General features: G+C 46.3%; 102 protein-coding genes (2 of these 102 only partly in view). 18 read left to right on the top strand and 84 right to left on the bottom strand.

Annotated elements, in window-relative coordinates:
• The 18 genes from NKT06_RS11130 to NKT06_RS11045 form a co-directional block, all read right to left on the bottom strand.
• Nucleotides 1-739, bottom strand: the 5' portion of a protein-coding gene (locus NKT06_RS11130) for a flagellar hook-length control protein FliK (RefSeq protein WP_253433772.1). 650 nt of this gene lie to the left of the window's left edge; 739 of the gene's 1389 nt are visible here — the first part of the coding sequence; the start codon lies at nt 737-739; the stop codon falls past the left edge of the window.
• A gap of 40 nt (nt 740-779) precedes the next feature.
• Nucleotides 780-1721, bottom strand: a complete 942-nt coding sequence (locus tag NKT06_RS11125) for a MotE family protein (protein WP_253433770.1) — start codon at nt 1719-1721, stop codon at nt 780-782.
• A gap of 43 nt (nt 1722-1764) precedes the next feature.
• On the bottom strand, nt 1765-2217 hold the full coding sequence (fliJ, locus tag NKT06_RS11120; RefSeq protein ID WP_062833792.1) for a flagellar export protein FliJ: 453 nt from the start codon (nt 2215-2217) through the stop codon (nt 1765-1767).
• An 11-nt stretch (nt 2218-2228) separates the two neighbouring features.
• Nucleotides 2229-3548, bottom strand: coding sequence for a flagellar protein export ATPase FliI (gene fliI / locus NKT06_RS11115; protein WP_036609365.1), 1320 nt, complete (start codon nt 3546-3548; stop codon nt 2229-2231).
• A complete protein-coding gene (locus NKT06_RS11110; RefSeq protein ID WP_253433768.1) occupies nt 3535-4398 on the bottom strand; it encodes a FliH/SctL family protein in 864 nt (287 codons plus the stop codon). The genes fliI and NKT06_RS11110 overlap by 14 nt, the downstream gene beginning before the upstream one ends.
• Nucleotides 4391-5407, bottom strand: a complete 1017-nt coding sequence (gene fliG, locus NKT06_RS11105; RefSeq protein WP_047842476.1) for a flagellar motor switch protein FliG — start codon at nt 5405-5407, stop codon at nt 4391-4393. The genes NKT06_RS11110 and fliG overlap by 8 nt, the downstream gene beginning before the upstream one ends.
• Before the next feature lie 11 nt (nt 5408-5418).
• On the bottom strand, nt 5419-7002 hold the full coding sequence (gene fliF / locus NKT06_RS11100; RefSeq protein ID WP_253433765.1) for a flagellar basal-body MS-ring/collar protein FliF: 1584 nt from the start codon (nt 7000-7002) through the stop codon (nt 5419-5421).
• A 137-nt stretch (nt 7003-7139) separates the two neighbouring features.
• Nucleotides 7140-7451: a flagellar hook-basal body complex protein FliE gene (gene fliE / locus NKT06_RS11095; protein ID WP_253433762.1), complete on the bottom strand. Its 312-nt coding sequence runs from the start codon at nt 7449-7451 to the stop codon at nt 7140-7142.
• 58 nt (nt 7452-7509) lie between these two features.
• On the bottom strand, nt 7510-7959 hold the full coding sequence (gene flgC / locus NKT06_RS11090) for a flagellar basal body rod protein FlgC (protein ID WP_253433759.1): 450 nt from the start codon (nt 7957-7959) through the stop codon (nt 7510-7512).
• 6 nt (nt 7960-7965) lie between these two features.
• Complete coding sequence (flgB, locus tag NKT06_RS11085; protein WP_253433757.1) at nt 7966-8373, bottom strand: flagellar basal body rod protein FlgB; 408 nt, start codon at nt 8371-8373, stop codon at nt 7966-7968.
• Nucleotides 8374-9353: 980 nt separating this feature from the next.
• The gene (hslU, locus tag NKT06_RS11080) at nt 9354-10754 is read right to left on the bottom strand and encodes an ATP-dependent protease ATPase subunit HslU (protein ID WP_253433754.1); all 1401 of its coding nucleotides are present in this window, start codon (nt 10752-10754) and stop codon (nt 9354-9356) included.
• A 116-nt stretch (nt 10755-10870) separates the two neighbouring features.
• Complete coding sequence (gene hslV, locus NKT06_RS11075) at nt 10871-11413, bottom strand: ATP-dependent protease subunit HslV (RefSeq protein ID WP_253433751.1); 543 nt, start codon at nt 11411-11413, stop codon at nt 10871-10873.
• A 26-nt stretch (nt 11414-11439) separates the two neighbouring features.
• Nucleotides 11440-12783, bottom strand: coding sequence for an FADH(2)-oxidizing methylenetetrahydrofolate--tRNA-(uracil(54)-C(5))-methyltransferase TrmFO (gene trmFO, locus NKT06_RS11070; protein ID WP_370511405.1), 1344 nt, complete (start codon nt 12781-12783; stop codon nt 11440-11442).
• Between the two features lie 51 nt (nt 12784-12834).
• Nucleotides 12835-14934, bottom strand: a complete 2100-nt coding sequence (gene topA / locus NKT06_RS11065; protein ID WP_091031911.1) for a type I DNA topoisomerase — start codon at nt 14932-14934, stop codon at nt 12835-12837.
• 116 nt (nt 14935-15050) lie between these two features.
• Nucleotides 15051-16181, bottom strand: coding sequence for a DNA-processing protein DprA (gene dprA, locus NKT06_RS11060; RefSeq protein WP_253433748.1), 1131 nt, complete (start codon nt 16179-16181; stop codon nt 15051-15053).
• 243 nt (nt 16182-16424) lie between these two features.
• Nucleotides 16425-17354, bottom strand: coding sequence for a succinate--CoA ligase subunit alpha (gene sucD, locus NKT06_RS11055; RefSeq protein ID WP_036609382.1), 930 nt, complete (start codon nt 17352-17354; stop codon nt 16425-16427).
• A gap of 63 nt (nt 17355-17417) precedes the next feature.
• Nucleotides 17418-18578, bottom strand: coding sequence for an ADP-forming succinate--CoA ligase subunit beta (gene sucC, locus NKT06_RS11050; RefSeq protein ID WP_253433745.1), 1161 nt, complete (start codon nt 18576-18578; stop codon nt 17418-17420).
• A gap of 243 nt (nt 18579-18821) precedes the next feature.
• Nucleotides 18822-19277: a MarR family winged helix-turn-helix transcriptional regulator gene (locus NKT06_RS11045; protein WP_253433742.1), complete on the bottom strand. Its 456-nt coding sequence runs from the start codon at nt 19275-19277 to the stop codon at nt 18822-18824.
• Nucleotides 19278-19757: 480 nt separating this feature from the next.
• Here NKT06_RS11045 and NKT06_RS11040 point away from each other — a divergent pair, with 480 nt between their 5' ends.
• Complete coding sequence (locus tag NKT06_RS11040) at nt 19758-21368, top strand: YifB family Mg chelatase-like AAA ATPase (protein ID WP_253433739.1); 1611 nt, start codon at nt 19758-19760, stop codon at nt 21366-21368.
• Nucleotides 21369-21592: 224 nt separating this feature from the next.
• Here NKT06_RS11040 and NKT06_RS11035 read toward each other — a convergent pair whose 3' ends face one another.
• The 10 genes from NKT06_RS11035 to rplS all read right to left on the bottom strand — a co-directional run bounded on the left by NKT06_RS11035 (nt 21593) and on the right by rplS (nt 30325).
• Nucleotides 21593-22144, bottom strand: coding sequence for a nitroreductase family protein (locus tag NKT06_RS11035; protein WP_253433737.1), 552 nt, complete (start codon nt 22142-22144; stop codon nt 21593-21595).
• Nucleotides 22145-22438: 294 nt separating this feature from the next.
• Nucleotides 22439-23401, bottom strand: coding sequence for a carboxypeptidase-like regulatory domain-containing protein (locus NKT06_RS11030; protein ID WP_367399855.1), 963 nt, complete (start codon nt 23399-23401; stop codon nt 22439-22441).
• Nucleotides 23402-23670: 269 nt separating this feature from the next.
• Entirely contained in the window at nt 23671-23832 is a 162-nt protein-coding gene (locus tag NKT06_RS31675) for a paeninodin family lasso peptide (RefSeq protein WP_301289889.1), read from the bottom strand.
• A 319-nt stretch (nt 23833-24151) separates the two neighbouring features.
• Nucleotides 24152-24550, bottom strand: a complete 399-nt coding sequence (locus NKT06_RS11020) for a YraN family protein (protein WP_253433735.1) — start codon at nt 24548-24550, stop codon at nt 24152-24154.
• Nucleotides 24544-24855, bottom strand: coding sequence for an EscU/YscU/HrcU family type III secretion system export apparatus switch protein (locus NKT06_RS11015; RefSeq protein ID WP_253433732.1), 312 nt, complete (start codon nt 24853-24855; stop codon nt 24544-24546). Before NKT06_RS11015 ends, NKT06_RS11020 begins: the two co-directional genes overlap by 7 nt.
• The gene (locus tag NKT06_RS11010; RefSeq protein WP_253433729.1) at nt 24852-26915 is read right to left on the bottom strand and encodes a TrbL/VirB6 family protein; all 2064 of its coding nucleotides are present in this window, start codon (nt 26913-26915) and stop codon (nt 24852-24854) included. Before NKT06_RS11010 ends, NKT06_RS11015 begins: the two co-directional genes overlap by 4 nt.
• A gap of 30 nt (nt 26916-26945) precedes the next feature.
• Nucleotides 26946-27647, bottom strand: a complete 702-nt coding sequence (locus NKT06_RS11005; protein WP_253433726.1) for a ribonuclease HII — start codon at nt 27645-27647, stop codon at nt 26946-26948.
• A gap of 464 nt (nt 27648-28111) precedes the next feature.
• Nucleotides 28112-28975: a ribosome biogenesis GTPase YlqF gene (ylqF, locus tag NKT06_RS11000; protein WP_253433723.1), complete on the bottom strand. Its 864-nt coding sequence runs from the start codon at nt 28973-28975 to the stop codon at nt 28112-28114.
• 30 nt (nt 28976-29005) lie between these two features.
• On the bottom strand, nt 29006-29626 hold the full coding sequence (lepB, locus tag NKT06_RS10995) for a signal peptidase I (protein WP_253433720.1): 621 nt from the start codon (nt 29624-29626) through the stop codon (nt 29006-29008).
• Nucleotides 29627-29983: 357 nt separating this feature from the next.
• A complete protein-coding gene (gene rplS / locus NKT06_RS10990) occupies nt 29984-30325 on the bottom strand; it encodes a 50S ribosomal protein L19 (protein ID WP_024630190.1) in 342 nt (113 codons plus the stop codon).
• A gap of 353 nt (nt 30326-30678) precedes the next feature.
• Between rplS and NKT06_RS10985 the strand changes: the two genes are divergently transcribed.
• The gene (locus NKT06_RS10985) at nt 30679-31644 is read left to right on the top strand and encodes a polysaccharide deacetylase family protein (RefSeq protein WP_253433716.1); all 966 of its coding nucleotides are present in this window, start codon (nt 30679-30681) and stop codon (nt 31642-31644) included.
• A gap of 3 nt (nt 31645-31647) precedes the next feature.
• On the opposite strand, the gene NKT06_RS10980 is transcribed toward NKT06_RS10985, so the two are convergent.
• The 21 genes from NKT06_RS10980 to NKT06_RS10880 all read right to left on the bottom strand — a co-directional run bounded on the left by NKT06_RS10980 (nt 31648) and on the right by NKT06_RS10880 (nt 51438).
• The gene (locus tag NKT06_RS10980) at nt 31648-32895 is read right to left on the bottom strand and encodes a hypothetical protein (RefSeq protein WP_253433713.1); all 1248 of its coding nucleotides are present in this window, start codon (nt 32893-32895) and stop codon (nt 31648-31650) included.
• A 150-nt stretch (nt 32896-33045) separates the two neighbouring features.
• On the bottom strand, nt 33046-33420 hold the full coding sequence (locus NKT06_RS10975; protein WP_253433710.1) for a VOC family protein: 375 nt from the start codon (nt 33418-33420) through the stop codon (nt 33046-33048).
• Between the two features lie 184 nt (nt 33421-33604).
• On the bottom strand, nt 33605-34372 hold the full coding sequence (gene trmD / locus NKT06_RS10970) for a tRNA (guanosine(37)-N1)-methyltransferase TrmD (RefSeq protein ID WP_253433707.1): 768 nt from the start codon (nt 34370-34372) through the stop codon (nt 33605-33607).
• Between the two features lies 1 nt (nt 34373).
• Nucleotides 34374-34886, bottom strand: coding sequence for a ribosome maturation factor RimM (gene rimM, locus NKT06_RS10965; protein WP_215075467.1), 513 nt, complete (start codon nt 34884-34886; stop codon nt 34374-34376).
• 330 nt (nt 34887-35216) lie between these two features.
• Nucleotides 35217-35447, bottom strand: coding sequence for a KH domain-containing protein (locus NKT06_RS10960; RefSeq protein WP_024630185.1), 231 nt, complete (start codon nt 35445-35447; stop codon nt 35217-35219).
• A gap of 23 nt (nt 35448-35470) precedes the next feature.
• Nucleotides 35471-35743, bottom strand: coding sequence for a 30S ribosomal protein S16 (gene rpsP / locus NKT06_RS10955; protein ID WP_017689219.1), 273 nt, complete (start codon nt 35741-35743; stop codon nt 35471-35473).
• A 53-nt stretch (nt 35744-35796) separates the two neighbouring features.
• Complete coding sequence (gene ffh / locus NKT06_RS10950; RefSeq protein ID WP_253433704.1) at nt 35797-37173, bottom strand: signal recognition particle protein; 1377 nt, start codon at nt 37171-37173, stop codon at nt 35797-35799.
• 69 nt (nt 37174-37242) lie between these two features.
• A complete protein-coding gene (ylxM, locus tag NKT06_RS10945) occupies nt 37243-37593 on the bottom strand; it encodes a YlxM family DNA-binding protein (protein WP_017689221.1) in 351 nt (116 codons plus the stop codon).
• A gap of 262 nt (nt 37594-37855) precedes the next feature.
• Nucleotides 37856-38503: a PAQR family membrane homeostasis protein TrhA gene (gene trhA / locus NKT06_RS10940; RefSeq protein WP_253433701.1), complete on the bottom strand. Its 648-nt coding sequence runs from the start codon at nt 38501-38503 to the stop codon at nt 37856-37858.
• A gap of 145 nt (nt 38504-38648) precedes the next feature.
• Entirely contained in the window at nt 38649-39662 is a 1014-nt protein-coding gene (gene ftsY, locus NKT06_RS10935; RefSeq protein WP_253433698.1) for a signal recognition particle-docking protein FtsY, read from the bottom strand.
• Nucleotides 39663-39767: 105 nt separating this feature from the next.
• Nucleotides 39768-43337, bottom strand: coding sequence for a chromosome segregation protein SMC (gene smc / locus NKT06_RS10930; protein WP_253433695.1), 3570 nt, complete (start codon nt 43335-43337; stop codon nt 39768-39770).
• A gap of 179 nt (nt 43338-43516) precedes the next feature.
• Nucleotides 43517-44221: a ribonuclease III gene (gene rnc / locus NKT06_RS10925; RefSeq protein WP_091031948.1), complete on the bottom strand. Its 705-nt coding sequence runs from the start codon at nt 44219-44221 to the stop codon at nt 43517-43519.
• Between the two features lie 13 nt (nt 44222-44234).
• A complete protein-coding gene (fabF, locus tag NKT06_RS10920; RefSeq protein WP_062833763.1) occupies nt 44235-45473 on the bottom strand; it encodes a beta-ketoacyl-ACP synthase II in 1239 nt (412 codons plus the stop codon).
• A 176-nt stretch (nt 45474-45649) separates the two neighbouring features.
• Entirely contained in the window at nt 45650-45883 is a 234-nt protein-coding gene (acpP, locus tag NKT06_RS10915; protein WP_024630176.1) for an acyl carrier protein, read from the bottom strand.
• Nucleotides 45884-46035: 152 nt separating this feature from the next.
• Complete coding sequence (gene fabG, locus NKT06_RS10910) at nt 46036-46785, bottom strand: 3-oxoacyl-[acyl-carrier-protein] reductase (RefSeq protein WP_017689228.1); 750 nt, start codon at nt 46783-46785, stop codon at nt 46036-46038.
• Nucleotides 46786-46822: 37 nt separating this feature from the next.
• Complete coding sequence (gene fabD, locus NKT06_RS10905; RefSeq protein ID WP_253433692.1) at nt 46823-47755, bottom strand: ACP S-malonyltransferase; 933 nt, start codon at nt 47753-47755, stop codon at nt 46823-46825.
• Between the two features lie 25 nt (nt 47756-47780).
• Nucleotides 47781-48770: a beta-ketoacyl-ACP synthase III gene (locus NKT06_RS10900; protein WP_253433689.1), complete on the bottom strand. Its 990-nt coding sequence runs from the start codon at nt 48768-48770 to the stop codon at nt 47781-47783.
• An 8-nt stretch (nt 48771-48778) separates the two neighbouring features.
• Nucleotides 48779-49774 carry a phosphate acyltransferase PlsX gene (gene plsX / locus NKT06_RS10895; protein WP_017689231.1) on the bottom strand — a complete coding sequence of 332 codons (996 nt, stop codon included), beginning with the start codon at nt 49772-49774 and terminating at the stop codon, nt 48779-48781.
• Complete coding sequence (gene fapR, locus NKT06_RS10890; RefSeq protein WP_253442489.1) at nt 49771-50319, bottom strand: transcription factor FapR; 549 nt, start codon at nt 50317-50319, stop codon at nt 49771-49773. The genes plsX and fapR overlap by 4 nt, the downstream gene beginning before the upstream one ends.
• Nucleotides 50320-50692: 373 nt before the next feature.
• Nucleotides 50693-50866 (bottom strand): 50S ribosomal protein L32, encoded by a 174-nt coding sequence (gene rpmF / locus NKT06_RS10885; protein WP_017689233.1) that lies wholly within the window; start codon nt 50864-50866, stop codon nt 50693-50695.
• Nucleotides 50867-50931: 65 nt separating this feature from the next.
• On the bottom strand, nt 50932-51438 hold the full coding sequence (locus NKT06_RS10880; protein ID WP_253433686.1) for a YceD family protein: 507 nt from the start codon (nt 51436-51438) through the stop codon (nt 50932-50934).
• 539 nt (nt 51439-51977) lie between these two features.
• Here NKT06_RS10880 and NKT06_RS10875 point away from each other — a divergent pair.
• Complete coding sequence (locus NKT06_RS10875) at nt 51978-52703, top strand: FAD-binding oxidoreductase (protein WP_253433683.1); 726 nt, start codon at nt 51978-51980, stop codon at nt 52701-52703.
• Between the two features lie 168 nt (nt 52704-52871).
• Nucleotides 52872-54104, top strand: a complete 1233-nt coding sequence (locus NKT06_RS10870; RefSeq protein ID WP_253433680.1) for a nucleotidyltransferase — start codon at nt 52872-52874, stop codon at nt 54102-54104.
• A 228-nt stretch (nt 54105-54332) separates the two neighbouring features.
• Here the strand turns inward: NKT06_RS10870 and NKT06_RS10865 are convergent, their stop codons facing one another.
• Nucleotides 54333-55373 (bottom strand): SepM family pheromone-processing serine protease, encoded by a 1041-nt coding sequence (locus tag NKT06_RS10865; protein ID WP_253433677.1) that lies wholly within the window; start codon nt 55371-55373, stop codon nt 54333-54335.
• Nucleotides 55374-55687: 314 nt separating this feature from the next.
• On the opposite strand from NKT06_RS10865, the gene NKT06_RS10860 reads away from it, so the two are divergent.
• Nucleotides 55688-57025, top strand: a complete 1338-nt coding sequence (locus NKT06_RS10860; protein ID WP_253433673.1) for a nucleoside recognition domain-containing protein — start codon at nt 55688-55690, stop codon at nt 57023-57025.
• Here the strand turns inward: NKT06_RS10860 and coaD are convergent.
• The 16 genes from coaD to NKT06_RS10780 all read right to left on the bottom strand — a co-directional run bounded on the left by coaD (nt 57003) and on the right by NKT06_RS10780 (nt 76992).
• The gene (gene coaD, locus NKT06_RS10855) at nt 57003-57509 is read right to left on the bottom strand and encodes a pantetheine-phosphate adenylyltransferase (RefSeq protein WP_085981453.1); all 507 of its coding nucleotides are present in this window, start codon (nt 57507-57509) and stop codon (nt 57003-57005) included. The two genes, NKT06_RS10860 and coaD, sit on opposite strands and share 23 nt — an antisense overlap.
• A gap of 1 nt (nt 57510) precedes the next feature.
• On the bottom strand, nt 57511-58119 hold the full coding sequence (gene rsmD / locus NKT06_RS10850) for a 16S rRNA (guanine(966)-N(2))-methyltransferase RsmD (RefSeq protein WP_253433670.1): 609 nt from the start codon (nt 58117-58119) through the stop codon (nt 57511-57513).
• A 300-nt stretch (nt 58120-58419) separates the two neighbouring features.
• Entirely contained in the window at nt 58420-58854 is a 435-nt protein-coding gene (locus tag NKT06_RS10845; RefSeq protein WP_253433666.1) for a hypothetical protein, read from the bottom strand.
• A 142-nt stretch (nt 58855-58996) separates the two neighbouring features.
• The gene (locus NKT06_RS10840) at nt 58997-59281 is read right to left on the bottom strand and encodes a hypothetical protein (protein WP_253433663.1); all 285 of its coding nucleotides are present in this window, start codon (nt 59279-59281) and stop codon (nt 58997-58999) included.
• Between the two features lie 105 nt (nt 59282-59386).
• Nucleotides 59387-59692: a hypothetical protein gene (locus NKT06_RS10835; protein ID WP_253433660.1), complete on the bottom strand. Its 306-nt coding sequence runs from the start codon at nt 59690-59692 to the stop codon at nt 59387-59389.
• A 170-nt stretch (nt 59693-59862) separates the two neighbouring features.
• Nucleotides 59863-62910: a beta-galactosidase, LacZ type gene (gene lacZ / locus NKT06_RS10830; RefSeq protein ID WP_253433657.1), complete on the bottom strand. Its 3048-nt coding sequence runs from the start codon at nt 62908-62910 to the stop codon at nt 59863-59865.
• A 158-nt stretch (nt 62911-63068) separates the two neighbouring features.
• Nucleotides 63069-63899, bottom strand: coding sequence for a carbohydrate ABC transporter permease (locus tag NKT06_RS10825; RefSeq protein WP_253433654.1), 831 nt, complete (start codon nt 63897-63899; stop codon nt 63069-63071).
• Nucleotides 63892-64791 (bottom strand): carbohydrate ABC transporter permease, encoded by a 900-nt coding sequence (locus tag NKT06_RS10820; RefSeq protein WP_253433650.1) that lies wholly within the window; start codon nt 64789-64791, stop codon nt 63892-63894. The genes NKT06_RS10825 and NKT06_RS10820 overlap by 8 nt, the downstream gene beginning before the upstream one ends.
• A 131-nt stretch (nt 64792-64922) precedes the next feature.
• Nucleotides 64923-66215, bottom strand: coding sequence for an extracellular solute-binding protein (locus NKT06_RS10815; protein WP_253433647.1), 1293 nt, complete (start codon nt 66213-66215; stop codon nt 64923-64925).
• Between the two features lie 341 nt (nt 66216-66556).
• Entirely contained in the window at nt 66557-68326 is a 1770-nt protein-coding gene (locus NKT06_RS10810) for a sensor histidine kinase (protein ID WP_253433644.1), read from the bottom strand.
• A gap of 18 nt (nt 68327-68344) precedes the next feature.
• Nucleotides 68345-69892, bottom strand: a complete 1548-nt coding sequence (locus NKT06_RS10805; protein ID WP_253433641.1) for a response regulator transcription factor — start codon at nt 69890-69892, stop codon at nt 68345-68347.
• A 270-nt stretch (nt 69893-70162) separates the two neighbouring features.
• The gene (locus NKT06_RS10800) at nt 70163-73234 is read right to left on the bottom strand and encodes a X2-like carbohydrate binding domain-containing protein (protein WP_483311569.1); all 3072 of its coding nucleotides are present in this window, start codon (nt 73232-73234) and stop codon (nt 70163-70165) included.
• A 397-nt stretch (nt 73235-73631) separates the two neighbouring features.
• Nucleotides 73632-74513, bottom strand: a complete 882-nt coding sequence (locus tag NKT06_RS10795; protein ID WP_253433638.1) for an SMP-30/gluconolactonase/LRE family protein — start codon at nt 74511-74513, stop codon at nt 73632-73634.
• 15 nt (nt 74514-74528) lie between these two features.
• A complete protein-coding gene (locus tag NKT06_RS10790; protein ID WP_253433634.1) occupies nt 74529-75191 on the bottom strand; it encodes an SGNH/GDSL hydrolase family protein in 663 nt (220 codons plus the stop codon).
• 36 nt (nt 75192-75227) lie between these two features.
• Nucleotides 75228-76025, bottom strand: coding sequence for an alpha/beta hydrolase (locus NKT06_RS10785; RefSeq protein WP_301290323.1), 798 nt, complete (start codon nt 76023-76025; stop codon nt 75228-75230).
• Nucleotides 76026-76158: 133 nt separating this feature from the next.
• Nucleotides 76159-76992: an AraC family transcriptional regulator gene (locus NKT06_RS10780; RefSeq protein ID WP_253433632.1), complete on the bottom strand. Its 834-nt coding sequence runs from the start codon at nt 76990-76992 to the stop codon at nt 76159-76161.
• Nucleotides 76993-77120: 128 nt separating this feature from the next.
• Here NKT06_RS10780 and NKT06_RS10775 point away from each other — a divergent pair, with 128 nt between their 5' ends.
• The 3 genes from NKT06_RS10775 to NKT06_RS10765 all read left to right on the top strand — a co-directional run bounded on the left by NKT06_RS10775 (nt 77121) and on the right by NKT06_RS10765 (nt 81272).
• Nucleotides 77121-79148 (top strand): beta-galactosidase, encoded by a 2028-nt coding sequence (locus tag NKT06_RS10775; protein WP_253433629.1) that lies wholly within the window; start codon nt 77121-77123, stop codon nt 79146-79148.
• Between the two features lie 440 nt (nt 79149-79588).
• Nucleotides 79589-80551 (top strand): helix-turn-helix transcriptional regulator, encoded by a 963-nt coding sequence (locus NKT06_RS10770; protein ID WP_253433625.1) that lies wholly within the window; start codon nt 79589-79591, stop codon nt 80549-80551.
• A 34-nt stretch (nt 80552-80585) separates the two neighbouring features.
• Nucleotides 80586-81272 (top strand): AlkZ-related protein, encoded by a 687-nt coding sequence (locus NKT06_RS10765; RefSeq protein ID WP_253433621.1) that lies wholly within the window; start codon nt 80586-80588, stop codon nt 81270-81272.
• A gap of 100 nt (nt 81273-81372) precedes the next feature.
• On the opposite strand, the gene NKT06_RS10760 is transcribed toward NKT06_RS10765, so the two are convergent.
• Both NKT06_RS10760 and NKT06_RS10755 read right to left on the bottom strand, forming a co-directional pair.
• Nucleotides 81373-82887, bottom strand: a complete 1515-nt coding sequence (locus tag NKT06_RS10760; protein WP_253433618.1) for a UxaA family hydrolase — start codon at nt 82885-82887, stop codon at nt 81373-81375.
• A complete protein-coding gene (locus NKT06_RS10755) occupies nt 82884-84401 on the bottom strand; it encodes a tagaturonate reductase (RefSeq protein WP_253433615.1) in 1518 nt (505 codons plus the stop codon). The genes NKT06_RS10760 and NKT06_RS10755 overlap by 4 nt, the downstream gene beginning before the upstream one ends.
• Before the next feature lie 192 nt (nt 84402-84593).
• On the opposite strand from NKT06_RS10755, the gene NKT06_RS10750 reads away from it, so the two are divergent.
• From NKT06_RS10750 to NKT06_RS10740, 3 genes are all read left to right on the top strand, one after another.
• Nucleotides 84594-85463: an AraC family transcriptional regulator gene (locus NKT06_RS10750; protein ID WP_253433611.1), complete on the top strand. Its 870-nt coding sequence runs from the start codon at nt 84594-84596 to the stop codon at nt 85461-85463.
• A 146-nt stretch (nt 85464-85609) separates the two neighbouring features.
• The gene (locus NKT06_RS10745) at nt 85610-87598 is read left to right on the top strand and encodes an elongation factor G (protein ID WP_253433608.1); all 1989 of its coding nucleotides are present in this window, start codon (nt 85610-85612) and stop codon (nt 87596-87598) included.
• 14 nt (nt 87599-87612) lie between these two features.
• Nucleotides 87613-88290 carry a tetratricopeptide repeat protein gene (locus NKT06_RS10740; protein ID WP_253433605.1) on the top strand — a complete coding sequence of 226 codons (678 nt, stop codon included), beginning with the start codon at nt 87613-87615 and terminating at the stop codon, nt 88288-88290.
• Nucleotides 88291-88402: 112 nt separating this feature from the next.
• Here the strand turns inward: NKT06_RS10740 and NKT06_RS10735 are convergent, their stop codons facing one another.
• From NKT06_RS10735 to rpiA, 13 genes are all read right to left on the bottom strand, one after another.
• Nucleotides 88403-89464 carry a phosphotransferase gene (locus tag NKT06_RS10735; RefSeq protein ID WP_253433603.1) on the bottom strand — a complete coding sequence of 354 codons (1062 nt, stop codon included), beginning with the start codon at nt 89462-89464 and terminating at the stop codon, nt 88403-88405.
• A 92-nt stretch (nt 89465-89556) separates the two neighbouring features.
• On the bottom strand, nt 89557-90183 hold the full coding sequence (locus tag NKT06_RS10730; protein WP_253433600.1) for an SGNH/GDSL hydrolase family protein: 627 nt from the start codon (nt 90181-90183) through the stop codon (nt 89557-89559).
• 200 nt (nt 90184-90383) lie between these two features.
• Nucleotides 90384-93551, bottom strand: a complete 3168-nt coding sequence (locus NKT06_RS10725) for an MMPL family transporter (protein WP_253433597.1) — start codon at nt 93549-93551, stop codon at nt 90384-90386.
• A complete protein-coding gene (locus NKT06_RS10720) occupies nt 93548-94006 on the bottom strand; it encodes a MarR family winged helix-turn-helix transcriptional regulator (RefSeq protein WP_253433592.1) in 459 nt (152 codons plus the stop codon). The genes NKT06_RS10725 and NKT06_RS10720 overlap by 4 nt, the downstream gene beginning before the upstream one ends.
• 218 nt (nt 94007-94224) lie before the next feature.
• Entirely contained in the window at nt 94225-94662 is a 438-nt protein-coding gene (locus NKT06_RS10715) for a GNAT family N-acetyltransferase (protein ID WP_253433589.1), read from the bottom strand.
• A 63-nt stretch (nt 94663-94725) separates the two neighbouring features.
• The gene (locus NKT06_RS10710) at nt 94726-95712 is read right to left on the bottom strand and encodes a BadF/BadG/BcrA/BcrD ATPase family protein (protein ID WP_253433586.1); all 987 of its coding nucleotides are present in this window, start codon (nt 95710-95712) and stop codon (nt 94726-94728) included.
• A 67-nt stretch (nt 95713-95779) separates the two neighbouring features.
• Nucleotides 95780-96493, bottom strand: coding sequence for a class I SAM-dependent methyltransferase (locus NKT06_RS10705; protein ID WP_253433584.1), 714 nt, complete (start codon nt 96491-96493; stop codon nt 95780-95782).
• A gap of 286 nt (nt 96494-96779) precedes the next feature.
• Entirely contained in the window at nt 96780-97742 is a 963-nt protein-coding gene (locus NKT06_RS10700) for an alpha/beta hydrolase (protein WP_253433581.1), read from the bottom strand.
• 36 nt (nt 97743-97778) lie between these two features.
• Nucleotides 97779-99488, bottom strand: a complete 1710-nt coding sequence (locus NKT06_RS10695) for an ATP-binding protein (RefSeq protein ID WP_253442483.1) — start codon at nt 99486-99488, stop codon at nt 97779-97781.
• 15 nt (nt 99489-99503) lie between these two features.
• A complete protein-coding gene (locus NKT06_RS10690) occupies nt 99504-100598 on the bottom strand; it encodes a cobalamin B12-binding domain-containing protein (protein WP_253433577.1) in 1095 nt (364 codons plus the stop codon).
• Nucleotides 100599-100885: 287 nt separating this feature from the next.
• Nucleotides 100886-101347, bottom strand: a complete 462-nt coding sequence (locus tag NKT06_RS10685) for a MarR family winged helix-turn-helix transcriptional regulator (RefSeq protein ID WP_253433574.1) — start codon at nt 101345-101347, stop codon at nt 100886-100888.
• Nucleotides 101348-101362: 15 nt separating this feature from the next.
• Nucleotides 101363-101962 (bottom strand): GNAT family N-acetyltransferase, encoded by a 600-nt coding sequence (locus NKT06_RS10680; RefSeq protein ID WP_253433571.1) that lies wholly within the window; start codon nt 101960-101962, stop codon nt 101363-101365.
• A gap of 25 nt (nt 101963-101987) precedes the next feature.
• Nucleotides 101988-102659, bottom strand: coding sequence for a ribose-5-phosphate isomerase RpiA (gene rpiA / locus NKT06_RS10675; RefSeq protein WP_253433568.1), 672 nt, complete (start codon nt 102657-102659; stop codon nt 101988-101990).
• A 511-nt stretch (nt 102660-103170) separates the two neighbouring features.
• Between rpiA and NKT06_RS10670 the strand changes: the two genes are divergently transcribed.
• Both NKT06_RS10670 and NKT06_RS10665 read left to right on the top strand, forming a co-directional pair.
• Nucleotides 103171-104913, top strand: coding sequence for a methyl-accepting chemotaxis protein (locus NKT06_RS10670; protein WP_253442481.1), 1743 nt, complete (start codon nt 103171-103173; stop codon nt 104911-104913).
• Nucleotides 104914-104959: 46 nt separating this feature from the next.
• A complete protein-coding gene (locus NKT06_RS10665) occupies nt 104960-108667 on the top strand; it encodes a non-ribosomal peptide synthetase family protein (protein ID WP_253433563.1) in 3708 nt (1235 codons plus the stop codon).
• A 123-nt stretch (nt 108668-108790) separates the two neighbouring features.
• Here the strand turns inward: NKT06_RS10665 and NKT06_RS10660 are convergent, their stop codons facing one another.
• Both NKT06_RS10660 and NKT06_RS10655 read right to left on the bottom strand, forming a co-directional pair.
• Nucleotides 108791-109411, bottom strand: a complete 621-nt coding sequence (locus tag NKT06_RS10660) for a TraX family protein (protein ID WP_253433560.1) — start codon at nt 109409-109411, stop codon at nt 108791-108793.
• A 75-nt stretch (nt 109412-109486) separates the two neighbouring features.
• Entirely contained in the window at nt 109487-110017 is a 531-nt protein-coding gene (locus tag NKT06_RS10655; RefSeq protein ID WP_253433557.1) for a GNAT family N-acetyltransferase, read from the bottom strand.
• A 209-nt stretch (nt 110018-110226) separates the two neighbouring features.
• On the opposite strand from NKT06_RS10655, the gene NKT06_RS10650 reads away from it, so the two are divergent.
• From NKT06_RS10650 to NKT06_RS10635, 4 genes are read left to right on the top strand one after another with little or no spacing between them, the layout of a single operon-like run.
• Nucleotides 110227-111672, top strand: a complete 1446-nt coding sequence (locus NKT06_RS10650; RefSeq protein WP_253433554.1) for a spore germination protein — start codon at nt 110227-110229, stop codon at nt 111670-111672.
• Nucleotides 111669-112817 (top strand): Ger(x)C family spore germination protein, encoded by a 1149-nt coding sequence (locus tag NKT06_RS10645; protein ID WP_253433551.1) that lies wholly within the window; start codon nt 111669-111671, stop codon nt 112815-112817. The genes NKT06_RS10650 and NKT06_RS10645 overlap by 4 nt, the downstream gene beginning before the upstream one ends.
• Nucleotides 112818-112860: 43 nt before the next feature.
• Nucleotides 112861-113067 carry a hypothetical protein gene (locus NKT06_RS10640; protein ID WP_253433548.1) on the top strand — a complete coding sequence of 69 codons (207 nt, stop codon included), beginning with the start codon at nt 112861-112863 and terminating at the stop codon, nt 113065-113067.
• Between the two features lie 15 nt (nt 113068-113082).
• Nucleotides 113083-114204: a GerAB/ArcD/ProY family transporter gene (locus NKT06_RS10635; protein WP_253433544.1), complete on the top strand. Its 1122-nt coding sequence runs from the start codon at nt 113083-113085 to the stop codon at nt 114202-114204.
• Nucleotides 114205-114208: 4 nt separating this feature from the next.
• Here NKT06_RS10635 and NKT06_RS10630 read toward each other — a convergent pair whose 3' ends face one another.
• Nucleotides 114209-114682, bottom strand: coding sequence for an RbsD/FucU family protein (locus NKT06_RS10630; protein ID WP_253433542.1), 474 nt, complete (start codon nt 114680-114682; stop codon nt 114209-114211).
• A 258-nt stretch (nt 114683-114940) separates the two neighbouring features.
• On the opposite strand from NKT06_RS10630, the gene NKT06_RS10625 reads away from it, so the two are divergent.
• Nucleotides 114941-115343, top strand: partial view of a MarR family winged helix-turn-helix transcriptional regulator gene (locus NKT06_RS10625; protein WP_062833722.1) — the 5' portion only. The gene runs 20 nt beyond the window's last position; only the first 403 of its 423 coding nucleotides appear in the window; its start codon is at nt 114941-114943; its stop codon lies beyond the right edge, outside the window.

The raw sequence follows: 115343 nt of genomic DNA, 5'->3' as shown, positions 1-115343 counted from the left end.
CTTGTGGTACGACAGAATCCTGTTTGGGTGCTTGAAGCGAAGTACTTGGAGCAACTTGCACAGTCTGATCCTTAACTGCAGTCAATGTATCCAGTATGGATTTCAGTTGAGTCCATCCTTTGTTATTGCTAGTATCCACTCCAGCCTCTTGAAGCTGACCCTGCAGAGATTGTAGTAGTTGCTTGAATTCCGGAGCGTTCTTCGCAACGTTACTCTCTGGATCATTCATTCCGGCTACTAATTGTGTAAGCATATCTTGCAGAACAAAACGAACTGCTGCCGGATGCTGGGACAGTTCAATTGCAGGTACTGTACTTACGCTTTCCGCTCCGTTCGAAGACTCGTCGGAACCTTCTGCGTTAGTACCAGAAGCATCATTTAATTGTGCATACATCTGTTGAATCAGAGTTTGCAAACCTGCAAGTAGAGTTGGATCATTTTCCAAAGCTTCGTCAAGTGAATCCAAGTCCGTGAACAACGAATTCAGTATATCCGTGATTGATGTCGCTTCCCCTTCTTCACTTGCAGCAAAGGAAAACACCAGCGGATTAGCAGTTAAACTTCCAGTAGCGCTTGAACTATCGCCTTCTGTGTTTCCTCCAGATAACGATTGTGCAAGAGTTTGGAGAAATTCACCGCTAACACCTGCAGCTGAACCTTTCGATTGTGCTCCAGTCGTCTGAGTTGTTCCCGTTGCTTTTGCAGATGCTGTGGATGCCATTTGATATACAATCGACATTTATTTTCACCTCCTCTCGGTTAGTTCAGTGTAATGAGATCTACTTGTTGCCCATTAATCTGTTCAAAATTTTTGCAGTTTCAACCGAGTCCTCTGAAGACATGTTCTCAAGCAATTGAGAGCGTGTTGCATCATCTACCGAATTCAGGATGGTCAATGTTTTGTCAGGACTTAACTTGTAAGTTTCCAATAATAACTTGGCTCCACTTGAAGCAGACATCGAAGCAAATGTTTGACTAAGCTGGTTTTTATCCAGGTTTTTGCTTGTCGTTGTGGATGCAGTTGAAGTTGCTGCGGTTTCTTTCTTCAATCTGGATTGCAGTGCATCCAGTGCCAGATCCCCGGACGGTTTGGCATCCTTCATCATCATCGTCACATCGGCTGCTGTTTTCGGGTCCATCTTTTCAAGCACCTTGGTCCGAGCAGATGATTGCATGGCATTCAACAACAATACCATTTCCTCATTCGTCATATTTTGCAAGATCGGTGCAGCTTTGCTCGGGCTCATATCAGCATACATCTTAGCCAAATCTTTGATTTGCTTTTGATAATCGGATTCCGTTTCAGGCGTTGCCGCTGTAGCCGTTTCAGCCGCTTTTTCCGCATCATCCAACTTTTTCTGAAGGTCCGTGGCCTTCTTTGCTTCGGTTGTTGTTGCTTCCTTTGCTGCCTTGAGCTCTGTTTCTTTGGCAGTGACCTGGGACTTCAGCTTTTCGATTGTGGCTTCAGCACTTTCAACCTGCTGCTCACTCTTCTCCAGCTTCTCTTTCTCCGGATCCAGTACAGGATCAGGTACCCATTCCTTGACTACCGGTATCTTGTTGGCGAATTCAAACAAATTATTACGAATATCTACATTAAATAGCGTAAGTAATACTCCTAGTAAAACTACAGTGAATACAATCGGGATTGAAATCATGAGAAATTTTTCCCAACCGCCTCCCGATTCTTTTTCCATGTCGCTATCATCTTTAACAGCCATCGTTCATTCCTCCTTCACGAGACAACTTCGCTTCCGGCTCACATCAATTCGCGCGTCCGGCTTTGGCAGCGAAGCGTACAGTAGCCATCTCGTCCAGATCGTTCTGTTCCCGGAGGAGCATCTCCTGCTGAAATTTGATTTTTGCCTTGTCTCTGGCTCCAAGCCATACTTTTTCGTCAATCATCTTACCGTTGAGAAATGTCTGATTCCGCTGCACATTGACCTGAGCATGTTTAACATCACTGTTTTTGCGTGAAATGCACTCGTCAAGGTGATGTACATAACGCTGCATCTCCTGCAGACTGTTTACAGACGCTGTATTTTCCGTAGCAGATTGGATTATGCCGACCAGATTACTTCTATCATTAAGAAGTTGTATCAGATGTTCTTCCTCCGTTTGAAGTTTACCGATCGCTGTGGATAACATCCACTCTGCCTGTGTTTTTTCATTACTCTTTAGGTCAACAACTTTCTGGAAATGATATCGAAATTTCATCGTTTACCCATTCATCTCCTTGCAAATTCAAGAATCAAACGTTCCTGCACTTCACTTAAGGTGACTTTCTCGTCGACTTTCTGCTTGGTAAAGTTCCATATACTATCAATCTGGTCTATCGATTCATCTATGGCTGCATTTGATCCCCGCTGGTAAGCCCCAATATTGATCAAATCTTCCGATTCTTTGTACACAGCCATCAAACGTTTCATATTATTAACGGCTTCCAACTGCTCTTCCGGAGCAATATCCTTCATAACACGACTTATGCTGGCTAGCACATCAATCGCTGGAAAATGTCCTTTATTCGCAATGGATCGATTTAACACAATGTGTCCATCCAGAATACCCCTTACCGCATCCGCGATCGGTTCATTCATGTCATCCCCATCGACCAGAACGGTGTAAAAGGCTGTAATCGAGCCCGTAGGTCCTGTACCCGCCCGTTCAAGCAGTTTGGGCAAACTTGCAAAAACCGATGGAGTATATCCTCTCATTGCCGGAGGTTCACCTACGGCCAGACCAACTTCCCTTTGTGCCATCGCATATCGAGTTACCGAATCCATCATGAGCATCACGTTCATTCCACGATCCCGGAAATACTCTGCAATCGTAGTCGCAATAACTGCTCCCTTGATCCGAATCAGAGCAGGCTGATCTGAAGTTGCAACAATGACTACGGAGCGTTCCAGTCCTTCCGGACCCAGATCCCGTTCAATAAAGTCGCGCACCTCACGTCCACGCTCGCCCACAAGCGCGATGACGTTAACATCTGCTGCTGTATTACGAGCAATCATGCCCATCAATGTACTCTTACCAACACCGGAACCGGCAAAAATACCCACACGTTGTCCCTTACCTACGGTCAGCAATCCATCGATAGCTCTTACACCTACACCCATAGTTTCAAGTACACGTGGACGATCCATTGGATTGACCGGAGTATTGGAGGTAGAGTACATCGGCATTCTGGATGGAAGGAGTGAGCCGTCCAGCGGTTGTCCAAGTCCGTCCAATACTTTACCGAGCAATTCGGAGCCTACCTGAACGCCGAGTGGTTTGCCCGTACCTACTACATCGCAACCAGGCCCGATGGATTGAAGTTCACCCAATGGCATAAGCAACACTTTGTTATCTCGAAACCCAACGACTTCGGCTTGAAGAGGTTTGGCCGATTTACCAGGATAGATATAACATACGTCACCGATACTTGCATCTGGCCCTTCTGACTCCACCATAAGACCAATGACCTGAGTAACTTTGCCGTTAATACGAACAGGATCGAATTGCCGCAAATGTTCCATATATCGCTGTGAACTAAGAACCTTCATGTTGATTTCTTCGCTCCTCATCCTCAAGTGCTATGCGGACCAGTTCTTTTTTAATCTCAGCAAGCTGTGTATCAATTCTCGCATCTACACTTCCGAACGAAGAACGAATAACACATCCCTTGTCTTTGACTGTTGAATCAGGCAGTATCTGCAGTTCTGCCTGAGAGTCAATGGACAGAGACAATTCTTCACGAGCCGCCTGTACAAATGTAAACTGATCAGGTGCCACACAAAGTGTGATTAACCCCTGCTCCCGTTTACGTGACAGACTCTGACGAATCAATTCCAATGTATGATCGGGTTCAATGGTAAGTTGTTTATCAATGACTTTCTCAGCGATCCCGCAAGCGAGATCCACAAGGAACGGTTCGGCTTCCTGAATGATCTGATCTTTAGCTACATAAGCTTCCTTGAGCACTTCCTGGGCTTCAATCATCATCTTATCGATCTGTACCTGGAGATCTACTTCAGCTTGTACTTTGCCTTCTTCAAAACCCTGTTGGAAACCTTGTGAACGAAGCGCTTCGGTCAGATGTTCGTCCTGTTGTCGTTGTTCCTGCCACCAGCTGTCGATCTGTTCACGGGCTTCTTGAAGCATGCGCTCTGCCTCTTCTGAAGCTTCACGTACTTGCTTTTCTGCAAACTCCTTGGCATCTTCCAGCATTTCTGCGGTAAGACGTTGTGTTTCTTCGTCCACGCGTGCTTGAAGCGTTTCTGCTTCAGAACCTTCAGCACGATCACCGGATAACTCCGTCTCAGACTCTTCGTCACCACCATAATGATGATGATTTTCAAGCTTTTTGTGGTCATCTACGGGTACATACTGGAAAGATTTAATCAAATTAGACAATGATATCATCTCCTCCACCGCGTGCGATAATGATCTCACCGGCTTCTTCCAATCTGCGTATCGTTCCTACAATGCGTGTCTGAGCTTCCTCAACATCACGCAATCGCACAGGTCCCATGAACTCCATTTCTTCTTTGAATGTTTCGGACATCCGCTTCGACATGTTCCGGAACACCGCATCCCGAACCTCTTCGCTTGCCACCTTGAGTGCGAGTTGCAGATCTGCGTTGTCGATATCCCGAATAATACGCTGGATTGAACGATCATCCACATTGACGATATCTTCGAATACAAACATGCGTTTTTTGATTTCCTCTGCCAGCTCCGGATCCTGAATTTCAAGCGAGTCCAAAATGGTACGCTCTGTACCACGATCGACACCGTTCAGAATCTGAACGATCGATTCGATACCACCCGCATTGGTGTAATCCTGCGTTACGGTAGAAGATAACTTCTGTTCCAGAACCCGCTCCACTTGAGAGATAACTTCTGGCGAAGTACTATCCATAACTGCCACCCGGCGAGCAACATCTGCCTGCTTCTCTTGTGGCAAGGATGATAGAATCGCTGCAGCCTGTTCGAACTGAAGATAAGAGAGAACCAGCGCGATCGTTTGCGGACTTTCATTCTGAATAAAGTTCAAAATTTGATTTGGATCCGCTTTGCGTGCAAAGTCAAACGGTCTAACTTGCAGCGTAGCGGTCAAACGGTTAATGACTTCAAGCGCTTTTGAAGAACCCAGAGCTTTCTCCAGGATTTCTCTCGCATAATTGATACCGCCCTGAGAGATATATTCCTGCGCCAGACAGATCTGGTGAAACTCGGCCATGATCATGTCCTTTTCGGAAGAATCAACCTTGCGAACGTTGGCAATCTCCAACGTCAGTTGCTCAATCTCCTCATCACGCAGATGTTTGAAGATCTGAGCCGATACTTCCGGACCTAATGTAATCAACAAAATTGCTGCTTTTTGTCTTCCAGTCAAACCTTGACTGCTTGCCTTCGCCAATGCGTTCACCTCTATTCGTCAGCCAGCCATGTACGCAGCAGATTGACGAATTCGTCTGGCTTTTTCTTGGCCAAACTCTCCAATTGTTTGCGCACCTGACTTTCGTTCGTTACACTGTCCAGCGTAATGGACGGGAACTCTGTTGCTATTGGAAGAGGAATCTCTTCTTCTTCGACTTCGTTTTGTTTGCGGCGACGGCGTACTAACAAAATAACAACCGCTGCGATCAATGCCGCTATGAGTGCGCCTCCGCCCCACATCATAGCTGGGGACAACTGGAAGCCTGTATTTGCTGTCGATGCAGCCTGGAACCCTTGTGACATGACTGAAACTTTCTTTGTCAGATCAGCGTCACTTATTACAGTGCCTGAGTCTGCCAATGAAGCGCGCACAATGTTAACCAGAATGTTCTCAATTGCATCCTGAACCGGTCCCTGTAATTCTGTTTCTCCATCCGGTGGTTCAACTGCAACGTTAATGGTTAAATCTTTTACAGTATACGGACTGGAAATAATATCCTTGGCGATTCGATTAACATCGTAGTTTATAGTGCTTGATGATTCTTCTGAGGTGGAGTTACCTGTTGCATCAGACGATGGATAACCGGGAACTTCCTCTTGCCCTGTGCCAGCAACACCACCAGTTGGGTTGCTTGCGCCAGTGTAGCTCTTTTGAATCTCCTGCACACTGATCTCGATGCCTTTCATATTCTCTACATCAACAGGTGTGACCAGATTTTCTTTACGTGTTTCTTTGTCAAAATTAAGCTTGGAGGCTACCAACACATTAACTTTATCTTCGCCTACAATCTGGGAAAGAAATTGCTTTACGTTATTGCGGACATCGTTTTCAAACTTTTTCTGTAATGCCATGTTTTCTTGAACTTCGGAAGACAATCCGCCACTGCCACCTCGGGCAGTTGGAATCAATTCTGCTTCATCTGTGTTTGTAATGGTGATGTTCTCAACAGGCAGATTAGGAATTGCAGTCTTAACCAAGTTAAAGTAACCATCTACCGCTGCCTGATTTGGGTGGTAACCCGGTTTAAATTGGAGAGCTACCGATGCTGATGCTTTGTCTTGTTCTTCTAAACCAGCAAAAATGTTATCTTTCGGCATATTAACCAGTACTTTAGCATCCTGTATGCCTTGCATCCGCTGAAGTAACTGTTCAACTTCTCCGTTTATAGCGTTGTTATACTTTACATCAAACTCTTTATCCGTCATCCCGATAGGGGATGATGACTCCTCGAATGACTTATACCCTAACGAACCATTCTGAATAATCCCTTGAGATCCGACATTCACTTTTGCAATTGCAACACTTGTACTTGGTACGGATATGGTCTTGCCATCTGAACTTAATTTGTATGGAATGCTAGATGAATCGAGATAACTGATAACGCCTGCTGAATCACTTGCATTCAGGTCTGTAAAAGCAACTTCATATTCGGTCTTGGACAATTGCATCGTGAGTACAACTGCAGCCAAAATCAGAAACAGGAAGGTGGATATAAATAATACTTTTTGCTTTTTGCTAAAACTATTCCAATACTGGGATGCCTTATCCCTGTACTGGGCAATTCTCTCATTCACTCTGTCACCCCATCCGAAACTTTGCTTAGTCTGTCCTTACTCAACCTTATCCGTTCCATAGGTTGACGATCAGGAGCAGCATCGCAGCTGCTTTGTTGTAATGATCAGCGCTATTATCGAAGCGCAAGTAGGTTATTTTATAATTGCGTTCGCATAACTTCCTGGTATGCTTCGACCACTTTGTTTCGGACTTGAGTTGTGAGTTGTAGGCTTAACAAGGCCTGTTCTGAAGCAATCATTACCTGATCCACATTCGCTTTGCCAACCAAAAATTGATTCGACATTTCATGCGATTGAGTCTCTTGTGCTGCGACGGACCCTAATGCATTCTGTAAGTATGTACCGAAGCTCTGGATGGTTTCGGCTGGTGTAGAAGGCTTACTTTCGGTTGCATTCTTCATCTGTAGCGGTTGTATACCCTGTGTGCTAAACATGTTGTTCTGAATCATTAATGTCCCTCCCCTTCATCCCTGGTTTGTATATTTCTTATTTTTATTTCGAAGCAGATTATCTTCCAATCTCCAAAGCTTTGGAGATCATCGCTTTGGTTGAATTCAGTGCTGTTACGTTTGCTTCATAGGACCGTGAAGCAGAGATCATGTCTACCATTTCTTTCGCAATATCCACATTAGGCATAAATACATATCCTTCTGCGTTGGCATCTGGATGAGTTGGGTCATACACTGGCTTCAATGGTGACTGATCCTCGCGAATTTCAGTTACTCTGACACCATCTCCTGAACCGCTACCTCTCATTTGATTTTGCAGCATCGTACCGAATGACGTTTTATTCGGCTCAAGTACGACCATTTTACGTTTGTAAGGAACTGCTTCACCATTGGATACGCTCGCGCGCGTTGTCTCTGCGTTGGCAATGTTGGAAGATATAACGTCCATCCGCAACCGTTGGGCTGTCAGAGCTGAGCTACTGATACTAAAGCTATTACTAATGTTCAATTTAGATTATCTCCCTTCCACGCCAACACGCATGATTTTGATTTGTTCGTTCACTTGTTGAATATAAGCGTTATAACGCAACTGATTCTCCGCCAGAAGACTCATTTCTCTGTCGATATCGACATTATTCTGGTTGTTATTCATGGACGTTGACTGGTCCATATTAACTACTGGCGTTGGTACGGAAGAGGAAGGACCTATGACAAAATGCCTTGCATCAGTTACTTTACCTTTAAGAACAGGCATATCTCCATTCATTTGCCCTTGCAACATTTCTTCAAAAGAAACGTCCGAGCGCTTGAAATACGGGGTATCGGCATTCGCGATGTTGTCAGCAATCGTTCGTTGTCTGATATTGGACGCATCGAGTGCACCTTGCAATCTTTTAAAGCTGATATCGTTTAAAAGATTCACAATCCCCCTCCTCTCTTTAGAAGTTATGGAAAAAGATTGAATCTTTTCCCTTGAAAATTCTTATGTTTTTTTCGACAAAAACATTCGTCTTTACACGGTTTTCTAGGACTTAAGTAGAATTAACTCTGATGTTGTCGTATAACATAAGTTTCTTCGAGTTTGGGATTTATTACAATAAGAAAAAAGCCCTATCTTTTCTGAAAGACAGGGCTTTTTGTGTATTTTCTGCAAATTATGAATTTTTTCGTAAATGTTCAGTCCCAAAACAAAAGTCTGTTAATACTCTTCCTTATTGTCCTTAAACATTCTTAAAATAAAAAAACACTTTCAAGTCTCTCAATGAGCGTATAACGCTCGTTATTATGTATATTTCCGAATATTTCATCATTGTTAATGTTAGAATTTTTTGCCGTTATACTAAGGGTTTACGTGCATTATGATAGGTATGCATATAAAGCTGTATCTTAATCAATTGACAAGTTATGTTTCAATAATTAAGAAAACTTGCCTTTCCCACACAACACTTTCTTAACAATTAAGTAGAGTCTATATATTTTAATCTTAAGAAAACAATTAGTGGCTTCACACTTTTCTATAATTCATCATTTTGCGCATTTACGCAACATTTACCAATCAGTCGACTAAACCGATGACCAGACTTGGAATAAGTAAAATCCTTTTAATGGGAATCATTGGATATGAAAACAAGGAATAACTACCACTCCGATAGGTTTTAACCTCGTATACATGCGGCACAAGTCCTAGGTTTTGTCGATCCGTTTAACAACCCCACATCTTTTATCGGTTGTAACATCGAAATCCTTTAGATGGAAACAAAAAATAAACGATATGCCTCAAGTAGAGAACCTTGCGATTCGTTAAAGGATTGCTAACCTTTGTCGATCTCGCAAATGTTCTCTACTCTCGTGCATACCGTTCATTTATAACATCATTTTAACAATTCCATTGTTAGACCCTTGTTACAGGATATACTGACTTAAATCACGATCAAGCGCAATATCATTCAATTTCTCCCGGACATACTCTGGAGTAATCACCATACGTTCCAGGGTAAGCTCGGGTGCCTCAAAGGATAGATCCTCCAAAAGCTTTTCAAGAATCGTATGCAATCGACGAGCGCCTATATTTTCTGTATTTTGATTCACGGATTCAGCCAATTTGGCAATCTCACGAATAGCCTCATCTGAGAACTCGATCTCAATATTCTCGGTGCGCAGCAGATCAACATACTGCTTGGTCAGTGCATTTTGAGGCTCAGTCAGAATGGATACAAACTCCTCCAATGTAAGACTGCTCAGTTCTACACGAATCGGGAAGCGTCCCTGAAGCTCGGGAATCAGATCAGAGGGCTTGGCGACGTGGAATGCACCAGCTGCCATAAACAGGATATAGTCCGTTTTAACAGGGCCATACTTCGTCATCACAGTAGAACCTTCCACAATAGGCAGAATGTCCCGTTGAACTCCCTCCCGGGATACATCGGGTCCGCTACCGCGTCCTTGACTGGCAACCTTATCGATTTCATCAATGAATATGATACCGGTCTGCTCCGCCCGTCGAATGGATTCCTGGGTAACATCATCCATGTCGATCAATTTCCCTGCTTCTTCCTGGATCAACACTTTGCGCGCTTCTTTAATAGCGAGCTTACGTTTTTTCGTACGACGAGGCAACAAGCTCCCAAACATCTCCTGCATGTTCATGCCCATCTGATCATTACCTTGACCAGCAAACATGTCCATCATGTTAGGCGCAGTGTCTTCGACATCAATTTCAATGATGTCATCCTCCAGCTTGCCAGATAACAGATCAAACTTGATCTTACGCCGACGCTCCGCAACTCCTGTATCAGGTTCTGGTTCGTCCTGTTCCTGAGCGTTGTTCCCATTATTACCAAAGATCATCTCGAAGGGATTGCGCTGATTCTTGGACTTGGATTGTGAAGGAGCCAAAATATGTACAATTCGTTCATTGGCAGCTTCTTCAGCTTTGTCCTTCACTTTTTCAGTCCGCTCCAGCTTCACCATGCGCAGTGATGTCTCAATCAGATCACGCACCATCGATTCAACGTCACGGCCAACGTAACCTACTTCAGTGAACTTGGTAGCTTCCACTTTCACAAATGGCGCACCTACCAGTTTAGCAAGGCGACGGGCAATTTCCGTTTTACCCACACCGGTAGGTCCAATCATCAGGATATTTTTAGGCACAATGTCGTCCTGAGTGTGCTCAGGCAAAAGGCTACGCCGATAACGATTACGAAGGGCTACGGCTACCGATTTTTTAGCTTTCTTTTGACCTACAATATACTTGTCAAGCTCTGCAACAATCTGTCTCGGTGTTAGCGCTTGAGTATTCATATTGCTTCCCTCCTACCAGTATGTTGGATTAATTTTACCTAACAAGGACAAAGAATCCCCTAGACGTCCTGGAGCAGATTACAGAATCATGCTCCACTACGGGAGATTTCTTTAGCTTATAACTCTTCTACAATAATATTACTGTTGGTATATACACATAGCTCCGAGGCAATCTGAAGCGATTCACGCGCAATATCTTTCGCTTCCAGGCTTACAGCATGACGTTTCAACGCACGTGCAGCAGATAAGGCAAAGTTCCCACCTGATCCGATAGCAATAACGTCATCATCCGGCTCGATAATCTCCCCGCCGCCTGAAATGAGCAACATACCTGATTTGTCCATCACAATCAAGAGCGCCTCAAGCTTACGCAAGATCCGATCCTGACGCCAATCCTTGGCAAGCTCTACCGCGGCACGCTGCAAGTTACCATGGTGCTCCTCCAGCTTACCTTCGAATTTCTCAAACAGGGTGATCGCATCCGCCACCGAACCAGCAAAGCCAGCAACAACCTGTCCGCGGTACAAACGTCTTACCTTCTTGGCTGTATTCTTCATCACAACACTTTGGCCCATGGTCACCTGACCATCTCCTGCGATTGCAGCCTTACCATTATGACGAACAGCACAGATCGTTGTAGCATGAAATGACATATCCATGATATCAGCATCCTCCCACGAATAAATTATACGCGTTCCGGAACAGTTAGACCTTCTGCCGCAGCAAAACTAGTGATGCCATCCAGTGCACGCTGTGCAAGAGCTTCATTTTTTTCCTTTTTGTTACGGATTTTCGTTTCAAGCTTCGGCAACAAACCAAAGTTTGCGTTCATTGGTTGGAAGTGCTTGAAGTCAGCCGTTGTAATATACTGAGCCATACTGCCAAGTGTTGTTTCTACCGGCAATACTACCAGTTCCTGCCCTAGTGCTGCTTTGGCTGCGTTCATGCCGGCAATAAGCCCTGATGCAGCAGATTCCACATATCCTTCTACACCCGTCATCTGACCTGCAAAGAACAGGTTTGGACGCTCTTTAAACTGATATGTCGGAAGAAGAAGTTTAGGAGAATTAATAAATGTATTACGGTGCATTACACCATAACGGACAAACTCTGCATTTTCAAGTCCCGGAATAAGCGAGAAGACACGTTTCTGTTCTCCCCATTTCAGATGCGTCTGGAAGCCCACCAAGTTATACAGGGTTCCAGCTGCATTGTCCTGTCTAAGCTGAACAACCGCATGTGGCAACTCTCCTGTATGAGGGTTAACCAGACCTACCGGTTTCATAGGTCCAAACAGAGCCGTCTGTTTTCCGCGTTTCATCATCACTTCGATTGGCATACAGCCTTCAAAGTAGATTTCTTTCTCGAACTCTTTCAATTGAGCGACTTCAGCAGTAATGAGCGCTTCATAGAAGACATCAAACTCTTCTTCTGTCATCGGACAGTTCAGATATGCCGCTTCACCCTTATCATAACGGGAAGCCAGGTACACTTTGTTCATATCAATTGAATCTTTTTCGATGATCGGTGCTGCTGCATCATAGAAGTAGAAATACTCTTCCCCCATTAATGCCTTGATTTGCTCAGACAACGCTGGAGAAGTCAGTGGCCCTGTTGCAACAACAACGATGCCATCTTCCGGCAGAGAAGTTAGTTCCTCATTCACCACTTCGATGAGCGGATGCTGGTGCAACGTGGATGTAATCTCACCAGAAAATCCATCCCGGTCCACAGCAAGGGCCCCACCTGCGGGTACTGCATGTTTGTCTGCTGCTGACAATACAAGAGAATTGAGCATTCTCATTTCTTCTTTTAACACACCCACTGCATTCGTCAATCCATTCGCACGCAGCGAGTTGCTGCATACCAGTTCTGCAAATTTATCCGTATGATGAGCTGGCGTTTTCACAACAGGTCTCATCTCGTATAATTTTACGCGTACGCCGCGACTTGCAATCTGCCAGGCCGCCTCTGTTCCTGCCAGCCCGGCACCAATAACGGTTACTTGTTGTTCATTCGTCAAAATCATTTACCCCCATAAAACAATTTCATCATTCACTAAAATTGATTCACATATATACTAATCCGTTGATTCGTCATCCGGTTCATCCACCGGCTCCTGATGATCACATGAAGTACACTGCAATCGTGCTCCCTTTTTGTTCCGCTTTTCAATCATTAGCGATCCGCAACTTGGACATGGCTTGGCTGAAGGTCTGTCCCATGAGACGAAATCACATTCAGGATACTTGTCACAACCATAGAATATACGTCCCTTTTTGCTACGACGCTCAACAACATGACCTTCCTTACATTTAGGACAAGTTACGCCGATGTCCTTAATAATCGGTTTGGTATTCCGGCAATCAGGGAAGCCAGAGCACGCGAGAAATTTGCCAAAACGTCCGAGCTTGTAAACGAGCGGTTTGCCGCACTTCTCACAGATCTCATCCGATACTTCATCTTCAATCTCAATTTCTTTCATTTCTTCTTCCGCAAACTCAAGCCGTTTCTCAAAAGATTCGTAGAATTCTGCGAGTACTTTGACCCAATCCTCCGAACCTTCCTCCACATGGTCAAGATCACCTTCCATGTTCGCGGTAAATTCAACATTCAGGATTTCCGGGAAGAACTCTTCCATCTGTTCAATGACCAGTTCACCCAGCTCGGTCGGCATGAATTTCTTTTCCTCTATCGCAACATATCCGCGCTTCTGAATGGTCTCCAGTGTTGGCGCATATGTACTCGGACGCCCTATACCCAATTCCTCAAGCGTCTTAACCAACCTTGCCTCCGTATATCGGGGTGGCGGTTGTGTAAAATGCTGTTTTGGCTCAATCTCCTGCTTCTCAAGCACATCTCCACTTTTCAGCGGAGGCAGCAGACGATCTTCATCGGTGGTACCATCGTCGTTTCCTTCAACATATACCTTCATGAAACCTTGGAACCGTACCTTCGAACCTGCTGCACGGAAAATGGTGTCCCCCGCAGCAATATCTACAGAGAGTGTATCCAGAATAGCTGAAGACATCTGGCTTGCTACAAAACGTTCCCAAACCAGTTTATACAGCCGGAACTGATCGCGACTCATGAACGACTTAATTGAATCGGGATCACGCAGAATTGAAGTTGGACGTATCGCTTCATGCGCATCCTGAGCATTGGCTGCTTTTTTGGAATAATTTCGCGGAGTTTCTGGTGCAAATGGTTCCCCATACTTCCCAACGATATATTCTTTGGCTTCTTCTTGTGCAGATGCCGCAATTCGTGTGGAGTCCGTACGCATATACGTGATGAGACCTACTGTGCCTTCTTTTCCAAGGTCTACACCTTCATATAGTTGTTGGGCGACCGACATCGTCTTGGAAGCTCTGAAATTCAATTTACGAGCTGCTTCCTGTTGCAAAGAACTCGTCGTAAACGGGGCGGAAGGGTTACGGCTCCGTTCTTTCTCTTTAACTTCCTTAATCGTAAAGTCTGCACCTTCGATCTGTTTCAAGATCGCTTGCACTTCCGCTTCACTACCCAGCTCTGTTTTGGCACCGTTCAGTTTATGAAACTTGGCTTCAAACGGATTGCCGTCTGCTGTCAGTTTAGCGGTAATGCTCCAGTATTCTTCCGGCTCAAAATCATCAATTTCATTTTCACGATCTAAAATGATTTTAACAGCGACGGACTGAACCCGGCCGGCAGACAAACCTTTTTTAACTTTTTTCCATAACAATGGACTGATTTTATATCCAACAAGCCGATCCAGAATACGTCTTGCCTGCTGCGCGTTAACCAAATCCATATTGATTTTCCGCGGCGTTTTGAACGCATCTTTGACCGCCTGTTTTGTAATTTCATTAAATACAACCCGGCAATCTGCCGTATCGTCCAGTTCAAGGGCATGGGCCAAATGCCATGCGATAGCCTCGCCTTCGCGATCCGGGTCAGCTGCGAGATACACTTTTTTCACTTTCTTCCGTGCATCCTTCAGTTCTTTCAAAATTGAACCTTTGCCGCGGATCGTAATATATTTCGGATTAAAATCATTCTCCACCTCAACGCCGATCTGACTCTTTGGCAAATCGCGAACATGTCCCATCGAAGCTTTCACGATGAACTTGCTGCCTAAATATTTGCCTATCGTCTTCGCCTTTGAGGGCGACTCCACGATTACGAGTGCATCCGCCATAGGTTCATCCTCCTCTCAGTCATGAAACTGTCATAAAACTGTTTCTGTAAGCTTATGCATAGTTAATAACTTCTGCTAATTATATATTTCCACGCACCACGTAGGTTATAGCTTCGTCATACCCTCGCGTATTTAGTGCCTGGTAATTGGCTAATCTGCTTTTTTATGATTAAAGATAACAGAACTGAATGCAAATGTCCAAAATCCCAACCAAGCAGCTCAACCAGTTGATCCAATGATTGTTCTCCCTGTTCCAACAGATAAATCACGCGTTGTTCATCTGGAGAGAGCTTAACCTCAGCGAATATCCCTCGCCCGGAAGGCTCGGTTGTTTCGGTCGAACGTCCTCTATTGTAAGGAAGTTGTTCTGCATTTGGCAAGCCCAATCGAAACTCTTCCAATACATCTGCTGCACAAGTGACCAATTTGGCCCCTTGACGGATAAGGTTGTGTGCTCCCCGACTTTTCGGCGATGTAATAGGTCCAGGGACTGCAAATACATCCCTGCCTGCTTCAAGCGCAGCATCTGCTGTAATGAGTGAACCACTGCGAATGTCAGCCTCAACAACCAATGTTCCCAGTGTCAGACCGGCAATGATTCGATTCCGTTCTGGAAATAATCCCTGGCGCGCTCTCGTACCTGGTGGATATTCCGACAAAAGTAGACCCGTCTCCGCGATTCGCTCAGCGAGGCTTGTATTTTCGGGTGGGTATATATTATCAAGCCCTGTTCCGAATACGGCAATCGTTTTTCCTTTAGCACGTAGTACTGCCTCATGACATACACTATCAATACCGCGGGCAAGCCCGCTTACAATCGTCAGTCCTGCATTGCATAATTGCTCTGCCAGCTTCTCTCCAACTTTGCGCCCATACACGGTTGGCATACGTGTTCCCACCATGGCAATAGACGACTTGTGTAGCAAACTAACATCCCCTCGAGCATACATTACCCAGGGAGGCTGAACGGTTTCCTTCATTAATATGGGATAATGCTGATCCAGATAAGTAATAACCTCTATCCCCTGATTGTAAACGTGTTCTCTTTTACTCTCAATCCAGTCGATAGTAAATTGGCTAGCCAAGCGGGCAGCCTGATCTTTGCGCAAGCCTGCTGCGACCCAGTCGCTTTCCCCATAATTCAATAGATCGGGTAATTCATGTTGTCCCAGAATCAATTTCGAGATTGTTTTTTTACCAATACCCTCCATCTCATGCAACCCAAACAAGATCCATCGTTCTTCCATACCATAAACCTCCCAAAGCGGGAAGAGATCTTCCCTCATATTGTGTGTTAAGTGACCACGGAATGCAAGCGTTTACGTCGATGAGAGACAATTCAACCCCCATTTCCCGTAAAAAAACGCAAAAAAGCAACCCTTCGCCCTGTTCAAGGACAAAAGGTTGCTTACCTTTTCCGTAACCATAATAGTCGGCCTACCAGAAATAGATCATTTCTAAGCCGTTTCTTCTATTATAACGAAAAAGAATTAATGTGTCGTGCACAAATTCAAAATACCACGTTCTTCAAGTACACTCACCAAAGTCGACCCCATCTCAGCAGGCGTTGGCGCTACTTTGATACCGCAAGACTCCAGCTTCGCAATCTTCTCTTTGGCTGTACCTTTACCACCAGAGATAATAGCGCCAGCATGGCCCATCCGTTTGCCTGGAGGCGCTGTTACGCCACCGATAAAGCCAACAACCGGTTTGGTCATGTTCTCACGTACCCAATCTGCAGCATCTTCTTCAGCTGTACCACCAATCTCACCAATCATGATGACCGCATGAGTCTGTGGATCTTCATTGAACCGTTTGAGGATATCAATGAACTCGGAACCTTTTACAGGGTCTCCCCCGATTCCTACGGCAGAAGATTGTCCAATGCCACGCGTCGTCAGTTGATGAACGGCTTCATAGGTAAGTGTTCCACTACGGGAAACAACGCCAACGTGTCCTGCCATGTGGATATAACCAGGCATGATACCGATTTTACATTCGCCCGGTGTAATAACACCTGGACAGTTCGGTCCGATCAGGACAGTGTTTTTACCTTCCATGAAGCGGTCAACCTTGATCATGTCAAGAACCGGAATACCTTCTGTAATACAGATTACGAGGTCCAGCTCTGCGTCAACAGCTTCCATAATAGAATCTGCTGCAAATGCAGGAGGAACGTAAATGACGCTCGCTGTTGCGCCTGTAGCTTCCTTCGCTTCCTGCACAGTGTTGAACACCGGCAGACTGGCTACTGTACCGTCTTCCAGCGTGATATCAACATTAGTTCCGCCTTTACCCGGTGTAACTCCGCCTACCATCTGGGTTCCGTAGTCCAATGCGCCCTTCGTGTGGAACATTCCCGTTGAACCCGTAATGCCTTGCGTAATGACTTTTGTATTTTTATCGATCAAAATACTCACGTTGCTTCACATCCTTACGGTTATTTTTCAATTCCCGGACAGCTCCGGTACTAAGGAATGAACTTATTTTACGAGGGCAACAATTTTCTGTGCACCATCGGCCATGGAATCAGCAGGAACGATATTCAGGCCAGATTCACCCAAAATACGTTTGCCAAGCTCCACGTTAGTTCCTTCAAGACGAACAACCAGCGGTTTGGTCAGGCCAAGCTGCTTCGCGGCTTCAACAACACCATTGGCGATAACATCACAGCGCATGATACCACCGAAAATGTTAACAAAGATCCCAGCTACTTTGGCATCGGACAAGATGATCTTAAATGCTTCAGTCACCTTCTCCGTTGTAGCACCGCCCCCAACGTCAAGGAAGTTGGCGGGGTCTCCACCGTAGTATTTGATAATGTCCATCGTTGCCATCGCAAGTCCCGCACCATTGACCATACAGCCGATGTTGCCATCAAGTGCTATGTAGCTGAGGTCGTATTTGGAAGCTTCGATTTCTTTTTCATCCTCTTCATCCAGGTCACGCAGTTCCAAAATGTCTTTGTGACGGAACAGAGCGTTGGAGTCAAAGTTCAATTTCGCATCTAGAGCGATAACGTTTCCATCTCCGGTAACAACGAGAGGATTGATCTCGGCAATAGAGCAATCTTTTTCGACAAATGCAGTGTACAGCGCGAGCATGAACTTAACGGCTTTGTTCACCAATTCATTCGGAATCTTAATGCTGTAAGCCAGTTTACGCGCCTGGAACACTTGCAATCCAATAGCAGGGTCAATAATTTCTTTGAAAATTTTCTCAGGTGTAGCCTCAGCTACTTCTTCAATCTCAGTACCGCCTTCTTCGGAAGCCATCATAACTACACGGCCTGTGGCACGGTCCACAACAACACCCACATAATACTCTTTGCGGATATCGCATCCTTCTTCAATCAGAAGACGTTTCACTTCTTTGCCTTCTGGTCCAGTCTGGTGTGTTACCAATACTTTACCCAGAATTTCGGAAGCATAGGCACGAACTTCTTCCGTACTCTTCGCCACTTTTACGCCGCCGGCTTTACCCCGGCCACCTGCGTGAATTTGCGCTTTAACAACAGTCACCGGACTGCCCAGTGCCTCTGCGGCCGCAACCGCTTCATCGACTGTATAAGCAACCTTTCCGTTTGGAACGGTAACTCCATACTGTTTCAGTACTTCTTTTCCTTGATATTCATGGATATTCATTCTCGAATCCTCCTATCAACATGACTGCAACAAGGCGGGTTGGTAGACTAACAAAAGACAAATGTTGACTATTTTCACTTAAACCCAATTCATTGTAACACGTTTTTAAAACGCTTTCCTTAAAAAATTAATGGTTAATAGACAGTATTTTGATATGAGTATGATCCCATATTGTGAATGCTTGGGTATATATGGAAAAAACCTCAGCTAAAAGCTAAGGTTTCCCTGATGTAAAACTATATTTTATTTTTTGGCTGCGTTAATGTTGGTTTCGTGAACTTTTTCCAGCAACCCTTTGAACTGACCCAGCAAAGCTTCAAACTCTGTACTGTTCAAACACGCGTCTCCCTGGATGGATGCAGGTATGGACAATGCCTTGTTCCGCAACTCACGGCCGGAGTCGGTTAGTGTAATTAATACTTTTCGTTCATCCTGAGCCGAGCGTTCACGATTAATAAGTCCTGCTGACTGCAAACGTTTGAGAAGTGGTGTTAATGTTCCCGAATCGAGATAAAGTGCCTCCCCGATCTCCTTAACCGTACATTCTTCACGTTCCCACAATACCATCAGCACCAAATACTGGGAATACGTTACGCCAAGTACCTCTAAATAAGGCTGGTACATCTTCGTGATTTCACGTGAACAAGCGTATATGGCAAAGCATAATTGGTTATCCAGCTTCAAACTGTCAGTCTGCATATGTCTTTCTCACCTGCCTATTGTGCATTCTATTCCTCATAAAAAGGAACTATAAATCTATCTTATCACAAATTAGAAAAAAAACAGAATAATTGAGCACAAATGATTTTACTATTCAATTTAATTATGTTAAATTAGATTGTGTAAAATGTAAATAGGGATAAATGACTCGCGGTACATCATCATAATTTAGTAAAAATAAAAGATAAGGTCCATGGAATAAATCCGCGTTTTCTCCGGCTCAATTTGATCACCATAATGAAAGTTTATCCATACACCATTTTCGCCAAAGCTATTTATTAATTTCCTTCCAGAACTAAAATTCAGGGATCAGGAATGATGACTACAACAATGATAATGACAGGTTGACTCCATGATTCCTTTTATATAAAATGCGTAGTAGAAGCTGAGGAAGCACCTTAATTCGTAGACTGGCCCGTATTATGCGGAGTCAAGAATCGAGTGAGGTGTTTCTTTGTTATGTATGGAAAATTGCACAGTGCTTGTTTGTACGGAATTGATGGTGTTCTGATCGAGGTGGAAACCGATTTATCCAATGGTCTGCCACAGACATCCATCATCGGCTTACCGGATTCAGCCATTCGTGAGGCGGTTGAACGTGTTCGTGCAGCGATCAAAAACTGCGGATATCAGTATCCTTTACAGCGGATCACAATCAATCTGGCCCCTGCTGATCTGCGCAAGGAAGGATCTTCCTTTGATCTAGCCATTGCTATTGGTTTACTTATGACAAGCGGCCAGCTTGTACTTCCTCCCCAGGAACGAACACTAGTGGTTGGTGAACTGGCATTGGACGGTTCGATCAGGTCCGTGCCCGGCATTTTATCCATGGTGGATCTGGCAAAACGACAAGGCTTTACGTCCGTGCTCCTTCCTTATGATAACGTGGAGGAAGCGTCACTGATTCGAGGTATCCAGGTGTTTGGCATTCGGCATTTGCAGGATATAGCTCCGGAAAACCTAGCCCAACCCGCTAGTTCAGTGGGGATACCACAACATTCGAATGCAGGACCAATTGTATTGAAAAATTATGCTCACCTTGTTGCTCCTATAAAAGATAAAACTCACAAAATGGCGGATAGAAAGCCGAGTCAAACACCATTATTTACAGATGACTATAGTGATGTTCTGGGGCAGCATCATGTAAAACGCGCGCTTATGATTGCTGCAGCCGGCATGCATAATATACTGCTTGTTGGACCGCCAGGCACGGGCAAAACGATGTTAATCAAACGTTTGCCTACCATCCTTCCGCCTTTGTCAGAAGATGAAGCGTTAGAAGTAACCAAAGTATTAAGTGCCGCAGGCAAGTTAAAAGAAGCGCCTCAAGGCCTGATTGCAGACAGACCTTTTCGCTCCCCTCACCACACGATATCCACCTCCGGTCTGATTGGAGGCGGTGGTATCCCGAAACCGGGTGAAGTTAGCCTTGCCCACAGAGGCATACTCTTTCTGGATGAATTACCTGAGTTCCAGCGTCAAGTGCTGGAGGTGTTAAGACAGCCGTTAGAGGATCGCACAGTGACGATTAGCCGGGCGCGGGCAGCATTCACCTTCCCAGCCCAGTTCATGCTCGCATGTTCCATGAATCCCTGCCCCTGTGGATATTTGTCCGCTCATTCGGAGGAGCAGCGCTGTATATGCAGCCCCGCTCGTGTTGCAGCGTATCGAGCCAAAATTTCTGGACCATTGCTGGACCGTATTGATCTTCAGGTTGAGGTTCCTCCACCAGGCGAGTGGCGCAAGTCTGCCGCTTCCCCTTCCTCTGAAGAAATGCAGGCAAAAGTCATCCATGCTCATCAAATTCAGGCCACCCGTTATGCCCAAAGTTCGGTTCGCTGGAATAGCCAGCTTTCGGGCACGCTTTTGCGGCGAACGATCCATCTCCCCCAAGAGGCGGAGCAACTGTTAGAGCAAACGCTGCAAACCTTGAACCTGAGCATGCGTGCACATGATCGGATTATCAAGATGGCACAAACCATTGCTGATCTGGACCACGAGGGTGAAATTGTGACAGCTCATGTGGCTGAAGCCATCCAGTATCGTCAATTGGATCTTAATTTATTTTAGAAGCATATGAAGGAGTAACAGGTTACCAAGAACAACAACGCGATCATCAACCTGTAGACTAAGTAGCATGGTCAAGACGGATGTTTCATGCAGGTTTTAATACACGGATATGTGAACATGGCAAAAAACGTACAAGTGTCTCTCTTTTGAGGAGAAAGGTACTTGTACGTCAATTTTTCTGAAACTGATAGGGCTAGTGTTTATCCCAGGATTACTATAATTCATTATTCAAAAAGAGTCAGTTTGTCCTTCGCAGGTGTACGTTCCTTGGCAGAAGGAATAACATCGGGGTATCCCATATAAACCATACCTATAATCTTCTCACCTGCCTCTATTCCAAGAGGTTTGCGGAATTTGGGAGCGTACAAGAATGGCTTGGTCACCCAGAACGTTCCAATGTCTTCACTCCAGGCTGCAAGCATAAAGTTCTGAACCAACGCACTTACCGCAGCGAAGTCTTCGTCCCAGATATTCTGTCTTGGATCTTCTTCCAGCACGACAAGCATAACGGATGGAACTTGCATAATATTGGCTGAAAATTTATTGTCTTCTCCCATTTCTGCGTCAATGGCCTCAGCCAGTTTTTTCCGTCCATTCCCGGTAAATAGAAGGAATCTCCAAGGTTCACGCAGTTTATGGTTAGGAGCCCAGACTGCCGTATCCAGCAATTCTATAATCTGCTGTGTAGGAACAGCTTCTTTTTTAAATTTTTTCACCGTACGACGGTTTTGAATCGCATTTCTTACTTCATTCGTTGTTTTAGTAGCTTTACTCATCGGCCGTACCTCCCTGATTTAATTTGATTTGTAACCGTAATGAAGGCTTACGGTCTTGAATAACTCGTTTATGACAAATCAAAAGATTAAAACTCCAGATTACATCCTTGATTATACACCCTTCTGTTCAGGAGATTCAAAGGGATGCCTCCGACGACTAAGGCTACAGGCGCTAAGAAAGAGAAAAGACGACTCCGAATCCCGATCCACTAATGGCGATCATCAAGTCAGAGCCGTCTATTTGAACCAGCAATCTTGCATCATTAGGATATTAGGATCACGTCAACGATCGAATCAGTATGGACCTGCTCCTTCAAATGTGCCATTAACAAAATCCATTTTGTTGTACTTCTCCTGGTTACCTGCAACATCTGTACTGAAGTACTCTACCACCTTGACCTCAGGAGCATAAAACTTGACGGGTCCTTCATAGTTCTTCCATTCTCCCCCATTTATTCGATATTGCGTTGTTTTTACACCCGAACCTTTCACTTCGTCCGTTGCCTGGAGTCTGAATGTAAATCCTTTGATGTATACCTTCCCGTTCACAGTATCTGTAATAGGAACTAATCTGTACTTGGTTACTGGAGGTGTAATATCTGCATCCTTCTTAAGTACGATATTAAACGTATTATGATCTCCTTGTACGAGGGTAACGTTCAGGGTAGATTTTAAGTATCCTGATGCTTCCCCCGTTATTGTTCTGGCGCCTGTTGGCACGCGCTTTATAAAATAGTTGCCTTGAGCATCCGTTGTTGCCGAGACTCCGGCATTCACTTTAGCTCCACTGACTGGATTGCCCACCTCATCTACAACTTTTCCCCGGACGTGCGCTGCTTCTGTCAAAACAACATCTACGATTAAGGTTTTTCCAGCCTGAACATTCAGACGATCCTGCTCATAAAGCATATAATCGGCGGAATCTACCCAGATTGCAATGTTTGGATTATAGTCGAAATCAAGCCCAGTAACGGCATACCGACCTTGCTGATCTGTTTTAACCGGGCGATCCGACGCCCCTGTTACTTTGACCTGGGCATCTGGAATCGGTTTGCCTGTTTGATCGGTTACAGTTCCTACAATCGTAGAAGGTTCGTATAGCTCGAAATTAACCAAAATCTGTTCCCCTTCTGACAAATAGTAGGTATTACGATGCCTGTCTGTCACATATCCCTCTGCTTCAATTATAAAACTAATTTCCGTATAATCCTGAACAGACTCAAGGATTGAATAACTTCCAGTATCATCTGTCTTCACGCTTTTTTCAGTACTCTCCCCTTGATATCTAAGGGAGTACTTGATTGTTGCATCCTGGATAGGAAATCCTTCAGGATCCGTAACTTTACCTGATACCTTTGCCTGTGTAGACGGATCTGCTGCATATGAAACTCCGGAATACATGATTCCAAACAAAATAAAACATAAAGATAGTGTACTTAGTCGAATTATCCATTTGATACTTGTATGCATCTTCTCACTACACCTCACTATATATTTATGGATCTAACGTTCTGATCTAACCTCTTTTAACTGACTAAAAGCTCAAGCTTCCAGAATTCTCCGTCCCAAACATATTGCCAAATGCCTTGCCCACCGTTCATGGTCTCGCTGATATCCAGCACTTCCATCCGAGGACACTCCCATACTCGCTTTACTGTGTTGTTCGAAGTATTCTGAAGCTCTTTCATGCATCCCACCAACCTCTCTATAAATTTCAACTTTTTTAGTTTATAACAAATGATACGTTTTGTATCTATAATTTTTCTGAAATACAATGATTTTATTAATGATGCTTGTCTCCTCTGTTTTATCATTTCATAGTAAAATAAAAAAAGCCGCAGTTCCTGTATGATAAGGAAATACGGCTTTAGTATAATAACTAATTTCAAGACTTCAACGAATGCAAAGATAAGACATAATTAAACTTGCCTTTGAAATAATCGAACTTCGACATCAAAATGATACGATTCGTATCTTTCGATGCAGCAATGACTTGGAGTGTAATTCTTAAAAAGCATTAACAATATGATTCACAGAGACAGTCTCTCCTGCTGGATCAAGCATTACGGCAATTACATCAAAACGGATCTGATGTTCCGTCTCTCCCGTCATTTGCAAATAAACGGATGCGGTTGAGCGCACCTGCTGCATTTTACGCATATCAACCGATTCCTGAGGTGTACCGTACTGAGCGGCTCCACTTCTGCTCCTTACTTCTACAAAAACAATCAGGCCCTCGCAGGAAGCAATGATGTCAATCTCACCACTGCGGCAACGCCAGTTCTGTCTAATGATCCGATAATCGTTGTCTCTCAACCATTGACAGGCAGCCGCTTCGCCTAATCGGCCCTTCTGCTGTCGCGTGAGCTTCAGACCCGGCCCCTGGCCCAATCTACGTTCTACCATGACTCATTTTCCTCACGTCCTGATGCTATTCGATCTGCACGGTAGACATACGTGAGTACTTCCGCGACCAGTTGATACAGTTCAGCTGGAATCTGTTCATCCAGATCCAACTTGGAGAGCACCTCCACAAGTGCTGCATCCTCCTGAACAGCTACGCCGTTTTCTCTGGCTTTATCCAGAATGGCTTCTGCCACTTTGCCGCGCCCCTTGGCTACAACAACAGGCGCTTCGCTCTCTCCAGGGACATATTTTAGGGCAACCGCCTTTTTGGAGAGCAGGTCCGGTTGTGACGACTCGTCTTTCATACTTTCAAGTCCACCCCTTTGTATCGTTCAGGACTATAGTCCGAGGCCTTCGTTTTTCGTTCCGCACCCGGTTCTTGGCCTACAGGCCACGGTTCTGACTTGAAAGTCAGCAGTTGATAACCCAGCTTGTCCAATGCCTGATGGATTACCTCTCGTCCGCTCTCCAGAAGCGGTCCCATTCCTTCGCGATCATTTAATACTCGTAAGCTGACAATGTTGTTAACCACATGTACATCTACGAGCGTTGGCCCAAGACTTTTCATGTCCAGATCGAACCATAGACGGCAGTTGGACGCATCCAGCTCTCCGCGTGGTCCACGACGTGACTGAATCTGAACAGATGCCGTTTCTTCCCCATCCGGTCCAGTAATCGGAATAAACCAGTGCATCTGTGCAAATGTGGCACTGCGATCTGTCGTTAGCAATAACTGCTGACCTGTCAGATATTGCACGGCCTGTCCGGCGGCATCCTTAAGCGCCGCCGGTGCACCTTCGCTGCTGGCAAGCTGCAGCAGCAAGCCCTTCAGCGTGTCCGCATTCGCCGGACTCGCCGCATCCCCCACGCGCGGCTGCGCTGCCGCGCCGTGAACGGCCTGCTGCTCGTGCTCCGCACCGAGCAGCTTTAGCACGCGCCCCACCCACGGGTCCCCCTCGTGGGTGACAGGCGCGTGCACTGCCGCAGCTCCCGCAGGTGCTGCGGCATTACCGCCAGCCGGCGGCGCATCAGCGCCGGCTGGCATTGGCTGCGGCACGCCTCCGGCAGCCGCAGCCGCCTGGCCGCCCTGCGATGCAGGGGCGGCCTGTGCTGCCGCACCAGGCTGTGCCGGTGCGGCAGTGGACGCGCTGCGCAGTGCGTCCAGCAGCGCCAGCAGCTTGGGCGCCAGCTGCGCTGCCGTAGGCGCTGCTGGCGCCGCCTGGCCTGCTGCGGACGGCGTCCCCGCAGCAGCAGGCGTTTCAGCGCGGCCGTCAGTCCGGCCGGCCGCGCTTGCTTCAGGCTGGCCTGCACTTGCACGGCCAGCCACAGATTCAGCTGCCGCCCCTGGTGTGCCCGGGCGGCTCCCAGCTTGGCCCGCGTCAGCCCCGCGCGGGCTCTCTCCAGGTATTCCGGTTCCAGACGGAATACCCGTGCCCCCTTTGCCAGCCGTTTCAACGTTGCTGGCAACTGCCTTTGTCGCGGCTTCAGCATTCGCTGTACCTCCACCAGTCTGCAGGTTTCCTTTCACCGCAGTACCTGTATCCTCCGCCCCAACATCCGTCATGGAGGTTGCTCCTGCTAACGCTGCTTGGCCTTGTTGCGTCGACAAAGCAGGTGCTCCAGTTCCAGTTCCAGCTACCTGACGACCATTGCCTGATGAAGCCATTCCTTCTTCCATCTGCGCTGTATTCGGCAATACAGGTACACCAGTCATGACTGCTGGTTTCAACGTAGCAGATTGTTCTCCAGTCAGTACCGGTTTACCTGTTGTTTGAGTCAGCATCGTTTCCAACTGATCAGCCAACCCACTTAACAACTGGTGCAGAGGGGGGCCAAACACCGTCTGGTGTAATCCTTTTACCGTTTCCGCCGTAACCGGAAGACCACGCTGAAAAGCAATTCCCGTCGCCTGCACCCATTCTTCCACAGGGACCTGTGCAGGTTTGGCAGTCATCATATTCTGGACCATAGCCACATTATCCTTGGTGAGCGGCAAACCGCTACGCTGCATGGCAAGCAACAGTTCCCGGTTCCCTTTTGTATCCGGCAGTCCTACATCCTGAAGCAGGTTATTCAACGAAGCTTGTGGCAGTTCAGCAAGTGTACCCGCCAGAGGCTTCATGACCGTTATGCCATTTTCACCTGGAGGCTGTACTTGAAGCAATGTGGTCTCACCCGGACGGAGTGGAGTCTCCAATTTGGCGCGCACCTGCACACCTTGAATCTGCAGAACCGCATCCCCTCCATCATCGGATACACTTATCACGGAGCCACGAACCACCTGACCTTCCTTTAATTCAAGCGGCTTGGCATTCCCTGGCTTGCCATCTCCCAATAATCCCTTAATTACGGAACCGATATTCAAATTTCTCCCCCTCCTTCCTTCAAGCCTGTATTAAAACAACGATTGCTGCTCACCAAGCAGATTGCCCAGAAAACTGCGTCGATGCATTGGGGTTGCCCCCAAAGCCATAATCTGCTCCCGATGAACTTTTGTTGCGTATCCTTTATGTATCGACAGACCATATTCCGGATATAACGTATCCCATTCTTCCTTACAGAGTCGATCTCGCGTTACCTTGGCAATAATAGAAGCCGCTGCGATCGATTGACTATTGGCATCCCCTTTAATAATGGACAGTTGAGGTACATTCACATCCACCTTCTCGGCATCCACCAGCATATAATCAGGAGTTTCTCCCAATGCTTCAACAGCCCGTTTCATCGCGAGTCTCGCAGCCTGCTTGATGTTAAGCCGATCAATTGTCTCTGCATCCGCGTACCCGATACCTACCGCCAGTGCCTTTTCCATAATAACGTCATATAGTGCATCACGTTTTTTCTCCGTCAATTTCTTGGAGTCATTCACACCTTCCAGAATGAGGTCCTTGGGTAAAATAACGGCCGCTGCGACAACATCCCCAAACAAGCATCCCCGTCCTACCTCATCAATACCAGCAATACGTTCAAATCCACTGTCCCAATACTCTCGCTCGTAGAGCAACAGGTCCCCCGGTTCACTGGCTTCTTTTTTCTTCTTTGGTTCAATCGGGGTATCCAGTAGATTCAACCCGATCTCTTCATTAATTCCAACCATAACACTCATCTCCTCTACCCATGCTTTTTCAGCATGCGTATCACTTACAACTTTTTTTTATGATATAGACGTAGATCCTCTGTCTTTGTTCTGTACAACCTGTCACTGTCAGCAAATCTTTTCCTTGAGGTTTACAATAATAAAGATAGTGATGTCTTCATTTATCGGTATTTGATGGTTTAAATTGAATATATCAGACCTCGTTTAATCTAGATTGCACCACCATTTATCATAGCACGATTTAGGTGCACCTGATATATGGATCAGCCAATTCCATAAAGCGTAATATTCTTCAATCCTCTTCCATTTTTATCGTTTTGAACGTAAGTCCAGCTCCATTTCCGCGTTTTTATACACAAAAAAAGACCGCTCCCGGTAATCCGGTAACGGCCGCTTCTTTCGGCACTTGGATATATGAAATGAACAGATAAAGATAATGATCTTCATCGTGTAGAGTCCATTTTTTAGTAGGGGGCTTCCATAGAGAAACGTCCCATTTTACCCGCTCGCAATTCACGCAGAAATGCTCGCGATGCCTTCTCCAGATCAATACGTCCACCGCTTACAACACAACCACGTATACGGCCGACTTGTTCCATAATCGCAATAACACTGTCTGAATCATCTGCATCCTTGGAGAAATCCTGAAGTCCATATCTCTCTTCCAGAGCGTCCCAGTAATAACGCATCAGGTAACTGATTCCAAAAAAGGCAATATCCTCTGCATTCAGAATTTCCTCTTTGATTGCACCTGTTACGGCAAGACGATAACCTACATTCTGATCTTCAAACTTGGGCCAAAGAATACCCGGAGTATCCAATAGCTCCATTTCTTTGCCTACCTTAATCCATTGTTGCCCCTTCGTCACACCAGGACGATCTCCTGTTAACGCAATACTCCGTCCAGCCAGTCGGTTAATCAATGTTGATTTACCCACATTTGGAATACCCACAATCAATCCGCGAACCGCACGAGGGTTAATTCCTTTGGCCAGTTGACGATCAATTTTTTCTTTCAGAAGAAGCTTCGCCTGTACCGGAATGTCTTTCACATTAGTGCCTGTCGAGGCATCCACAGGAAAGGCGGTAATTCCCTCTTTTTTGAAATATTCAATCCACTCTTGCGTCACTTTCGCATCTGCCAAATCCGATTTGTTCAACAAAATCATCCGGGGTTTGTCCAGCAATATTTCGTCAATCATCGGATTACGGCTGGAGACAGGCAGACGGGCATCCAACAGTTCGATGACCACGTCGATGAGCTTTAACTTATCCTGAATCTGGCGTCTGGCTCGAGTCATATGACCTGGAAACCATTGTATCGTCAACTTGTCTTCACCTCATTATTTACTTCAATCTCAGTGGTTAATCCACTTAATCTCACCAATCGGCCAGAAAATAACATCTGCACGACCAATAATATCTTCTAACGAAACATAACCGATCATACGGCTGTCCGTACTATTTGGACGGTTGTCTCCCATGACAAACACATGACCTGCAGGCACTTTGCCATCAGGGAACTGCTCATTAGGGAAATCCTTCACGTTATATGTTCCACCATTGGCTTCAGCTGCATCAATGGCTCCTTGAATATACGTTTCATCAACCTTTTTGCCGTTAACCATCACCGTATCGTCTTGAACCTCAACCGTATCACCTTCTACAGCAATAACACGTTTAATGAAATCTCGACCTTCGGATGGTACGTGGAAGACGATAACTTCACCGCGCTTCGGTTCTCTGATATCATATAAGATTTCGTTGACGATCACACGTTCACCCGTTTCAAAGTTCGGCTGCATGGACGGTCCATCCACAACAAACGGTTTGAAGAGCAACCACCGAATCAGAATGACGAGAACTAATGCAATAACAATGGCTTTGAGCCATTCAACAATTTCATTTTTGGCTTTTTTGGATCGACTGTTTTTCTCTTCGGCAGGATTGCCCTGGTCCTGTTGAACTTCTTGTTCCATTCAAGATCTTCCTCTCTTCACAGTACATGTTTATAGCAGTACACACATCCAGCATTCTGTATCGTTCCAATAAATCAAAGGACGGATACAAAACATTCACATCAGTTATGTAATCTTACACCAAGCATTACAATACATTTAATCCACAATTCAAATGTTTTCAAGAGATTGTTCAAAAAGTCGGTACTGAAACCGGTCTTTTGAACACGCACTTCAATAACTGATTTTACAAGCCTCCCGGACTATTCCCCGCATGTGTTGCCATACCATTTTACTCGGAAGTGTACCTCCGGTTCAACTTTTCCCGGACAAAAACGAAAAGGGCTTGTCTCCAAGCCCTTCCCGGTATCCGTTATATTAACGAATTTCTTTAATTCTCGCTGCTTTACCGCGTAGTTCACGAAGATAATAAAGCTTCGCACGACGCACTTTACCACGGCGAGCCACTTCGATTCTATCGATTTTTGGGGAATGAAGCGGGAAAGCTCTTTCCACACCTACACCGTAAGAAATTTTACGAACTGTAAAAGTCTCACTGATTCCACCACCACGGCGTTTAATCACAACACCTTCGAACAATTGGATACGCTCACGAGTTCCCTCGATTACCTTAACGTGCACTTTCAAAGTGTCACCAGGACGAAAACTCGGAATATCCTTACGAAGTTGTTCTTGTGTAATCGCTTGAACGATATTCATCTATGACTCCCTCCTTCCGTACAGGCGTTCATACTTCTTCCAGAGATCACCTTGTCTCCTTCATTATCCATAGAGGACCGCCGTATTCCACATAACAGACTTATTGTATCACGCAGCATATCAAAACACAAGAGAAATTAAACAAAATGCCTATTGATCAATCATCAGCAACGCTGATACTCATCCATCACATGTTGACTTCATTCTAAAATACATTCTCCCATATGGACCGTTAATCCATGCTCTCATCTGCAAGTCAACCTGATACAGGAAAAAATACTGTAACTTCCCGTGTAGAAATATCGTCTATGATATAACTTATTGACCACTTTAAAAGGAGAACCTCAAGACTCATGAAATATTGGAAAAGGATCACACTTGCCCTACTCGCCTTGCTCACATGCTCCATTACACTATATGCATATGCCGTAACTCATCCAACGAATGCACTGTCACACAAAGCCTGCACATCCTGGGACATTGTCAAACGCAAAGCATTCCAGCTGTCACACACTGACTTCTCCAGCCCATCTGTGCTGGATCGTTCTACCTTCAAGATCGAACAAGGTGCTGCTACAGAAGTTCCTGTACTGATGTATCATTACATAGAACCCAAACTGAACAATCGCGAGACAGGTAATAAATCCATCATTAATCTGGAGGATTTCGAGCAAAACATGAAATACCTGCACGATGAAGGCTATCGTACGATTACACTGGATCAGCTTGAGCAATATGTCAGCGGGAAGATTTCCTTGCCACAAAAATCTATTGTGATTACCTTTGATGACGGGTACCAGAACAATTATACGTTAGCTTACCCTGTGCTTCAAAAATATAATTTCCATGCCTCATTGTTTGTCATTGGCAGCAAGATTCAGGATCAGCCTACGATGTTTGACCCCGCCAAAAAAAGTTTCATCTCCAAGCCAGAGATGCAGGCAGCAACTGATGTATTTGAATTTAACAGTCATACCTATAACTTGCATCACAAAGGATTTATACGCTGTGGTAACAGCGTACCTGTCGGTCTGGACACCAGCCTTCTGGATGATGATATCCAGCAAATGAAGCAAATCGGAATAGACACACCTTATCTGGCGTACCCTTTTGGTTATACCAGTACACAGATGATTTACAAGTTACAGCAACATGGATACCGTATGGCCTTTACCGTACGCTCCGGATTTGTTCATCCAGGAGACCCTCCCATGAAGCTGCCTCGTTTGACGGTCACGACAGGTACTGATTTGGCGACCTTGCTTCAACCCAAATCCAGTCCGCAGAACGAATTACCCGCATCGGAGAATGACCAGTAAAGCCTACACTTTAACTTCACCGCCCGGATACAGAGTCGAGTTATACAGCCTTTTGGGCTGTGGCTTGGCTCTTTTTGCATCCACCCATGATAATGTCATTGGAGAATTGGCGTAAATCACCGCTTCCTGATCGTCATAGATGATGATCTGTTCCTGTCCGGTCTGAACCAGATCTGCATGTACCGCATATCCCTCTTTTGGGAACTCGGTAATCGTTTTCATGTTTCCATCTACCAAAGAAGGCAACACTCCCCCACCTCGGCGATACGCCAAAATATAATCGAGACCACTCTCATCCCAGTTACATACAGGCTCTATAATAGTTAACCAGCCACGAGTCGTGCGATTTTCTTTCCATATTTCTTGCCCAGCGTTATTCAGCATAAACATCCCATCCTTACCATGCTCATCGCCCCGGACAATCCGGTCCAGACCTGCAATCTGTAAACCTTCCATTTCAGCAATAAAATGGCCCAACGCAATATGCTGTGATTCAATCGAATCTTCATAACGCCACTTCTCATTACCATAGCGGTCCATCATGACCGTGACACTACCACCGATAACAACCTCAACTTCCCCATCACCGTCAACGTCTCCAAACCATATACAGTCGGCATGATCATCCAAGTTCTGACAAGACCATAATATCGTCCCATCATGGTCCAGCATGTCATATCCGGCCATCACTTCATCCTTGCCGTCGCCATCAATATCAAACACCCACGGAAAATGTCCCGGATTCCCCTCATGCTTCCATAACAAATTAAAATCATGGTCGAGTGCCCATAACGTCTTATAGCGGTCTTTCAGTATGATGTCCATTTTTTGCTGGTTACCAGTCAGATTGGCAAGAATAATGCAGTCATGCGCTTCATCACTTGGCAGATCACGTGTTTCTTTGATCTCTCCGGTCCGGCCATCCAACACGAGAAATTGTTTGTCCATGACACACAATACTTCATTATTTCCATCCCCATCCCAATCTGCGATCTGAGCAGGATAGTCTGAGCCCGGACCACCTGCATCGGGATCAGGAGTTCCCACCTGCCATAGTAATGTTCCTTCCAGATCAAACGCAGTCAAACAGCATACCTGATGCGGGACGTACCGATCGTCTATTCCTCCATCTGCCTGTACCAGCAACATTTCAAGTCTGCCGTCTCCATTCAGATCTCCCAAAAGCATTTTGCAGCGTTCTCCGGCTTGGCTAATATCTATTCTGGCGATTTCATAAGGTTGATGATTCATAACCTTCCCCCTCAGTTGTTATTCAGTTCCAGCTGAGTTCACCATAAATAAAATTCCTGTTTTTTACAACCCTGTTTAGTACTTATGCAAAAAAGTTCAAAGCTGCAAAATTGTCCACATCAACCATAAACGATTTTATAAACGAATGATTTAAACCCATTCCAAGAACTCAAGACGATTGCCAAAAGGGTCATTTATATAGAAACGCCTTACACCCTCCTCTACCCTTGCTCCGTCATCGACAATATGAATATGATTATGAATCAGATGTTCACGCAGCTGATCCAAATGCTGTACATGAAATGCCGGATGAGCTTTTGTAGCTGGAACGAAATCTTTTTGTATTCCAATATGCACTTGATGTCTGCCACACTCGAACCATACACCACCCCGTTTTCTTAGGATTTCGGGTTTAGGAATCTCCGTCCAGCCCAACACGGTATTATAAAAATGACGTGCTTTCACTTCACAACCTTCCGGTGCTGCGAGCTGAATATGATCAAGACCAATAATACTATAAGTCATTCATACACCACCTTTAGTTTCACTTAATGAAACTCAGTTTCAATATACACTTCCATTTTATAGAATATTCCAATGAAAATCCAGCTTCTTTTCAATACACAAAAAAGCCAACCTTTGGGATCAAGGTCGGCTTTATGAACTCTAAAAAATAATATTAACGTGTTTATAGATACGAAACGTATATTTACTCTGTGCTATGTTTACGGTCTAAGCGTATCTTTTTTAGCCAAATTCGTTCTTTCTCCGTCAAGTCTGCCGTTTCCAACATCTCCGGTCTGCGCTCCAGCGTACGAAGCAACGACTGTTCCCTGCGCCACGCCTCAATGTTCAGATGATGTCCCGACAACAGCATATCCGGTACTTTCATGCCCCTAAACTCGGGTGGACGTGTGTAGTGTGGATATTCGAGAAGTCCAGTACTGAATGAATCCGTTACGGCACTTGTCTCATTGCCAAGCACACCGGGAATTAGGCGTACGATGCTGTCAATCGCAACCATAGCAGGTAGCTCCCCACCCGTGAGTACGTAATCACCAATGGATAGTTCATCCGTTACGAGAAATTCGCGGATTCGTTCATCGTAACCTTCATAATGTCCACATATAAAAATCAGATGATCTTCCTGCACAAGTTCTTCTGCTTTTTTTTGTGTAAACGTCTCACCTTGCGGACACATTAGAATGATACGTGGAGGTTTCATCGTTGCGGCAGCTTCTCCGCGTTGCTCCAGAACATCTTCTACAGCAGCAAAGATTGGATCTGGTTTTAGTACCATCCCCCCACCACCGCCGTAAGGAGCATCATCTACTGTATTATGTTTATTGGTCGCATAATTACGGAAGTTGGTTGCACCGAGGGATACCAGCCCCTTCGTTTGAGCTTTGCCCAGAATGCTTGCCCCGAACACTCCATCAAACATCTCCGGGAATAGCGTTAATACATCCACTTTCATGTTACAGCAGCCCTTCCATCAGATGAATCTTCACTTGCTTCTGTTCGATGTCCACATCAAGCACGACATCATCAATAACGGGAATCAGTACTTCTTTGCCTGCCGGAGTTTTGACAACCCATACATCATTGGCACCAGGAGTCAGGATTTCAGAGATTGTTCCGAGCGTTTCACCCTCTTCGGTGATGACAGAACACCCAACGATTTGATGGAAGTAATATTCGCCTTCCTCCAACTCAGCCAGGTTCTCTTTTAACACTTTGGCCATGCCACCTTTAAACTTCTCTACTTCATTAATATTGCCGTACTCTTTCAGACGAAGAATATACATATTTTTATGCAAACGTGCAGATTCCACGTTAACCATGACTGGATGATTATCTGGTGTAAAGAAAAACAACTCTGCATTTTTCGCAAAACGCACTTCCGGGAAATCGGTTAAAGGCATGATTCTCACCTCACCGCGAATTCCATGTGTATTAACGATTTTACCTACATTCATAAACTCTGCCATATTTCCTCCTACAATCCATTCATATGGTACTCATATTTGATGATCTCCATGCGACCGTTCCGGTTACGGATCGTTCTTCGGATCGCTGTTATCCCCTAATTTTTTTAATTATTTTTAAAGGTGAAAATCCGGTGATAGCATATGCTTCCGATGTAGCTTTCTTTCAGAAAGCTTTAAGGCGAACGCTGACGCTTCTTCAGAATCGATTCCGTACCCTTCACTACTTCCGCAAATAATCATACTTAACGAGCTATTTCAATTATATTATTTAAGTTTCAGCATGCACGAAAAGGGGCTAGGACATGCATCCTAACCCCCTTTCGTATATCTTTAAGATATGATATCAACGGTAACCCGTTTATCCATCTTAACTGCTGCTGATGTGACGACCGTACGAAGTGATTTCGCGATTCGCCCCTGTTTACCAATTACCTTCCCGACATCGTCAGGATGAACGGTTAACTCATAAACGACAAGCCGGTCTTTCTCAACCGTCCGAACCGCCACATCTTCCGGATGATCGACTAAAGCCTTAGCAATTATGCTTACTAATTCTTCCATAGATGACCCTCCGAATCAGCACTTTATTTAGATAATTTAGACTCGTGGAACTTCTTCATCACGCCCGCTTTGCTAAGCAAGTTGCGGACAGTGTCAGATGCTTGTGCACCGTTTTGAAGCCATGCCAATGCTTTATCTTCATCGATCTTAACAACAGCCGGTTGTTCAACCGGGTTGTAGTAACCGATCTCCTCGATAAAACGACCGTCACGTGGGGAACGGGAATCCGATACCACTACGCGGTAGAAAGGAGCTTTGTGAGCACCCATACGTTTCAGACGAATACGAACTGCCATTTGAAAATTCACCTCCTTCAATGAAATCTGTATATGATCCAGCTTCGCTTAAATCAACGGAAAGGAAACTTCATTCCTTTGCCCATACCTTTAAGCTGCTTCATCGCTTTGTTTTTACCGCCTTTAGGTCCCATCATATCCGAGAACTGTTTCATCATGCGGCGCATCTCATCAAACTGCTTGATCAGACGATTTACTTCAGCCAGAGATGTTCCGCTTCCGGTAGCAATACGCTTCCGACGGCTATGGTTGATCAAGTCTGGGTTGCGTTTCTCCTCGGTCGTCATTGAGTAAACGATCGCTTCGATCCGGCCCATCTGTTTATCATCAACTTTCAGGTCCTTGGCTTGTTTCATCTTGCCCATGCCGGGGATCATATCCATGATCTGATCGATTGGTCCCAGCTTTTTCACTTGATCCATCTGCTCCAGGAAATCTTCAAACGTGAATTCTGCATTACGCATCTTCCGTTCCATTTCCTTGGCTTTATCGGTATCAATGTTTAATTGTGCTTTCTCAATCAGAGATAACATATCTCCCATACCGAGAATCCGTGAAGCCATACGTTCCGGGTGGAACGGCTCCAAAGCATCAAGTTTCTCTCCAAGGGAAGCAAACTTGATTGGACAACCCGTAACGGCTTTGACAGAAAGTGCAGCACCACCACGAGTATCGCCATCCAGCTTAGTCAGGACAACCCCGGTCAGATTAAGCTGCTGGTTAAAGTGTTCTGCTACGTTAACCGCATCCTGACCTGTCATGCTGTCCACCACAAGCAGTACTTCATCCGGATTCACTACGCTGTGAATCTGGCGAAGTTCTTCCATCAGCTCTTCATCAACATGCAGACGTCCAGCTGTATCGATAATAACATAGTCATTACCGTTATCTTTGGCATGTTGAAGACCTTGACGTGCGATCTCCACAGGGCTTGTCTGATCTCCGAGTGTGAATACCGGCGCTTTGATCTGCTCTCCAAGTACTTGCAACTGTTTGATCGCTGCCGGACGATAAATATCTCCTGCAACAAGCAATGGTCTGCTGTTTTGCTTTTGCAGCATTTTAGCCAGTTTACCCGATGTGGTTGTTTTACCAGCACCCTGCAAACCAACCATCATCAGCACCGTAGGCGGTTTGTTCGCTTTAGCCAGTTTGGCCTGGCTTCCACCCATCAAATCCGTTAGTTCCTTGTTAACGATGTCGATGATGACCATTCCTGGCGTGAAGCTCTCCATCACTTCTTTGCCAACAGCCTTCTCTTTCACCTTGGCGATGAATTCCTTGACCACTTTGAAGTTTACATCCGCTTCGAGCAATGCCAGACGTACCTCGCGCATAGCCTCGGCTACATCTTCATCAGACACCTTGCCTTTGCCGCGCAGCTTGCTGAACACATTCTGTAATCGGGTCGTTAATCCTTCAAATGCCATGATCCCACCTCCTTAAGCTTTATTACTGTTTTTAAGACCGATAAGTTCCACTGAGCCGTTATAATCTTCTCATTCGCTGAGCTGAGCAACGATATCGTGTATTTGTTTGTTGTTATCAATGGAGACGCCTGCGCGTTCCAATGCATTTTGCAAATCTTCAAGATTGCGATTACGCCGTTCATGCTTTTCCAACAAGCCCAGCTTGCTTTCGTAATTCTCCAGCACTTGTTCGGCACGCTTGATATGCTCGTATACCGCCTGGCGGCTGATCTCAAACTCGGCTGCAATTTCACCAAGTGAAAAATCGTCATGAAAGTAATACTTTAGAAAAGTCTGCTGTTTCTCGGTAAGTAACAATTCATAAAAGGCAAACAGCAAGTTAATCCGGTTTGTCTTCTCAAGCCGGTTTTCTTGACTCACATCGGGGCACTCCCTTCGTCAAGGAAAAACACTTTACACTCTTGCAACGTTCCTAATAATACCTAAAACAAATCAGGTTGTCAAGCAAAAATACTTGTCACAATAAAAACAGCTTTGATGATATGTTATTTCGATGTTTAACGGGTGATATATACCTTATTTCACAACAAGCAGATCCTATCTTTACCTGTAAGAAATCACCTCTATGTAAAAGAAAAACGAACGCGTCTCAGTCCGTGGAGATGCATCCGTTTATGGCGTTCTAGCGAAGTGGTGTAAGGTACAACAGCACCATAAAGAAATGAAGAATACTGCCTGCCAGCACAAAGAGATGCCATATCGCATGGTGGTAAGGAAATCCGCGCCACACATAAAATAGTGTACCCAGTGTATACATCAGGCCTCCAGCAACCAGCAGCACAATTCCGCCAGTAGGTATGGCAGCCATAAGCGGTTGCCAGGCAATTACGATGAGCCAGCCCATCGCAACATAAAAAATCGTGGACATGAATAGAAATCTTTTCGTAAAAAACGCCTTAAAGATCACGCCGAATAATGCGATTCCCCAGATTATACCGAACAGGGTCCATCCAAGTGTACCGCGAACAGCAATAAACAACAGCGGAGTGTACGATCCCGCAATAAACAAATAAATGGAAGAATGGTCGAAAATCTCAAATAAATCTTTCACTTTGCCATCTTTCCATGCATGCACGAGAGTAGAACTCGTATAGAGCAGCAGCATGGTGATCCCGTAGATCGTGAAACTGACCACATGCCAAGCCGTGCCTTTTATACTTGAAAATACAATCAATATCACCAGTGCAGCTACACTAAGTGCAGCGCCGATTCCATGTGTCACCGCATTGGCGACTTCTTCACGGCGAGAATAGGTATGAGTATTGGCCATTTCAACCGTCCTTTCTAGCCCTTTAGCATTGCCTGCTTTATTCCCATTATACACGTATTGCCAGTGACATTACACGTGACACTTATCACGTCTATCACTGGCAATTACGCTTAACGCTATTCATTTATCCTAATTAACAATGGTTCTAGGAGTTCGTTTCCTCTTCTTCAGCACTTTCAGCTGGCTGCTCCTGGATCAATCCGGCGAACAAGGCATGCACGAACTGCTCTGAATCAAATTGTTGCAGATCATCGATCTTCTCACCCAGACCCACAAGCTTCACTGGCAAGTCCAGCTCCTGACGAATCGCAACAACGATCCCCCCTTTGGCTGTTCCATCCAGCTTCGTCAGAACGAGGCCGGTTACGCCGCTTTTCTCTCCGAAGAGCTTGGCTTGGTTCAAGGCATTCTGACCTGTGGTCGCATCCAGAACCATCAACACTTCATGCGGAGCATCCGGAATTTCACGTTGGATGACACGATAGATCTTGTTAAGCTCGTCCATCAGGTTAGATTTGTTTTGCAGACGACCTGCTGTATCACAGAGGAGAACATCGGCACCCCGTTGTTTTGCTGCCTGCACCGCATCATACATAACCGCTGCTGGATCAGAACCGGATTGCTGTTTGATAACATCGACACCGGCACGTTGTCCCCATACTTCCAGCTGTTCGATGGCTCCGGCACGGAACGTATCTCCAGCGGCCATGATGACTTTTTTACCTTGCTGTTTAAATCGATGCGCCAGCTTGCCAATTGTCGTTGTTTTACCAACACCGTTAACACCAACAAACAAAATGACAGTAATGCCATCTGGATTCATTTTCAGCTCGTTATTCTGTTCGCCACGAAGAAGATCCGTCAGTTTCTCGGACAATACAGGCTGTAACTCAGCCGCATCTTCAATTTTGCGTTTTTTCACCTCAACGCGCAGGTCTTCGATCAGATTCATGACCGTATTCACGCCAACGTCTGCTCCAATCAAAATCTCTTCCAGTTCTTCATAGAACTCTTCATCGATTTTTTTGCGGCGGATCACGAGATCCGACACTTTCTCCACTAGCCCTTTACGTGTCTTTTCCAATCCATCCTTGAACTGTTTGGTAACCGACTCCGTTTTGTTTGCAATGCTGTCTCTCAGCTTTTTAAAAAAACTCATAAAGCCCCTCCATCGTGTACATAATCTAGCGCTATGCAATAATGCTCAATCTAAATGAATTTTAATAATGATAATGAGTTCATAGGTCCCACAGCCTTGGATCGATCAGGCAATGACCGCTTCCTCATCTTCCAGTTTAACCGAAACGAGCTTGGATACTCCGCCCTCTTCCATCGTAACTCCATACAGCACATCAGCCTCTTCCATCGTACCTTTACGATGGGTAACAACGATGAACTGTGTCTGTTCGGAGAATTCACGCAAGTACTGTGCAAAACGTACCACGTTAGCTTCATCCAGCGCTGCCTCTACTTCATCCAGCACACAGAATGGTACAGGTTTGACGTGTAGAATGGCAAATAACAAAGCCATTGCCGTCAAAGCCCGCTCCCCACCGGATAACAGTTGCAGGTTTTGCAGTTTCTTGCCTGGTGGCTGAGCCACAATATCTATTCCCGTTTCAAGCAAACGCTCCGGGTCCATCAGAACAAGATCAGCACGTCCCCCGCCAAACAGCTTGGTAAACACGGTACCGAACTCACGGCGGATTGCATCAAATGTGATCTTGAATCGCTTCGCCATCTCGTCTTCCATTTCCCGAATAACCTGATACAACGTTGTTTTGGCTTCCACCAGGTCATTCTTCTGTTCACTCAGGAACTCGTATCGCTCATTGACCCGCTGGAACTCTTCAATCGCTCCCAGGTTAACATCACCCAGGGCGGATATACTGCGCTTCAGCTTCTGTACCTCTGCCTGTGTATGCTCTACATCTTCCGGCACCGGATAACGCTCTTTGGCCAGTTCATAGCCCAGTTCGTATTCGTCCGTCAGCTTTCGCAGTATATTTTCCAGCTCAACATCCAACCGGTTCACGGAAATTTCGGTCTGTCGCATCTGCTCTTCCACAGCTTTCAACTGCGTGCGCTGTTCCTTCGTTTCGCTCTCGGCAAGCTCAAGCTTTTTCGACAACTCACTTCGGGCAGCACGTTTAAAGTCCAGCTCTTGGGAAGCTTCCGCTTTTTTCAGCTTGTACTGGTTCAGATCCTCAATCTGCTTAACACTCTCGGTCTGTGTTTTCTTGAGATCCGCTTCCATCGAAGCTAACAAGGTGCGATTCTGACGAAGATCTTTGACCAGTGACTCCACTTCCCGCTCCAGACGTCGCAATTGTTCCCCATTGGAGAATCGCTCCTGATCGAGCTTGCCTTCGCGTACTTTCAATTCGGTGAGTTGGCTCTGCAATTCTTCCTTCGCGGATTCATTGGCTTTCCGAGCAAACTCAGCTGCATGAATAGCACGATGAGTCGCTTTTTCTTCCTCTTCAAGCTGCTCCAGCTTCTTCACAGCGACGATGCGAGCCGTATCCAACTCTTTGATCTCTTCGGTGAACCCGCTCTTCTCCTGCCCGGCAACGGCAACCTGTTCAAGCACGTGGCGAAGCTCATGCTCTACCTGCTTCATTTCCATCGAAGCCTGCTGTTCCGCATTTCGGGTATCGTCACCGGACTGACGAAGTTCATCCAGTTTGTCCTGACACTGCTCCAGTTGAACTTTTACATCATCCACACTGCGATGCAGTTTCACGATCTGATTTTCGGTATCCAAAATATCCTGATCAAGCTGGTCCAGCTGCCGTTTCCGGCTGAGCAGACTAACATTTTTCTTGTGCTGGCTACCACCTGTCATGGAACCACCCGCATTGACCACATCACCTTCGAGTGTCACAACCCGGAAACGATACTGACAGCGAGCCGCAATTTTATTGGCGACCTCCAGCGTTTCGGCAATAATAACATTACCCAACAGACTGCCAATGATCGAAGCGTACTTGGATTCAAATTGTACAAGATCAGCACCGATCCCCACGAAGCCTTCCATACCTTCGATCATGGAACGCTCAGCCGCTCCAATGGCGCGAGGACGAATGACATCCAGAGGCAGGAATGTTGCACGCCCCAACTGGCGCTGCTTCAGGAAAGCAATCGCCTGTCTGGAAACTGATTCATTTTCCATGACCACATGCTGCAAGGATGCTCCCATTGCTGTCTCTACCGCAAGTTCAATCTTCTCGGGAACTTTAACGAGTTCAGCCACAGCTCCATGCACACCGCTTAGCGTGCCTTTACGTGAAGCCTTGAGGACCTCCTTGACACCCAGCATGAATCCGTCAAAATCATCCTGCATCTCTTTCATCGTATCGCGGCGGGAGACTTGAGCTTCACGCTTCTGTTCCCATTTACGGACCGTGCCCCGACTTTCTTCGAGCAGCTTCTGCAGCGACTGGAGTCGTTCACTTTCCGTAATATAGCCACCACGTAGATCACTGATTTCTTTGCCCAAACGAACAACTTTTTTCTCAATATCCGCTTTGCGACTTTCCAGTGTCTCTTTCTGTTCTTCCCATTTGCCAGATTCCTCAGCCGCGCGATTCATTCTGCGCTCCAGCGTTTCTTTCTGCTGATCCACATAACGAATTTCATTTCGTGTCTGAGCCATCTGATTCATCAGTTCCAGCAAGTTGCCTTTGAGGCTTTCCTCTTGCTGCTGGCTAATGCCGCCTGTTACACCGATGAGTTTGGCCTCTTCCTGCGACAACTGATTTCTCACATCATTCAGTTCATGCTCAAGTTTGCCAAACTTCTCACGCAATGCAATCAGCTCGGTTTCCCGTTCGCGATGTCTCTCTTCACTGGCGGCAAGCGTTACTTTGAGCTGCTCTTGGTTCGTTTGCAGATGGTGCGAGCGCTCCTTGAGCAGTTCTCCAAGACCTTCACTTTTCTCCGTCGCTTCACTGAATTGCAATAAGGCGGATTGCAGTTGCTCTGTCTCTGTTTCCAGGATACGCAGCGCATTCCGATCATTTTCCAGCTTGGCATCATGCGTAGAGACAATCGCCGCCAGTCCAACCTCTTCCTGTTTTAGCGATTGCAATCTTTCGTTGGCCTTACTCCAGGATGCATGAATCTGTTCGATCTGGTACACATACATGGAAATTTCCTTTGATTTGAGCTGAGAACGAAGTTCTTTATAGTGGATCGCTTTCTCCGATTGTTCTTTTAAGGGACCAATCTGATCTTCCAGTTCGGTCACGAGATCATGAATACGCAGCAAATTCTGCTCTGTCTCATCCAGTTTGCGCGTAGCATCCCGCTTGCGGGATTTATATTTAACGATACCTGAAGCCTCTTCAAAGATGCCCCTGCGATCCTCTGAACGGGTACTCAGAATCTCTTCAATTCGTCCCTGTCCAATAATCGAGTAGGCTTCCTTACCAATGCCAGTATCCATAAATAACTCCGTAATATCCTTCAAGCGACAAGATTGCTTATTAATAAAGTATTCACTATCTCCGCTGCGATGTACACGACGAGTCACCGTCACTTCACCAAAATCCAATGCTAGTGCGTGATCCTCGTTATCGAGCGTGAGCGACACTTCGCCGAAATTAACGGCCTTCCGTGCGTCACTACCTGCAAAGATGATATCTTCCATCTTGCCACCACGCAGCGACTTGGCACTTTGTTCCCCCAGAACCCAACGGATTCCGTCCGATATATTACTCTTGCCACTTCCGTTCGGACCTACAACAGCGGTAATGCCACGAACGAATTCCATCTCCGTTTTGTCGGCGAATGACTTGAATCCACCCAATTCAATCCGTTTTAAAAACATAGGGTTTCTCGTCACCTCCTCTTGCAAATTTCAAGTATTACACTCCAGCGCCTAAGTATCAGGTAACCTTCTCTGAACCTCTTTACAAAAAAAAGAGCAAAAAGCAGTCCGGCCGATTACTTCCGCCGGGGCGGACCCGCGGGCTGCTCTTTGCTCTTCGTTTGTCTATGCGCTATCGGTTAAGCTCCGGCTTCCGGAAGCTTCAGTCGATCAAGTGCTGCAGATGCAGCCTGTTGTTCCGCTTCCTTTTTGGAACGCCCTGTACCTCTGCCAAGCCGTTCTTGACCCATATGGACCTCCGAGACAAACTCACGTTCATGGGCAGGTCCCCGTTCCTCAACGATACGGTATTCCAAAGCTCCCATATTGTGATGCTGAGTAAGTTCCTGCAGTTCCGTTTTGTAATCACTCATTTGCAGCTTGCTGCCCAACACGATTAATGGAAAGACATGCTGGTCGAGAAATGCCCGGACAGGCGCAAGCCCCTGATCCAGATACAATGCACCAATGAAAGATTCAAACACATCCGCCAGCAGAGCCGGCCGTGTCCGTCCTCCCGTTAGTTCCTCACCTTTACCAAGAAGTACATACTGCCCAAAACCCAACGCTTCAGCAAATTTGACGAGGGAAGGCTCACAGACAATGGATGCCCGCAGCTTAGTTAATTCGCCTTCCGGACGGTTAGGATACAAATGATACAAGTATTCCGATACAGTCAGTTCCAGCACGGCATCGCCTAGAAACTCCAGACGCTCGTTGTCCTGATGCTGACTGAACCGGTGTTCGTTTACATAAGAAGCATGGGTAAACGCTTGTTTTAAAAGCTGCCTGTTGTCAAATTTGATTTGAAGTTTATGTTGTAACTGCTTCAGATCTTCACTCAAACGAACTAGCCCCTTATGCTTCAAATTTTTTGAGAATAATGGTGGCATTGTGACCGCCGAATCCAAATGAATTGGACATGGCAATATTAACTTTGGTTTGACGTGGAACATTTGGAACATAATCCAGATCACATTCCGGGTCCTGATTTTCCAGGTTGATCGTTGGTGCCAGTGTCTGATGTGTCAGTGACAATCCACAGATAACCGCTTCTACACCACCAGCAGCGCCAAGCATGTGGCCCGTCATGGATTTAGTGGAACTCACTGCGAGCTTGTACGCATGATCACCAAACGCCTTTTTGATCGCAAGCGTTTCGGATCTGTCGCCTACAGGAGTCGAAGTTCCGTGTGCATTAATGTAATCCACTTCTTCAGGCTCAATACCCGCATTACGAAGTGCCATCTTCATGCAACGTGCTGCTCCGTCCGGATCTGGTTCTGTCATGTGATGTGCATCACCTGTCAGACCGTAACCGATCACTTCACCATAAATGCGTGCACCACGTTTTTGAGCATGCTCCAGGGATTCCAAAATCAGAACACCAGCGCCTTCGCCCATAACAAAACCATCACGTTCTGTATCAAAAGGACGGCTTGACTTCGCAGGATCATCATTACGTGTAGACATTGCGCGCATAGCACAGAACCCTGCAAGACCTGTTGGTCTGATTGTTGCTTCCGCACCACCACAGATCATGGCATCTGCATCACCATTGGCAATCAGCTTGAAGGAATCTCCGATAGAGTGTGTACCTGTTGCACAAGCGGTAACCACGTTAATGTTAGGACCTTTGGCACCAAGAGAGATGGACATTTGGCCTGAAGCCATGTTGGAGATCATCATGGGAATGAAGAATGGGCTTACCCGTTTTGGACCTTTTTGCAACAATGCATTATGTTGGTCCTCCCACGTACCCAATCCACCAATACCTGATCCGATGGATACACCGAAACGCTCTGCATCAATATTCTCGTTAATTTTCAGACCACTGTCTTCAACGGCTTTGAAGCCGGCTGCCACAGCGAACTGTACAAAACGGTCCATTTTGCGAGCATCCTTGCGATCCATATATTCTTCCGGGTTGAAATCCTTGATCTCAGCTGCAATCTGTGTCGTGTATTCACTAACATCAAACGCCTCAATCTGAGAGATTCCGGACTTTCCTGCCATTAAACTGCCCCAGAACGTTTCCAAATCTTTTCCGAGCGATGTCATTACGCCCATTCCGGTAATTACTACTCTTTGTTTCAAACCGAGTCACCTCTATATCGACTGCATTACGCAAGTATTTTGTGGGAATATCCGCAAACAGACATCTATTCAACCAAGATAGACCTGCTTGAGTAGAGTTGCTTGCGGAATGAGAAAAACCAATGAATGATGAGAAGTCCCGCCTGTTCGAAAACATGTGCGGGACTAAAATGACTTTAGGTATGAGATTGTATGTAGTTTACAACTTCACCTACGGTCGTGATTTTTTCTGCATCTTCATCAGAGATTTCCAAATCAAATTCATCTTCCAATTCCATGACCAATTCCACTACATCCAAAGAATCAGCACCCAAATCTTCTTTGAAAGATGCTTCAAGTGTAACTTCAGCTTCGTCTGCGCCCAAGCGGTCGACGACGATGCGTTTTACACGCTCCAATACATCGGACATCCGGTTCACCTCCTTCTTTGGTATTATACGAGAATCGCAGGCAAAATGCCATAGAAGACATATGCGGCTCCCGGCCGGGGAACCCGGCCTTTTTCCGGCATTTCGGATCGTCCAGCGCCTGTTCCCCGACTATTGTTCAAGTCCGGGAAGAATTACATGTACATGCCACCATCGACATGCAGCGTCTGCCCTGTCATATAAGATGAAGCCTGTGAAGCCAGGAAAGTGACTACACCGGCGATTTCATCCGGCTGACCCAAACGGGACAATGGAATACCACTTAGCATACCGTCCACCAGCTCTTGGGACAACTCTTTTGTCATATCCGTCTCAATGAAACCTGGTGCAACACAGTTGACTGTGATTCCACGAGAAGCCAGTTCACGAGCAGATGCCTTCGTCAGGCCAATAACTCCTGCTTTGGCAGCAACATAGTTCGCTTGTCCAGCATTACCGAGCACACCAACAACCGAGGAGATATTGATAATTCTTCCCGACCGTTGTTTCATCATTGGACGTGTAACCGCCTTAAGGCAGTTAAACACACCTTTGAGATTGGTTTCAATAACCTGATCGAATTCTTCCTCTTTCATACGCATGATCAGATTATCACGGGTAATACCAGCATTATTCACCAGAATATCAACGTTGCCCCAAGCTTCGAGTGTAGCTTTGACCATTTGTTCAGCTTCATCCATCAGGCCCACATTGGCTTGAAGTGTAATCGCCTTAACCCCTTTGGCACGAATTGCTTCCGCCACTTCCTCAGCTGCCGCTTGGCTACCCGCATAATTCACGGCTACGTTCGCTCCAGCTTCTGCCAGTGCCAGTGCAATACTGCGCCCAATGCCCCGGGATGCCCCGGTAACGAGTGCATTTTTACCCTCTAATGGTTTAGACATAATCATTCCTCCTTTCCCCAAATCTAATCCATGCTAATCACTTCAACGCACTTGCCGTTGCTTCGAGCGTTTCAAGACTGTTCACATTGTACAGTTTAACGGTTTTATCTGTTTTTTTAATCAAACCGGTCAACACACTGCCAGATCCAATCTCGATGAACGTATCCACACCCTGCTCAATAAGCCATGTCACACTGTCTTCCCATAATACAGGAGAATAGACCTGAGCCGTTAACAAATCCTGAAACTGTCCATCCTCTGCAGGTCTTGCAGTCACATTAGCGACTACAGGGACCGCTGCCGGTGAGAACGTAACGGTTTTCAGTTTCTCTTCCAGCTTCTCAGCCGCGCCCTTCATCAATGAAGAGTGGAACGGACCACTTACTTCAAGTGCAATGGCGCGTTTGCCGCCCGCTTCTTTCACTCGTTCCGCGACAGCAGCTACGCCTTCCTTCACACCAGAAATGACGATTTGTCCCGGACAATTCAAGTTGGCAAGTTCAACCGCATGACCACTTTCAGATACGTCACGGCAAAGCACCCCCAGCGCTTCCCGATCCGCACCCAGCACAGCAGCCATCGCTCCTTGTCCACCAGGTACTGCCTGTTCCATATACTGACCACGTGCCCGTACAGTGCTCACTGCGTCAGCAAACGAAAGAACGCCCGCTGCCACCAGTGCACTGTATTCTCCAAGGCTGTGTCCAGCCGTATAGTCAGGCTGAATTCCTTTTTCTTTGAAAGCTTCAAGCAAGGCAATACTTGCTGTCAACAGAGCCGGTTGTGTATTTGATGTCTGTTTCAACTCGGTCTCCGGTCCTTCAAATACAAGGTTGCTCAGCGAGAAACCCAATGTTTCATCTGCTGTGCGAAAAATCTCGGTTGCCGCAGGCACGGACTCATACGCGTCCTTAGACATGCCTACAGCCTGTGATCCCTGTCCGGGAAATACAAATGCTATTTTACCCATCTCATTCATCTCCCAGATGTCTATTTTACCAAACGAGTACCGATGCTCCCCATGTCAAACCGCCACCGAATCCAACCATCAGGACGGTATCTCCGGCTTTCATGCGACCTTCCTCTGCCGCTTCTACGAGAGCAAGCGGAATGGAAGCAGCCGATGTGTTTGCATACTTATCCACGTTGACTACAACCTTCTCTTCAGGAAGTTCAAGTCGTTGCATCGCAGATTGGATAATCCGAATATTCGCTTGGTGCGGAACAAACAGATCCACATCCGTACGCTCCATACCAGCCTTGCGTAATACCTCAATGGTAGCCGTACCCATGACACGTACTGCAAACTTGAACACTTCTCGACCGTTCATGTAGATGTAATGCTTTTTATTTTCAACGGTCTCTGCGGAAGCAGGCAGACGGGAACCGCCGCCTTCCATCTGAAGAAGACTACCGCCAGCACCTTCGGCGCCGAGATCGAATGCTTTGAATCCGCGACCTTCCGGAACTTCACCAACGACTACCGCGCCTGCTCCATCACCAAAGAGGACACATGTGTTACGGTCTGTATAATCCGTAATACGAGACAAGCAGTCCGCACCAATAACAAGTGCATTGTTGTACATACCGCTTTGGATGAAGCTCGTAGCACTTGCCAAACCGTATACAAATCCGGAACAAGCAGCCGACAGATCAAATGCCGCCGCACCTTTTGCACCCAATTTGTCCTGCAAGATGCAAGCTGTTGATGGGAACGAAGAATCCGGGGTAATGGTTGCAACAATAATCAGATCAAGATCACTACCTGTCATGCCAGCAGATTCAAGGGCTTTCAGAGCCGCTTCATATGCCAGATCAGATGTTGCCTGATCGGGTGCAGCGATGTGACGCTCTTTGATTCCTGTACGACTGACGATCCACTCGTCATTGGTATCGACCATTTTCTCCAGATCGCTATTCGTCAAAATTTTCTCAGGCACATATTTCCCTGTACCAATAACCCCTACTGGGCGCAAATTATTCATGTCGTCACTCACTTCCCGCTAATTTCCTTAGATATGCTCTCTACCAGCTGATTCTGCACTGCAATCCGAGCTTGGCGCACAGCATTTTTGATGGCATTGCCATCAGCAGATCCATGACTTTTTACAACCAGTCTGCTCAAACCGAGGAGCGGCGCTCCGCCATGCTCCGTATAATCCAGCTTCCGTTTAAGCCCACGCAACTCAGGCATCAATACAGCTGCAGCCAGTTTACTTTTGAGAGAAGATGAGAATTGTTCCTTAAGCAAGGCGAAAATGGCACCTGCTGTGCCCTCCAGCGACTTCAGCAGTATATTTCCTGCAAAACCGTCACATACAAGCACATCACAAGCACCAGTCAGCACATCACGTGCCTCCACATTACCAACAAAACGAATGGGGAGTTGTTCCAGTAAAGGGTATGCATGTTTGGTTAACTCATTTCCCTTGCCTGGCTCTGTTCCTACATTGAGCAATCCCACTCGCGGGGACTCTATGCCCTGTACTTTTTGCCGATACAAACTGCCCATCAGGCCATATTGCGCAAGATGCTCCGGTTTGGCATCCATATTCGCTCCGAGATCCAGTGCAAGCACACCTACATCATCAATCGTCGGAATCATGGGCGCAAGCGCCGGACGTTCAATTCCTTCCATCCGACCTACAACAAGCAAACCCGCTGTCATCAGCGCTCCGGTATTGCCTGCCGAGATCATCGCGTCCGCTTCGCCCTCTTTCAGCATGCGGCCTGCAACCACCATGGAAGCATCCTTCTTGCGACGTACTGCTTTTACGGGTTCATCATCCGAACCAATAACTTCGGAAGCATGCCGGACCGTAAGATTGGCAGGTCTCACACCTGACTGACTCAAAAGAGGCTCCAGCTTGGCTTCATCGCCGATCAGGACGATCTGTGTGTCCGCCCATTCCGTGGCTGCGGCGATCGCACCTTCTACCGTTGATGCAGGTGCATTGTCGCCTCCCATGGCATCAATGACGATTTTCATTCCAAATGACCTCCTTCTCCGCTGTCTTCTCCACCTGAATGGTAGATTACAAAGTTGCCTTGAAACACCATTTCTTCACCTACATAAGTGAATACTTCCACTTTGGCTTTGCCCGTTTGACCTGGAATCGATCTCACATAAGCCTTCGCAATACATTTCTCTCCCAAATGAACCGAACGGACAAAGCGAATGTCTGCAGATGCAGTCAGCGCGATCTCGTCATTAATAATGGCTACAGCCAAGGAGTTGGCCTGTGCAAAGACATAGTGCCCACGTGCAATCCCTGTTCTTGAAAACACATGTTCTTCCTTAATCTCAAACAGGGAAATCCCGCTCTTGTCCAGCTGTAAATCCACAATATCACCGATAATCTCATGCAGGGGCAACGAGCGTACCTGGTCATACGAGCGCTCTGCCATCAGTTTCATCCGCTCCCGAAGTTCGGGTATTCCAAGTTCCAGTCTGTCAAGACGAATCGTCTGAATACTCACCTTCAATTGGCGCGTAAGTTCCTGATCCGTCACAAACGGGTTCTCTTCTATCATTTTGGTTAACTGCTGTTGCCTCTGTCTCTTCGGTACACGTTCGATGCCTGACACCCCCCGCTGTATCGTTTACGGAACCGTCCCATCCGGCCAGTTCAACCATTCTTTCGTGTTGCTTCTATAGTTGCATCCCTGGTCACCAGGGTCGTTCTCAAACGGATTATGGTTCATCTATATGTAACGTCAAATCTTAGAACCTGGTACTAAACTATAGTATATCTCATCCCGTGTCAAAAAGAAAGGCTGGCCTAACAAAAACAATTCACCCTTATGGAGCAGGAATTTCATGGCTTGTTAACTCACTCTACCTACACTCTCTAATCCAAAAAAAGTAGCACCTCATCGAAATGAAGTGCTACTTAATGTCCAACTATTATTGAGAGATGATCTCTCTTGCTTTGTACGTTCCGCACACTTTGCACACGTGGTGACTAAGTTTAAGTTCGCCACATTGTTCACATTTCACCATGCCCGGTACAGCCAATTTAAAGTGAGTGCGACGTTTGTCGCGACGCGTCTTGGACGTTCTCCGTTGAGGTACTGCCATTATTCCCACCTCCTTATCAAAATCAACCTTTGCAGGTAGTTGTTACGTTCGATTTTCAATCATGCTCATTTAAAAAAATCCTTGAGCCCTGCAAGCCGCGGATCGATAACCTGGTTATCACAACCGCAGTCACCTTCGTTCAGCTCATGGCCACACTTGGGGCATAACCCTTTGCATGTATCGCTACATAGCGGTATAAACGGAAGATCCAGCAGAAAAGCTTCCTCGGCATAACCTTTCAGATCAACGCTATCCCCATCCACATAGAGCGTATCGTCGTCTTCGTGTAATTCCTCTGGCTGTTTTCCCTGCTTGAATTGCTCATGAAAATCAATATGAAAATGTTCATTGATCGGCTTAAGACAACGGGAGCACAACATGTCCACTCCTACGGTCAGCTTGCCATGAACATCCACAACGTCACCTTCTCTGAATTCTGCAGATAAATCCGCAGTCAGGGGGGTAACGGCTGTGATATCTTGTCGGTTAGAAACCAGTTCCTTGATATCCCACTGTTCGTTAAACTTCAGGGGGCCATCACTGGTAGCCACTTTGCGAAATGGCATTAACATTTCCATCACTCCAAACGAAACCAATTTCATAATTCATGTCAAACGTATCACGACAGTTATACAGGTCAAGCCTGCTTTTGTAAAGCAATAAATCCTGACTGTATGTATTCTGACGTTTCATCGTTAAAAGTATTATGAAATTGACTTAACAAACAAAAATCATTATACCGATTTTTCAAGACGTTTGTCAACACTTTTAACTTTACACCCTTTTTAAAAACATGGACCACACAGCCGTTTACTCCATCTGGTCTATTATAGACTCACTTCGAGATAAACTACAAGTCGTCATTTTAGTTGTAGTTTCTTGCAAACACCGGTCGCATTTCGTTAACGTTTAGTGTGATCTATATCACACAGACCTTCTTGCCCCCTACCTATACTTGCTATAAAACGAAGCACAATCAGCTTCATAACCGGTTCATTATCCAACTATCGCATATCATATCGGGAGGGAAAATGTATGTTAAGTGAACACACTATTAGAGTCATTAAATCTACAGTCCCCGTTCTTGAAGTCCACGGCGAAGCGATCACACGTGATTTCTATCAAACGATGTTCACCGCTCATCCGCTGGGAAGGATTTCGTACCTTCAAGGTTGCCCAGAAAGTGCAGGAAAGTGAAGTCATCACATCCTTTTACCTCGTCCCCGATGATGGTCAGCCTGTCGCCAGTTATGAACCGGGACAATACATCAGTATCAAAATCAAACCAGAGGCACAGTCATTTACCCAGATTCGTCAGTATAGCCTTTCAGATATACCGGGTAAACCCTGCTATCGCATTTCCGTTAAACGTGAGCTGGGTGGATTAAGACGTCCTGATGGAGTCATATCCACGTATCTCCACGATCACATTGAAGAAGGTAGTCAAATGGAACTATCCGCTCCTGCTGGCGAATTCACGCTGGATAGCGACGATAAAAGTCCTGTTGTTCTCTTGAGTGGTGGTATCGGTCTAACCCCCATGATCAGCATGTTAAATACACTGGTTCACTTGGACAAAAACCGCAAAATCACATTTTTGCATGCAAGTCCGAATGGTCAATCTCACGCGTTCCGTGATCATGTGAACAGTCTGGCCGAACGTTATCAGGGCGTTAACGCTTATTATTGTTACACTCAACCTTCTGCTTCTGATCGTGAAAATGAGTTTTTTCATAAGGAAGGTTATATGGATGCAGTCTGGCTTCGCCAAGTGATTGATGAACTGGATGCCACCTATTATCTGTGCGGACCCGTTTCGTTCATGCGTTCAGTGTAATGTGTAATATACAATAAATTTGCAGGCACAGTCTGACATCCGTTGATGTCGGATTTGTGCTTTTCTTGTCTGAATGGGTGCATGATTTGATCTAATACATGACATCCCCTATGATGGAATGGATGTTATACATACTCGGTTATGCAATTGAAAGGAGTACGTCTAATCATGAGAGCCGTAGGCGTCATTGTTGAATATAACCCCTTGCACAATGGGCATGTCTATCATTTGCAGGAAGCTCGGCGGCTAAGCGGCGCAGACGCCGTTGTTGCGGTCATGAGCGGCCCTTTTCTCCAGCGTGGCGAACCCGCCATCGTGGGTAAAAGGGCTCGCACCGAGATGGCGCTGCACGCAGGTGCGGATCTCGTGCTTGAACTGCCGGTGGCTTATGCTGTGCAACCGGCGGAGTGGTTTGCCTTCGGTGCGGTGTCCTTGCTGGACCGCACCGGCATTGTGGACTCGCTCTGCTTTGGCAGCGAGTCCGGCGACCTGGACAGCCTGCAGCGCATTGCGCGCGTGCTGGCTGTGGAGCCCGCAGGGATGCGCGAGGACATCGCGCGCCGCCTGCGGGAAGGCGCCAGCTACCCCGCCGCGTACGCAGGCGCGGCGGCGGCACTGGCGCCCGGCGGCGTCGATGTTCACGACGCCGCTGCACTGCTGGAGCAGCCCAACAATTCGCTTGGGCTGCACTACCTGATCGCGCTGCAACGACTTGGCAGCGCGATCCAGCCCTTTACGGCGGCGCGTACCGGTGCCGCGTATCATGAGGCGACGCCCGGGCCGGGGGCGATCGCCAGTGCCACAGCCGTCCGCCGCCTGCTGATGGCGGACGGGCCCAGCGCCGCCGTACCATACGTGCCGGCGGCCACTCTTGCCATTCTGCATCGCGAATGGCAGGAAAACCGCGCTCCTATGCACTGGGAGCGCTTTGCACAGCCGCTGTTTCACCTCGCGGCCACACGCCGTGCCACCGAGCTGGAACGCATCGCCGAAGTCACGGAAGGCTTGGAACATCGGCTGAGCCGTACACTTGCTCAGCTCCCGGAGCCTTCAGTCGAAGCACTCCTGAATGCACTGAAGACCAAACGATACACACGCACAAAGCTCCAGCGTATGCTCGCCCACCTGCTCCTGAATCACACCAAAGCCGAGTGTTCACCAGAGCAATTGGCTGCCGGCCCCGGATATCTCCGAGTCCTCGGATTCAATACTCAAGGGCAGAACCTGCTTAAACAAATGAAGAAGACTGCATCGTTGCCCGTTGTGCTGAAACCTTCAACGTTCACGCACAATCAACTGGAACTGGATATCCAAGCCCAGGTTGCGTATGGGATCGCTTGCGAGCATAGGGACACACGCAGGATGTTCAGTGACTACTATGAGTCACCTGTGAGAGTGTAATCGACTTCTGACCATACGTATTCTGTTTTGATAAGCAAAAAATCCCCTTGCTGCGCGCCGCTCAGGCACATCGCAACAAGGGGATTCCCTCATTTAACCCTTTGAATCTGCTGACACTCTCATTTCTCCTGATCACACTTCATTTGCTGCAATCCATTTTTTTCGATATCATCCGTACTCATTCATCAGTTTCAACACAACTTAATCTCTTCCCGCCCCATTGGAATCCTATGATTTCACGGATAAGGTTTTCAGATAAGCCAGCGCATCATCCACCTTGCTCACAGGCACAAGTTTCATTTTGGTGCCAATCTGTTTAGCCTTGGCTGCTGCTTCCTTATAGTTATCCTTCGGCACAAAGAAGATCTCCGCTTCTTTCCGGTCAGCGGCTACAATCTTGTGCACTACGCCACCAATGGCACCGACCACACCGTCCTTAGTAATGGTACCTGTACCCGCAATTCGATGCCCCTTGGTCAGATCTCCAGGTGTTAACTGGTTATAGATCTCCAACGTAAACATCAAGCCGGCAGACGGACCACCAACCTGAGTATCTGTGAAGGAAATCTGTTTGTCCGGATCTTCAGCTTTCACCTTCTGAACCGCACCAATCATTACCCCGAGTCCCGGGCGGGTTTCTCCCGTTTTATTGTCTTTTACCTGAATCAGTTTCACGTCCCGGCTAATGGTCTCTCCGCCACGTTCCAGTTGCATTTCGACGGTATCTCCAACCTTTTTATCTTTTAACTGGGCAGAAAGCACCGTATTATCCGGCGTAGCTGTCCCGTTCACTCCAAGAATAATATCGCCTGGAGCAATGTCTCCATCGGGTTTTGGATCTTCGGACAGTCCAAATACAAAGATATGTTCAGGTACAATAGAGTAAGCCACACCAGCCTGTTCATATGCAGCCTCCATTGCGGAGGATTGCGAGTCACTCATGAACCACACCTGTTCGGCAGAGTATTCCGCTTCGCTTTTGCCGCGCAGTCGGTCTTCCTTTTTATCCACTTGAGCATTTTGATTGAACAGAGAGGTTCCTAGCAAAAACACATTGGCATATGTTGCCGACACGGTCGTCATCATGAACACACCGCGTTCTTCCTGGTCCCCACCCTTGACGGTTACCATTGGTTTTACTTCATCTGCACTGCCAGGCATATATATGATATACGGCGTTGGCATGTACACAGCAACATAGACGACCAGAGCCACCACGATCACAAAGATCGAAGCTCTGAATCCGCCAGATTTCCGAATCCGATTCATCGCATGAGCCTCCGTTCTTTGTATCTCTATACAAGCCGAATTCTACACTCATCAGCGATCGTAATTCCACCTTGTGAATACTGTCATTCTCCGGTTAGATACTCGCTCTGTGTAATGCAGATATTCAGCTCATCTTATTTCATCATTTTTTTCAAGTCTAACACTCTGGTCCCTGTGCATACAATGGTACAGGCCGGATAGGCCGCTGTATACAATAGCCTGTCCGGTCAAGGCCGAACCGCCCTTCGGGCGTCATTCGGCCGTCCATAACGATTCAGATGCCGAATCGGCGTTATCTGATATGAGGTGAAACGATGACATTACAGAGCGAGGTTAGAGATTCTGGCCCATTACGAACGATAATCCTAAGTACCGGCGCTTTAATGTTGGTCATTGCGGTAGTTGCCTCCCCCAAAGAAGCGTTTGATGCCTCTATTCAAGGTCTGGATATATGGTGGAAAATCATTTTCCCTGCCATGCTCCCATTCCTCATGTTATCCCAAATGCTCACTGCGTTTGGCTTCACCCATGCAATCGGCGCCTTGCTCGGACCGTTAATGCAACGATGGTTCAGACTTCCAGGCAACGCAGGTTTGGCGATTGCCGTTGGCATGTGCGGCGGATTCCCCGCAGGAGCAGATGCGGTGTCCCGTTTATTTCAGGATAGACAAATTACCGCCAAGCAGGCGGTTGTCCTTGCGGCGGCGTCTCATTTTGCCAATCCAATGATGATCATACTGGTCGTTGGTGCTGCTTTTCTTCATCAGCCAGCGGCCGGATATTTTCTACTCGTGGTCCACTGGATCAGCGGCTGGATCGCTGCCATTCTTGCCACGCGTCTCCTGCCTGCAACGGGTAACCAGAATAACCGGGTTGGCTTGACAGCTGTGCAAGCAGATAACAGCTCTGTTGATTCTCAGCCTGCAAATCCTGCAAGTTCCATAAGTCGCTCATCTGCACCCCACCACTCTACATACAAACGACGCAGTATATGGTCTGATATGATGATTGCAGCGAGGGAAGCCCATAGTCGTGATGGAAGAGGGTTTGGCAAACTGCTCGGTGACACCGTATCCCAAGCTGTGCAGACCTTGATGATGACTGGAGGATACATGATCGGTTTTGCCGTGTTTATCCGATTGGTCTCCCTGTATCTGACTCCCGGGTCCACTGCTGCACTGTGGCCAGCCTTCTTTGAGCTTCACCTGGGTACCTACCATTTGAGTCAGACTTCACTTACACCCGCGCTGCTCATGTCTCTACTTGCAGCCATACTGGGATGGGGTGGTTTATGTTCCCATCTGCAAGTCTCTGCCGTCCTGAAAACCACTGGTCCAAGCAGCAAATCGATGCTGTACTTTGCTGGAGTTCGTCTGACTCATGGATTAATCGCCTTTTTCATCAGTCTGTTCCTATGGATGCCGTTCAGCCGTTACAGCACAGAGGTCTGGACCACATTACAGACGAATGCAGAGCAGGACCTCTCGACACCATTCGGTTGGCTATTCATACATAGTCCAGGTAACACATATACGATCAACACCATTTGGAGCGTCTTCCCTGCTGCATGCATGGGTCTTGCGTTACTTCTTGCAGTTATGATTAGTCTATCAGGTCTTACCTTCTGGTTTAACCGCCGGTTTTCTCGCTGATTTTCTGACGGAGCGCTGCTTCCACCTCAGGTGATACAAGATCTGTAACATCTCCATGATAATGAGCGATTTCTTTGACGATGCTGGAACTTAAATAGGAATACTTCGGATTTGTCATCATAAATATCGTTTCCGCATCCGGATTTAACTTGCTGTTGGTCGATGCCAATTGCAACTCGTATTCAAAATCAGTTACCGAGCGTATACCACGAACGATGACCTGGGCTTCCTTTTGCCGGACGTAATTGGCAGTCAGATCGCGGAAACTGTCCACCTCCACATTGGGTAGATGGCGGGTTACTTCCGTGATCAGTTCTTTGCGTTCCTCCACTGTAAACAGCGGATTTTTGCTCATATTGTTCAACACAGCCACAATGACGCGATCAAATTGCTTCGACGCTCTGGCGATAATATCCAGATGCCCCATCGTCACGGGATCAAAACTTCCAGGATATACGGCGATCCGTTCCTGTCGGTGTATCATTTCAGTCATGAGGAGCCTCCTCTTTCGGTGTAATGGATTCTCCATCCTCCAATGCTTCAGGCGCATAATAATAGATGGATACTGCCGTCTCCCCATACAAAGCCTTGCGCGTTTGTTCAAACGGGCCGAATTGCTCAGGGTAATCATGTTTGGATTCATATTCAAGCACAATGGTTGCTTCGGGTTCCAGAAGTTCCAGTTCGTGCATGGTCAGCATCAACTCGTGCCCGTTCTTCATGCGATATGGCGGGTCGAGAAATACCAGATCAAACGTTGTGCCTCGCTTGGCGAGTGCCTTCAATGCACGACCTGCATCATTACGGTATACAGCCGCCTGGTCTTCCAGCTTGGTCGCCTTCAGATTCATGCGGATCACTTCAATACTTTTTGATTCCAAATCAACAAAAACAGCCTTGTCCATGCCGCGGCTCAGCGCCTCAATTCCGAGACCCCCACTGCCTGCAAACAGATCCAATGCTGTGCCGCCCTCAAAATAAGGACCAACCATGCTAAATAACGCTTCCTTCACCTTGTCGGTGGTCGGTCGCGTACCCGTGCCAGGAACAGCCTTCAGCGGCCTGCCTTTCGCACTCCCAGATACCACTCTCACTGACGAGTCACCTTTTCTCTATGTAAGTTTATTGATAAGGCTATCGTACCACATTCGGGTTCGGTTTGAAAAATGCGCGTTCTTCATTCCATTGGAAAATTGTTGCCGAATTGTTGACGCATATGTATAAAAAGGAAACAATCGGGCGATTCTATAATTATCGACATCACAAGTGTCGTAGACAACCGCGGAGAAGACTTACGTTTCCCCATAAGCTCTTCGTCCGGTTTCTCCTCTCCCATGAAAAAGAAGCTCTCGAAAGAGGGCTTCTTTTTGTTGTTTTTATTTTAATTTAATATGTTAGTTATACTTTTCTTCAAATTCACTTATTTCGGCTTGCTCTTCGGTTTGCATCCATCCAATCTCCCTTAGCCACATCTCCATATCTGCGATAAATTCATTTGTGTTTAGATGTTCAATCTTGTACTTCTGTATTTTTTCACTCCAAAAAGCATAAAACTCATGGCTTAACACATATCGTTGTTTGCTTTTACTTAATGTCTTATAACGATCCTCGCTGACCACCAAATCAAAATAGATGACATTATCCTTCTTCACATGCCTAACCGTTGATTTCCTATCGTATTCTTCAGGAAGGCACCTGAAAACAAAGAAGAGTTCTATATCAACGACTTGATATTTGGTTGCTGCTTTATCAAAAACAGGCTGCAGTTCATCCGAAAGATTGGCAACTTGCGTTAACCCTGACGTGTCCGTTGATTTGCCCAAGATCATGATTAAGCTCCCCTTCGCTCATTTCCATTTCACATTTGTAATCCGCATTCCTAATCCAACAAAAAAGGCTGACTAGTGATGTAAACTCCGTCAACCTTTCCGATGTTCATCCTTTTTTGCCTTACCCCAACGTTGCAAGACCTTACGAGTTCAGCTCTCGATGTTTTCGATTGGAAAGTCGTAAATTGATCAATGGAATGAGGAGTAAAACAACCGGCAAGAGAAGATTCATTGAACGTGTCTTAATCATCATGAAGGTAATAAACAGCACGGCGAGCCAGGTTATAATCTCCATCATTTCATATTTGGTTAACGTCAACTTGAAAGCTTTTTTCGAAATAAAGCGAACCAAGAAATAAGCGATTAAACCATAGAACAAGATCATGCCCAATATGGCAACAAGAATTATCAGGTACATATCCATCATAAAAATCACCACACCTCTAAGTCATTACCTTAATTTTACCATATAAGAAAGATGGTGTCATTCCAGTTTTCTAATCCGTGCCCTTTGAGATTGGCCAATGCAGGTTTACTTCTCTTCTACTACAATCGTTGCATTGTAGATCACAACACGCTTCCCATTAAGATCGAATAATACTTTATTGCCGTATTCCGTATCTTCCACGTCGATTTTGCCATCATAGGTCTGAATCAATTCACCGTTATTGCTGTACACTTTAACAACCCTCTCCAGGCCGCCCGAGTTATTGGACCTCATCGTTTTGAGTGCACGTTCACCTGAAGCCGTATTGAAATACCATATGAAACATCCAACTATGATGCCCAGAGAGACCAACACCGTCACCCATATACCTGTCTTTGCTTTTCTACTCATCTTGACCCCCCTCTTATGTTTCCTGTCTCGTACATTACGAGGTTGGAGAGAGAACGGTTTCATACTATGCCTCTCAAGCTGTTTGTTGACATAACAAAACAGAGGCCTCCGATGAGCGAAGACCTCTGTTCTTTATAGAATACATTCTTTATTCTGTACGATTCTTTTACTTACAGTGCACGAATGACGAATTCAAATGTCAGTTCGCCGTCCGAAGGGATCAGGTATTCCGGATGAACTGGAGCACCCCAGCTGTCATCACCGCCAACACCCATTTGTTTACCCGCTACAGTCACGACCGTATAGTGCACAGGTGGCAATTCGTACGCATGTTGTGCGTTCTCCAGCTCAAATGCTGTATATGGTGAAACATTCAGTTCAACCGGAGTTCCGGATGCCTCAATTTTGAAGCCACGTCCCGCGTTGTCTGTCAATTTGGCCCAACGAACGCCAGTACGGTTGCCCGACTCCTGTGGTACCAGATATGGAGCTACAGTATCAGCTACTTTGCTGCCATGGATGCCTAGACGTGCGCCAAATGCGCGGTCTGCATAGTTTTCTTCTGGTCCCATCGCGAGCCATTCCACGTTTTCGAAGTCAGGTGATGTTCTGAAGGACAATGCATGAATTGGCAGGTTCGGCAATCCGGCTGTACCTTTGTACGTATTATGCACACGTACACTTCCATCTGCATGAACGGTGTACACCACTTTCACTTGTACATCCTCCGAAATGTTGAGCTTGTACGTGAACTCGATCCGGTATTGATCCGGTTTCTGTTCCGCTTTCCACTCTACAGATCGTGGCATCAGGCTTGCAGCATACCAGGCACCCAGTTCGAAGCCCATCGCCATTCCTTTATCATTATCCGTCATTGCACGCCAGAAGAGCGGTGCAGGTGGTACGGCAATAGTCTCACGACCGGATAATTTCAGGGAAACCAGTGTCCCGAACTGTTTGGAGAACAGCGCATGCGTTTTGCCAGCACGAACACCGATGTTAACGTCACCTTCAACCACCTGTACATCACTCACAAGGTTCAGGTCCGTCTGTGCTGCATCATTTACCTGATCCTGTGTGAAAATAAACTGTCCAAATGCCACTTCTTCGCCTTTGTCAGCCCACAGTGTAGCTTCTTTTAACACAAATGCAGTGTTCACAGCGTACTCGCCACCCACCAGGGATTCTGCACCCAGCGGAAGTTTCACTACCGTCTCACTTTGCGCATCCACGTTCACTTCCAATGTTCCACGCAGCACTTCATGTCCCTCACGCTCTAGGCTGTATACCAGTTCCAATGCAGATGTATCTGCGAACAGGTTACCGTTTACGATCTTAACGCCTTCACGATCCGGGAAAAGCTTGATGTTCTGATACAGGAATTTAACCTCCTGCATTTTCGCAGTTACTTTACGATCGGCATGAACGATACCGTTGCCACAGAACGAATAGTCTGATGGACGATCACCGAAATCTCCGCCATAGGCGAGGAACTCTTTGCCATAACGATCTTTTTTATAAATGGATTGGTCGATGTAATCCCAGATGAATCCACCTTGATACATCGGGTATTTGTCTTCCAACTCCGTATATTTGTGCATACCACCAATAGAGTTACCCATGGCGTGCATGTACTCACAGCTGATATAAGGTTTGGTCGGGTTGGCATTCAGGAATTCTTCAATGTCCGCCGGTTTGGCATACATGCGGCTCTCCATATCACTTGTCTCATCGAAACGGCGATCATGGAATACACCTTCGTAATGTACCAGACGTGTTGGATCAGCTGATTTGAAGTATTGGGATACTTTGTAGATGACTTCACCGCCATGAGATTCATTACCACAAGACCAGATCAGAATGGACGGATGGTTTTTGTCACGCTCGACCATGGATACAGCGCGGTCCATAACGATATCATGCCATTCCGGTTTGTCCCCTGGAATAACCCATGAAGGCTCAACGGCACCAAGTTTCTGCCAAGATCCGTGTGTCTCCAGATTCATCTCATCAATAACATAGAGTCCATATTCATCGCACAGCTCATACCACAGACTTTGGTTTGGATAGTGTGACGTACGTACGGCATTCATATTGTTTTGTTTGATGGTACGAACATCCCACAGCATGTCTTCCTTCGTAACCGCACGTCCTCGACGCGGGTTGAACTCATGACGATTCACACCTTTGAATACGATACGTTTACCATTAATGTGCATGACTTTGTCAATCATTTCAAATGTACGGAAACCAACGGCTTGAGGAACAACCTCAACCAGTGTACCCGCAGCATCATATACACGAATATAGAGGCGGTACAAGTATGGAATCTCTGCGCTCCACAGGTTCACTGTACCAATGTCTTCACGAAGACTTACTTTTCCATCGTTAACCTTGGATTCAAACGTTTTAACGGTATTGCCTTCCCGATCACGAAGTTCAGCCTCTACATGTGCTCCAGCAACCGCTTTTCCTTCCAGTTTCAAATCCAGTTGTAAGGTACCGTTGGTATAGGTCTTGTCCAGATCTGTGCGGACATGAACATCACGTACGTGTGCAGCAGGGACCGTATACAGATACACATCTCTGAAAATACCGGAGAAACGCCAGAAATCCTGATCTTCCAGCCAGCTGCCTGTGCTGCGTTGATACACCTCAACAGCCAGCTTATTCTCTCCATCCTGAAGGAATGGTGTCAGGTCAAAGTCAGACGGCGTAAAGCTGTCTTCCCCGTATCCTACGAATTGTCCGTTAAGCCATACATAGAATGCTGACTCTACACCTTGGAAAGAAATATATACCGGATTCGATTCCCAACCTGTCGGCAGGTGGAAGGTGCGAATGTAACTTCCAACGGGGTTTTTATCCTGTGGCAATGCCGGCGGACGAATTTCGTTCAGGCCATCCCAAGGGTATTGTGTGTTTACGTATTGAATCTGTCCGTATCCTTGAAGTTGGATATGCCCCGGAACTTCAATATCATCCCAGCCTTCACTGGAAAAATCGGACGTATAGAAAAATTCAGGACGGCTGTCTGGACGAATGGCATAGTTGAATTTCCACGTACCATTCAAATCATAACGCATGGACATCGCGCCTGAACCTACAGCCTCTTCCATCGTTTGGTAATAACGGTGATCGGAATACGCATGAAGACGGTTCACCTCAAATACACTTACGTCTCCCAACCAGTTGATATCTGCCTTTGTTGCTTTCATCGGCTCTCTCTCCCTTTAAAACGGTATAGTTTGACTTATTCAAGGTTGTATCTGACTTCCTTTTTGCTTTACATAAACAAAAAAGACAGAGGTACGCCATAACTGGCGTCCTCTCTTCTTTCCTGCACCCGTTATTTACACGGATTATGCTGTTTTCATTACTTCACGGAACCTACCATACCTGCAACAAAATGTTTCTGCATGATGAAGAATACGATTGCTGTAGGCAGTGTTGCGATAACGATTGCTGTCATGATTACTCCGTAATCCGGAGCATAACCAGCACCAAGATTTGAGATCAATAGCGGAATCGTTTGTTGGTCAGGCGTTTGCAATACAATGAGTGGCCATAGATAGTTGTTCCAGCTACTCATGAATGTAATAATTGCTGCCGCTGCATAAGTTGTTTTCATTGTTGGCATGTAGATCTTCAGGAAGATCCCGAGTTCGCTCAAACCATCAATACGTCCAGCTTCCAGCAAATCTTTCGGGAACATTTTGGTGTTCTGACGGAAGAAGAAGATCAGGAACGCTGTTGCAATGGTTGGCAGGATAACTGCTGCCATCGTGTTAATTCCGATCACTGGTGCAACACCGGAGATTGTTGCGAACATGCGGTACAGTGGTACCATGATTGCTGCAAACGGGATCATCATGGATAACAACAGGATGTTAAACACAATATCACGGGACTTCGTGCGAAATACTTCGAATCCATAACCTGCCATGGAACCAATCAACAGCGCCAGAGCAGTCGAGACTACCGAGATAATAGCCGAGTTCCCGAGAGCCTGCACGAGATTTGTCGAATCAAGCAGTTTGTTGAAGTTATCAATGAAAGCCGAACCCGGTAACAATCTGCCTTTGGTTACATCAACAGACGCATTCGTTGAACTGACCAACATCCAGAAGAATGGAAAAATGGATACAAAAGCGACGATGGACAGGAACACATAAGTGAAAATTCGTTTTGCTTTAAATTTAGCCATTTTTATTATCACCTGCCACTTTAAACTGGATAATGGACAATACAATGATCAAAATTACAATGGAATATGAAACCGTTGCTGCATATCCAAAGTCCGGTGAATACTTGAACGAAAGGTTGTAGATATACTGTGAGATCGACATGGTCGCGTTACCTGGACCACCCTTCGTAATATTCATAATCTCATCGAAGATTTGCAATGTACCAATCGTTGATGTGATCGACGTGAAGAGGATAATGGGTTTGAGCAAAGGAACTGTAATTTTGAAAAATTGGGTGAATGCATTGGCTCCGTCTATTTTTGCTGCTTCATAGATCGATTGATCGATGTTCTGCAGAGATGACAGATAGAAAATCATGTTATATCCGGTCCAACGCCAAGTAACGGCGATTATGATCGTAATTTTAGCCCAGAACGGGTCTGTGATCCATTGAATTGGATCACCGATAATGTGCAAGCCCATCAAGAATTGATTGACCATTCCATCAGGTGCAAACAAATATTTGAATACAACAGAATAGGCTACCAATGAAGTTACACAAGGCAAGAAAATGGCTGTGCGGAAGAAACTCCGGAAGCGCAGTGTGCTGTCATTCAGCAATACGGAAATAAACAAACCGAGAATAATCATTACAGGCACTTGAATGATCAAGTAGATGAATGTGTTCGATAATGCTGTGCGGAACGTTGTATCAACTAACAATCTTTTGTAGTTCGCAAGGCCCGAAAATTCAAGATTGGCCCCTTTGCCAGACTTGAATGATAAGAGCAGCGCTTGAATCATCGGGTAGAAGTAAAATGCTACAATCCCGATAACAGCCAGCAAAACAAAAGCCCATCCAGTCAAATTACTTTTCTTTTGGAGACTGTCTCCTGTATTTATGGCTTTCACAGTATGGCTCCTCTCTCTCCACGGAACATGGATAGAACCCACAGAGCCTCTCGCCTTATCCGGTTCGACTTGCGCCAGACAAGGGAGACGGCTCCGAGTTACCTTGGGTTCTATAAGTTACCTTGGGTGTCCTAGTTTAATTGTGCTTCAGCTTGTTTTTGTGCTTCAGCCAAAACTTCATCAATTGATTTACCATTCAGGTACGCTTGCATTTCAACAACCAGAATGTCTTCAATTGCATATGTGTTGCTACCATAGTTTACATTTGGAATTTCTTTGGTCCAATTTGCGAAATCACTGAAGATTTTTTGACCGCTGAAGAACTCATCTGGCTTGTTGTACGCTTCACCATCAGTAGCCGGTTTGTACGTACCGATCGCACCAATATTTGTCAACAAGTCTTGGTACAATTGTTTGTCAGAACCAAATGTTTTGGCCATGAAGTCAGCTGCTTGATCTGCACCAGGAACGTTGTTCATTACATACCAAGAGCTACCGCCCAAGTTGGATGCATGTACAGAGTTAGATTGACCAGCCATTTTCGGCATTGGAGCTACAGCCCATTTACCGGATTGGGATGCTTCTTGACGTACAGATGGTGAGAACCAGTTACCTGTAGGAATTGTTGCTACGCTACCGTTATTGGCATTGGCAACGAATTGGCTCCAGTCGGAGTGCAATTTAACAATGTTGGCATCCATCATTTTTTTGTATGTTTCGAAAGCTTCTTTCAATGCAGGGTTACTGCTAATGTCAGGTGTCTTGCCATCTTCTGCAGTGTACCATTTGCCTGCTGTTTGGATCATCATGCGAATGATTCCAAGATCATTCGGGTCAAGAGACAGCAACTCTTTACCAGTTTTTGCTTTCACATCTTTACCGATTTGGATGTAATCATCCCAAGTGATGTCTTGCAAGTCAGCAGACTTGTAGCCCGCTTGTTCCAGCAAATCCGTTCTGTAGTACAAACCTGCTACGCCGGAGTCAAATGGAACTCCATATTGTTTGCCCTCATAGGATGTTGGTCCAATTTTGTAATCTGCAAAATCGGAAGCTTTAATTGTAGAAGACAAATCTTTAAATGCATCCGGATACGCACTCAGGAAGCTTTGTGCACGATAGTCTTCAATCAAAACAATGTTTGGAAGACCGCTGCTTGTTCCAGAGTTCAATCCTGTGTTCAGCTTCTGGATAATCGCATCTTGAGCATTCTCAATGATGTTGATCTTCAAATCAGGATTTTCTTTTTGATAAATTTCTTTTGCTTGTTCAAGAGCAGCGACGTTAAATGCTTTGTCCCAAGCCCAGATCGTAATTTCGTTTGTTTTTTCATCTCCACCACTGGCAGAATTACCTCCACCACCGGATGAACATGCGGACAACAGCAGTACTGTAACGAGCATCAATACCCACATTTTTTTCAAAACGTTCAACTCCCCTTCGACCTCTTTGTGTGTAATTTGTTTGCGTTTTCTGAAAGCGGTTGCTTTCGATGTATTCATCTTATCATTCCCATATCTCCATTCGTTAGTAATAATTTTGTGCGGATTTGTCATCTTATTGCCACAATGAAAACCTTTACAGAAACCGTTTGCATTAAATTTGTTTTTTTGTAATTTCTTTTGATTTTGTATTATCTTGATCTTGAGATCGTACAAATATGTGTGTTTGCTTCAACTCTGACACAACAAAATCCCCCGTTTCTGTAGAAATACAGTTACGAGGGATCTCAATTTTGATTGTACTCAATTCAAATAGCTATAACTCAACTCGTGATTAAAGGCAGTGTAACGGTGACTCTTGTTCCTTCCCCGACGGTACTCATAATGGTGACACCATAAGGCGATCCATATAATAACTCAATACGGTCATGTACATTGCGAATACCGATGCCGCTGAATAGTTGACGATTATTCTTCGGATTGGGTAAGGTTTCTCCCATGACAAGCCCTTCAATTCCATCACCATTGTCCATGATCTCACAGATGAGTGATTCCCCCGCTCTGGAAACCATGACATGAATCGTCCCTGTCTCTTTTTTGATAAATCCATGGAAAAATGCATTCTCAATAAACGGTTGGATCACCAACTTGGGTACATGATAGTGCGTACAATCCGGTGCAACGTAAAAAGCAGCTTTAATCCGGCCACCGTATCTAACGTGATTAATGAAGACATAATTTTTCAAATTCTCGACTTCTTGCTCCACTGTAACAGTCTGACTCACATCACTGATCGTATTTTGCAACAATCCAATTAATGCATTAATGGTCTCCGCTGCCCTGTCCTTGTTGCCTTGTTGCACCAGAACTTTGACAGATGCAAGAGTATTGTACAAGAAATGAGGATTAATCTGACTCTGTAATGCCGCAAGCTCTGCGTTACGTTGTTCATGCTGCGTCTTTACTAATTGATCCACATAATCATGCAGTTCATCAAGCATATAGTTGTAAGCATGGCCCAGTTGCCGACTCTCGTAACTGCCACTAACCGGTATATAGTTATCCAGATCACTTTTCGTGATATTAGACATCTGCTTTACCAGTCTGCGCAGTGATTTGGTGATTTGGCTTGTAATCAGAAACACCAGAACAAGCGCACCGATAACGATCGCTGTACAGATCAACGCAACCGTCTTCATATCAATGAGCTGTTCCATCGCCATACTTTTATCCACTACATTAATCAGGTAAAACCGATAGAAGGGTAAATACTCAGATAGAATAATGCTCTCTTGCCCCATGACACGGGCATTAATACTTTTCGAAACGTCCACACTCAAATCCTTAGCATATGTGAGCAGTTCCGGCTGAATTGTACCGATCCAGTCCAGACGGTTTGAAGATATAATTTCGCCCTTTTCATTCATAATAACAACATCATTACCTCGACTCGTGAAACTGGAATAGAACTGTTGGAATTCCACTTCTCTCATAGTAACGTAGAGTGTCCCGTATATGTGATTTCTTGTTCGATCCGTCAATGCCTTTGTTGCAGAGATCATCTGTAGCTCGCCTTCACTTGTATCACTGCGGTAATAGTCAAAAATCAGCCTGCTCGGCGATTGGATTGCTGCTTTGGTAATGGGCTCCTGCTTCAATTCGTCCCCTGTCTTCTTAATATAAGCCGGATTGGTGGAAAAACTTCGTCCGTTTACTCCCACAATGGTAATACCTACTTCATAAGACTCAATAATGGTTTGAACCCGATTCATGGTTTCACGCATATTATAGAAAGATTTGGCTGTTGAGACTGAGTCTGCATCCCCCTCAGACAGAAATCCCCGAATGGCACCACTTTGAGCTACATTATTAGTAACCGCAGCGATTGATTCATTAAAGGATTCAAAATTTGTCTTAATCTGATTCAACACCTTGGAGTTCGTGATGCTGAACGTCTCGGTAAACAGATTGGTTGACATGTGAATGGTCGTCCACAAGATAAGTACTGACACGAGAACAATACTGATGACCATAACCAGAAACAACTTGGGAAATAATCCGAGACGAGATAATCTGTTCATCCATTTCTTCATGATCTTATCCTTCTGACTTTATGCCCAGAATTTGCGCCGGTATCGGCTTGGTGATAGTCCGGTGAACTTTTTGAACACTTTGCAAAAGTAACTATGATCGGAATAACCTACCATGCTGCTGATCTCCGAGATCGTTACATCATCGGATCGAAGCAGTTCCTCGGCTTTTTCAATCCGAATTTTATTCAAATATTCATTAAATCCTTCTTTTTTGTGAGATGAAAAGTAACTGGACAAATACGATGGATTGAAATGAAAGTGTTTCGCTACCTCAGCAAGCCCAAGCGGCTGGTCAAAGTGCTCATGCATGTAATCCAGCAGCATCTTCATATTCGGGTCACTTCGTTTTCCACCTGCACCGGCGGTGCACTCCTGAACTTCCGTCATAAACTGATCAAGTACAGTCATAACTTCGTCCAGACTCGAAGCCCCGTCCACATTTTTAAAATACGTATATTTGCTCTCTTCCAGCCCGGAAGACTGAACATCCATATCCGCGAGGGTAATGGTTACGTTGAAGATCAAGTTACCGAGAAATGATTTGATCTCAAACACATCGGCAATATAATCCCGTCCAAGGGTTGTCGCATGTTCCTGTAAATACTCTCTTGCCGCTTCGACCCGGTTACGCTTCACATGCTGTAAGAACATATTCACATTAAACTGGTAACCAGCGGGATGCAATGGAGGCAGTTCACCATACACCAGGATAGGTCGATCTTTATAATAGAAGCGATATTCCATCAGCTTAATAAGGCGTTCCCGGTAGACAACACCCATCTGTTCAAATGAAGTAAAGCTTTCACTAAGCACCCAACCAGGACTGCCTTCTCCTGTTGCATTTTCACTGGCCAACTGTCTAATCCGTTCAAGCATCCAACCATCTCTCGCAGGATCGACATTAAGAAGCATGACAGGTAATGAACCCTCTGCGGGAACCATTGCACATTCCACTTCAGGCAGATCACCGCGGAGCTTGGATTCCATCTGTTCCTGATCCAACTTCAGCGGATTCCCTCCAGCATCCACGGGTTTATACACAAGCAATCGAAAGGATTTGTACGGAAAGGTATCTCGTATCATCGGCATTTCGCTATCTTCATCCAATGTAAATCCCGATAACATCTTCTCCATCAGTTGTCCAAGTCTCCAGCCATCGTGCGACGGCTCAAACTGTAGCTCCGGAATTTTACCCGCTGTGCGTTGAAGGACCTGCAATAATTCATTTGTATCCAGCTTCGGTTTCAGTATATAATCTGCTGCCCCGTGCTGAAGCGTAGAACGTACATACTCGAACTCACTGAAGCTGCTAAGTACAATAACTTCAATCTGCGGATTACTGGCTTTTAGTGTACGGACAAACGTTTCGCCATCCATGACAGGCATGACAATGTCGGTAATCACAATATCCGGTTTTAACAGGCTCACCTGCTGCAATCCTTCTTCACCGTTGGAAGCTTCACCCACAATGATAAATCCTTCTGCTTCCCAGTTCATATGGTGCTTTATGCCCTGTCTTACCAGAAACTCATCGTCAACAATCAGCACCTTGCACAACCGGTTCATGATCGCGACCCCCTTGTCTAATCTTTCCTCTATATCTGTACAGGCTATACCAACTATTATATATCGGTTATAAACACTTTCCAGTGTTAGCGGTTACATTAAATTTAAATTGATTGTACATCTTTTTATATCCTAAAACGATCGTATATTCAATGGTAACTATCTATAGTTTACACTATATTTCGACAAAATAAGAAGTCCTGAATCGCCTTTCGATCATTTGGCGAATCAGGACCCCTATTTTCAATCCTATTTTGTTAAATTACTCCCTTATGGTTCAATTCCCCACTGGAGACTTCCTGCAACATAACCGGTGACTTTGGACCAATCCGTATAGGATGTCTGACTACCTGCAAAAGAATAATCATCCGTTTGCGTATAGTTGGTCCAATTGCTCTTGGAGAAGCGAGTATGAATTTCCGTGCTTTGTCCCGCATTCAAAGTTCCGGCCGAAGCTGTAAAGCCGATCTCAAGTACGTGATCAGCACCTGTCCGTACTGGATTGAGTGCACTGAACGTGCCTGTTACATTCGAACTGCCAGCAGTCGCCCAGTCAGCGAAGAAGTTCTGAGGCTGTTCACCGTTTATCGTGTAATAGTATCTGATTTTTACATCAGACAGATTTAATGCTGTAGTACCCGTATTCGTCAGTTTGAATTTGGGGCTAATCGAGCTGCCTGTCGCTGAAGTGTTGCTATTAAACATCTCAATGCGTATGGTTCCAACAGGGGCAGGTGTCGTGTCTTTAATGAGCAGATTCAAGGTCGCATGAGCGCCTGCGCTGAATTGAAAGGTTAGTGCCGCTGCACCATTTGGCAGGGAAGCCAGGTAGTTTTTACTCAATACGACCTCATTGCCTGTTAACGTGTAATCTGTACCTGAAACCAGCGCTGCATTCCCGTTACGAATGGATACAAGTGTATTGCCGTTCAGCGTCAACGTGACTGGAATATCAACCTGATTACCGACTTTGCGATCAAATTCCGCTGTAACCGGTGTAATGGCAGAGTTGGTCACTGGTGTTGTACCTCCGCCATTGTTACCTCCAACACGGTCGGCATACAAAATTCCGCGGCCATTCGTTCCGAGGTATACTCTTCCATACAAACGCGGATCACCCGTAATTGTGGTTACACGAGCATACTGATGCTGATCATCGTTGATACGAACCCAATTGGCTCCACCGTCATCGGAGCGGAAGAATCCACGTGTTCCATCAATCTGTGCAACCGTATATAACGCAACAACGTTCTGTCCAGGGGCCGCTTTACCAAATCCGATACTGTCTGCTTCCTCTACATTGGCAAGCTTCGTGAATGTCGCTCCTGAATCCGTGGAATGCCATAATCCGTAAGGACCTGTTTCCTCACTACCACCTGCAAACCAGAGTTCACCTTCAACACCTGGAACGGCATCCAGATCGGCATTTCCTTCCATTGGAAGTCCCGTCGCAGGCGATGCCGTGAAGGCAGCACCACCATTCACACTCACATAGATTTTACCCGCTGTAAATCCATAGAATTTGTTTGGGTTTACACGATCAGATATCACTTTTGCCTGTGCAGGTATCCCTGTACTTGCCGTCCAGGAATTGCCGCCAGTCGAGTAATGCACACCTTTGTCTGACGTGCTCCATACCAGTCGGTTACCATCCGCAGAGATGGCTACAGTTCCTCCTCCCGTTGTGCCGGCAGGTTCTGAATTGGCTTTATACCACGTAGTCCCTCCATCACTGGACAAACCAATGGATTTTGCATTTGGATCAGCAGCATAATCTGCTTTCCCTACGCGAACCATCGTATTCGGACTTAACTCTGCAAAATCCAGACTTTCTGTGGAAGAATAGTTCGGGCTCGTAAATATGGTCGCTGGAGCCTGATCCAGATTATTATGACGGAATCCTGAGACATCCCCCACTCCACTTAACAAATGTGCACCACTTGGCGGGCTGATCAGATCCAGTACGGCAATCTCCTCAACACCCTTTGCCATCACTGAAATATTGATTTTCTTATCATCATCCCAGTCTGTCAGGTTCTTCGTTCCATAGATCGTAGCCCCCGTTCCATACATCATGCGATCCGAATCAAACGGATCAATCTCCAGATCACCGATCATCCAGCCCAGTTTTGGAGTTGTTTCGGGTGGGGCAGGATTGGTACCAAATGTGAGCCATGGCGCTGCCGAAATATCCTGTGTATACCGTAACTTCCGGTTCGGATATCCATCAAATTCCCATATGCGTGTCCACGTCGCTCCGCCATCTGTACTGCGGAACAACGTAGCATCAGGCCACCAGGAGTTCAATGTCGCGACCATCAATGTACCAGGATTCTGAGCATCGACAGCCAATCCGCCATATCCAAAATAATTATCCGTGCTGCTGCTTGGAACAGGGCTGATGTTGGTCCAGACACCTGTGGACGTGTTCAGTTTCCAAACGTCACCTTTTGCCCCATCATAGGGTCCAACACCATCGCTGTACGTAATATAGAGGCTTCCGTCTGAATCAAGTACACCATGATGCGGGATGTAACCTGTAGGTTGACCCGCAACAGCTGACCAGGTCAGGCCGCCATTCGTGCTGCGATATACACTTTGATCTTTATCCGCAACACCCACATAGATGGTCTGGGTTGCCTGCCCTGCCGAACCTGTTGTTTTGTCAAACGTAATCCATGCCAGACCTACAATGTCACTGGTATACTCATTCGAAGGGTCTTGCACATAATTTCCCGGATTCGGGAAGCTTGTGACTTCGTTCCAGGTCACACCGTAATCGGTACTTTTCCATAACCCATGACCACTCCGTGCACCGAAATACAGGATACGGTTATCATTCGGGTCCACAGTCAGGCGTTCTCCCATGGAACGTCCCGGCATGTTGCCTCCCACTTTGAACGGAAGAGTTGTGGTCTGCCATGTATCCCCCCGGTCCGTAGAGCGCAAGATGGAACCATTATTTTGGTCCCACGAATTCGTATACGTCCCAACTGCCATATACACGCGATCAGGATCAACCGGGTCCGTAGCCAATGCGTCCACACCATTCTTGTTCCAGTCATCCCAGCCAACAAAATCCGTTAAGGGTATCCAGCTCTCATCAGCCGCATTCCAGCGATAGGCTCCCCCGATATCGGTACGGGCATAGATCAGATCCTTTTCCGACTCGTTGAAAATAATGCCCGGTACAAATCCGCCTCCTGCACCAGTCACCACATTTTTCCACTCATAGGCTTCACTCGGTGCCGCCGATGTAGTTCCAGCAAGTCCTGCCAGTGAAGCGGTTACTACGGCAACCGTCAAGCTCATCATTCGTAATTTCCCCATAAACGTTCTCATATCAACTTATCCTCCTCTTCAACTTTGTTACTGCATTTCGGTCTATCCCCGCTGTCTCATCGTGCTGATGATGGCGTGCCAGACGAATCAATGCATCCCTTGATACAAGAAGCCTCACCTCCCTCCATCCTTATTGTTAAGCGCTTACATAATTATTCTTAATTCACGGTTATATGGATAATACTTTCAATAAATAACATTCGATGGAAAAATCAAAACCCCTCTGTCGAAATCGTTTTTTGTAAAATATTTTCAGTGTTTAAACTTGTTTATACAATAAAAAAAGATGCTGTTAGAACAGCACCTTTCGACATGTTATATTTTATATAAGAGTACAAAATGAATCTTTTCTTACCTGGCCGACCAGGCAGAGATGCACTACATGATTGGCACCTGTTTATTTCGAGCTACCATAGGCGTGAGTCTCCTGGCCTTTAACTCCCGGTCTGATGACAAAAAGTGAACCCGCATCCGGTGTCTCTTTCAGACGTTCTTCCTTAATCCCTATACGTGCTGTTGTAATGTATAACTCTTCGAGATCCGGTCCACCAAAACAGCAGGAGGTTACCTGATCTGCCGGTATATCAATCTGTTGCAACAGTTCTGATGTATCCGGGTTCCAGCGAGTGATTCTTCCTCCGCCCCAATGTGCAACCCACAGCATGCCCTCACCATCAACCGTCATGCCATCTGGAAATCCTAATTCCTCCGGTATATGAATGACGCTTGTCCGATTCTGTATCGTACCTGCTGTCAGATCAAAATCAAACCGGTCAATCGAACGTGTCGGGGTATCAATGTAATACATGGTCTTCCGATCCGGACTCCAACCCAGGCCGTTGGATGTTGACACGCCTTGTACCATCGTGCGTACAGGTTGTCCTTCCTCCAAACAATACAATGATCCGGCTTTGCTTTCATTATTCATGCTCATCGTGCCTGCCCAGAAACGGCCATTCGCATCACACTTGCCATCATTAAACCGATTGGTATCCTTATCTTGTTCGGGGTCCTCAATGGCATGCAGCTCACCCGTAATCAGGTGAAACGTATGAAACCCACTGCGTAAAGCAACCACAACTTCGTCACCCCGATACGGAACAACCGCGCCGACATGTTCACCGACATCATAAGCTTGATCCTGACCTGTAGCCGGGTCATACACATGCACCTTGAAACTTTCAATATCTACCCACAATAATCGATTGTTCTCCGCATCCCAGCTTGGCCCTTCCCCCAGTAATGCCGGGGTTTGTACTGCTACAGTTACGTCGCTCATGCCATCACGTCCTTATTAAGATTTGACGCCGCCCGACCATTCGAATCCGATGGCATCCAAGAATGCTTTGGACAGTACCATATGGCCTGTTGCATCCGGATGTACCCGATCATAAGTCAGCACAGACGTATAGAAATGATCCCAAAATGGAGCAAATGCAGCCTGTGTATCCACATACACCGCATCATACTCACTGGCTACCCTGCGTACCGCTTCTCCGTAAATATCCATCGTTGCCCGCATCGGATCTTCCGGATTGGCCTCAAGATAATAAGGTGTCATCAGTACCAGACCTTTTAGGTTGGGACGAACCGAAGCCACCAGTTCACGCAATGTGGATTCGTATTCTTCAAGAAACACATGTGACTCTGTTGACAATGGATTGTCGAACTGACGCCATACATCGTTAATGCCGATCATGATCGTGAGCCAGTCCGGTTTAAGGTCAAGCACATCACGATCCCAGCGCTGTTTCAGATCACGAATCGTATTCCCACCATTACCCACATTCTGGACACGCAACATCAATTCCGGGTAGATGGATCGCAACAGGGCATAGACTTGCGCTACATAACCATGGCCCAGACCTGAACTTCCTTCGCCTACAGGATGTTGCCGACCACAGTCCGTAATCGAATCTCCGATGAACAGAAGCTTATCATTTTTCTGCAATTTCATTGTCATTTACTCCTTCGCTCTAAAGCACTAATATAATTACCAGCCTTGATTCTTAAGCCACGTCAAGCATAGATCCGACCATACCCGAACCGCGTGGTTATCCTCAGCCAATCCAAGTCCATGTGAGCCTTTTTCAAAAACATGCAAGTCATAAGGAATGCCATGCGCACCCAATGCAAGTGCATAACGCAAGCTATTCTCTACAGGCACTGCCTGGTCATCGCTGGTGTGCCAGATGAACGCTTCAGGAGCATCCGCTCTCACCTGCTGCTCCGCGCTAAAAGCTCTAATCTGCTCGGCAGACGCATCAGACCCAAGCAAATTTTCACGGGAACCGGCATGTCCATAGGACTCCATCGTAATGACCGGATAACAGAGAATAACCCGGTCCGGGCGTGAACTTTGGCGTTCAATCCGATCCTCATGATCCGGTTGCCCCTCGTCATACAGCGTTCCCAGTGTTGCTGTAAGATGTCCACCTGCAGAGAATCCAAGTACTGCAATCTTGGCAGGATTGATCCCGTACTGCTCGGCATGCGCACGAACATAACGTATGGCACGCTGACCATCTGTTATCGGTGCAGGATGCTGGTGAGGCGCCACCCGATATTTCAGGACAAATGCACTGATGCCTGCACGGTTCAACAATTCGGCTATTGGAGCACCTTCATGGTCAGCCAAAAATCCATAGCCACCACCAGGGCATACAATGACAGCGCTCTCGGAACCAGGCTGAATAAATGGAATCAAATGTGGCATCTCGTCTTCATGACCCTGCGCTGCATAAGGTGCAGCATGATCCCATAAGGGTATCGTTGTTGTCACTTCAATCATCCTCTCCAAATAAAACGGAACCATGGGTCCGTTTAAACGTTTTCGAATCTCAGGAATCGATACCATCATAACGGCAATGACCCTCATGCATCAATACCTTCCTGGCATCACTTTTTAATCATTTGAGTACAAGTTAATACAAGTTACGGAACTGTTCAGGAGTCACTCCCTCAATTCTGCGAAATGTAGCTACAAAATGGCTTGAATCCCGAAAGCCCACCCGAACTGCGGTTTCCCTAATCGTCAGGGCGGTATTGCCGGTCATGATTTCCTTAGCCTTGCGTATGCGCAGCAAAATGAAATAACTGTAGGCTGTCATGCCAAAGGACTGTTTGAACAACGTGTTCAGATGTCTGGATGAGATCCCCGTTACGGCAGCCATATGTTCGAGTCCAATCTCGGGATTCGCATAGTGCTGTTCCATAAATGCAATGAGTGGAGCGAGTCTCTCCACGGCATGTGAGATAGAAGAACGATTGCCCGTCATGCCATGTTTTTTGAGCAAAATCAGAAATCGGTATATATCCGCTGACGCTTCGAGTCCCGACAAATCCTGATCACTTCTGATCGAATCCAGCACTTCCTGGCCGTAGTCGTTAAACGGGCTGCTCTGCTCCCACTGATGGAATGCCGCTTCACCCAGACCAAGTGACTCCATGATTGCCGGACACTGGGAACCGCCAAATGTAATGTAAAGTGTCTCCCACTCCCCCTGAGCGCGCACATATTCATGCGGTTCATTCGGAGGAAGCAAAATACCGGATGCTTCCCCCAGTATGACCGTGGACCCGGCAAACTTAAATTCTCCGGCCCCCTTCACGGTCTGAAGCCAGTGGTAACAAGGATACCCCGCAGATCTGGACACCTTCTCCTGATTGCCGTTATAACCCAGGCTCTCAATATAAAGGGGCAGCGGCTGATCACGTGATGTCATGAAATATCGTTGATGTCGGGGTGAGATAAACATGGGATGCCTCCTTGGTTATAAGCTGAGTTAGACTTCCGTATTCTTATATCAGTCATTACTTTTATTATATTTTAAAAGTCATATGTATCATATAGTATAGGATTATTCTTATACAAGAGGTGAACACATTGATTAGCAGCAAACTACCCAAAATGTTCTACGGCGGCGATTATAACCCGGAACAGTGGGACCACGAAACCCACCTTGAAGACCTGCGCATGTTCCAATTGGCAGGCATTGATATTGCCACAATCAACGTATTTTCATGGGCACTGATTCAGCCTGATGAAGTTACTTACCGTTTTGAAGAACTCGACCAACTAATTAATCGTTTATATGAAAATGGTGTCTATATATGCCTTGCAACGAGTACGGCTGCCCATCCGGCCTGGATGGCAAAGAAATATCCAGACGTGCTTCGTGTAGATGCCGATGGACGCAAACGCAAATTCGGTGGGCGCCATAATTCCTGTCCCAACAGCCCGACCTATCGCAAATACGCTGAGAAGATTGCAGATAAATTGGCCGAACGATACAAGGATCACCCCGCAGTTCTCGTATGGCACATCTCCAATGAATATGGCGGTGAGTGTTACTGTGATAACTGTGAGAAAGCATTCCGCGTGTATCTGAAAGAACGTTATCAGACTCTGGAACAGGTCAACAAAGCGTGGAACACGAATTTCTGGGGGCATACCTTCTACGATTGGGACGAGATTGTACTACCGAGCAACCTGAGCGAACATTGGGGTAACAACAATTCAACATTCCAGGGAATCTCGCTGGACTACTCTCGCTTCAACTCCGACAGCATGCTGGATTGTTATCTGTTGGAATACGATGCGATCAAAAAACACATTCCAGACTCCGTTGTTACGACCAATCTGATGGGATTCTTCAAACAATTGGACTATTTCAAATGGGCAAAACATATGGATATCGTCTCCTGGGACAGCTATCCCGGTCTCGCAACACCTGTCAGCTTCACGGCCATGGCACATGACCTTATGCGCGGACTGAAGGATGGTCAACCGTTCATGCTTATGGAGCAAACACCAAGTCAGCAGAACTGGCAGCCGTATAACTCACTGAAACGTCCAGGTGTCATGCGTCTGTGGAGTTATCAATCTGTTGCGCACGGGGCCGATACCATCATGTTCTTCCAGCTTCGCCGCTCCATCGGTGCATGTGAGAAGTATCATGGTGCAGTTATTGAGCATGCTGGACACGAGAATACACGTGTATTCCGCGAAGTCGCTGAACTCGGCAAGGAATTGCAGATGCTTGGTGACACCACGCTGGATGCATCTGTTGAATCCAAAGTAGCGATTGTGTTCGACTGGGATAACTGGTGGGCCATCGAAAAATCAAGCGGACCTACAGTTGCCCTGAACTATGTGGATCAGATCCATAAATATTACGCAGCCTTCTTCCGCCGCAACATTCAAGTAGATATCATCAGTGTGGATACAGATATGAGCACATACGACATTGTCCTTGCCCCTGTCCTTTACATGGTTAAACCAGGGTTTGCCGCCAAACTGGAGAAGTATGTTGAAGCAGGTGGCACATTCCTGACGACCTTCTTCAGTGGTATTGTGAACGAGAACGATCTCGTGACCACAGGTGGATATCCGGGGGAACTCCGTAAACTTCTCGGAATCTGGGTGGAAGAGATTGATGCCCTGCTGCCTGAGCAAAAGAACCGCATTGTTCTCAAAGAAGCCTACGGCGATCTTGAAGGAGAATATGACTGTGGCATGCTGTGTGACCTGCTACACAGTGAAGGAGCCGAAGTCATCGCGGAGTATGGAGACGACTTTTATAAAGGCATGCCTGTTGTGACACGTAATACCTTTGGTCAAGGTGAAGCCTGGTACGTTGCATCCGACCCGGATGAGCGCTTCCTGGATGGTTTGCTGGGACAGCTTGCAGCAGCCAAGAACGTAGACTCCTTGCTTGAGACACCGGAAGGTGTTGAAGTAAGCGCACGTACCAAAGACGGTAAACCTTACCTGTTTGTCATGAACCATAACGCAACCACGCAATCCTATGATCTCGGTACAGCCAAGGCACATGACCTGCTCACCCATCGCGAGCTTTCGGGAAATGTTGAGATTGAAGCCCGCGGGGTGCAATTGCTCGAAATGAAATAAGCAATTTCGCTTCATTGGAATCAATGCAAAACACATAATGTGATAGAAATACCCCTGATACAAAGTGTCACATATTCATTCCTTTTGTGCTTGTTATTGTCTTCAGCGAGGATATTGGTATAGATTTCATACCTTTATCGTCTTCTGCAAGCTAAAAGCTGCTACTTCCCGTATCCGTTTACACCGGATACGGGTTTTTGGCATGATCTGTGGTCTTTTTGATAGAAGGAAATATCACTATGAAAAGCGAATTGGACGAGACACACATTTTAACAATGCCTGCCGGAACATGCTCAGCAACAGGGTTCACCAGCTAATATAAAATGATGAACATCTGAAATATTGGTGACACACATGATGTCACTTATTAGTTGTTAGAATAGAATTATAACTGCGGCATCACTTTCCGGCGGCGCAAAGATCGAAACGGAGTGGCTGACATGAATAGAACTAATCGGCTTGCTGCCATCGTAATGGCATTACAGCATGGTCACGAAACGGCACACTCATTAGGCGAGAAATTCGAAGTTTCCCGTCGCACAATCCTCCGGGATATTCAGTCCCTCTCCGAGATGAATGTGCCCATTATTGCCATTTCCGGTCCGGGAGGTGGTTTCAGTCTAATGGAAGGTTACGTATTGCCCCCATTACAGCTGGACCCGGTAGAGGCAGCGACGCTCATATTCGCTCTTGAGGGTCTGAGTCGTTACGCCGACACGCCCTTTCATGAGAAACGCTGGACCCTGATGAACAAAGTTAAAGCCATCATTCCGGATGATATCATGGCCCGAATTGATCCCATGCTCAAACAGCTGCATCATCATATTCCAGATCGCAATTACATTCTTCATCATCTCGACCCATTGCTGGCCTGTATACCTGAACAAGGGTGGTTGAGTGTGCTGTACCGCTCCGTATCGCGATCGCGTCACCGATGGCTGCATATCTGTCCCACACGGGTATATGCATCCTCCGGCTTCTGGTATTGTGAAGCATATTCGATCGAACATGGTGAACAGCGTCTGTTCCGGGTTGACCGAATTATCGATGTCAAGGCGATCGAACCACAGGATGCACAGGTGCTGAACGAACAGGCGCAGCAACAACAGAGCAAGCCAATCCCTCCAGAACAGCCGCCAACCCTGGTTAAGGCACAACTGAGTTATCGGGGAATGATTGAAGCTGAACAGGACGAGCATATTGGTGAAAAGATGATTGAAATTGCCCCGGATCTCTGGGAATTATCATTCCTTTGTCCACCAGGGGAATGGGACTGGGCCGTACGATTCTTTTACCGATTGGGACGTGAAGCCGAAGTGATCGAACCCCTCCAACTTCGTAGTGAGATTCGTCAGCATGCCGAGGAAGTGAGCCGGAGATACCTTGCTTCAACCAAGTCGTAGCTTGACTACACACAAAAAGGAGCCTACTGATATCATGACATATGAAGCCGTTATAACGTACGAAGAAGCAGTACAGCGTATCCAGTCTATAGGGCTGCTGCCTCTGGCACCACTATTTGCCGATTATCCTTCTCTGTCATCGCTAACCCCCAAAGAACATTGGCACAAGGATGATGAATTCGATCCCTGGTTGTGGCGTTCACGTCTGGCCGAAGAGGGCATTGCTGCATATGGAAAATTTGTCAAAAAGAAAGCGCTTCTTGTCTCATCTGAATACTTCCCCTGGGTACACCGACTGCTGGCCGATTCCAGAACCATCAAGGAACAATATGAAGCGGGTTTACTCACCCGTGAAGCGTTCAAACTCCATGCGTTAGTTGCAGAACAGGAAGGCATCGATGGACGTGCCTTGCGATCACAAGCAGGTTTCGGGGCAAAAGAGGACAAAAAAACATTTGACCGTGGACTTCTGGACCTTCAAAGCTGTGCAGCCATTGTGATCAGTGGAACCAAAGAAAAAGAGGGGCTCGCAGAAGGCAAAGTTGCATGGAACAGCTCCGCATATGAAACCGCAGATCACTGGATGCAACGTCATGGCATTAAGCCATTTGAAGGCAGCATAGAAGAGGCACGTGAACTGTTGACTGCGCAACTACAGCATCATGCGTCACCTGCCGCATTATCAAGCATCTCCAAAGCGCTTGGCATCCGTGGAATCTAAATAAAGCCAATCCCGGTTGTCGTGCAAATTTCAACCGGAATTGGCTGTGGTTCACCTTATAATGCATCTCAGACGATAACGCTCTCCATCCAGCATGGATTTAGAGGATCACGCCATCCTTGAATATGGCAATCTCCCGGAATCCATGCTGCTCACTGAGTGTGTGTGACCGTCCTGAAGCAATGTCAATCAGCTGGCTGAACAGTTGTACTTTGACCTCATCCATCGTGCGCCCCTCCAACAGCTGGCCTGCGTTGAAGTCAATCCAGTGTTTTTTGCGATTCGCCAGATCGGATTGAGTCGCAATCTTGACGGTAGGTACCGGACCTCCGAAGGGAGTGCCCCGCCCTGTTGTGAAGAGCACAATATGTGCACCGGCTGCAGACAGTGCCGTAACAGACACCAGATCATTCCCGGGTGCTTCCACAATGTTCAAACCGGTTTGAGTTACACGTTTGCCATAACGCAGAACGTCGACTACGGAAGAACGTCCTCCCTTTTGCGTACATCCAAGTGACTTTTCCTCCAGCGTTGTGATGCCACCAGCCTTATTCCCAGGTGAAGGATTCTCATAGATGTTCTGGCCATGGTTCACAAAATATTGCTTGAAACCATTCACAAGGTCCACCAAATCATGAAATACCTGCTCATTGGCAGCCCTGTTCATTAAGATCGTCTCCGCACCAAACATCTCCGGTACTTCCGTCAGAATAGCCGTACCCCCGGCAGCAACCAGCATATCAGCAACCGCACCGACGAGCGGATTGGCTGTAATGCCGGATAAACCATCCGAACCACCACACTTCAAACCAATTTTGAGTTTACTGAGCGGAAGCGGCTGCCGTTGTTCATGCTCGGCAATCTCCACAAGTTCTTCCATCAGGCGAAGTCCTTCCTCAAGCTCGTCATCCGTTTCCTGTGCTTTAAGAAACCGTACTTTGCCTCGGTATTCCGGAGCAATACACTCACGGAATTCATCGACCTGATTGTTCTCACAGCCCAGACCGATGACAAGCACACCTCCTGCATTCGGATGCTCCACCAAAGAGGCCAGCAACTGTTGTGTATACTTCAGATCATCACCAAGCTGTGAGCACCCGAATGGATGTGGAAAGTGAAATACACCATCTACCCGGCTTCCAAACTGGGATTGACCCATACGTGCCAAAGCTTCACACACTTTATTGATACACCCGACCGTATTCACAATCCAGATCTCATTACGGATACCTGCTTCACCATTAGGACGCAAATATCCATCGAATGAGCGCAGATGTTCCGGAGGCATGTCCGTCTGAATCTGGACTCCCGGTTGGTACTCATATTCAAGCAATCCGTGCAGACCCGTCTTCAGATTGTGACTATGAATCCAGCTTCCCTGCTCAATCTGCTCTTTGGCAATCCCGATGGAGAAACCATACTTCATCACATCATCGCCCGGTGCCAGCGTATGCACAGCAATCTTATGCCCTTTGGGCACGTCATCCAGCAAATTAAAAGAAACTCCGTCTGGCAGTGTAATCTGTTCTCCTTTGGCATAGTCACGAAGCGCTATAATGACGTCATCCTGTGGTTGAATGGCAATCCAGTCATTGATCGTACTTGTTGTGTTCATTTTCCTTCACCTTCCAACAAACCGATTTCATTAACAAGTGCTGCACGCAGTCCTTTTCTTGCATCCAGATTTTCGCCCCAGATCAGGGAATCCGACAACACAGCCGCTAGCCGGTTATCCAGTTGCTTCTGATCCCTATTGAGCGTGTCATAACCGTCCCAGTGTGCAGCCAAAGCACCCAGGACATCGGGGTCATCCCGCAGCAGAATGTCATCCCCATTCAGTCGTTGTGCCTTGTAACCCTCTGGCGTATTCACAGGACGATAGAGACATAGTAATCCAGCAAACCCTTGAATTAAACGTTCTGGCCAACTTCCCTGATTTTGCTCGTAAGACAAAAGTGTAGGCAGCACACGAACCTTGAATTTTCCGATCGTATTCAAAGCAATATCTTGCAATTTGTGATCAATATACGGGTTAAGGAACCGTTCGAACACTTCTTCCGCATACTGGTCCAGCTGATGTTCGGGCATATCAAGAGCAGGGACGATCTCCTGATGCACAGCTTCCCTGATCCATGAGCCAAAATGTGGATCTTCCATCGTTTCTCTCACATGCTGCTTGCCTTGCAGAATGCCGAGGGATGACATTAAGGTATGTGCCCCATTCAAAATACGAACCTTGCGTATCTGGAAAGGCTTCAGATCTTTCACCCAATGTACATTGAGACCTGCCTGTTTGAGAGGAAGTTTTTTGTCCAATGATTCATCACCCTGAATGGCCCAGAAATGATATGGCTCTGCCGTATTAATCAACTGGTCCTCATAACCCCAGCGATTCGTTAGGGAATCAGCTTCTTCTTGGGTCGGCGCACCTGTGACAATTCGGTCTACCAGATTGTTCAGGAAGTGATTATGGTTCTCAATCCATGAACGGAAGCCATCCGAATACCCATAATCCTCACTATAACGGAGGACACAACTGCGCAGCACATCACCATTGCCTTCAAGCAGCTCGCATGGCAGATGAATCAAACCTCTGGATGGATCACCATCAAATTTCAAATATCGCTGATGCAGGAAAACCGTTAATTTCCCCGGAAATGATTGGATCGGTTCACCCTCGATATAGTCCGCATACGTATATTTCAATCCTGATTCGGTTGTATTGGAAATAACGAACTCAAGTGAAGGCAGTTCCGCCAAGTTCAGAAAGGCATCCCATTCCTCATATGGATTGATACACTGTGAGAAAATAGAGATCAACTCTGTCCGCTCAACTGGCTTCCCTTGAGACAGACCTCGCGTAATCATCGTATATAATCCATCCTGATTACGGATCTGTTCCAGCTTGGCCTTGCCTCCCGGTCGTGGTTGGGTAACAGCTACACTTCCATGGAATTTGCCTTGTCTGGCACTCTCATGAAGCATCCAGTCTGCAAATCCCCGCAAAAAATTACCTTCTCCGATCTGCAAAACTTTCACGGGACGCTCCATAATCTCCTTGCACTTGCGCTGACCATCGCTCCCCAGTAAATTCAGCTTCAACCTTGGCCGTTTCGTGCTTGCCGACATGGACACTCACCTCATCGATTATTTGTACTGTCGGAATGCAGTTCAGAGGCTCTGCACCCTTTTATTGTAAACGCTTTAAATTCATTGTATCATCAATAAAAGGAAATTAAATTGCTTATATTGCGTTAAATATACTCTCTAATGACCAGGTAAGACATCTCATTGAAGACAATCGTCTGGAAAGGAGTCTTTATGGAACGTTCACCTGTTCGTACAACTATTCAGGCAGAATCCGGTATTCCGTTCCGCCTGGTGTACAGTGACACCAAATCCCCTCAGAACGAATTACCAGATCACCTTCACGACTGGCATGAAATTATCTATGTATATCGGGGTCAGGGAAGTATCTTTATTGATACAGGACTTGAAAATATGCAGGAAGGCGATCTGTTCATTATACCGGGCAGCACGGTTCATCGAGCCTTGCCGGATGCAGGCAATCCCGTCACATCTTCCGCATTGTTCTTCAGCCCGGGATTGCTGGCATCGACTGCTGGGGGCGCTTCTTCTTCCTTGTTAAGCCTGTTTGAACGTTGTCGCAGACAACGAGTGTATAAGAGACATCTCAATACAGAGGAGCAATCACAGGTGGCAGCCCTTATTGATGATATTCAGACCGAATTCCAGCTCGGACATCATCTAAGCGCACATGCGGCCCTGTTACGGCTACAACTGTTGCTCATTTTTCTGGAACGTCTGGAAGCTGCGGGACCTGCAAACCCGGGTAAATCCGCTCCGGGTCCCTCATGGCTCTCTTCTACGATCTCTCATATTGACGATAACCTTCGGAATGGCCTTTCCCTGCATGAACTGGCTCAGTATGCTGCAGTATCACCAGCCCACTTCAGTCGTGCCTTCAAACGATACACGGGCATGACTCTAACGGATTACGCATTAGCGCGAAGGGTCATTATGGCGAAAGAGCATCTGGTGCAAGGCGATGAGACGATGGCAGCCGTTGCCGATGCTTGTGGGTTCGATAGTCTGCCCCACTTTTACCGTCAATTCAAAAAATTAACCGGTACAACTCCTGCAGCTTACCGCAGAGCCATGAACAGTTGATGTTAAAACAGAACCAGCCTGGGCGTAGCTCCCCGCTTTAATCATATATATCCACATATTCTTCCATATGGTAGATGTGGTATGATAATCTGGATTATTACTTGTCGGAAACATTGCATTCCGTTGTCAGAGGAGCTTAGCATTCCATGTTAAATGAACTGAATCGCAGGAATATCGGCATCTTCGCCCATGTGGATGCGGGGAAAACAACAACCACTGAGCATATGTTATTTGAGAGTGGTGTCGTCCGCAGTCCGGGACGTGTAGATGACGGAACAACAGCCACTGACTCACTGGACATTGAAAAGGAACGTGGCATATCCGTTCAGGCAGCCATGACCTCTCTTATCTGGAAGAACACCATCATTGACCTCATTGATACGCCTGGACATATTGATTTCAGCTCTGAAGTAGAGCGAACACTTCGGGTGATGGACGGTGCTATTCTCATTCTGTCGGCAGTAGAGGGAATTCAATCCCAGAGTGAAGCCATCTGGCATGCCCTTCGTTCACTTCGTATCCCAACCATCATTTATATTAATAAAATGGATCGGATTGGCGCATCTGCCCCAGCAGTTATGGAGCAGATTCGTTCTACCCTGTCCCCCTTCGCATGCGAAATCCAATCGTATCAACTCCGTGAAGATACATTTCATGGCATCGACTCCCTATGGAATGATAATCAAGAGACGCTGTCAGATCACACACCATCCATTCCAGGTCTGGTCGAGATACTTGCTGAACTGGACCCTGAGGTCATGGAAGCCTACATTCATGAGACTCCATTATCGCAAAGGGATCTGAATGAAGCGTTCCTGCGGTATGTGCATCAGGGTGAGCTTTTCCCCGTGTGTTATGGTGCTTCCGGCAAAGGAATTGGCGTCACGGCATTGCTGGACGCGGTCCTTGCATTTCTGCCTCCACCTGCCCAACCTGTGGATTCTCCCGTATCGGGTGTTGTATTCAAGATTGAACGTGACCGCACAATGGGACGCACGGCTTACGTTCGCATGTATGGTGGTAGTCTCCACAACCGTGACACCATCCATAATTCGACGCGGGAACTTGAAGAGAAAGTGACGCAGATTCGCCGTATGGATGGACGGAAATGGGCCGATACCGGTGCCGTTCACGCAGGGCAGATTGCTGCTCTGTACGGACTGAGCGACACACATGTGGGTGACATTATCGGCAATCCTGAGGGTGTACCTCCTCTGCCACAGATGGCTGTGCCTTTGCTGACCGTACAAGTACATGGCAAGGACCCGGCACGTTACCCCGATCTTGTGGCAGCATTGCAAGAGTTGACGGATGAAGACCCCTTACTTGACCTGCAATGGTTGCCGGAGGAACGAGAACTGCATCTCAAGGTCATGGGAACCATTCAGCTTGAGATTTTATCCAGCCTGTTGCTGGGTCGTTTCGGATTGGATGTCGTGTTTGATCCGCCATCTGTCATTTATAAGGAGACACCCCGTACAGCCGGAGAAGGGTACATCGCCTATACGATGCCTAAGCCCTGCTGGGCCATCCTCCGCTTCAAGATTGAACCTTTGCCTCGCGGAAGCGGTCTGATCTATGCCTCAACCGTAAGGACAGATGATCTGCTGCTACGTTATCAGAATGAAGTTGAACGACGAATTCCGGAAGCCTTGTCTCAAGGTATGCTCGGTTGGGAAGTAACCGATCTGCGCATCACACTGGTGGAAGGGGAACATCATGTCTGGCATACACATCCGCTGGATTTTGTCGTAGCCACGCCTATGGGAATCATGGATGGATTAGCGAGAACAGGTACCACGTTGCTGGAACCCCTTCTTCAGTTCCGACTAACGGTCCCGGAGGAATATGGCGGTAAGGCCCTCAGCGATCTGGTACATATGCGGACAACCTTCGAAGCCCCCACCATTGGTAGCGGACGTTGTATCATTGAAGGAATTATGCCTCTTGCAACGTCAATGGATTATCCGGTGAAGCTGCGTTCCGAGACTAGCGGCCGCGGGGTACTTACCACTTCATTTGCCGGATACCAGGATTGTCCTGCGGATGTGAACCCTGCTCGCAAACGTAGAGGAGTTAATCCGTTGGACCAATCGAAATATATTTTAAGTGTACGAAACGCGATTACATCATAAATGGAGTTGAACCTGTGCTTATTAAATTTCTTATCTTTGGCCTTCTATGGCGGATTGTAGGTAATCCGTTCATTGCCATCCTCATTTTACTCGTGATCCTGTATTTCCTGGATCGTCGTTACGTTGGGGTGTTCCCAAGCTTCACCAAACCTCTCAAGCGTATGCGCAACATCTCCCGGCTTCGCCAACAGCTTGCCATGAGTCCCAATGAAGTTTCTTCCAAGCTGGAACTGGCTCGCCTGTTAATTGAGCGCAAGCGTTACAGTGAGGCACATGCCTTATTGCTTGAACTCGAGCGCCCATACGAACAATCCGCCGAATATTGGGAGGCACTGGGGACGACTGAGCTTCATCTGGGTAACATCGAACAGGGAGAACGTCACATTTTAAAAGCCCTCGAGATCAACCCCAGAGTCAAGTACGGACGCCCGTACCTAACCCTTGCTGGTGCCTTCAAAGATACGCATGAAGACAAAGCGCTGGATTATGTGCATCAGTTTCAGGAGATTCATTCCTCTTCCAGTGAAGCGTATTATCTGCTCGGCTCGGTTCATCGTTCCCTCGGACGTAATGCAGATGCGAAGCAGGCTTACGAGCAATCGTTGAACGTATATCGTTCGTTGCCCAAATACAAGAAACGTCAGGAGCGCCGCTGGGCTGTCCGCAGTTGGTTCCGCAAACGTGGATTGTAATGTCATCCGCTATGCGCTGTAATTTGCATATATCACGCTGCTAATCAATAAAAGTGCACTGATCTCTGCCTCATATGAGCAGAAACAGTGCACTTTATTCATAATAACGATATTAATATACCAATATCTCACGCAGTCGAGCTTCATGAAGCGACATCCAGTCCATCCGCTGTTTGAGCTTTACAATCTGATCCACAGCCACTTCCGGCTCATCAGTACCCTCGAACATGCGACTGATAAAATGCATGACCACATCCAGACTGCGAAGCAGAATCAATCGAGGTATAGCTAACAACTCTTCCGGTTCCAGGCTGACCTGTTCCCGAAATCCCCTGATCAGTCCCTCTTGTGCCTGCCACATCCAATCTTCACTCTTGTCCATGGTCAGAAGGTCAGACATCGGAACAGCTAACTCCATGACCCGCAAATCCCATGTCGCAAATTCAAAATCCAAAATGGCACAGATTTCACCATCCTGCTGATCTGCCAATACATTTGAGGCATTCACGTCCCCATGGACCAATTGATGCGGCAGCTGCTCCATTCCCCGCAGGGCTTCAAACAGATCTGGCAGCGCATCCCTCAGTTGTTTCAGCTCATGCGCACATGTAACCAATTGCTCCGGCGGCGATGTGCATAGCTGTAATAATCGTTCTGGTGAACAGAGCGGATACGCATCCTGAATTTGATAGTACGGTGGATACACAGGATCAAGGGGTATATCCAGCGTTGCCATAACAGAAGACAGAGCCCCTGCCGCTTTACCGAGGCCAAATAATTGGTCTGGCTTATGCCAGATGGGATTGACACCTTCCCGATAATGAAACAGCGTTGCAATTTTGGTATGACCTGTGAGGGGATCTTTTACAGGAAGGAATGTATCTCCCTCGCCAGATAACCGTCTTACAGGTGAAGGCGTATCAAGCTTAAAGTTCGAACGTTGGAGGGCTTCCAGCACCTCATGTTCAAAGATGATTTTCATCGGATCATTATGTGTTTCATATTGTCTCATTACGTAACTCGTCCCGTCTATATGGAGCATGTAGGTAGAATTATTCATCCCACCCTTTCCACGCTCGCCTTTCCAGTCCGATGTGAAACCATATGAGGCCAACACTTCGGATATACGTTGCTGCTCTGAATGATGGAGGGAACCGGAATCGATATTTTGCACCAAAAATTAACTCCTTTATCTCACAAAATGGAACGGTCTTCTATTTATCTTAAAGGAAGTCCATCGCTTGGTCTAGTTCTGTTCCAAAGTGATCAAGAGAACGGATAATACCCGGTTCGATTAAGCTGCTCTGCAATGATACGATATCCTCTCGCATTGGGATGCACTCTGTCCCAGAACAACAGTTCACGCTCATGACCTTCAAACTTGTCGTAAACCTGAGCACACGCATAGTTGCCTGATCCCGCTCCATTCAAAAACGAATTATATTGGCGTACCCAATACGCAGCTTCCGTCGCTTGTGGATACGGGTTGTACAATCCGATGGTTCGGACCATATACTCGCTATTGCCCTTTAACTGCCGAATGTGCCTCATAATCTGGGATACATTACTGCGGGTTTCTCCAAGCACCTGTGTCATTTTGCCGGCATTGGGTATGCCGCCACTTGATTTAAACGTACGAATCAGATCATTCCCGCCAATGGATAATGTGATGATATCGGCTTCACGCAGCGATTGCCTCACTCGGGGATGCGAAGAGATCATCTGCAACATGCCCCCCGACGTCAGTCCATTTACGCCCATATTTTCCATAGATACAAATGTACGAACATTCATTTCCGCCATTCGCCGATATAAAGGAACAAAGCCGGTGCCCAGCAACGCTCCTGTACCTACCGTTAATGAATCCCCTATGGCCACATATCGATATACCATCCCGTCGCCCCTCTCTGCTGTGATTTTCTGAACAATAATGAACTGCTCTATATCTTATGATGAGTGGCAAGACAAGGCGCGGGATGGTGTCCTTAGGCATGCACCTTTCTTTTGCATAAAACCATATTTCTTCTCTGTGGAGATAAAAAAAGAAAAAACCCTGCCGCATAACGCGGCAGAGCCTAATCCATTGCAATGCATTACATGCCGATGGTCCGATCCGACTCAGCGGAATCGACTTGTTCCTTGTTAGAGAACGGCCACCAGTTCGCCCGGCCAAACATCTTCACCATCACTGGGACGAAGAATGGCAAGAATAACAGAGAGTACAAGATCAGACCGCTAAGAACTACTGTGGCAATCTGCATCATCGAGAGAACACCGGATGGATACATGGCAGCAAATGTTCCGCTCAGAATGACCGCTGCAGATAGAATAACGGTTCCCATGTTCTTCATCGCGTACAACATGGCATCCTGTACTTTCATGCCTTTGTTCTCATTGAAACGGTCCATCAGGAAGATGCTATAATCCACACCAAGTGCAATCAGCATGACAAATCCGAAGAACGGAGTAACCCAGCTAATGCCTGCGAACCCGAGGATATTAACAAAAACCACTTCGGTTAACGCCATCGATGTGAAATAAGCCAGTAATAAGGAAACGATTAGATACAATGGCATAATGACTGAGCGGAGCAGCACAACCAGAATAATGAATGTACCCGCCAACATCAGCATTACAGTCCGTGTATAGTCGTTATTCGAGATCTCCTGCAAATCTGCAAACGTACTTGTAACGCCACCTATGGCGATGTCTGCTTTTTCAAGCGTACTGCCTTGTACCGCACGATGTACTGCCGCTTCAATGTCAGGAACACGATCAATGGCTTCTGTTCCGTATGGATTTTCGGCGAAAATAACATCAATCGTCATCGTCTTTCGATCTTCGGAAAGATACGTATCAAATACCTGTTTGAAGTCTTTGCTGTTCAGTGCTTCTTCAGGAACGTACCAGCCTGCCAGATCCGAATCAGGTGAATTCTGCAGTTGGGTCAGATAATCCTGTGCCGAATCCAATCCTCCTGAAACCTGTTTGATGCCATCGACACTTTGGTTCAGTCCATCTGTCAGTTGTGTCAGCTGACCACTCAGATCGGAGAAGCCTTGCTGAATTTTCTCCTGACCACCCTGAAGCTGGCCAAGTCCATCCTGAATGGAAGGAATTTCGCTAATCACTTTACCCTGACCATCAGCAGCCTGTTTGAGACCGGATTGCAACTGACCGATTCCCGTTACAATTTGGCCCAGACCATCGGCAAGAGCCTTCTGTCCGGCTGCTGCGGAGGCAAAGCCTTCATTGGCCTGATTAATTCCAGCAGCAGCTTCTCCCAGCTTGGTCTGAATCTGACCCAAACCTTGAGCGAGCTGCGCTGTACCAGAACCTGTTTCACCAATCGTACCTTTGATACGCTGGTAATCAGCATCTTGCTGTAATTCAGGATATCGCTCTTCAAGTGCTGTGAAGGATTCGGAGAGACTGGTCAAAGCTGTTGAAACCCCGCTTAGCTGTTGCTCCAGTTCACGAGTTCCTTCCCCCAGTGCAGCGACACCAGCTCCCGCCTGACGATAGGCTTCAAGTAACTGATTATTCGCCTGCGCAAGTTGATCTGCACTCGTTTTGGCTTGCTGAAGTCCCGCTTTCAATTCACCCGCACCTGCGGAACCATCTCGAATACCTTTTTCAATCTGCCCAAGTCCCTCACTGAGTTGCGTAATACCCGATTGCAACTGGGAGGTCCCTTTGGTAAGTTCTCCTGCTCCATCGGCAGCTTCTTTTAATTGTGGTTCATTTTTACTTAGTTGACTGCTGGCTTCACTCAGACCATCACGGATTTTGTCCAGACCCGTCTTGCCTTCACCAAGTCCATCAGATAACGTTCCCACTTGCTGTGTAACTTCAAAATCTTTGATCTCATCACCCGTAGGTCGTGTCATACTGCGGACACCAGAGACTCCGGCTACTTTCTCTACTTCCCGGCTAATTTTCTCGGCCACGGCCATATACTTCGCATTATCCATCGCTTCATCGTTCTGGATGACGATCTGACCCGGCAGCGATTCACCCGGACCGAAGCTGTCAGAGATTATGTTGAATGCTTTTACTGAATCATATTTCTCACCAATCTCATCGAGACTGTTGAACGACAGTTTGCCATCGTAGGTTGCCAAAAGAGGCACACAGACCGCTGCAACGATGAGCAGCGCAGCCCATGGACGTTTCAGTGAAAAGCGACCAGCGGCACCATAGATCTTGCTCTCCGCATGTTCAAGCGAACCCTTCGACGGCCAGAATAGCTTCTTGCCCAGCACCGCCATGAAAAAGGGTACGATGGTCACCAAGGCGAGCATCATTACGGCAATCCCCACAGCTACGGCAACCGCAGAGCGGTACAGCATGAACTGGGCAAAGCCGATCGCAATGAATCCAACCAGCACGGCTAGTGCTGAGAAGAGTACCGTTTTACCAGCAGTACGATAGGTAGCAATGATGGCATCCCACGTATTCTCATGATGAGCCAGTTCTTCCTTGAACCGGCTGATTAACAGGATGCAGTAATCCGTACCAATCCCGAACATAACGGCGACCATAAAGATCTGTGTAAACGTTGATATCGGGAAGTCGACTCCATCCACGAGAAATGCAACAATCTGTTGCGATACAATGTAACTGATCCCTACCGTCAGCAGCGGTACAAACGGAGCTACAAACGAACGGAACACCAGGAACAGAATGAGTAAAATAAAAACAACGGTAATATATTCTGATTTCTTAAGCCCCTCTTGGGAACTTTCAATAGTATCCTCGTCAATTAGACCTTTACCGGTTATGTAGTGCTCCACATTGACAGACTTCAATGCTTCATTCAGGTCTTCCCGCGTTTCTTTGACTGTACGATCTCCCTGATCAATAGATAGCGACGTTAATATCGTTTTGCCATCAGCTGAGATCATCTTCTCGGACAATTCAGGCTGAGAGAAAGGTTCCAGAATGGACAGAATGCCCAACTTCTCTTTGTCGGCCTCCAATTGCTTAACAGCCTTCTCTGCCTCTTGTTTTCCCGTGGTACCCAGACCATCGGGATTATAGAATACAAGAGCAATCTGGCTGCCCTGCTGTTCTCCTTTTTGTGCTGCAGCTTCATTCAGAATCTTTGCAGCCTGGGTGGAAGAATACCCTTCAGGAACCGAAAACTGTCCCTTCTCCCGAATTAATTCACTCATGTTAGGGGCGGTAAACATCAATACGGCAGCTACAACAACCCATAGCCCCATTAACCACCATCTTGCTTTCAGTATCGCTCTCATTCGTTCTCCTGTCCTCCTTCATGCGTTAGCAAAGCTGCCAGCTTCTCAAAAGATTCAATGAAAATCCGAACCTCTTCTGGTGTAAAATGAACCAAATACGGCTCCAGAATTTGCTGTATTTCCTGTTCTGTCTCCCTGTATACCTGTCGCCCGTTATCCGTCAAAGTTAAATATACGACCCTGCGGTCACGTTCATCCCCTGCACGATCGACCAGATCGCGATCCACCAGCTTGTTGACCAAAGCAGTAATGCTGCTCTTGCCTATGCATAATAGTTCTGCCAGATCGGAGGGTGTACAGTAAGGTTTCTCCTCAATCAGACGAAGCGCGCAGAACTGATCAGTTGTTATGGTCTGCCCCACTTGTTCGCGTATCCGCGTATCAAACCGCTTGTTTACCAGAAAAGAAGCATCCAAATAACGGTTGACCAAACTTTTAGCATCGGGTGTATTCATTGTGCAATCTCCTTTCCGAGTATATAGTTCACTTAACGAACTATTCTTCTGTGAAACTATTCTATAATGAAACAATCTGTCAAAGCAATACTTTTTTCCTGGTATCAAGTTAAACATGACAAAAAAAGCAGGACGTCCGACTCAGCTGATTGCCAAATCCAACATCCTGCTTTATTTAAGCTCTGTTTCCTAGCCAGACAGTAGAGAACACCTGCGCGTTACTCTTCGTCTGTATCTTCTTCTTTTTCAAGCACACAACGGAACCGCTCCACTCCTGGATACAGCTCGCCCAGACTATATACGACGAATCCCGTATTCCGGTAAAACTCCAGGGCCTCCAGATCCGTCTCTGCAATCAAAGTGTCAGGATTGTATTTCTCCAGCAGTTGTGAAATCATGCCCCGACCATAATTTTTGAAGCGGTTCTCCGGCAGAACGGCAATATGGTGGATGGTAATCTCGCTGGAGCCTGTATGCTCATAACCGATCAGACCGATCAATTGCTCCTCTGCTTCGTATCCGGCCAGATACAGTTCGTCATTCTCTACATATTGTTTCAACGCACGTTTCAGATGATCCGGATCAGGAAAGACCGAGTAAGATAACAGCTCCTGTACTACCGGCTCTTCTATGCGTGATTTCAAATTAATTAACACCCTTATTCCTCCCATACCTTGCTTGTTTCCGCTATCGTATTGTAGTCGTTAGCCTCTCAAAGTTCAAGTCGTATAACGATTCAGTTCCGATTGAAGCACAGTCGAGATGTTATCCCATACCTTGATCTGCGCCAAATGATACGCATCCAACAGTGCGCCCCCAACTGCCAACAAGTCACTGGTTATGTACTGAATTCTTTTCCCATCGGGCCTGTAAGCAGCATCCAGCCCTTTCTGAACGGCCCTCACCATATATGGTGAACTCAGACAGCTTCCAGTCATCGCCATGGACACTGTTGGCTGATCGAAACAGGATGCCAGCATGAGGATACCGACAACAGCCGTATCGGCAGCAGAGTCACATACTCTAACCGCGAGGGGAATATTCCGGACAGCTGCTTCGGTCACCAGAGGTGCCATTTGGCCAAATCTCCGATTAGTAGCCTGCTGATTATCACCAAAACCAGACACTCCCAGTGCTGCAAGCTCCCGAACAGAGCTTACCTGCCAATACGTTAAAACCTGCTCAATCCATTCTTCATCCTGCAACTCATAACGTCCCGCGAGGATGGAATGCACCGTATCGTAAGCCAAAAACCGTGCTGCTGTCGGCGCATAATGACCGAACTGATCGTTGCGTAGCCAAGCGCCCTGTTCGGTTCTGCCAAGAATCAGAGAGCCTGTACCTCCAATGGCCACAATGCCTGGCTCACCATCGAAGGCCGCTGTATGCGCGATATGTGTGTCGTTTACTGCACTGATTTTGCCTATAATCCCGGTTCGAGCAATTAGTGCTTCGGCCCAACGCGTATCTTCAGGCCGATTCAGACCCGCCATTCCTGCCTGAATGGCAGCGATTTGATCTGATTTGAGTCCAGCCTGTGTTATGGCCTCAGCGATACCTTCCAACACATTTTGCTCGGCATGGATATCGTGATAACGACTGCAACCTCCCTTTTGCACATAGGATAACAGTCTTCCATGCTGATCGGCGACAGCCACACGGGTGTGGCTCCCTCCTCCATCTATCCCCATTACGTATGTATTCATCCTTGACTCACCTCTCCCAACCAAACAATAAGATTGCCGGGGCTTTTACCAGGTCCCGGCAGAGAATTTATTGCTTTTGCACAGCGAAACGTAGCAGTTCACAACGAAATTGTGTCGGTTCATCATATTTATCCTCTTCAATCGTCTGTGTGACATGTTCCTGAAGCAGAATATTCCAGCCTTTATAAGCCTCCTGGAGTATAGCAATCGCCTCGGCTGTGGGCAGGTTCAGTTCAATTAACGGCTCGACCTCACGGCCTGAGTTCATTTCTTTCTCCTCCACATTGGTACTCATCGTAATACAATGAATGCCACCTGTTCGAGTTCCTGCTTGTAACCGCTCTAGCGCTTCCTTGAAAGCTTGTTTATTCGATACATGTTCCAGACAAGAACAAGCAGCTATAAAGTCAAAATGATCCTCTTCAATGGCATAATGCTCAACGTCTGCTTTTACAGCTTGCACGAGATGGTCCACCTGATATTCTTTCGCATACTTGCGAAGTCCATCTATAGCCTCGTCCAGCAAATCCACACCGATGACTTCACTGTTCGTTTGTGCAAGACGCTGAGCAATCGGTATCGTATGCCTTCCTACTCCGCATCCCAGATCGAGGACACGCAGTTCCTCCTTGTGAGCAAGGATACGTTCCAGCATATCCATAACCATAGGCATTGGCTTGGACATCCAAGTGCCAGAGGCGAATAATTCATTATTCTCATAGAAGTTGGAATGATAACCTGCCTCTGCTTTTCGTGCAGCCTCAAATTTTTCATTTCCCATCAAAGCACCCCCATCAATTAGAAGTTAAACGTCAATGTCCCAGTACCGGCGAATAGAATAATTGAAAAAATGATCATGATGACGAATCCAGCCGTTACAATCAATTTACCCGTATCCCTCTTGTATGAACTGTCGGGTAAATAACATAACTCCACCTATGGAAATACTTAAACTCATCTTCTGCCATTCCTTCATGGCAGTAAGAACACTTCCTTTGTGTACGTGGCATCTTCCTCTCCTTCCACATCTGTCCTATCCATGAATACCCATAATACAATATGAGAAATCAATTGATTACAGATGCTGGATGCGACAGATGGTTCTTCATAAAGGATTCCAGTGCTGCCTCATATCCGGTGCGATCAACTTGAAACGCTGTGCCATGACCCGCACGGGGGACGGTCAGCAATTCCCTTTTGGTTGGGCAAGCTTCATACAACCTGTACACCATTTCGGTCGGTACAAACATATCAGCCTCACCGTGGATGAACAGCACGGGAACGTTAACTTTGGCAAGTTGCTTGAGAGCCGAAGCCTCTTTGAAGGAATACCCTGCTTTCCACCGGGAGATCAGACTTGTGACAGGTATGAACGGAAATGCAGGAAGCTTGTATAATTGCTTTAACTGGAACGTCAGTTCTTCTTCCACGGATGTATATGCACAATCAGACACAATCGCTTTAACCTGAGTCGGCAGGGCTTCACCACCTGTCATCAGTACGGTTGCTCCTCCCATGGATATGCCGTGCAATAAGATTTCCCCTTTTGTACCCACTTTTTCAAGCACCCAGTTGCTCCACTGTACATAATCCTTACGATCTAACCAGCCAAAACCGATGATGTCACCTTCGCTCCGGCCATGACCCCGATCATCCGGCATTAACACGTTATACCCATGTTTTTCCGCGTAAAATCGGGCAAAACCAGCCATTTCTCTACCTTTCCCCGAATAACCATGTGCCAGAATCACGGTCTGATCTGACCCCTTATTGGAACTAAGCCATGTACCGTGCAGATTTAATCCATCATGCGATTGAAGAGATACCTCTTCTGTAGGCTGAACATCCAGCCACTTCAGGTCAGAAGCACTGCTGATGATTTCATTGTCCGGCTCAGGCATCAGATTCGGATTATCCACCAAAAACGTTTTTGGCGTACGACGAATGGCGGTTTTGAAGAAATAAAGTCCACCTGTCCACAGAAGAGCAAGAAGGATCAGTACCAGTGCTGCAAGTACGTAGAATATCATGAACGGGTCCTACCCTCTTTCCTTTTTGAGATATCTTCAATCTTTACTTACTCGTTGCAGTGACGCACAGGCGGCTTGGTAGGCAGGTAACAAAGCATCCAGCAAAGGTTCTGCTTTCCGTGATTGACCTTCCTTCGCGAACTGCTCTATCTGGGCAAACAAAGTTGATAAATAACGAATCCCCAGACTCAGACTCCCTGATTTCAGATCATGGGCTACCTCAGTTGCAGCAACATGGTCGCCCGACACAATATTTCTGCGCAGCACCTCAATTTTGCCAGGTGTTTCGGTACGATACATGTCCAACAACATGCCGAGGAGTGTGCGATCGCCATCGGTGTTTAATTCCGCAATCTCATGCACGATGCTCATATTCAGTACCTCTGTCGCTTCGGAGGATTGCTGCCACTTCTGGATCATCTTACTCAGCACTTCCAGCGTGAAGGGTTTGCCAATAAAGTCGTTCATCCCGGCTTCCATACACTTGTCTTTCTCTCCCTGCATAACATTACCTGTCATTGCAATGATTGGTGTGGTATGGCGCATTTCATCCATTTCTATCGAGCGGATTTTGCGTGTTGCTTCCAAACCGTCCATCAATGGCATCATATAATCCATGAGAATCAAACTGTATTTTTTACTGTGAAAAGCAGCAACGGCCTCTTCCCCATTCACTACAGTATCCACTTGGGTTATTCCCAGTTTTTTGAGTTGCAGCATAACAAGCTGCCGGTTAATGACATTATCATCCGCCAGCAATACAGATACAGAAGCAGCTTCATCACGCATATCCTCTACCTGATACTCTGGAGTGGAAGTAGAAGACTCATTCACGGCCTGATTGACGTTTTTTTTGCCAAGTGCAAGTTCGAACCAGAATGTTGATCCTTCACCCTCATGACTGTCTACTCCAATCTCACCTTCCATTAGTATAACGAGTGACCTGCAGATGGATAATCCAAGCCCTGTCCCCTCATACTCTCTCGAGCGTCCTCGTTCTGTCTGCATATAGGGTTGAAATAATTGGCCCTGGTCTTCCTCCGAAATACCAATCCCTGTATCTTCAACTTCAAATCGAATGATTTGCTTGTTCACATCATCCTTGCTAAGAGTGATTCGTATCTGTACAGAGCCTTCTGATGTGAATTTGTTCGCATTTTGAATGAGATTGATCAATATCTGTGTAATCCTCGTTGAATCCCCTTCAAGAAGAGTAGAGATTCTGGGGTCATAATCTACCGATAACTGATTGCCGTTCTTTCTGACTTGGGGTTCAAGCAAACGAGCAATATAATTTATCGTCTCTTGCAGATCCACTTCTCCCCGTTCAAGCCGCATCTGACCCGCCTCAAGTTTGGATAGATCCAGAAGATCCTGAATCAACTTAAGCAGCAGTTTGGCAGCATCCTGTATAACGGAAACCGAAGTCTCCTGTTCTTCAGACAAGGGGGACAGCTTAAGCATCTCAGCCATCCCCAATATGCCATTTAATGGCGTGCGAAAATCATGACTGATGCCTGCAATAAATGCGCTTTTGGATTCCCCTGCATCTACTGCTTGCTGACGTGCAGCTTCAAGACTGTTATTGTTCTTCGCAAGCAGACGCTGGAGTGTTACCAGTTCATTATTCATATCCGAGAACTCCGCGAGTATCCGTTCCTCTTGCTCTTTGCTCCGGATCATCTGATCCGATAACTGCTCAATCGTTCTGCGCAGCCTCTGTATCTCTCCGTTCTCAGTAGACATCACATCATCCCTCTCCTAATCCCTAACCATATCCAGATCCAGATGATTGCATGTAGCTGGCTGAGTCAATAATTGTTCTGCAACCGCAACTGCCTCATCGGCTCCCGGAGCATAACCGTCGGCTCCTATCGTTTTCCATAACTCCTGATCAATATTAAAAGGATATCCCCCGACCATAATCTTCACATGTGCCGTTGCCGGATGATGACGAATCAGTTGAATCAATTCTTTGGCCAGATGAAGGTGATACGTCATCGTAACTGAAATCGCAACAACATCACCCTGATGGCGCTCTATAGCCTCGACCACACTTCCATTAGGAACATTGGCTCCCAGATAGTGCGTATCCCAGCCTTCCATCTCGAACACATCTGTGAGCATACGCAGTCCGATCTCATGTTGTTCATTGCCTACACAGGTGGCAACCAGCCTTTTACCCTGACCCGCATGAGTCAACCAGCGAGAATAGAGACGTGAGATGAATGATTGGGTCGCTGCCGTACAAAAGTGCTCTTGCCCCACACTGATCCGATGGCTCTGCCACAATCGCCCGACTTCATATTGGGTAGGCTGAAAAATATATCGATAAATATCACGAATCGTCACTCCAGCTTCTAACTGAGCTTCAATGATCTCGAAGGCTTCTTTCCGTTTATTCTCAAGTAAACACTGCAAGTACGATTGCGCAGCATCTCCATATGGCATGGATTCGTTAATATAACCCGCCTGTGACTCCATTTGTGTTGTTCTATATATTCCCATCTCCAGATAATCGAGCAGAAGTGCCTTTGACGGATGGTCAAATTCTTCTTCCAATGCCTCTTTAATCAGGTTGAGATTAATCGTTAGGTCTTCTTGTGATACCTTGTAACCTTCAAGTAGAACTTTCAGCCAGGCAATATAATGAGTAAACAGGCCTGGACTCTGTAAGAGCGCACTTTCTGCCAAATAGTTCAAGCTATACTGAGAATCCTGTTTGGTTCGCATTTTTCCGTTCTCACCAAATCGCTTAAGTAAATCGGGCTGTCTAAGATATTGTTTCTCCGTTATTTTATCAGCTAAGATCCCCGATTCCAGGAGTAAACGTTCTCCTGCTTCTTGATAACTCATAGATGCACCCCTCCTCTACCCGCATCACATCTCCATCATCATTCGTGACTAATCCAGAATGAGATCAATGTTAGCTAACTTGCAATCGGGATAGGTTCTTCTATTTGATCCAAACAATCCATCCATTCCGCTCTAAAAAGTTCTGTTCCATTATACATGAATTTCTGAAGATCATGTATTTTATGCCATGCATGTATAGAATAATCTTCCTATATTATGGAGGGCCTTGCAAGTCAGTCAGCCAGTATAAGCCTGTACTTTTGGTTCCACAAAAAAACTGACCTGCGTTATGAACGCAAGTCAGTTTTCCCTTCTGCCGCCAGTCCCAGCTTCTTCAACATCCGAATCGCATCCACTTTCTCGGCAGGATCAAGTCCTTCCAAAGCATCGATGATGACCTGATGGTGTTGAGGAAATATCTGTGTGAACAATTCTCTTCCTTCATCGGTTAACTCAGCGTAAATGACACGCCGGTCTTCCTTGGATGGTCGACGAAACAGCAGATTTTTATTTTGCAACTTATCTACAACATACGTAATATTACCACTGGACATTAGCACTTTTTCACCAATCTTTTGCAATGCCTGCGGTCCCTTATGATATAACAAATCAAGCACACCAAATTCTGTCGTATTCAGTCCGTGACTCTGGATGTCCCGATTGGAACGTGAGGTCACAGAATTGTAGGCTCGAACAAGAACCACGAATAATTGTAAAGACAGTTCCCGGTTGTCCTCCGTGTTCAGCATTTCAATAATCCTCCATCAGTTGTTTACATTTCGGCTCGTATGAGGGGCCAGCTTCTGCTCCCACTCCTCACGGAGCATCCCCATACGAATTGAATCATTGTACTCCCCACGAACGATACGACACTTCCGCATTCGCCCTTCCACCTGTAATCCGGCTTTTACAGCCGCACGTATCATTCGTTCATTACCGGACCAAGTAGTCAGTCCAACCCGAACCAAAGGAAGATGTTCGAACAAATGACTTGACCACATGACAAGTGAACGTGTACCAACCCCGCGTCCCCACTGGGCAGATCTGTATATTACAATCCCCATTTCCAGCCACATGGATAACTCATCTTCTATATAATAGCTGATCGTGCCCACAATTTGTCTGTCGGATTCAATGATACGGATCGATACCGGTTTGGAATCATCTGGATCAACGTCCAACCGTTTGAGCATACCTTGTTCGAAACTTTCATAACTTTCGTGTTTAAGTGGGTAATAGGGTGCATCCCATTGCTTCCATTCAGGTACGACATCACTGTAGATCAATTCATAGAGTTCTTTCAGATCCTTTTTCTCCACACATCGGAGAACAAGTTCACCATCCACGATTGGTAGTTCTTTCATGAAATGTAACGCACCCTCTTCCATATTAAGAACGATGAAGCTCTTCGATACTACCGTCCGCGTTGGCAAGAATGACTGTATTAGCCATATCAACAAATAGTCCGTTATCCACAACACCTGGTAACATGTTCAATTGAACATTAAGGTTCGCAGCGTGATCAATCGCTTCCATATGACAATCCGCTATCAGGTTTCCGTTGTCTGTCAGATAACGTTGCTGTCCATCCATCCGCCACTGTGGTTGACACCCCAATTTTTCGAGCGCCTGGAAGGTCCACTCCGAAGCAAATGGAACAACCTCAACCGGAAGCGGGAATTTACCCAACTTTTGCACGGCTTTGCTGCCATCCGCAACAATAATCAATTTGTCACTATTGGCCGCCACAATTTTCTCACGCAAAAGAGCCCCGCCTCCCCCTTTAATCAGGTTAAATTCGGGATCTACTTCATCAGCGCCATCAATGGTCAGATCCAGACGTCCAATCTGGTCAAATGGGATGATGGGAATCCCCCATTCACGGGCAAGCTTGTCCGAGGCCTCTGAAGTAGCAACTGCTTGAATGTTCAATCCATCGCGTACCCGCTCACCGATTCGGCAGATGGCATAATAAGCTGTTGAACCTGTACCCAATCCTACCTTCATTCCATCTTCAACATATTCTGCCGCACGCTCTGCTGCTATCTGTTTAAGATTCATCTATAAACCCCCGCTGCTCATAATTTGAGAAATGCATATGTAGTTATTATAGATAAAACCGCTTCCGATGTATATCCGTGCCTTCTGTTGCATCTTTGCCATCCTATTTTTGTGTTGTTGAAGGATGTTTTTTTTACCCACCATGTTATAGAATACAGAATGAAGCTAAAAAATGGGAAATTTTAAAATAAACAGTTCTAAATACCTATAAACCATCTGATATGTCCATAAATACGTAAAATATTAAAAAAAATTTAACAATACTATTCAATTTAACGACATTTTATACGACATATTAATTATAGATGTGTTTTAATAATTAGACACCTATGGTTCATACGGTACATAAGTCTCTACGAAAGCGACTGATAAACCAAGACCATGGTCGCATAAATTTCCTTTGGAGGGGATCACGGAATGATCTAGTTCACTGTACCAAAGCAACCCTAAAGTTTCTTAATTTAAAGAAGATCAGGAGTGGAATTTAGTGAAATCATTAAGTTGGAAAAGCATGTCGTTTTTCTCCAAAAATTTGTTACTCTCATTTACCAATATCATTATCATCGGGGTAGCACTTATCGCAAGCAGTTACTATTTTCAAAAAACAGTTCTTGTTGATCAACTGCATGGACAGGTGGAACAAATCACCAAAAAATGGGCTGAAGATATCAATCCTGCCGAGGTACAAGCTGCTATTGCCGAAGGTAGCTATGATGGAGCAACACAAACGAAATTACGAGCGTATTTCGATGAAATGCAAGAATATTACCCTAACATTGCACAAGCCTACATCTTCGGTGTTGAGCTCGGTGGCGATAACAAGCGATTAACTTCCCTTGTAGCGATGCCGACCAACCTAAGAGAGGCTTTTCAAAGTGAGAACGTAAATATCGGTGACATGTATGAGCAGCCGGTCGTTGTAGCCAACGCACTGAAAGAAATGCTTAATACGGATCGCCCAACATTCACCACATTCTATTCCGATGATTTCGGAACATGGACAACCATTGCATATCCAATCAAAGACAGCAACGGTAAGATTTTCTCATATTTTGCCATTGATGCAGATGCATCAGCCGTACCCGCAGGACTTAACTCCTTGCTAAAAAATGGAATTATCATCCTTGTAGCCTTTTTGCTATTATTCCTGATTATCCAATACCTTGTCGTTAAAAACACACTTTCCCCTATCCGTCACTTGATCAAAGGAATTGATGACGTCAGTCGGGGTAATTTGAATGTCAACATTCCGACAGGCAAAGACGATCTGGGACTCGTTAACGAGAAGTTCAACACCATGGTTCGCAAAATCAACGATACTATCGTTAAAGTGCAAATCACATCACAAGAAGTTAATCAGTCTGCCAAAGAGCTATATGAAGTTTCGGAACGCAACAGTGAGAATGCAGATTCTATTAATAACAACGTGACTCAAATCACTTCTAACATTCGTTCACAGGAACAGGCAACCCGCGATAGTGCACGTGCCATGTCCGAGATGGCTACCGTAATCCAGACGATTGCCAGCAGCTCTGCAAGTGTAGCGGATGAAGCCTATGAAATGGAACGTCGTTCACAACAAGGTAACAGCGTTGTCCGTCAGGTATCCGAACAGATGAATCTGATTACCGAATCAGTTAAGAATACCGCTTCTGCCATTGAGGTTCTGGAAAGTCGTTCACAGGAAATCGGCGATATTCTCAATATCATCTCGGGAATCTCCAGCCAAACAAACTTGCTTGCCCTGAATGCCTCCATTGAAGCAGCACGTGTTGGTGAAGAAGGAAGAGGATTTGCAGTTGTTGCAGGTGAAGTACGCAAACTTGCCGAGCAATCTGAACAAGCGACCAGCCAGGTTGGCGTATTGATCCAGGAGATTCAAGCTGGAATCAAACAAGCAGTACGTGCTATGGAACAAGGTACGTCAGAAGTAGATACAGGGCTCAGCGTAGCCGATCAAACAGGGCAACTGTTCGAAGATATTTTAGAAGCAGCGAAAAAAGTATCTAATCAGATTCAGGAAGTATCAAGCGCGACGGAAGAAATCTCTGCGGGTACGGAGGAAATGACTGCTACAGCAGAGGACTTGTCATCCAGCGTAAGCAAGACAGCAAACAGCAGTGAACAAATTTCCTCATCTGTTGATGAGCAAAAAGCATCCTTGATTACACTGGTAGACTCCTCCACACGCCTTAACAGCATGTCTGAGGAACTTCAAGAACTGATCTCTCATTTCAATGTAAGCAAACAATAATTCAAATCCACAAACATTCGGTTTGAACCAAGGAGGAATAACTGAAGTGATTGAAAACCAACCATCTTCTACCCATTCCATGGAATCTAGCTTGCCCGTTCTGCAGATTCCACTGGATTTTGGGCGACGTCAACAATCATTCTCTTATCAGTCTGCTCAAATCACATTACATGCTTCTCTGAGTCGTGATCTTAAACAGAAGTTTGGAGAACAGATGGTGTACCCGGTACTCCTCTCAGCTTATGCAGCCTTGTTATTCCGATTGTCAGCTGAACAGGAACTTGCCATAGGTATACTTGCCCCCGATCAGGCAGCTTCCTATCTTTCTTTACAGATTCAGGGCAAATTGACCTTCAACCAACTATGTCATCAGGTTTCCGAGCAGCTCAAGATTGAATACACGTTGCAAAACGGTGGATACCCTGAAACGTTTTTTATGCTGAATAGCGTACAGTTGCCCCAAGCTCCTCAAATATTAAATTGGAACGTTCGAGATGATCGGAACATGCTCATCCTCGATCTGTTCTATGATAGTTCACTTTTAAAAGAGTCTACTGTGCTGAGATATGCAGAATATTATCAGACTCTTCTACTCGCCCTCGTGCGTGACGGTGAGAAAGCAATCGGTACGGTAGATATTCTTTCCGCCTCAGATCGATTGCTTTACCGTGAAATGAATGATACTTCCGTTCTCGAACCAGAGAATCAGACGGTTCATGGCTGGTTCGAAGCAACAGCAGCAGCATATCCGGATTCACCGGCGATAACATCGCCATCCAAAAGTTATACGTACAGAGAATTGAATGAACGAGCTAATCAGGTTGCACGAGTTCTGTTATCCAATGGATTGCAGAAAGGTGAATTCGTCAGTATCTTTATGGATCGAAGTCTGGAGACCATCATCTCCCTGCTTGGTATTCTGAAGGCAGGGGGCGCATATGTTCCGATCGACCCTGAGCATCCACAAGAACGTAACAGTTATATTGTGGAAGATACAGCGTCCTCATTCGTGCTGACAACGGAAGCCTCCTTTGCACAAGCTTCCAGCTTGTTCTCCAGTATAGCTACTGTCCGTCAGATTCTCGCTGTGGATGGTCGTCTAGCCGGATTTGCAGCAAGCAACCCCAATCTGGATATTCAGCCAGATGATCTTGCGTATATTATCTACACGTCAGGGTCGACCGGTAAGCCCAAAGGTGCACTGATTGCCCACCGGGGCGTAACCAATCTTGGCAGTGTGGTTCAGCGTGATTGTGACATTCAACCAGGTGATGTATTAACCCAGTTTGCTACATACAGCTTCGATGCATCCGTGTGGGATACTATTGGCGCCTTGTTCTATGGAGCAGAATTATATCTGCTGTCTGCGGAAGAACGTGTATCTGTTGAAGAATTCGCAAGTGCAATTGAACGGACAGGAACAACGATCATTACGATACTGCCTACGATTTTCTTCAATCAGCTTGCTTCCTATTTATCCGATGAAGGTTTCCACAAGCTGGCCAAAGTCAGAATCATTACGGTAGCCGGAGAAGCGCTCTATGGTGAACAGGTTCGTGCCTTCCAGCGCAAATTTGGAAACCAGATTGATATTGTTAATGTGTACGGACCTACCGAATGTACAGTAGCCACAGCCACTCACCGCATCAGCGAACAGGTTCCAGAACATGTGGTGAACATCCCCATTGGTAAACCGATTCATAACTACAAAGTCTACATTGTGAATGAAGAACAACAGCTCTGTCCTGTAGGTGTACCTGGTGAAGTATATATCGCTACCCCTGCACTGGCCAAAGGTTATCTGAATCAGCCAGAACGTACAGAGCAAGCATTCATTGAGAACCCGTTTGCGATAGGTGAGAAAATCTACAAGTCTGGCGATATTGCCAAATTGCTGGATAACGGGTTACTGGAATATGTTGGTCGCAGTGACTCACAGCTAAAAATTCGTGGTCACCGCATTGAGATCGGAGAGATTGAAGATCACTTTGCACGGCTTGATCAGATCCAGAACGTTGCGGTCATTCCAAAGAAAGAATCGGATGGACAGAATATGCTGGTTGGGTATTTTACATCGAAAGATGGTAGTAACCTTTCTGTTTCGGACATCAAGGCAGCACTGACCGCGAAACTTCCTTCTTATTTTGTTCCGAAGTGGATCTGTCAGCTGGATGAAATGCCGATTGCACCGACTGGAAAAATCAATCGCAAAGCGATGGTATCCCTGCCGCATGTGGAACGTCATGAAGATCGCCCAGACCGGGTCATGCCTGAGACAGAGACGGAATCCATTATCCTTAACGCATGGAAAGAAATCCTTCAACACGATGACTTCGGTGTGGAAGACAGCTTCTTCAATATCGGTGGTGATTCACTCCGGGTCATTCATGTACTGGTCATTCTGAAGCCACATTACCCGCAACTGAAAATTGCCGACTTCTTTGCTGAGAAAACAGTCCGCGCTCTCGCTCGTCGCGTGGAAGTCCTGTCTCAAAGTGCAACCGAAGTTGCCCAATCTGCGGTGACGGATGGCATGATCACACAATTATCCGAACACCCTGTGGAACTGGCGTCCCAGTTGGGGTATCCGCTCATTCGTGAACCTGAGCATGTGTTACTGACTGGAGCGACTGGTTATCTGGGTTCTCATGTGCTGCAACAGTTAATTCTGAATTCCAGTACACGAATCTACACGCTGGTTCGTCGGCCATCCAATGGAATAACTGCAATGGAACGTTTGACTAAAGTGCTGGAAGGATATTTCGGCAAACAACTGACTGATCAACTGGCTGCTCGCGTGGAGATTATTGAAGGGGATCTCGAACAACCTAATCTCGGTCTTTCAGCTGAACAAACGGCTTATGTCCAGGAACGAATTGACCGTGTCATCCACTGCGCTGCAGATGTACGTCATTTTGGCGATGCCGATCAGTTCGCCAAAACAAACGTGGAGGGAACGGTCGCCTTGCTGGATCTGATTCGCAGCAAACCTGGGGCCTCGTTCCACCATGTATCCACGATGGGTATTCCGGAAGATCTCGCACTCAGCGGACAATGGGAATCCTCCCTGCAATATGATCGGTTCCCGGCTGACTTGCATGTGGACAACCTGTATTCGGACAGCAAGCTTGAAGCCGAGAAAGTGCTCATGATTGCGGCAGAGGAAGGTGTACCTGTCAGCATCTATCGTGCAGGTAATCTAACTTGCCACTCCGAAACTGGACGCTTCCAGTCCAATATTGATAGCAATGCCTTCTATCGCATGATCAAAGCGATGTTATTGCTTGGCAAGGCTCCTGCGGCTGACTGGATGGTTGATTTTACACCGATCAACTATGCAAGTGAAGCCATTGTTCATCTGGCCTTACGTCAAGATACAGCCGGTCGTGTATTCCACATCTGTAATCCGGAGCCAATCCGCTATGATGAGCTGATCCGTTCTGTGAATCGGGCTGGTTACAATGTCGAGACACTTCCTTTCGCGGAGTACACCCGTTGGTTGTTCGATGCCAGCATCAGCAAGGAGCCGGAAGCTCTTCAGTTGGCTATTGCACAGCTTGAAGGCGACGGGGCGAAGGATTCAGCTTATGTCTATGCTTGCCCTGTCACAACGGCTTATGTGGAACCTGCCGGAATCTCATGTGCGAAAACAGATGATCGATTCATCTCCGCCATGTTAGACTACGCTGTTCAGATTGGATATTTCCCTGCCGCAATTCGGCGCCATAATGGAACTTCTACAGCAATGGAGTAAGTTCACTCTATCATCAGTAAATCAGTATTGATTAATAAATAAGGTCACACAGAGAGAAGCCATCTTATCGTCATGCACTGACGATAAGATGGCTTCTTCACTTGGCATTTTTGGATCATTCTTTTATATCCAGCGAATTATTGCAATGATGGCGAGATGAGCTGGATAGAAATACCGCCAGACCCAGCGCGGCCCCTTCATGCGGAATCCTGCTTGGTAATACTGAGCAATAGCAATGCCGACGGTTGCGAGCACACTATACATTTGCACAGAGCTATGATGCAGCAGAAGATATAGTGCATTTAACAAGACATGTGCCACTACAAGTACAGGACCCTGGAAATAACGGAATAACAGAACCAATAACAACCCGTACATCCCGTAATCCATTTGACTAATTTCCATGAACCAACCTGCTCCAATGACAATTGGAATACTCAGTAGACGGGATGGCAGTTTATCGATAACGAATAGTACCAACAGGGCTGACCACAACGTCCATACCACGTTCAGAGAATAATGATTAAAGGCAGCCATGAACGGCACCTGTGATATCATCGCAATCCAGAACAGACGCCATATGTATTTTTGTACATCTCGTGTATGTTTATAACCGATATACACTGCAAAAGCATAGATTGGAAAAGCGATACGACCTATAATCCTGAGTTCTATAATATGTGGAAAAAAGACAGCCCCTATATGATCAATTAACATCGTGATCATGGCAATCCACTGCATCATGTTGCGACTCCCCTCCCTCGTTCCCATTACGGGTCTGCCATTCATTTATATAATGCATCTTTTTTGAGCAACCCCTTATACATTAAGTTCATAATACATGAACTTGGTATCCCGTGCATATCCTTCGGATTCATATAAAGCTTGCGCTTGCGTGTTGTTTAACTCAGTGGAGAGTGATATACGAAGAACTCCACGCTCAGATGCCAATCGCTTGGCTGCTTGCAGCAGCTTCCTTGCAATGCCTTTCTGACGATAATCAGGATGCACAAATAGATCATTAAGCACCCAGATTGGCCCCATCGATACCGAACTAAAACTGGGATACAACTGAACGAATCCGGTACAATTCAGGCCCTTCGAGATTGACTTACCGTTACTTTCATCTGCCCCTTGACCACTTTCCACATCGGTTTCTGCTACCAAAATCACCGAGTCATGGCGTTCCATTCGTTCTTTAATATACTGACGTGCTGCCTCAATGTCAGCATTTTGGTTGTAGAACATCCTGTACTCATTGAACAATCGACCCACTTCATTGCAATCAGGAAGACCCGCTTGTCTGATTCGCTGCTGCACTTCATTCAACTCCTTTGGGATGGAGACCATCGTCTCATCATTTGTGATCTTTTATATTTTAAAATAATCCCTTCCCTTTCCCCATTCATCATCTGTATCAAAGTTTGTAGTCTATGGATTTCTATAGTGTGACTGCACATTCATCAACTGAAGTATATTTCAGTCAAAGCTATGCAAACTATAGTCACGCTATTATCCGACCGTGTCCGAACCATGAATGAGTCAGGAGGAAGGAAGTTATGAAAGAGAGCATTCTTCTACAAGTGCAATCACGCCTGATCGGCGTGGCAGACATGATCTATCAGCCGCTTCAGATTGGGCCACTTCATTGTACCCTGCTCTATATCCAATCCATTGTTGATACATCGATCATGCGTGAAGCTATTGTAAAGCCTTTGCTCGAGGAGGCTGCACGCAATGATGTGGGTCCCGAATTCATTACGCAAGTCGTAAATGGAACTTTTTTTTCTCTTGAAAACCAGCACAGAGATGCAGCTGAAACATTGGTAGATGATATTGTATGCGGTAATGCAGCACTATACGTCGAAGGCATGTCCGGTATGATCATTTTTTCAATCCAGAATTATCAAAAACGCTCCGTACCGGAATCATCCAATGAAGTGGTCGTTGTTGGACCTCAGGAAGCGTTTATTGAAGACATTAATGTAAATATGTCATTGCTAAGACACAAAATTAAACATCCTGACTTTAAAATCATTAAATTTACCATCGGCAGATATACTAAAACCGAAGTTTTTGTAATTTATATTCAAGGACTATGCAAACCGGACATTCTTGAAAATGTATTAACCAGCCTGGGTGAGATTAATATGGATAGCAGTCTTGGTGTCAGTTATCTGTCCGAGTTCCTGGAAGATCACCCACTCTCTCCTTTTCCACAATATCAATATACCGAAAGACCGGATACTGTTGCCGCGGCACTGGTAGAAGGACGTATTGGAATCATGCAGGACGGGACCCCCTTTTCCCTGCTCATTCCCGTCACATTCTTCTCATTAATGCAATCTTCCGAAGACTATTACCAGCGGTTCCATTCCGCTACATTCATCCGGCTACTTCGCTTGCTGTTTGCAGTTGTCGCTTTCCTGCTGCCTTCCTTATATGTCGCCGTTACTACATTTCATCCCGAGATCATTCCAACCAATCTGCTTATCACCATTGCATCTGCAAGAGAGAACATTCCTTTTCCGGCATTGATTGAAGCGCTCATTATGGAGATTACCTTTGAAGGATTACGTGAAGCAGGAATCCGTATTCCGAAACCGCTCGGCCAGACAGTATCCATTATTGGCGGGATTGTAGTGGGACAAGCAGCTGTACAGGCGGGTATCGTCTCAGCTCCATTAGTTATTGTGGTATCCATTACTGGCATTGCAGCGTTCATTATTCCGCATTTCGAGCTGGGACTGGCATTCCGGCTACTACGCTTTCCTGTCCTATTCATGGGGGGAACATTGGGTCTGTTCGGTGTCGTCATCTCTATCTATTTAATCTATTGGTACATGGTCAGCATGCGCTCCTTTGGCGTTCCCTACATGCAGCCTTTTGCACCCCTTGTACTTCGTGATCTCAAAGATACCTTTATCCGTGTACCTTGGTTCCTCATGAAAAAGCGAACCGAAGCCTATACGACGGATAACGAAACGAGGCAGGATACACCATGAACTTTCGCAGAACCTTCCTGAAACTTGGAATAATTCTTACATGCTGTCTGGTCTGTAGCGGATGCTGGTCCAAAGTCGAAATTAACGAGCGCACCTTCATTACAGCGATGTACGTGGATAAAGCGGATACCCCCGGAGAGATTGAAGTCACACTTAACATGCCGCTCCCCAATCGTCTTTCTCCCGAAGGTGCAGGTACAGGCAAGAATCCTTATGCAGCTGTTTCGGCAACTGCACCAACGATTGCCGATGCCATTGAGCGAATCCAGACGGACCTTACACGTAAAATCTCCTGGGGGCATACGCGAGTCATTGTCTTTGGCCAGGCATACGCACGAGAGGGCATTGAAGATACCATGGAATGGATTGCACGCCAGCCCCTGTTCCACCTGAGCAGCTATGTGATGGTCGCTAATGGCAGAGCCAAGGACGTTTCTGATCTGACACCGGTATTTGAAGAAATCCCAAGTGACGTGCTGCGGGAATTCTCCACCGAAGAGAATCTGTTAAAGACCCAGATGCTGAGTATTTTTACATCCAATAAAATGAATCAGGGGTTTGCTTGCTCAATGTTAGATGCCAAAAAAACAAAAATGGTCAGCGAAGAGGGAGAATCCAAAAAGTGGGTGAGTCAAGTCGGCGGATCCATTTTCAGACAGATGCGAATGGTTGCCACACTCTCGGCTAATGAAGCACGGGCTGTTGCTTGGGCAGGGCAAAATCTGGATTCGCTGACCATCTCCGTACAAACCAAAAAACAAAAGGCAAGTATGAAACTCTATAATATGCGCTCTGACATTCACGTAAAGCTCCAAAATGGAGAACCACATTTCGTAATCAACCTCGCAGGCAAAGCCGAATTGAATTCCGTAATTCCTGTCCTGAAGGCTGAAGACATAGTTAGTGTTACGGATATAGAACAGGCAGCCAATGAAAAAATGAATGCTCACCTTACTCAAGCCGTGCGAACAGCGAAAAAAGAAGGGGCTGATATCCTTATGCTCGGATACCGACTCGAATGGAGATACCCCCAAATCTGGAAGAAGCTGCGTCCGGCATGGATCGACTACGTAAAGAATGATCTTCAGTTTACCGTCAACACCAAAATCAACATCCAATTTGTCGGTTCGGAGTCAAGTTTCTAATATACCAATGAGTGGAGTTTCGTTAGCGAAGGAGGTTACATAGGTGTTAGCCGTTTTGGTATTTGCCGGGTTGTACTTGCTGGATTGGCCGTCCGTAAAAGCAAGCAAGAAAACGATCAAAAGAGCCTATTTCCTGCTGCTCGGTCTTTTTCTCGTATGGAATACACTTGCAGTATGCTGGTCTGAGTGGCCCAATCCGAATGATGTGATCCAATGGCTCTTCGGCTGGGCTAATCATATGATTAAATAAGAGAGGAGATTGACCATGAACCATCTGACTGCCGGACAGGCTTACCGCTTCATGTTTGTTTACCTGTACTCCGAACCGGTTGCCTTTCTATTGCAGCGCTTATTCAAAATGAGTGGCTATCAGGGATGGTTGTCCATCATTGGCGGTTTTCTGATCAGTTTGATCTTCCTCTTCTTTACATACCGTTTGGGTTCCCTTTACCCCGAGAAACCCTGGATTTCCTACGGGGAGGAAATCGTGGGCAAAATGGTACACCGTTTTTATATCGGGTTGATTGTCCTGTTATGTCTGTACTTGTTATCGATTGACGTGGAAAACTTCATTATCTTTCTACAATCAATGTATTTGCCGCAGACTCCGATTTGGCTTACAGCTAGCCTTACTTTACTAAGTATCTGTCTAACTGCGCGCTCAGGGCTCGTTACCATTGTATTTATGTCCGAAGGTATTTTTCTGGTGCAGCTCTTCACGTCTACCTTGCTCATGCCAGCTGTAGGGGGTGGTGGTAATCCGGGGATACTGATTGCGATGACAACGCATCACGATTGGGGTGAAATGGTGATCGGATCTCTGTCCACGATGCCCTGGTTCTCCGAATGGATGATGTTCCTCTTCCTTGCACCCGTGGTTGCTTTCAAGCGCCCTATGTTAAAAAGCATGTTATTAGCCGGGACCACTGTTGTTATATTTATTGTCGTGTTCTGGATGTTCACTCTGATGAATTTTGGCCCTTATGTTGCCGCTGGGCTTCGCTATCCTTTACTTGAGATGGTGCGCTTTGCCCGTTACGGCGATTTCCTGGATAATCTGGACCCTGTGCTGATCGCAATCTGGTCAACCACCATGTTTACTCGCAGTTCTTTTCTGTTATATGTCGCATCTGTCTGTCTTTCCAAACTGAGTGGTGTCAAACAGCAAAAATCTGTGGTGTATCTGATTGGGGGAACTGCCACCGCCATTGTGCTTCAATATGCCAGAGATCCTGCATCTTATGAACTGGCCATTCGTTCCTTCGCTGTTCCAGTGTACACCGTGCTCATTGAATCCATGCCGATTCTGTACGTTCTGGTATACTGGCTGCGCAGCGGCAAGAATAAAAAGGCGACCAAAGCATCCGGTGCTCCGTCGCCCTCCTAAAGATTCAGTTTAATTCAGCATTCTGTTGTTGTTGGAGAGGATCAGCATCAGGGAAAATGACGCCCTTTTTCAGAATCAGATTAGCATACTGTGCGCGCTCTCCGGTAGCAACAATCGCATAAGCACGCGAAGCACGTTCATAAAAATCAAAACGCTCTTCTTGATCGAAAGCATCCGTAATGCCTTCGTGTTCTTCTATTAAACGGCGATAGTCTTCCCATATGATGGGGATCACCTGATCCCCCTTTACAACTTGCATGACAGCGGCGGGACGCTCGGCATAGGTATCCAGGGGATACAATTGCAAGATAGCGTCCAACAACTCAACGACGCCCAGTGCATCACAACGTACAAGCCGTTTGGCATGACTAGCTGCCGGGAAATTGCCATCAGCCAGAACCAACTCGTCCCCATGCCCCATTTCAGACATGATTTTAAGCAACTCTGGAGGAATTATTGCGGGAATATTTTTCAGCATACACAGCTCTCCTTGGTCTTCTCCAACATCGGTTAGAGCGAATTGGTTTTCTCCATACTTCAAAAGTACTCTGAACTTTCATTCCATAGAAGCGGTTTCATTTCCATTCTACCAGTATTTTTGGATCATTGCATAGCGAACACCTATGTCCGATATTTGCTTTTTTCATTTTGACAAAATTACTTGTCTAACATATACTTGTTATAACAAGTAATTGATTGGATCAATTTATGATGGAAAGCGAGGTCTCGCAATCACATGGACTACACACTGGAGCAATCTGTCGGATTCATGTTGGGTTTCACGCATCGTAAAGCAGTCGCTTTACTTGCTACGCGATTCAAACCTTATGATATTACGACAGAACAATTTTCTGTCCTTTTTAATGTTGACCGAGGTGAAGGTGTGAATCAGAAGGAATTGGCTGCACGTGTATTTAAAGACCAGCCCACCACAGCCCGGATCATTGATCTGCTTGAGAAAAAAGGCTGGGTAGAACGCCGGACCAGCGAACAGGATCGCAGAGCCTATCTGTTATATCTCACCAAGGAAGGCAAAGCGTTAATCGATATCCTCGTTCCGATCGAAAGAGAAATGAATAAAGAACTTGCTGAAGGTATATCCGAAGACCAGATGGAAGCATTTAAACATACTCTTTCCC

The organism is Paenibacillus sp. 1781tsa1 (genome assembly GCF_024159265.1).
Lineage (GTDB): Bacteria > Bacillota > Bacilli > Paenibacillales > Paenibacillaceae > Paenibacillus.
Note: the sequence above shows the minus strand (reverse complement) of the source record. Positions and strands in the feature narration are given on the sequence as shown.

Excerpts from the sequence above, each read along its gene's own strand:
- NKT06_RS10980 (WP_253433713.1), bottom strand. The coding sequence starts at position 32,895 with ATGAATCATCAACCTTATGAAATCGCCAGAATAGATATTAGCCAAGCC.
- NKT06_RS10840 (WP_253433663.1), bottom strand. The coding sequence starts at position 59,281 with ATGATGGATATGTACCTGATAATTCTTGTTGCCATATTGGGCATGATC.
- NKT06_RS10795 (WP_253433638.1), bottom strand. The coding sequence starts at position 74,513 with ATGAGCGACGTAACTGTAGCAGTACAAACCCCGGCATTACTGGGGGAA.
- fliJ (WP_062833792.1), bottom strand. The coding sequence starts at position 2,217 with ATGAAATTTCGATATCATTTCCAGAAAGTTGTTGACCTAAAGAGTAAT.
- NKT06_RS10960 (WP_024630185.1), bottom strand. The coding sequence starts at position 35,447 with ATGGAAGAATTAGTAAGCATAATTGCTAAGGCTTTAGTCGATCATCCG.
- NKT06_RS11125 (WP_253433770.1), bottom strand. The coding sequence starts at position 1,721 with ATGGCTGTTAAAGATGATAGCGACATGGAAAAAGAATCGGGAGGCGGT.
- NKT06_RS10680 (WP_253433571.1), bottom strand. The coding sequence starts at position 101,962 with ATGAAAGAACTACCAATCGTGGATGGTGAACTTGTTCTCCGATGTGTG.
- NKT06_RS10870 (WP_253433680.1), top strand. The coding sequence starts at position 52,872 with ATGAGAGCCGTAGGCGTCATTGTTGAATATAACCCCTTGCACAATGGG.
- NKT06_RS10730 (WP_253433600.1), bottom strand. The coding sequence starts at position 90,183 with ATGGTATATCGATATGTGGCCATAGGGGATTCATTAACGGTAGGTACA.
- NKT06_RS10810 (WP_253433644.1), bottom strand. The coding sequence starts at position 68,326 with ATGAAGAAATGGATGAACAGATTATCTCGTCTCGGATTATTTCCCAAG.
- NKT06_RS10880 (WP_253433686.1), bottom strand. The coding sequence starts at position 51,438 with ATGTTAATGCCATTTCGCAAAGTGGCTACCAGTGATGGCCCCCTGAAG.
- plsX (WP_017689231.1), bottom strand. The coding sequence starts at position 49,774 with ATGAAAATCGTCATTGATGCCATGGGAGGCGACAATGCACCTGCATCA.
- fabG (WP_017689228.1), bottom strand. The coding sequence starts at position 46,785 with ATGTCTAAACCATTAGAGGGTAAAAATGCACTCGTTACCGGGGCATCC.
- NKT06_RS11005 (WP_253433726.1), bottom strand. The coding sequence starts at position 27,647 with ATGGTTGGAATTAATGAAGAGATCGGGTTGAATCTACTGGATACCCCG.
- NKT06_RS10745 (WP_253433608.1), top strand. The coding sequence starts at position 85,610 with ATGTTAAATGAACTGAATCGCAGGAATATCGGCATCTTCGCCCATGTG.
- NKT06_RS10860 (WP_253433673.1), top strand. The coding sequence starts at position 55,688 with ATGACATTACAGAGCGAGGTTAGAGATTCTGGCCCATTACGAACGATA.
- NKT06_RS10705 (WP_253433584.1), bottom strand. The coding sequence starts at position 96,493 with ATGGGAAATGAAAAATTTGAGGCTGCACGAAAAGCAGAGGCAGGTTAT.
- NKT06_RS10670 (WP_253442481.1), top strand. The coding sequence starts at position 103,171 with ATGTCGTTTTTCTCCAAAAATTTGTTACTCTCATTTACCAATATCATT.
- lacZ (WP_253433657.1), bottom strand. The coding sequence starts at position 62,910 with ATGAAAGCAACAAAGGCAGATATCAACTGGTTGGGAGACGTAAGTGTA.
- NKT06_RS10825 (WP_253433654.1), bottom strand. The coding sequence starts at position 63,899 with ATGGCTAAATTTAAAGCAAAACGAATTTTCACTTATGTGTTCCTGTCC.
- NKT06_RS10760 (WP_253433618.1), bottom strand. The coding sequence starts at position 82,887 with ATGAACACAACAAGTACGATCAATGACTGGATTGCCATTCAACCACAG.
- fliE (WP_253433762.1), bottom strand. The coding sequence starts at position 7,451 with ATGATTCAGAACAACATGTTTAGCACACAGGGTATACAACCGCTACAG.
- dprA (WP_253433748.1), bottom strand. The coding sequence starts at position 16,181 with ATGGAAGAACGATGGATCTTGTTTGGGTTGCATGAGATGGAGGGTATT.
- NKT06_RS11045 (WP_253433742.1), bottom strand. The coding sequence starts at position 19,277 with ATGCAGACTGACAGTTTGAAGCTGGATAACCAATTATGCTTTGCCATA.
- NKT06_RS11040 (WP_253433739.1), top strand. The coding sequence starts at position 19,758 with ATGTATGGAAAATTGCACAGTGCTTGTTTGTACGGAATTGATGGTGTT.
- NKT06_RS10845 (WP_253433666.1), bottom strand. The coding sequence starts at position 58,854 with ATGATCTTGGGCAAATCAACGGACACGTCAGGGTTAACGCAAGTTGCC.
- fliI (WP_036609365.1), bottom strand. The coding sequence starts at position 3,548 with ATGAAGGTTCTTAGTTCACAGCGATATATGGAACATTTGCGGCAATTC.
- NKT06_RS10700 (WP_253433581.1), bottom strand. The coding sequence starts at position 97,742 with ATGATATTCTACGTACTTGCAGCACTGGTACTGATCCTTCTTGCTCTT.
- NKT06_RS10660 (WP_253433560.1), bottom strand. The coding sequence starts at position 109,411 with ATGATGCAGTGGATTGCCATGATCACGATGTTAATTGATCATATAGGG.
- NKT06_RS10770 (WP_253433625.1), top strand. The coding sequence starts at position 79,589 with ATGAATAGAACTAATCGGCTTGCTGCCATCGTAATGGCATTACAGCAT.
- smc (WP_253433695.1), bottom strand. The coding sequence starts at position 43,337 with ATGTTTTTAAAACGGATTGAATTGGGTGGATTCAAGTCATTCGCCGAC.
- NKT06_RS10765 (WP_253433621.1), top strand. The coding sequence starts at position 80,586 with ATGACATATGAAGCCGTTATAACGTACGAAGAAGCAGTACAGCGTATC.
- rimM (WP_215075467.1), bottom strand. The coding sequence starts at position 34,886 with ATGGCAGAGTTTATGAATGTAGGTAAAATCGTTAATACACATGGAATT.
- NKT06_RS10750 (WP_253433611.1), top strand. The coding sequence starts at position 84,594 with ATGGAACGTTCACCTGTTCGTACAACTATTCAGGCAGAATCCGGTATT.
- NKT06_RS10835 (WP_253433660.1), bottom strand. The coding sequence starts at position 59,692 with ATGAGTAGAAAAGCAAAGACAGGTATATGGGTGACGGTGTTGGTCTCT.
- ffh (WP_253433704.1), bottom strand. The coding sequence starts at position 37,173 with ATGGCATTTGAAGGATTAACGACCCGATTACAGAATGTGTTCAGCAAG.
- NKT06_RS10790 (WP_253433634.1), bottom strand. The coding sequence starts at position 75,191 with ATGAAATTGCAGAAAAATGATAAGCTTCTGTTCATCGGAGATTCGATT.
- coaD (WP_085981453.1), bottom strand. The coding sequence starts at position 57,509 with ATGATACACCGACAGGAACGGATCGCCGTATATCCTGGAAGTTTTGAT.
- NKT06_RS10720 (WP_253433592.1), bottom strand. The coding sequence starts at position 94,006 with ATGAATACACCCGATGCTAAAAGTTTGGTCAACCGTTATTTGGATGCT.
- hslV (WP_253433751.1), bottom strand. The coding sequence starts at position 11,413 with ATGGATATGTCATTTCATGCTACAACGATCTGTGCTGTTCGTCATAAT.
- rpiA (WP_253433568.1), bottom strand. The coding sequence starts at position 102,659 with ATGAATCTTAAACAGATAGCAGCAGAGCGTGCGGCAGAATATGTTGAA.
- NKT06_RS10780 (WP_253433632.1), bottom strand. The coding sequence starts at position 76,992 with ATGTTTATCTCACCCCGACATCAACGATATTTCATGACATCACGTGAT.
- rplS (WP_024630190.1), bottom strand. The coding sequence starts at position 30,325 with ATGAATATCGTTCAAGCGATTACACAAGAACAACTTCGTAAGGATATT.
- ftsY (WP_253433698.1), bottom strand. The coding sequence starts at position 39,662 with ATGAGTTTTTTTAAAAAGCTGAGAGACAGCATTGCAAACAAAACGGAG.
- NKT06_RS10695 (WP_253442483.1), bottom strand. The coding sequence starts at position 99,488 with ATGTCTACTGAGAACGGAGAGATACAGAGGCTGCGCAGAACGATTGAG.
- acpP (WP_024630176.1), bottom strand. The coding sequence starts at position 45,883 with ATGTCCGATGTATTGGAGCGTGTAAAACGCATCGTCGTCGACCGCTTG.
- topA (WP_091031911.1), bottom strand. The coding sequence starts at position 14,934 with ATGGCGGATGCACTCGTAATCGTGGAGTCGCCCTCAAAGGCGAAGACG.
- NKT06_RS10975 (WP_253433710.1), bottom strand. The coding sequence starts at position 33,420 with ATGACTTATAGTATTATTGGTCTTGATCATATTCAGCTCGCAGCACCG.
- NKT06_RS10645 (WP_253433551.1), top strand. The coding sequence starts at position 111,669 with ATGAACTTTCGCAGAACCTTCCTGAAACTTGGAATAATTCTTACATGC.
- NKT06_RS10985 (WP_253433716.1), top strand. The coding sequence starts at position 30,679 with ATGAAATATTGGAAAAGGATCACACTTGCCCTACTCGCCTTGCTCACA.
- NKT06_RS10865 (WP_253433677.1), bottom strand. The coding sequence starts at position 55,373 with ATGAATCGGATTCGGAAATCTGGCGGATTCAGAGCTTCGATCTTTGTG.
- NKT06_RS10650 (WP_253433554.1), top strand. The coding sequence starts at position 110,227 with ATGAAAGAGAGCATTCTTCTACAAGTGCAATCACGCCTGATCGGCGTG.
- rpmF (WP_017689233.1), bottom strand. The coding sequence starts at position 50,866 with ATGGCAGTACCTCAACGGAGAACGTCCAAGACGCGTCGCGACAAACGT.
- NKT06_RS10800 (WP_483311569.1), bottom strand. The coding sequence starts at position 73,234 with ATGAGAACGTTTATGGGGAAATTACGAATGATGAGCTTGACGGTTGCC.
- lepB (WP_253433720.1), bottom strand. The coding sequence starts at position 29,626 with ATGGAACAAGAAGTTCAACAGGACCAGGGCAATCCTGCCGAAGAGAAA.
- NKT06_RS10725 (WP_253433597.1), bottom strand. The coding sequence starts at position 93,551 with ATGAGAGCGATACTGAAAGCAAGATGGTGGTTAATGGGGCTATGGGTT.
- NKT06_RS10635 (WP_253433544.1), top strand. The coding sequence starts at position 113,083 with ATGAACCATCTGACTGCCGGACAGGCTTACCGCTTCATGTTTGTTTAC.
- trmD (WP_253433707.1), bottom strand. The coding sequence starts at position 34,372 with ATGAAAGTGGATGTATTAACGCTATTCCCGGAGATGTTTGATGGAGTG.
- sucC (WP_253433745.1), bottom strand. The coding sequence starts at position 18,578 with ATGAATATCCATGAATATCAAGGAAAAGAAGTACTGAAACAGTATGGA.
- NKT06_RS10900 (WP_253433689.1), bottom strand. The coding sequence starts at position 48,770 with ATGAATAATTTGCGCCCAGTAGGGGTTATTGGTACAGGGAAATATGTG.
- NKT06_RS10805 (WP_253433641.1), bottom strand. The coding sequence starts at position 69,892 with ATGAACCGGTTGTGCAAGGTGCTGATTGTTGACGATGAGTTTCTGGTA.
- fabD (WP_253433692.1), bottom strand. The coding sequence starts at position 47,755 with ATGGGTAAAATAGCATTTGTATTTCCCGGACAGGGATCACAGGCTGTA.
- NKT06_RS11035 (WP_253433737.1), bottom strand. The coding sequence starts at position 22,144 with ATGAGTAAAGCTACTAAAACAACGAATGAAGTAAGAAATGCGATTCAA.
- NKT06_RS10785 (WP_301290323.1), bottom strand. The coding sequence starts at position 76,025 with ATGATTGAAGTGACAACAACGATACCCTTATGGGATCATGCTGCACCT.
- NKT06_RS11020 (WP_253433735.1), bottom strand. The coding sequence starts at position 24,550 with ATGGTAGAACGTAGATTGGGCCAGGGGCCGGGTCTGAAGCTCACGCGA.
- NKT06_RS11015 (WP_253433732.1), bottom strand. The coding sequence starts at position 24,855 with ATGAAAGACGAGTCGTCACAACCGGACCTGCTCTCCAAAAAGGCGGTT.
- fapR (WP_253442489.1), bottom strand. The coding sequence starts at position 50,319 with ATGATAGAAGAGAACCCGTTTGTGACGGATCAGGAACTTACGCGCCAA.
- NKT06_RS10630 (WP_253433542.1), bottom strand. The coding sequence starts at position 114,682 with ATGCTGAAAAATATTCCCGCAATAATTCCTCCAGAGTTGCTTAAAATC.
- NKT06_RS10655 (WP_253433557.1), bottom strand. The coding sequence starts at position 110,017 with ATGGTCTCCATCCCAAAGGAGTTGAATGAAGTGCAGCAGCGAATCAGA.
- hslU (WP_253433754.1), bottom strand. The coding sequence starts at position 10,754 with ATGAATACTCAAGCGCTAACACCGAGACAGATTGTTGCAGAGCTTGAC.
- NKT06_RS10755 (WP_253433615.1), bottom strand. The coding sequence starts at position 84,401 with ATGTCGGCAAGCACGAAACGGCCAAGGTTGAAGCTGAATTTACTGGGG.
- NKT06_RS10685 (WP_253433574.1), bottom strand. The coding sequence starts at position 101,347 with ATGCTGAACACGGAGGACAACCGGGAACTGTCTTTACAATTATTCGTG.
- rpsP (WP_017689219.1), bottom strand. The coding sequence starts at position 35,743 with ATGGCAGTTCGTATTCGTCTGAAACGTATGGGTGCTCACAAAGCTCCT.
- trmFO (WP_370511405.1), bottom strand. The coding sequence starts at position 12,783 with ATGATTTTGACGAATGAACAACAAGTAACCGTTATTGGTGCCGGGCTG.
- NKT06_RS31675 (WP_301289889.1), bottom strand. The coding sequence starts at position 23,832 with ATGAAAGAGCTTCAGAATACTTCGAACAACACAGTAAAGCGAGTATGG.
- NKT06_RS10710 (WP_253433586.1), bottom strand. The coding sequence starts at position 95,712 with ATGAATACATACGTAATGGGGATAGATGGAGGAGGGAGCCACACCCGT.
- trhA (WP_253433701.1), bottom strand. The coding sequence starts at position 38,503 with ATGGCCAATACTCATACCTATTCTCGCCGTGAAGAAGTCGCCAATGCG.
- NKT06_RS10690 (WP_253433577.1), bottom strand. The coding sequence starts at position 100,598 with ATGAGTTATCAAGAAGCAGGAGAACGTTTACTCCTGGAATCGGGGATC.